The sequence below is a fragment of the Roseofilum sp. Guam genome, assembly GCF_017746735.1.
GTDB lineage: Bacteria > Cyanobacteriota > Cyanobacteriia > Cyanobacteriales > Desertifilaceae > Roseofilum > Roseofilum reptotaenium.
The window spans coordinates 1-115,343 of the sequence record NZ_JAGHZN010000003.1 but is presented as its reverse complement, the minus strand read 5'-3'; the positions used below and the strand labels follow the sequence as shown (position 1 = coordinate 115,343).

Genomic DNA, 115,343 nt, shown 5'->3' with positions numbered 1-115,343 from the left:
AGCGGTATCAGCATCAATATTGCGATCGCCTCAAAGTCATCCAAACAACCCTAGATCATATACCCACTGGTTTCCTCAATCCGGATTCCTTACATGATGCCATTCGAGAATCCCATACCCTGGCAGGTTCCTTGGGTAGCTTTGGTCTCACTCGGCTCTCCGAAGTAGCCCGGCAAATCGAGCATACCCTGAAAACCGCTCAAGATCGAACAATGCTCCGAGAAACCATAGCGCCTCAAATTGAGGAATTACATCAAGGTCTCACCCAGAATAGCCCAGAAAAACCGACCTCTCCCCCACCAGAGATTCCCTTACCCCATATTCTGACGATCGAACCTGACCCCATTTTTGCCCAAGCTCTTAAAGAACAAGCAATACGCGCTCACTTCAATCTGAAAATGGTGTCTACCCTATCAGAGGGGAAAGAGCAAATGCAGCAACAGCGACCGGATCTGATTTTACTGGAGTTATCCCTACCGCAAACTTCCCGCACTCAAGTTTTAGAATGGATTACGTCCCTTTCTAGCGCTCAACCTCCTATTCCGGTGGTGGTTGTGACCGAGCAAAATACCCTAAACGATCGCGTGGCGGTAGCTAGAGCAGGAGGTGAAGGGTTTCTACAAAAACCCATTCTGGCACAGGAGGCGATCGCTTCGGTGCGTCCCTTTTTAAAAGGAGATCAAACCCAATCGCCCCAACTGCTCATTGTCGATGATGACTGCCAACTGTTGGCTTATTTGGAAGAAATCCTCACACCTTGGGGTTTTGAGATTACTTCTCTTGACCATCCCCAAGCCTTTTGGCAAATCTTACAACAGATCCAACCTGATTTAGTGCTGCTGGATATTGAAATGCCTGAAGTGACGGGGATTGAACTGTGTCAAGTGCTGCGGAATGACCCCCAATGGATGGCGCTTCCGGTGTTGTTTCTATCGAGTCATCAAGATTCCGAAACCATTCAACAGGTCTTTCTTGCAGGAGCGGATGATTATATCCAAAAACCGATTGTAGAACCCGAGTTAATTGCTCGCATTCTCAATCGGTTAGAGCGCCGAAAAGTAGGGTCGAAAGGCTGTTCACCTCTACAGGTTCAGCGATATTTGCACAGCAGCTAACCCACCCGTGAACAGAGATACAATAAAAAGATTCGGGTGTCTAGCCCTTATCAGGCGATCGGATATGGTGTTTCCCAATTATCGATGCAATTCCTTAGAAGGAGAGAACCGCACTCAAGCATCAGAGCGGTTTAGGACTCAACTGGCAACTGATGCCGAAATCCATCAGGCTTTGTCTGTCCTGCAACATCTGATGCTCATTATCGATCTGAATCACCATGAGATTAAAGTGATTCCCACTGATATACAGACGGATTGGGTGCAACTGACGGTACAAGAATTATCCAGAGAGGGCTATTTATGCGCTATGGAAAAGGCGATCGCCACTCAAACTCCCCAATCGTTTCAATATCAGTTAACCCACACCAACCAACTCACCCGCTCTTTTCAAGCTCAAATTTATCCTTACGCTGACAATACTGTTCTTTGGGTTGCACAACCCCAGGGCACCTTCTCTCCTCCTCCAAGTTGGCCCTCTCTGCTGGCCGAGATTACCCTCAAAATCCGTCAGTCTTTAGATGTAGAGGAGATTTTAGAAGTGACGACGACCGAAGTCTGTAAATTATTACAAACTGACCGAGCCTTAATTTTACAACTCCAAAAAGATGGCTCGGCACTTGTGATCCAAGAATCGGTTGTTCCTGGATGGATTGCTTTATTCGGGCATAAAATTTATGATCCCTGTTTCCGAGCCTATGAATTCCACTATCTCCAAGGTCGAATCGGTCAATTAAGTCAGATTGAAACACTCTGTAAAGATTCCTGCTATCGAGATTTATTGGATTATTTTCAAGTTCAATCGAATTTGGTAATTCCGATTATTAGTCAAGATAAGCTCTGGGGATTTATTGTCCTTCATCAATGTTCCCATCCCCGGGACTGGCAATCCTGGGAAATGGATTTTATCAATCAGTTAGGCAATCAAGTGGGGATTGCTATTACCCAATCTGAAATCCTAAAAAAAATGCAGGTTGTAGCGCAAAAACTGACCTTTCATTTTGAGAATTCTCCCCTAGCGGTGATTGAATGGAATCATGAATTCCGGGTCAGTCAATGGTCTCCCCAAGCCGAGCATATTTTAGGTTGGGACTTTGCTGAAGTACAGGGACAACATTGGTCTCAATTTCCGTTTATCTTTGATCCCGATTTAGAGGAGTTTAAGGAGTCTGTTTTTAGCCTCATTGATGGCAGTCAGGATCGGCAGATTTGTAGCTATCGGAATTTAACCAAAACAGGACAGGTCATTTATTGTCAATGGTATCATTCTGTTCTGCGCGATCGCGAAGGGAACGTGCTCTCGATTTTGTCCTTAGTCCAAGATGTGAGCGATCGCCACAAAGCTGAAACGGCTCTGCGCCAAAGTGAAGCCCATTTCCGCATCACCTTTGAACAGTCTCCCATTGGCATGAGCTTAAATAATTTAGATGGTACGGCTGTTCAACTCAATCAAGCCTATCTCAATTTATTAGGGTATAGCTTTGCCGAACTGAAGAAATTGCCCCTTCGCTACTTCATTCATCCCGACGATCTGCATATTGATCGGGCGCTCTATCAGCAACTTATTGATCGCACAATCGATCATTATACCATAGAAAAAAGATTAATCAACAAAGCCAAAGAAATTGTCTATACTCTGTTCAAAGTTGCCTTGATTCATGACGATAATGGTGACCCCTTACATCTAATTTCGCAAGTTATTGATATTAGCGATCGCCAACAAGTTGAAGAATCCCTCAGACAGAGTGAAGAACGATGGCAACTGGCGATTCAAGGCAATCATGATGGCATTTGGGATTGGAATGTACAAACGAATCAAGTCTTTTTCTCGCCTCGCTGGAAAGAAATGTTAGGGTATTCAGACGGGGAAATTAGTAATGATCTAGAAGAATGGACAGATCGCGTCCATCCCGATGATTTGCCCTGGGCAGTGCGAGCGATTCGCAAGCATTTTAATCAGGAAACGCCCTTTTACATGCACGAGCATCGATTACAGTGTAAAGATGGCAGTTATAAATGGATTTTAGACCGGGGCAGAGCCTTGTGGGATGAAGCCGGAAATGTGCTGAGGATGGTGGGTTCTCACACAGATATTAGCGATCGCAAGCAGGCAGAACAAGAGCTACAGCAAACGCAAAATTTCTTACAGACCATTATTGACTATTTACCCGTTGCCGTATTTGTCAAAGAAGGCAGACCGGACAAATTTGGACAGTTTAAGTTATGGAATAAAACCTGCGAGCGAATTTTTGGGTTAACGGCAGAGCAAGCCGTAGGTAGCACAGATTATGATTGGTTTCCCTGGGAACAAGCCGATGGATTTGTCTGTAAAGATCGAGAAGTTTTAGCCCGAGGAGAACCAGAAGAAATCCTGGAAGAACGGGTTGATAGTTATCATCTCGGTCAGCGAATTTTGCATACCATAAAAGTGCCGATTTATGGAGAAGAGTATGAGCCAGAATATTTACTTTGTATTTCCGAAGACATTACCGATCGCAAACAAGCGGAGGCTGCCCTGCGAGAAAGCGAGGCTCGCTACAGTTCCCTCACCAATGATGTGCTAGATAAATCCGCCGTCGGTATTTTTATCCTGGATGCCGACTTTAAGGTGGTTTGGGTGAACCAAACCCTAGAGAACTTTTTTGGCATCCATCGGGAAGAGATTATCGGCCGGGATAAACGAGAGCTAATTCGCGATCGCATTCAATACTTCTTTGCCGATCCTCAACAGTTCAAAGATACCGTCTTAGACACCTACGACCATAACACCTATACCAAGAACTTTGAATGCCATATTCTCCCAGATCCCGACCGTCAAGAACGATGGTTAGAACACTTGAGCCAACCCATTGAGTCCGGTCTATATGCGGGGGGGCGCATTGAACATTACACAGATATTAGCGATCGCAAACACAATGAAGCCGAACTCCATCGCCTTAACCGTGCCCTGCATACCCTCAGCAACTGTAACCAGGCGATCGTCCGTTCTACCTCTGAAACTGACTTGATCCATAACATCTGTCACATCCTCGTGAACCTGGGGGGATATCGTCTGGCTTGGATCGGGTATGTTCAACAAGATACCCAAAAAAGTATTACTCCCATGGCCAAAGCTGGGTATGAAGAGGGCTATCTTGACCAGCTCCACATCACTTGGGCTGATACTGAACGAGGCCGAGGCCCCACCGGAACCGCTGCCCGTACCGGCCAACCCTGTACTTTCCAAAACATTCTCACCAATCCCCACTATACCCCTTGGCGAATCCAAGCCAAGCAGCGGGGTTACCGCTCCTCCATTGCCCTTCCCCTGAAAACCGACCAAGGCGTATTTGCGGTCCTCAACCTTTACTCTAGCCAACCCGATGCCTTTGATGCCTCTGAATTTCAGCTTCTGTGCGAATTGAGTGAAGATATCACCTATGGAATTATAGCCCTGAGAACCCATCACGCCCACGCTGAGAGTGAGGAAAAATTCCGCCAACTGGCTGAAAATACGAATGATGTGTTCTGGATGACCACGGCAAGCCTCGACCAAATGCTCTATGTGAGTCCCGCCTATGAAAGGATTTGGGGACGCACTCAACAGAGCCTCTATCAACGGCCCCAGTCCTTTATAGAAGCCATACATCCGAGCGATCGCCCCAGGATTAGCGCCATTCTCCAATCCTCCTATACTTTTGATCTCGAATATCGCATCAGGCAACCCAATGGCAACCTGCGCTGGATTTGGGATCGAGGCTTTCCCATTTTTGATGCCAACGGCAAGGTGTATCGGCGGGCCGGAATTGCCAAAGATATCACCACCCGCAAAGAAACGGAAGAATTGCTACGTAGTACGAATGAACATCTAGAAGTCCGAGTTGCCCAACGGACGGCTGAACTAGCCTCAGCCAATCACCGGTTGCGAGAGGAACTCGAACAAAGACAACGGACGGAAACTCAACTTCGTAACTCCCACAAACAATATCGCACCCTCGTGCAGAATTTTCCCCAAGGGGCGGTATTCCTGTTCGATCGACAGTTCCGCTATACCATTGCTGATGGAGTTGGATTAGCCGCCATGGGATTAGACGGCGATCGCCTAGAAGGTCAATTAATTAACCAAGTCCTGCCTGCTGACCTCTTGCAAAACACTGAATTTATCTATCATTCTGCCTTAGTGGGGCAAACCGTAGCCACAGAAATTACCTATCAAGAACGAACTTATCACTATCGCGCTAATCCCCTCAGAAATGAACAGGGCCAGATTTTTGCTGGCATGGTGGTGATGCAGGATATTACCGCCCAAAAACAAAGTAAGGCGATTCTGGAGGAAGCGGAACGTCGGTGGCGCACCCTACTGGAAAATGTACGCTTGTTGGTTGTGGGACTCGATCGCCAGGGAAATATTGAATATGTTAATCCTTTTTTTGCCGAATTAACCGGCTATAAAGCCTCGGAAATCATCGGCAAAAATTGGTTTGACACCCTGATTCCAGCCCATGCTTGCTCCAAAGTACGCCGTGCTTTCCAAGCAATGCTGACCCCCGAAGGAAATCCCCATTATCAACATACTTTACTGACCCAGTCCGGGGAAGAGAAAACGATCGCCTGGAATAACACCCAACTCCATAATGCCCAGGGAGAGGCGATCGGGACTATGAGTATTGGTGAAGATATTACCGAACGTTACGCTATTGAACGGATGAAAGATGAGTTTATTTCCGTGGTGAGCCATGAATTGCGTACCCCCTTAACCTCCATTCATGGAGGCTTAAATTTATTATCCACTGGCTTAGTCGATCCAAGTTCCTCCAAAGGAAAGCATGTGATCGATATTGCGGCTGAGAGTGCAGAGCGTTTAGTGAGATTGGTCAATGATATTCTGGAATTAGAGCGCCTAGAGTCCGGCAAGATTCGTTTACAAAAACAGGCGATCGCTGTCAACGAATTATTGCGGCTCGCTGTAGAGCAAATGCAGGTGATGGCCAGCCGCGCTCGAGTGACCCTTGTGGTCTCAGAAGAGACTTCAGGCGTAGAGTTTTATGCGGATTTAGACCGTATGTTACAAGTGCTAACCAATTTGTTAAGCAATGCAATTAAGTTTTCCGATCCAGGAAGTCAGGTTAGGTTAACAGCCATCCTTGGCTCTCCTAGCGATCCTATCAGCGATCGCCAGCCTTATTGTAGCCTGCCGTATTCCCCCTGTTGGGACTCCCCCCACCTCATCTTTACCATCGAAGATTGGGGGCGAGGAATTCCAGAAGATAAATTGGAGTCCATTTTTGAGCGTTTCCATCAAGTCGATGCTTCTGATTCCCGTCGTAAAGGAGGCACGGGTCTAGGCCTAGCCATCTGCCGCAGTATTGTGGAGCAACATGGGGGACGGATTTGGGTAGAAAGCCAATTAAACCAAGGGAGTCGGTTTTCGCTTTGCCTATCCATCTATAGCCAAGGAGAGGGATAAATCATGGCCAACAAACGGATTGTAGTCATTGATGATGATGATGGTGTACGGGAAATTATTCAGATTTCCCTAGAAGCAGCAGCAGGATGGGACGTAATACCCGCTTCGTCAGGTCAAGAGGGGATAGAACAGGCCGCTTCTCAACAGCCGGATGCCATTCTTTTAGATATGATGATGCCCGGTATGGATGGTAAGGCAACCTATCAAGCCCTACAAGCCAATCCCTTGACCCAAAACATTCCCACCATTCTCCTCACAGCCAAGGCCAAAAATAGTGAAAAACAGCAGTTTATTGAAGATTTAGGGGTTACTGGCGTGATTACTAAACCCTTTGATGCCATGGGGTTAGTGCAACAAATTTGTTGGCTCCTCAATTGGTCAGAAATATAGCGCTGGGTACTAGGGAGTCAGCAGTCGGGAGTAATACAATCTTCCCCCCATGCCTGCGTCTGTGCTTCCCCCATTTCCCCATCCCCTCATCTCCCCATCCCCTTTTCCCTGCGTCTGTGCGTCCCTGCATCTCCCCATCCCCCTAACTATCTGAAGAATTGTTAAGTTTTATTCCCTGTACAAACAGAATCACAAAATCTTCACATTTGTCTTTTAAAGTTTGGGAGCATGGCTCAATTCAGAGGTCTAAACACTGATGGGCGATAGATCGTGGAGTCAAGAAAGTGATGCATCCTAAAATTCTACTCAGTCACCTTCTGCGCTCGCTTCGAGACGCAGCTTGGATTCCCAAAAATCTGACTAAGTGGTGACTAGACCTTCAAGCTGAAAACGACAACACTTTCGGATATTTCCCTAGTCCGAATTATCTGTTGGCTTCCTTTGGGGGAAGCATCGCTTCCATTGCGAGACACAACGTTTTTAGTGGTCTTAGGGACTCACAACTTTTCTCGAAAAGGATTATCTCTTATGTTTCGAGTGCCAGTTCAAAATCCAGACGGATCTCCTGCAATGCCTACCAAGGCATCTCGCGCACGCCGTTGGGTTCAAGAAGGAAAAGCTACAGCACATTGGAATGATGCAGGAGTCTATTATGTCCGCCTAATATCCGAACCATCGAGCCGTAAAACTCAAAAGATAGTAATCGGATGCGATCCGGGGAAAAGCTATACCGGAATAGCAGTCCAGTCAGCTAAGTTCACGCTTTATACGGCTCATCTAGTCTTGCCTTTCCAACGAGTAAAGGAGCGAATGGGAGCGGCTGTCATCAAAAATGGAAAGATGATCAACTCTCCCAGGAATCGAGCTTTGCAAAGACTTGCCCGGCGCGGAAGGAAGATTAATCGAAAGATTCCCTTTGCACAACGCGCCCATAGGCAGAAGAGGTTTGACAATCGCCGAAAGGAAGGCAAATTAGCTCCTTCCATTCGTGCATCCCGACAAATGGAAAGGAGAGTAATAACCGAGTTATCCAAAATTTTCCCCATCCATTCCATTGTTTACGAATTAATCAGAGCGGATGTAGACCTAACGAGCAAGCGAAAATCGGCTCGTTCTGGAAAAGGGTTTTCCCCAGTTATGGTTGGCCAATATTGGTGTGTTGAGCAACTTAAATCTATCGCTCCAGTAAAGACTAGACACGGCTGGCAGAAAAACGGAAATGGAACGAGCCAAGTCCGCAAATACTTAGGACTCGAGAAAGTTAAGGATAAGAAAGCTCAAGTACCTGAAGCTCATGCAGTAGATGGAATTGCTTTGGCCGCAAGCGAATTTATCCGGTTCGGAATTATCCCAGGATTTACTCAGGATGTTCATACCTGGATCGGTTCAGTTGAAATCACTTCCTCAGTCTTCCGAATCATAACTAGACCAGCTTATTTCCGCCGTGCCTTGCATTTCGACAATCGTGAGAAAGGAGGAGTCCGGAAACGTAAAGGTGGAACGCTTACGCCTTTTGGAATCCGGTATGGGGATAAAGTGGTAGCCGAAAAAGCAGGAAAGACTTATTCAGGTTGGGTAGGAGGCTTTACTGATGCTAAGAGCAAAAATATCAGCATTTATGATCACAATTGGAAACGAATCGGACAGTTTTCTCCCAAGAAAGTCAAACGGGTCCGTCGCTCGAATAAATTATGTGTTGCATAAGCTTCTTGTCACGGCGCTTTTAATCGCTGCGTCGCCTTTCCTCCCCGTGTTGAAACAACAAGGATTCCAGGCTCCCGTTATCTTTCTTGAACAAACTGGAGAGATTCAGAAGTTGCTTGATAACATTTCAGAATTGGAAGCCTTTAACTTCATTTCTACCAGTGAGCCATCCTTAGCTTTACAGTTGTGCGATCATCTATCTCCTAATCTGATTCTGGTTGACTTTGAACAGCCCCATTTCCATGGATATCAGTTTTCCATGCAAGTCAATGGAGATTGTGAACGTCCTCATATTCCTTTAATTGCCATTATTCATGCTGCCCATATTCTCCAGCATTATCAACCCCCTTATACCGTAGATCATTATCTCTGTAAGCCACTCAACATTGCTCAACTCAAACAAAGTATCCAGACTTGTTTACTCAATCCATCTCTATTTTATTGCCCGACTTAAGGAATCCTTCAATTACCTCAGAGGAGAAGACCTCATGTTAGAAATCAATTGTCCTTGTTGCTCCTACCCATTACTCAGACATATTCGATCTACAGGCATGTATTGGTATTGTACTCACTGTCATCAAGAAATGCCTGTTAGTTTGAGTTGTCCCTTCCAGATTGATCTCTCGCTCACTTCTCCCTTGATTGAGGAGTGGATCGGGGAGAAAAATAAAAAAATGTTGGTTGTGAGTGCATAAATCCAAACGACTTGTTGATTGTTTTACTATTGTTTCACTAAGGAGGATTCATCAATGTTATACCCCCAAACCTTAGACAGAAAAAACTGGATGTTGTGTTACTACAAAAACGAAAGTCATTCCGTTCAAATCTTGAAAATTGATAACGCAGAAAATTGGTACTTTGAACGGCTCGTTGATCCAGAAGAACGATTGGTTTTTGAAGCTCCAGAAATGGCTCAACTCCAAATTCACTATCAATTCACTAATGATTATCACAGGGTGGAAATTATTCCATGTTATCAAATTCGAGTCCAATATGGGCTAGAGTCAGAATCGCTTGGGAAATCTAGCTTAAAAGTAGTTTCAATTAATCGTAGTGCTTAAAATATAGCGCTTTGCGCTAGGGAATAGGGAATAGGCCTTTGGTACATATAGCGAAGAAAGGGAGAGTTAGGACATTTTCTATTGCCTATTGCCTATTGCCTCAAACCATAACCTCACTGTCCTAATCAACTCTTTCACTGCTATAGCTTTGAGGATTCAACACTGTCCCTCATAACGTAATATTAAATCCTTAGATGTTTGCTACAGATGATTGACACGGGGACGCGGAGACACGGGGACACGGGGGTTGATGTGTAGCGTAATTTTTGGGATTTGATATAAGCCAAGCGCTGTAATTGATGATTTTCAGTTAAAAGGCCCGCCTAAAATAACTTTTGCCAAGGCATTGATGACATCGCTTGCTGATTCTTGACTCAGAGAATCATACCAATTTTGAGTCACTGTCATATCCTTTCCATAAATGGTATCTGTGCGCTTTCTTGCCTTCAAAACCAATTCTGCTGTCCTAGTTTTGCGGGCGACTTCATAGCGTTTCAACGCATCCGCAACACTGATATTAGTGGTGACTAAATAGCGACATAAAACTGCCGCATCCTCCATCGCTTGACAACCCCCTTGACCTAAAGTCGGGGTGGTTGCATGTCCCGCATCTCCAAGTAGAGCAATCCGTCCTTTAACTAAAGTCTTTAAGGGATTTAGGTCATGAATCTCTAAGCGATTTGTGGCTAAAGGATTCAGGGTTTGAATTAAAGTTTGTACCGGATTTGCCCATCCCCGAAAAATATCCGCCAATTCCTGTTGGCGATTTTTCGCTGTAACCCCTGTCCCTTTTTCCATGGGACAACCAAAGAAAAAATAAAACCGCTCTCCTCCTATCGGCATCAGGGAAGCGCGTTTACCTTCTCCCACATAAATTACCCAGCAATCTGGATCAATCTCTTGTGCTTCTGCCTCGACTATACCATTCCAATTTACATATCCTGCATATCGAGGCTCACTGCTCTCTCCCGTCACCAGCGGACGAATCATGGAGTGAATTCCATCAGCAGCAATCAACACATCCCCACGAGTGGTTCTGCCATCTTCAAAACTGGCGGTTACGCCATTTGCATCTTCAGCAACACTCACACAGTTACAATTGAGCGTTATATTTTCTTCTCCTACAGTTTGCAATAATAACGCTTGTAACTCTGTCCGGGAAACGGGATAGGGGCGCTGTCCCACTTGGGCAATTAAGGGATGTAAATCAATGGCATTGAATTGGGTATCCTGGTGGGAGCGATACTCCATCCGATTCATCCTTCCACCAATTTTGATAATCTCTTCTCCCAACCCTAATGAATTGAGAACCTTAATCCCATTTGACCATAAGGAAATTCCTGCACCGGCTGGGCGAAATTCTCGTACCCTATCATAGATTTCAATTTCATATCCGGCTTGTTTGAGGGCAATTCCGGCAGTTAATCCACCGATTCCTCCACCGATAATAATTGCTTTGAGATCGTACATAAAATCAATTCACCATTAATAATGAACCATATCCATTACCCATGATCAGCGCGTAGCGCACCATATCGACTCAGGGCAATCAAGGGAAAATATTGGGCGTAAAAGTGGTATTTGATATAGAAGTGACAGGGGAAACCGGTTCCGGTAAATTCGGCTTCTTCCCATTGTCCATTGGGCAGTTGGGAGGAGAGTAAATAGTTGATTCCCCATTCTAAGGTATCCCAGGGAAAGGTTCCCGTGGCTTCTCCGGCTGCTAATAATCCAATTAATGCCCAAGCGGTTTGGGAGGGGGTGCTAGTGCCGATGCCTTTTAAATTGGGATCCTGATAACTGTGGCAGGTTTCGCCCCATCCTCCATCGGCATTTTGGCAGGAAATGAGCCAGTTGGCGGCTTTGGTAATGTGGGTTTTATGGCTATCTGGAGCAATGAGGGCGAGGGCGGAGAGTACGCCACTGGTTCCATAAATGTAGTTTACGCCCCAACGGCCAAACCAACAGCCTTCGGGTTCTTGTTCTTGTTGGAGATAGGTTAAGGCTTTGCGGGTGCTATCACTTCGACTCCGCTCAGTGAACGATGTGGAAGTGAGCGTTGAGAGTTGCTCAGAATGGGGTTTTAATTCGCCGAGCATTTCTAGGACTCTGGCGGTGACATCGGCGGTGTTGGGGTCAATCATGGCTTTGAGGTCTGCATAGGGGAGACTATTTAACCAATCTTGATCGTTATCGATGTCAAAGGCTGCCCATCCACCGGCCTGACATTGCATGGTCATAATCCAGTCTACACAACGGGCGATCGCGCCCCATTTTTTTTCTTCGTTGGGTAGCTCTAACCCGATTAAACTCATGACTGCTGCGGCCGCATCGTCGAGATCGGGGTAAAATTGGTTGTCAAACTCGAATGACCAACCGCCGGGTTTACCGACTTTGTTTTTAATCGCCCAATCTCCATAGGCTAATACCTGTTTATCGAGTAACCATTCTCCTCCTTTAACAAGCGCGGGATGGTTAGGGGCTAATCCCGATTCTACCAGGGCGCGTAATACCCAAATGGTATCCCAAACGGGGGAAACACAGGCTTGGGTGCTATAGGTGTCTTCGGTTTCCATACAAAATCGGTCTACGGCGGCTAATCCCCGTTGCACAAAGGGGTCGCGGACGCTGTACCCTAGACAGTGCAAGGCGAGCATGGAGTTGAGCATGGCGGGAATAATGCCACCCCAGTCTCCACTGGGTTCTTGGCGCTCTAATACCCAGCGCTCGGCGGCTTGGAGTCCTTCCTGACGAAAGGGAACCCAATCTAATTCTTCTGCAAGTTTAAATCCTTGGTCAAACCAGACAAAGATATCGGTCCAATCTTGGTTTTGGGGGAGTTCATAGCGGACGTTGTGGATACCTTCGCTGTAGAGTTCATTCAGGTTAAAGTCGGGGGTAATGTGATAGACGGGGCGGCGATCGCATACAATAATCAGAGGAACGGTGCTACTTCTAGCCCAACTGGACAATTCATAGATATTAAACCAAAATTCATCGGGTAATAGCATCACCCAGGGGGGAATAGACGGCACACCGCGCCAGTCATAACACCCCAATAGGGCCAGATGAATCTTCGTAAAAATGCGGCTTTTGCTGATGCCTCCCTTTTGCAGAATCAGGGTTTTGGCCTTTTGCAAAGCGGGGTCAGATGCAGGCACACCCAGCAGTCTGAGCGCCATGTACGCTTCGACAGATGTACTCAGGTCGCCCCCATCCCCATAATACAGTTCCCAGCCGCCATGGTCTCGTTGTTGCGATCGCAGATAAGTTTCGGTTTTATGCAGCGGCCGAGTTTTGTCCGTTCCCCAAATTTTATGTAACATGACCATCTCTGCGGTGATGGTAACATTCGATTCGAGTTCTGCCCACCAGTACCCTTGGGGATATTGTTGAGAAAGGAGATCGGTTTGACTGTTTTTAATTGCCTCTTCGAGAGAAACAGAAGGCTGGGAACGGATAGGGTTTTGGCTGGACATGGGCATTGAGTATGGCGATCGCAGAGTCATTCTACCGTAACTGCACGTCTGGAGTGAGCATACACGATAGAATACAATCCATTATTCCTGATTTTAGAAAGCATAAATACTCAAAACCAAGGAACAGAGTCATTCATGACCCCAACCCCATCAGGCGTAATTTTGAAATTTTTAAGGTTTAATGGATATGACTTCTCCAACCAGTAAACACGGTCTTATTAGTCGGGTACTTTCTCCTGCCTTACAACTGTGGCTCAGATCCCAAGCCGAAGATATCCAAGATTTACATCTGAGTATTGATGCCGGCGATCGCCAAATTTTATCGGGACTTATTCCCCACGTTGCCGTCCAAGCCAGTCAAGCCACCTACCAAGGACTCCATCTGAGTCAAATCGATCTCGAAGCTCAAACCATTCACACGAACTTACCCCAAGTTCTGCGGCGCAAACCTCTACGTCTGCTCGAACCCATCCTCGTCACGGGACAACTGCAAATTACAGCCCAAGAACTGCAGGACTCTCTGATCCCTGACGGTTTGCTCTGCCAAGGACTCACTGAATTGTTGCGAGAACTCCTCAAGGCAAGTGGAGCAGAAGGCGATCGCCTTCTAGCCACATCTGTACCCCAGTGGCACAGCATCATCCTCGGCTGTAGCCAACTGACTCTCAGTGCTACCTGGCCCCAACCCGACGATCTTCAAGCTAGTCTGAATATAGATAGCTCTCTAGAACTGGTTGAAGGCCATCTACTGCGCTTTCATCCCCTAACCATTCAAGCTCCAGATGGACTATTTCCTAATCCTTTAAATAGTCTAGAAATAGAGTTAGGGACTGAGGTTGCCCTTCAACAGCTCTACCTCAGTCCCGAAAAAGTTTTCTGTATGGGTCAAATTACCGTTCTTCCCTAACTCCCTGGGGACAACAGGGGCAAAAGCAAAGTAACAAAATAATACACTAAAGGCGCAGTAAATACATAACTATCAGCCCGATCCAGAATGCCACCATGACCAGGCAATAACTCGCCAGAATTCTTAATCCCCGCATCCCGTTTCATCATCGACTCAGTTAAATCACCGATTAAGCTGGCAATCCCAATCATTAAACCCAAGGTTAACCCAGTGAATTCCCAATAGGGCCAATGGAGGAAATATGCCCCAGCCATAGCCACAATGATACTACCAATCACCCCACAAACGGCTCCTTCAACAGTCTTTTTAGGGCTAATTTGTGAGAGTCGAGTGCGTCCCCATAACTTCCCAAACGCATAAGCGCCAATATCGGCAGCCCAGATACAGACAAACGACAACAGGGTTAACTTAAAGCCCATGGGCACATCCTGCCAAGCGGGCCAATGATTGGGAAGGGCCAAACTCCATTGCAAACTAGAGGTTTCGCCCATGGAGCGCAACCTGACCCAGTAACTGGGCAAATAGCCACAATAGAATAAGCCTAAAATAGAAGAGGCAATATCGGCGATCGTCGCTAACTTCGGTTGAAAGAGTAAATAAAAACAAATCAACGTACCGGCAACCGGTACAACGGCATCAGCCAAAGAAGACGAAATCGTACAGATGACCAACAAAATCTGGGTAATGACCACAGTAGTCTTAGCGGCTGGGAGAATGCCCTTCGCCCGCACCATTTGAAAATATTCCCATTGACCGAGATAAACGATAATCCCAAATCCCAGGGTAAAATACCAGCCCCCCAAGAATGTGACCGATAGGGCAATGGGAATGGCCACTAAACCCGTGATTACACGAGTCCAAGGGAATGTAGAATTGGGGTGTTGAGGAGATAATGAAGAGTTTCCGGACATTAGCAAGGTTAAGAAGATTTAAGAAATCCTTTAGGACATTATAATCTATACGCCAGGATAGGGGATAGGGAGAATAATGACGAAACCCAAAAATTGGAAAAGATTGAGTACCAGAGTCTGGAGAATCGACACATTAGTGGCTGGAATAAATTTTCTGATCGGGGAAGAGTCTTCCTTAAATATCCCCCTCTACTCTCCCCACTCCCTACCATTGAGGCTCCTCAAAGACAATGGTCAAGGGATTTGTTCAGAGACTTAACAGAAAATTTTTGATCCATTCTTTACCACAAAACCGATTAGTCAAAGGACGGGACTGGGATTATCGGTTAGTTCAGCACTTTGCGATGTTGTGGAGTACAATCTTGAATCTTTAAAGCCATGTAGCACAACCCTATTACCTAGCGCGAAGCGCCATATCAAATTATTCAGAAACATCAAGGAACAATACACATGAGTCCGAACTTGGAGGAGCAACAGTGATTGTACTCTCTTTAGAGAAATTTTTAAGAAGGTAAGAAAATCTGGGATAGGGGTAACTTTATGATGAATTCTGTCCCTTTTCCCACTATCGATGAAAACATCAAATGTCCGGCATGTTTCTCAGTAATAATTTTATAACTAATCGATAAGCCCAGTCCTGTTCCTTTACCAATGGGCTTGGTCGTAAAAAATGGATCGAATAGTCGAGAATGCAATTCCGCAGGAATCCCCGGGCCATTATCGATGATTTTGATGGCAATCCAGTCCCGATCTTCTTGAGATGTTTCAATGACAATAGTCGGTGATTGCTCTTCTTTTTTCTGTGAAGTAAAGTGTTCCTCTAAAGCATCGATTCCATTACTCAAAATATTCATAAACACTTGATTAAGCTGACCGGCATAACATTGAATTGGAGGAATAGAACCATATTGTTTGACAATTTTAATCTCTGGTCGTTGACCTTGAGCTTTGATACGACTATTCAAAATCATTAATGTACTATCTATGCCAAGATGAATGTCTACGGCTTTGACCTCTGATTCGTCTAGCCGGGAAAAATTCCGCAATGATAGAACAATTTGCTTCAACCGTTGGGTTCCGATTTGCATAGACTCTAACAAACTGGGTAAATCTTCCGCAACAAAATCAAAATCGATATCTTCCATCATGGTTTTGATTTTTTCACTCGGTTCAGGACATTCCTGGCGATATTCACACACCAAATCAAAGATATCTTCAAAATAGGTTTTGGCATATTGTACATTCCCATAAATAAAATTAACGGGATTATTGATCTCATGGGCAACTCCTGCCACTAATCGTCCTAAACTGGACATTTTCTCAGTTTGGACTAATTGCAGTTGAGCCTGTTGTAATTCTTGTAATAACTCTTCTAACTTCCTATTTTTAATATCAACATTTAATTGAGTCCATGTGGCGATTGATAAGTACATCACTAAAGAGCCAGTTCCCAATAAACCTAATGCCAGTACACTCGCTGCTCGCCAATTCAACAGGGAATGAGGGGACGCGGGCAAGACGAGTAGGGAAAGTTCCTGTCGATCCATATTAATTGAACGAATACAAAATTGCCATTGAGATTGATAGGGACAGGGGTTAGACCCTCGCCATCTCCTCGATCCAGACTCTAGTTTGCTTAACTGTGCTACATCTGGAGATTGGGTGAGGGTTTCGTTGTCAGATTTATAGGCCATTAAAAATCCTTCGTTGGCACTGACCATGGTTTTATTTAAAGCTGAATCTAACTGATCTTCGGGTACGCCATAGATATAAAAATCGATGTTGTTTAGATTAAGGCTGTAAAGTGCTGCTTCTAGCCAAGTTTGCAATTCGTATAAGCCAAATACCGCTCCTTGAAATACCTCATTCTCATCGAAGACTGGATAGTAAATGAGAAAACCTGGCTGGCCATTTTCTAGGGTGACTAATGGAGTGGTTACGCTCAGTCCCAAATATTCCGCCCGATCTAAGGCCTGCAACCGTTTGAGATCGGCTGCTGCGTCGGAGCCAAGATAGTCTTGCAGTTTATCTAAAGGCTCGATATATGTGGTTGGAAAATGAATGGCACGATCGCCGGCTGCAACCCGATCGCCGCGATCGCTCAATTCGACGATCTCGTAGAATTGCTGCTCATAGCTCTGCCGTTGTTGAGCTTCGACTCTTTTCGCCCAGCCTAGCCCTAATAATCCATCATAGTAGGGCAACAAGGTTTGAGAAAAATTTTGAAATTCTTTCTGATTTACTTCTAAACTGGCATTAAAAAAAGCACCCATAGAGCGAGTTAATTGAGTATAGCTATCTAACTTGCTTTGTAGCTCAGTGACTAAAATGGTAGATTGTTGCTCAAACTTCTCTAATCCTTTATCCACTTCCCATCGGTACACCAGTGTACTGGCTGTAATTGAAAGGAAAATCCCAATAAAACCGACCATACCGGTTGCTTTATAATGTTTAAAAAAGTACAATAATTTTTTCAGCACTATTAAAAAATAATCTCAATAAACGCAGTGACTTTCTCATTATAGTTCCCTAGTTGAGTTTTGTCCCTCAGAAAGTTAAGAAAAATGGAAGCAGCTTTTCACCTTTCCTTGAGTAATCCATAAATAGTGTTTCTTGATTACTTTCTATCCACATTTGGGACTTGACAAAATGCACACTATATTAATTTGCAACCCTTAAGTAAGGGGTAAGATGAACCTTTAGACTTGATGGATCGTCTTTTGGAAATATAGAGACAATACCTGAATTCTGTCTTCCTGAAGTCCAAGGGAATGGGATGAATAGTGAATTAGGTCTTCAGACCATACCTGAGTTTCTATAGAACTCCCCGCTCAATGGGGTGAAGGAGAAGGTTATCATGTTCAACAATCGTAAAATTGTACCGATCACGATCGTATTCTGTTTAGGGATGAATCCTCTTTATAGCGATAGCTCCCATTATCCCCTTTCGTCCAAGCAACCCCTAGACTCTTTTTCGACTTCAGACCAGAGTCAGCCGAATCGAATCAAACCCTTGGTCAATCCAGAAGCCAGAGATCAACGGGGAGGACGAGGAGATTGTACCTGGTTAGGATGTTAGCCCAATTGCCTATTTTCTATTCTCTAGCGCGTCACCATACATAAAACTTATGACTTTAGATTTAGGGCGATTTTACCAAGCCTGCAATCCATCTGCACCATTAGACTTGGGAGATCCCAATAATCGCCGTTATTATATTGATTTTTCTTCTGTGCGTGGGGGCAAAATCGTCAAAGCCTTGGGTCGTACCATTATCACCCTATCCCCCGATCGCCCCACGTGCCAACTGTTCACCGGCCATATTGGATGTGGGAAATCCACCGAATTATTGCGCTTAAAAGCCTTGCTAGAGGAACAAAACTTCGAGGTTGTCTACTTTGAGTCCTCCGAAGACCTAGATATGGGCGATATTGACATTACCGATATTTTATTGGCGATCGCCCGTCAAGTCAGCGAACATTTACAGCAGCGCTCTATCGAACTGCAACCGCGCACGTTCAAAACCCTGCTCAAAGAGGCGGTAGACTTTCTGCAAACCCCCATCGACTTAAGCGCCGAAGCATCCATTCCCGGAGTCGGAGACATCAGCGCCAACAGTAGCGGTGAACTGGAGTTCTCCCTTCCCCTCGGTATTGCCAAAATCACAGCCAAAACCAAAGAAAGCCAAAAACTGCGCCACCGTCTTCGTAACTATCTCGAACCGCGCACCGCCAGTATTTTAGAAGCCATCAACCAAGAACTCCTGCAAGTCGCCACTGCGCAACTCAAGCGTCAGGGGAAAAAAGGATTAGTCGTCATTATCGATAACCTTGACCGGGTACATAATCAAGCCGGGCCAACTGGACGACTCTTACCGGAATATCTATTTATTGACCGAGGCGCGCAACTCCGTCAACTCGATTGCCATCTCGTCTATACAATTCCCCTCTCCCTGATTTTTTCCAGTGAATGCGAAACCCTAAAAAATCGCCTTGGAGGAGGAATTACCCCCAAAGTTCTACCCATGGTTCCGGTTAAAACCCGCACGGGAGAGCGCTTCGACAAGGGGATGGAGCTCTTGCACCATATGGTCTTAACCCGTGCATTTCCCGATCGCACCTTAGAAGAACAACAGGCCTGTATTTTAGAACTCTTTGACCACCCCGATACCTTAGATAGGCTCTGTGAAGTCAGCGGGGGTCACATGCGAAACCTATTGGGAATGCTCTTTAGTTGTCTGCAACAAGAAGACCCGCCCTTTTCACGGGATATACTAGAGACAGTCATTCGAGACCGTCGGGATTATTTAACCACCTCGATTAACGATGAGATATGGGAACTCTTGTATCGAGTGGTCAATCAGCAAAGCGTACAAGGAGACCTAGAATACTTGACCTTATTACGCAGTATGTTTGTCTTTGAGTACCGAGATGCTGAAGGCTCTTGGTTTGCCCTCAATCCCGCCCTATACGAGCATCAAAAGTTCAAGCAATGGTTAGCACAGAACAACAGTGGGAAGATTGCGACTTCATAGAGAATGAACGGGCCCTCAAACAGTTGGCCCGAGCTATTTCTCTGTCTCAAGGGCAATTTTCCTTAATTTTGGTACGCTGTAACTATGTCCAATTGCGAGAAAAGGTATTAAAACAGCTATCGGAGGTATTGAAGGCGCGATCGCCAAAAATAACGGATGAAATTCCCCCATTTCGATGCTTGCAATTATCCCCAGACATTAACCATTTATATCACATGGTTAAAGCTGATTTTGCCCTAACTGAAGATCGACCCTCTGCATTATTGGTCTTAGGTCTAGAATCCGTCATTAACTTAGAAGATATCTTAATTTCCACCAATGTTATCCGGGATGAATTTCGCAAACAACTCAACTGTCCTCTCGTTTTATGGGTCAACGATCGCCTACTCCATCAATTTTTGCAACTTGCACCCGATTTTGCCAACTTTGCCGCTAATCCCATCTCCTTCGATCTGACCACCGAAGCGCTTTCTACCCTGATTATCCAGAAAGCACAAACCTTACTCGACAATCTCTTAAGTCGCGATAAGAAACAACTACTCGCCTTTCCCCTGTCTTTTATTTCTCCCAAACAGGGAGGATGTGGCCAACATCGCGCCGAATTAGAATTTGCGCTCTCTACCCTGGAGCGCCGAGAGACTGTATTTGATGCCAGTTTAGAAGCGAGAGTCGCGATTCTTTTAGGTCACGATCGATTGATGCAAGGGCAGATTGAAGGCGCGATCGATTCTTATCAAACTGCATTAAATTATGAACAACAGTTATCCCCTCAGCCCAATTTAGAGCATCAAGGCCTATTGCTCTTCTATCTAGGACTTTGTTCCTTTTATCCCGCCCAAGAAAACCCAGAAAATCAGCAATTATGGGAACAGGCGTGGCATTATTTCTATCAGGCTATACAGTGCTTTCAAGATGCTGACCGGCAGGATTTAATGGCGCAAATGACGGGACAAGTCAGTGATGTACTGCAACATTTACAAGCCTGGGAAACTCTTGTAGAGTTTACCCAAAAGTCTCTTGATTTGCATCAGCAGTATGGTTTACCCATTCAGTTAGCTCTCGATTATGGTTTTTTAGGCAAACTCGCCCTAGAACAGGGAAAGTGGGAAATAGCCCGCGAGCAATTAAAGCAGTGTTTAGCAATTTTAGACTCAGCAGCAACCCCACCTATTGACCAAGATTTTCCGCCTTTACCGCAAGGATTATATCCTCTCCTCTGGTCTCAGTTATTTCAATTACAATTAGTCCAATGTTTGCGTCATTTGAAGTACTATGAACAGGCTTATCAGACGTTAGCAGCAGCGAAACATAAACTAGAATATGCCATTACCCAAAGCAATGCTCGCCATGACCCACACCGATATTTACGCTTATTGAAAGGGCTGCGATCGCTCTATTTTGATGAACAATGTTATCGAGAAGCCTTTTTACTCAAACAAGAAAAGCGCTCAGTCCAGTCCCAGTATGGATTACGTCCCTTTGTGGGGGCAGGCCAATTAAGACCCGCTCAACAAGCCTTAAATCCCCTCTTGGCTAATCGCATAGAAACGGATGCACAGGTTGGAGAAGTCGCTGAAGCTATCTCTACCTCTAACCGTCAAAAAGATGTGCAAAACCTCCTTTATCGGATTAGTCGTCCGGATTATAAAATAACGGTGATTCATGGCCCTTCTGGAGTGGGAAAAAGTTCGATTGTTAGCGCAGGATTAGTCCCTACTTTGCATCGAACTACCCTAGGAGATCAAATTCCAGTTCCGGTCGTTATCCGCGTATATTCCGATTGGGTTTTGAATTTTGGGAAAGCCTTCAATGAATCCTTAAAACACTTTCAATTTACACCTAGAGAAATCTCAGATTATACCCCAGAAATTTATCTACAAGCCTTCGACCAAATTGCCGATCAAAGTGGCTTGACGGTACTCATTTTTGACCAGTTTGAAGAATTTTTCTTTGTCTGTACTGAGCTTGAAAAGCGACAAGCCTTTTATCAGTTTTTAGAACAGTGTATCAATCAAGCAGGGCTGAAAATCATTTTCTCAATTCGGGAAGATTACTTGCATCATCTGTTGGAAATTGAACAAAATATATCCTTGGAGGCGATCGCCTGTAATTTACTCGATAAAAGTAATCGCTATGCTTTGGGCAATTTTTCCAAAGCACATACCTTTGAAGTGATTAAAAATTTGACTCAGAAGACTAAATTTGAACTGGATGATGATTTGATTGAGGCTTTAGTCAATGATTTATCGGTGGGAACCAATGAAGTCAGACCAATTGAATTACAAATTGTTGGCTCTCAACTTCAAGAGCTTAACATTACCACACTAGAGCAATATCTTCAAGTCGAATCGAAGCACAAATTGGTCGAGAAATTTTTAGAATCTGTAATTGCAGATTGTGGAGAAAAGAACGAGTATCATGCCCGAAAAGTAGTTTACACTTTTATCGATGAAGACGATAATCGGCCTTTAAAGACGAAATCCGAAATTTTAGCCCAAATGGGTTCCGATCTTGCTCCAGAAACCCTAGAGCTAATTTTAGATATTTTCTTTGGATCGGGCTTAATCTATCCGATTCCCGAACAACCCGAACCCCGGTATCAGTTGGTTCATGATTATCTGGTTGAGTTTATCCAAACCCAGAAACAACAGGCTATTCATCAGGAGCGATCGCAGCTTCAGGAAGAAAACGCCCAAAATCAAAAAGAAATTGAAGATTTACGGGATGAAAATCTTCTCATTTCTCAACTTGCTGAAGAGCGCTATAAGGCAGTACAACAGGATTTGGAAGATTATATCCCGAATTCCAATCATTCTGCTTCCGAGTCAGAATCTATAGACCAGGAGAAAAAACGCTTATCGAAAGGAAAACTCGTTCTGGAAAACTTGCGGCAAGAAAAAACATTATTAACCGCGTTAGCCCAAGCAAAAGCGAAACATAAAAAGAGTGAACGACAGCGCAAGTTAATTTTGAATTCTCTCTTAGTAGGTGCGGGCTTTTTTATCCTAGGATTAGGAGGATTTGCCTGGAATGGGGTGATTAATCAGATTAAAACATTAGGGACATCTTCTGAAGCTTTAGTAGGACTCAATAATGAAATTGAAGGTTTAACTACCGGACTGAAAGCGGGAGAACAGATTAAAAGTACGCCATTTTTGCCTAAATCAGTTTCCGATACAATTGAGAAAACCCTATCCTATGCAGTTTATAGAATTAGTGAAGAAAATCGCTTAGAAGCACATAAAGATGGGGTTTATGCCGCCACCTTTAGCCCCGATGGTAAACTGATTGCCACCGCAGGGGAAGACCGCACCATTCGCATCTGGGATGAGCAAGGCAAGCCTGGTTTTACGATTCCTGGTCATCAAGATATTATTACCAGTTTGGTGTTTCTGGAGGATGGAAAATGGTTAGCCTCTGGCAGTTGGGATCATAGTATTAAACTGTGGAATTTAGGCAAGTTTCCCGATTTAGGCAAGATAGCAAACTTAGATCGGATAGAATATGTGGAATTAAAGGGTCATACGGATCAAGTTATTGCTCTCGCTGCTCATCAAGACCCGAAGAATCCTTTGATTGCTTCAGCGAGTCGAGATCAAACTGTAAAAATCTGGCGTAAAGATGGCTCGGAAGTGGTAACTTTATCCCATGATTTTCCTGTATTAAGTGTGGTATTTTCTCCCGATGGTCAGTTGGTTGCTACAGCTAGTTTTGACGGTAAGATTCGCTTTTGGAGTTTGGATGGTTCGTTAGTCAAAACCTTTGTGGGCGAGCCAGAAGTGCAAGAAATATATAGTATGAGTTGGTCAGAAAGGGGACTTTTGGCGACTGCCGGTCAGGTCATTGATGAGGAAACGGGACAGAAAAAAGGGACGGTAAGTTTTTGGACTGAGGAGGGCTTTCTTACGCAAATTGAAGCCCATGAGGATACCGTTTTAGATGTACGATTTAGTCCTAATGGGAAACAGTTTGTGACGGCAAGTAAGGATAAGACGATTAAAATTTGGGGGGGGTTGGATAATAACAGTTTGCAAAAAACCTTAATTGGTCATACCCATTGGGTTCCCAAGGTGGGGTTTAGTCCTGATGGGAGTCGCATTGTTTCGGCTAGTTTGGATAAGTCGGTGAAGGTGTGGCGCTTGAATAAGTCTCTGATGGAGGTCTGGGACGGGGGTGGGGCGCTGAATGGGGTGAGTGTGAGTGGGAGTAAAATTGCTACGATCGGGGATTATGGCATGATTACGTTATGGCAACCGGATGGGACGGTGCTAAAGTCCTGGAAGGGTCATGAGGGACAGGTTTGGGGGGTTGACTTTACACCAGATAGTCAGCAGTTGGTGACCGCAGGAGACGATCGCCAAGTCAAGGTTTGGAACCTAAAGGGTGAGCTGCTGCAAACGTTGGAGGGTCATCGAGATGTGGTTCTCAGTGTCAGCGTCAGTCCCGATGGAAAGTATATTGCTTCAGGAAGTAAGGATTATCGGGTGAAGTTATGGCGCACAGATGGGACGTTATTGAAAACTTTATTCACGGATAGCTCTGCCATTAATTGGGTCAGTTTTAGCCCTGATGGTCAACTCGTGGCTGCTGCAAGCGATGAGGGACGAGTAAAATTATGGCGCACGGATGGCACTCAGGTGGGAACTCTGCGACATCGAGCTGGGGTGTGGGGGGTAACTTTTTCTCCTGATGGTCAGGCGATCGCCACTGCCAGTTATGATAGCCGAGTCAAACTCTGGAACCGACAGGGACAACTATTGGGTGAACCCCTGGAACATGAGGGAAACACCGTAACCAGTGTTGCCTTTAGTCCTGACGGAGAGCAGTTAGCATCCGCCAGCCACAACACCATTCGCCTCTGGCGCAAAGATGGAACCTTACTGCATGTGCTGACTGCAAGTTCCCATCGTTCGATTAATGGACTTAGTTTCACTTCCGATGGCAAAACCCTGATTTCTGTCGGTGGAGATGGACAAGTCACCCTATGGCATCTAGATCAGTTGGAACTCGACCAGCTATTAGAAACGGGATGTCAATGGTTACAAGGGTATTTGGAGAACAATCCTACGGGTCAAAAAGAGAGACTGTCTGTGTGTGACTGAAGATCTTCACAATAGTATAACGATCAAACAGAGACTTGTACTTTCTGTTGTACCTGGAGAGATTGCTGAACCTGAACAAAAGCCTCATAAATCGCAACTTCTGATTGCACAGCTTCAAAGCTCACTACTAAACAATAAGGTACAGTCGCATCTTCATTCTTATTCCAACCTTGATGTCCAACTACAGCAATACAGAATCCCTCACGTAAGTCATAAGACTTCACTCTTGCCCAGTCTTTCTGAATCGTTCCATTACTTCTTGATATTTCCTTAACTATACCATCAATTCCTTTCGGTCTCTTCTTTCCCTGAGAATCAGGTTTGAATTGCTTTCTTCCTAGTGTCCACTGAAATCCATCTGTACCTTTTTCTGAATCCTCACTAGCTTTATATTCTTTAAGAATTTTTGCAAGAAACCCATCTGGATCTTCTCCTCGGTTACTACATCTCCAATCTAACCAAGTCGATAAATACTTGCGACGATGCCGACGAGTTCGACGAGGTTCAGCCACATAAGACAAAGTGATCTCAACCAGAAAATCAAAGTCTTCATCCGGTCTTAGAAACATCTCTGGAATCTGAACTTGATAAACTCTAACTCCTCCAGCGCTAATCCTCTCATTCCCTTGAGTGATTAATGTTATACGATTGGGAGTATTCTCTAGAGCGCGATCGAGATTAGGGATACCGTAACCCATTGTCCGAATGCCTTGATAGAGTTTTTCTTTTGATTCATTTGTCCAGTCCGGTAAACGTGCTGATTGAACAATTAACGCACGATAAAGTAAAGCACTCTCTTGAGGAAATTCTGCGGCGAGAGTAGCAGCAATGTGAGAGACTTTTGGCACTGCAAATGAAGTCCCCACAGCATCAGAACTGACAGGTCTTCCTCCATTACGAGTTGAGCGTACTAGCTCAGGACAAATATCTTCTGGTGTCGAAAAATTTGGTGAATTTTCTGAGTCAGTAACATAATCTCCACCGTATTCAACAACTTCAGGTTTAATCGTATCCCAAATTCCTAACCCAGTACAAGAGAAAGCAGAAGGATGATCTTTTTCTGCCATGGACTGCAAATTAGAATCTTTATAAGTTACATGAGAAACTGAACCAACAGTTAAAGCCTGTAAACTTTGAGCAGGATTAGCAATTCTTGCAGATTTTTCCAATAAATAATCTGGGTAATATTGTCCATTTTGAAGATGATAATCAATAGATGGTCGGGTTATAAAGTCTGTTTTATAATTTAGGTTGCCTGCTGCTACTATAAATAGAATATCTCCTTGTTTCTCCCAAGTCAGTTTATCTATTGTTGCTGCCCAAGCAGACATAGATTGTGTTCTGCAAGGACGAATCGCGGCAATAGAGTGATTAAAAATTCTAGTGCTGAACCGATCGTAATAGTATGCAACAATTTCTTCTAAAACTTTCGGAGGAAATAGATCTCTAGGTAACTGGTTATCCCGATCGAGAATTCTGGCATTTTGAAGCCAGCATATGGCTTGTTGGTAATCCATTGTAGGTATTCCACGAGGATAAAGAATTGCACCAGCAACTCTCGTTCCATGTCCACCATATTGAACATAATCAACGGTTGTATCCAATTCTCTAGGAACCCATGACTTGGAATGATGGGAATTAATAGCAGCTTCTAGTAGAGGATGGCGTTCTTGAATACCACTATCAATCACACAGACTTTAGGTGCATTTTGATCGGGTGCTTCTAGAGTAAATGCTTTTGGATCGGATTCAGAATCACTGGATGTTACTGAAGGAACACTAAATTCATCAGGCTCACTGACATCAAAAATATAGGGAAAATTGAAAACTAGATCCTTTAAACCTTTGCCGCTAATTCTTATTCGGCAGGAAAAACTATCTGAAAATGGTATACTCTTTAATATGTCTCCACGGTATTGTCTAATAAATGAATCAAGTTTTTGTTCGCGATCCCAATGTAAATCATCGAACTCTTGCTCAGATAAATGATTGTTGTCTAGCCACTTTGTTATGCCTTTTTTAAAGGTTTCATCACTTTTATATTTTTTTCTATTTGGATACCTTGAATATTGCTCTTGAACCTTAATACAAGAAATCCCCACGTCTACAATGTACTCTTGTTGCTCACGAAGATTCTCCCACTCAGCTTTAAGACTATCAGAAAGAATATATTCTGGCCGTTTAGTTCCTTCTAATATGTCCCAAATTTCTGGAACTTTGCCGACATGCTTTTCAGCCTCAATAAAGTTATCGATCTTTTTACTCAGTTCTGATAACTCTGTATCTGCTGATGCACCAATGATATACCCTTGCTCTAAGTCAGCAACTACTTCAATACCAAAGCTTTTGAGATCTTCAGCATTAAAACTATCAGGATCGACTTCTAAGATAAAGGAAACTGCGTCTGGTAGTTTGGGTTTGCCCTCTTGCTCACGTTTCTTCTGTTCTTCTTGCCAATGGGTTGTGATTAAATCAATCGAAGATTTTAGCTTTCTACTATGTCCTCCAGCATTACCTTTATTTCTCAACGTAATATCAGATTTTTTGCCTCCACCAGAAAGCTTCGCCTTTCCTTCTCGGACTAGACGTAGTGAAAGATGAGGATATTGCTTTGGTCGATCAGACATGAGAAACTAAAATCTCTTGAATTGACTCTTCTAGATGTTCTTGAATAACTAGCTCTTCTCGATCTAAGATGGCTCGTTTAGCTGCATTTTGTCCCACCTTCACAACTTGGGCAGCTGAAAAGTCGCTCATTTTTTGTACAACTGAACTCCAATTAATCGAACCTAGCGATACTGAGTAAAGAGTTTGTTTAAGAATGGCTTCAATTTCTAACTCCGTTGGTTTAGGAACTTCAATTACATCATCGAATCGCCGCCATACCGCTTCATCCAAAAATTTAGTTAGATTAGTTGCAGCGACCAGTAAGCCATTGGAGGCTTCATACTCATCAAGTAACTGAAGGAAGGTATTAACCACTCGCTTAATCTCCCCAACATCCTGGCTATCTTCACGAGATTTAGCCAGTGCATCGCACTCATCGATAAATAGCAAGCAAGGAGACGCAGCAGTAATTTCAAATACCTCACGTAAGTTAGTGGCTGTTTCTCCTAAGTAGGAAGAGACCATGGCATCAAAGCGTACTTTAACCAATGTTAACCCAGTGTTCCAAGCAATACGCTCGGCTCCCATAGTTTTACCACAGCCTGGCGAGCCATAAAGTAAAATTTTTTGACGATAGCGCAAACCATGATGAGCCAAACGCTCGCGAGCAGCATATTCCCTTTCAATTCGGCGAAACCGATTTTCTACAATCTCTGAAAGGATCATATGATGTCGCAGTGCTTCACGAGCTATTGTGACAATAAATGGATGGTTAAATCGGTGTTTACTCGATAATCGGGTCAGCGATCGCAGATTCTGTTGTTTCAAGGGCACATAGTCTGAGGTTGTAGGAATTTCCCGATGAACATCTGTCGATGAATTTTTGGGTTTAGAAGGAGGAGGGCCTTTTTGGATAATACTTTCTAACTGTTCAGCAAGTCTTGTGTGGCCTAGTTTTCGCTCTTCTTCAACGATAATCGACAGCATACTCTGTGTCGCCTGTGAATCTTCACTGGCAACAGCACGAAATAAACGTTTTAGCACTTCTCCCTTCATTGTGTGCTGGGTCACCCAAAACCGTTGGCTTCAGTCCTACAATACCGACGCTCTGCTCAAATGTTAAGAAAATTTCACAAAAAGAGAACTTTCTGGTTTAGTCTTAACGTAGTTCCGTCAGATGTCGTGGAATTGATTTTTTATTCAATTATAGCTTGATTTACGTGAGTTTGGGATAAGCTGAAACCCTAATACTGTTGTTATACGATAGGATTATCTCTTTCCTTCGTGTCCCCCATTCTTCTATCATGGTTTCAGTTCATCCCCAAATTGAGTATCCAGAAAGCGACGGGTTACCCTTGGCTGATAATACGATTCAGTTTCGCTACATTACCACCATTCAAGGCGGTCTAGATGCTCTGTATGCTAATGACCCCAATGTGTTTATTGCTGGAGATTTGTTCTGGTATCCCGTAGAAGGAGATAAGAAAATTCGCGTGGCTCCGGATGTGATGGTGGCATTCGGGAGACCCAAAGGCGATCGCGGTTCCTATCGACAATGGCAAGAAGATAACATTGCTCCTCAAGTGGTATTTGAAATAGCATCACCGAGTAACACAATCAAAGAGTTAGAAGAGGAAAAGCTTGATTTTTATAACCGTTACGGAGTTAGAGAATATTATCTGTTTGACCCAGAGCGAGGCAAGCTCAAAGGATGGATGTGCCAACGACAGGGTGTATTGCTCCCCATTGAGTCAATGGAAAATTGGGTCAGTCCTTTGTTAAATGTGCGGTTTGTGCTGACAGAAGGGGGAGAATTGCAACTGTATAGTCCTACGGGTGAGCGGTTTGCCACTTATGTGGAGGCGATCGCCCAAGTGCAACAAGAACGCGATCGCTCCCAGGAAATGTTCGAGCAACTGCAACGAGAACGGGACAGAAGTCAACAATTAGAACAAGCCCAGCGTCAGGCAATCGCCCCATTAGCAGCAATGGGACTAGATGCAGAGGCGATCGCCAAAATCTTATCCTTATCGGTAGAGACTGTACAGGATTATCTGCCATAAAAAACGCTAGATTCAAGCCATTTTCACATCGGAAAATGTGGGAGCTAACGCTTTAGAAAGTCTTGCCAGCCAATCGGTTCCTTCTCCTTCAATCCAAGGATATTCTAGGATAAAATTTTCCCAATCTAAATCGTAGCTTGATACGGATGGGAACACCCTCGCTTGCCAATCAATTGCTTCATATTTGGCAAAGTCTTGCCAGTCTGGACTTGATTGCAATACCTGATGCAGAAGATCGAAGGGTAATTCGATTCGTTCGGCTAATAAAACGGCATCATACAAGTCTTTACCTTGGGGATAGCGGTCAGTTTCTAACCACAGTAACTTCCAAGCTAAGGACAGTTCTGGACTTGCTGACCAAATTAAAGCATTATCGCCTTCAATCAAGGACATAGAGGTTTGGATCGGCTCATCTAAAAGCGTTTCCCGAAACGTCACATCGATTTGTACCACTCCCCCTGGCAAATTCTCGGCTTGCCAAGGAAACACAATTCGTCGTCCTTCTGCCCGTTCGTAAGTCCAAATTTCATCCCGACGAATTTGGTCAACTTGGATAGTTACCGATCCAACTTCAGGATTGTCTGAAACCATTTGAATTAAATCGTCAAATAAACCTTTGGCAACGGGATGATCGGGACTAATATTATCCGGTCTAAATACAAAATCCATATCTCCCGGTTCCCTGGCTTCATCTCCTAGCCAGGCTTTGAGCAAAAGGCTACCGCGCAACACTAAATGTTGATTCCATGACGAACGACTGATCCAAACTAACAGATGATTCATTACTTCTCGACGTGCTTTGAACCACTGGTTTTTCAGGTCTGAATCTGCAAAAATGGGGTCACCTAAACGGAAAGCATTCATGAAGTGTGCTAATGCTGGCTCAAATACTTTGGCCTGTTTCAGGTTTGCATCGGTTTCTGTGTTTGTAGGATAGGTATTGGGGTAACCGTTCATAATATCTCCAAAGGAATTACAAAATTCAGTGAATCCAATCGCGATCGAGTTCAAAATTGCTGTCGTAGACGACAAATTCCTGTTCAATGTCGATGATGGGGGTGTTGAGAGCGGCGATCGCCTGCAACAGGTGCTTCAGTTGTTTCTGTGCTTCCCGACGACCTACTCCTGAACACCGTTGAGTAACAAATCGCTCCTGAGACTCATCCTGACACGTCTTTAATGCATTGCGTGAAAGATGGGCACAATGGGGTTCAACTGTTTTTCTCAATGGACTCAGAGACGTTAGCGGTGGGACTAATACTTTAATGTGATGTTCAAAATAGCGATCGGCAGTATGATCCATTGCTTCATTTTTATCCTGGGGAATACCCGGATGATCGGCAGCCACCTCCGTTTTAATGCGAACAACAGAAAATCCCTCTGCTTGTAGCACCTGGCACAGCTCTTTTACCCGCTCCAGTTCATCCGTCAAACGTCCCTCACCCCATCGGGTTAACATGGGTTGGGATGGGGTAACTCCTCGATCTAAAAGGATGTGAAGACATTTGAGAGTGCGATCGGCACTCCATTGGCGAAGTTTTTCGACCTCATCTAAGTTCTTCACGCTAACGGTAATATGAGTTTCAAATGGCCCAGTAAACTGCATGAATAGTGAGTCGTCGATCGTTTTGTCAGTGAGAACTGAAAGTCTCGATCTTAATTGTAGTATAAAAACCCAGAATTTACATTACATTTATAATACATCCTCGATCGCCCCAGAATTGCTCCCTAAAATGCTTCAGAAAATCTGTAGGTTCAGCCGAACCGATGCTCTGTTGCAAAAGTTGCAGTAAAATCAACTAGAAGTTATGCTCATGAATGACAAACATGAAATGGTTTTTTCAAAAACAGCCAGCTAACGACATTGCACTGAAGTGTGACGATCTCCATTGTCAGATGTGTGCTGATACGGTAAAACAGGCTTTGCAAAAGGTCAATGGTGTTGTAAGAGTAAAAGTAAATGTCGGCAAAAAGGAGATCGCTGTTTCCATTGATGAAAAAGCAAATATAACCAGTGATATGCTGATCAATGCTCTCAAACCCACTGGCTATATAGCAACGACCTAATACTCCTCACAAAATTTGCATCTTCATTCGATCGCTCATAACTCTAGCTACTTTATACGACTTTCTTTTGAAGGTATCGCATTTCTGCTCTGTGCGATCGCCAGATTATCTATCCCGTTTTTCAGAATATTAAGGAAGAAATTACAGGGCAGAATTCTATTGGCAAAAACTGGACTGTAAGAATCAACCAACAGGGGGACTTGGTGCATGGCGTGCAAAAGTCCCTGGTGGTTGGATCATAGCTATTCGTTGTGGTGGTAGCGAAGGTGGCGGAGTCACTTTTTATCCCGATCCTAATCATCAATGGAATGGTGGAACCTTACCCTTTTGACATACTCTCCGACCTAACAGAGCGGCTCAACTCAAATCAATTGTTAACCGCTCTACAAACCTGGCATGTTCCTCGGAAGCGATACCCTGTTGCAAAACTTGCAATACCTCCATCATTTGATTATTTCTCAGGGCATCGACGGCTAACCATAACCCTGGGAACACCTGGGAGCGAATAATGTTTTGTTTATCGGCGACGAGGGGTTGATACTCTCCTGCGACTAAATGAAACCAGTCTAAACGCTGTTCAAAAGATTGCCAAACCAAATATTCTGCCACTCCATTGCGGCGATAGACTTGCTGTTTATTGCCTAAGTCGATCGCCGCACTACTAGCGGCAATTTCCACCACTAATTCCGGTACACCTTCTAAATAGCCATCTTCGGTTACTCTCACACCTCCCCCCACTTGGCGATCGCGGATGAGGACAATATCCGGTTGCACATCATTATCCAAGTCTAAGCGCACCGTGGGTTCAATGCCCGATAATGTCCCTGGAGTAAATGCCGCATAAGTTTCTAAACAAGTTGCTAAACGGCTATGGGGTTGGGCATGATATGGAAAGCGTAAGGGAGAAGCCACGTAAACAATTCCTTCAATGAGTTCTGCTTTGCGAATATGGGGAGCCGCAGCATAGCGGCGCTCGAATTCTGGGCGCGAGAGGCGATCGCCACTTTCGAGCCAAGCGATAGAAGCCTCAGGTTTAGGAGATTGGCGGAACAAATCAGTCGTCATCTGAGTGTCCTGAATTTTATTGTTTTAATTATAGTAGTAGCAGATCGGATTAGGGTTGTTCGAGACTTTGCCAGAGGTTACCAAGGATATAGGTGGCTTCAATTGTGCGATCGTCTCCTAAAATCATTAAAGTAAACAGTTGATCCGCTAATTCAGATAGATTTTCGGGCGGAATTTGGTTCTGATTGCGTAATTTCATTAAGGGTGTTGGGGCAGGATTAATGATGATAAAATCTGCTTCTTTCCCCGGTTCAAAATTGCCGATTTTATCCTCTAAATGCAGGGCTTTCGCTGCACCTAATGTAGATAGGTAAAAGGCTTGGAAGGGGGAAAGAGCTTGTCCTTGCAGTTGCATCACTTTATAGGCATCTCCCATCGTTTTGAGAAGTGAAAAGCTGGTTCCTGCGCCGACATCGGTGGCTAACCCAACGGGAATGGGAGGGGATTGGATTTGGGTTTGGTTTAAATTAAATAATCCGCTACCGAGGAATAAGTTAGAAGTGGGACAAAAGGCGATCGCGCTCTGACGCTCACTTAAGCGTTGCAATTCGGAGTCACTCAGGTGGATACCATGAGCGAAAATCGATCGCTCTGTGACTAATCCGAATTGTTCATAAACATTGAGATAATCGGATGCTTGTGGAAAAAGTTCCTTAATCCAGGCAATTTCTTTAATATTTTCAGATAAGTGGGTATGGATATAGAGGTCTGGATATTCACTAAAGCTGCCGGCTAGCTCTAATTCTTCTGGGGTTGAAGTAGGAGCAAAGCGGGGTGTTACAGCATAAAGCAATCTATCCTGATGATGCCATTTTTGGATTAAAGTTTGGGTTTGTTCATAGGCAGTTTGTGGCGTATTAACTAAAAAGTCGGGTGCATTTCGGCTCATGAGCATTTGTCCGGCAATGATTCGCATCTGTCGCTCTTTCGCCGCCGTAAATAACCCATCAACAGACTGAGGAAAAATAGTAGTTAAAATGACGGCTGTCGTTGTGCCATTGCGCAGCAGTTCATCGAGGAAAAAATTAGAGAGTTTTTGAGCATAGTCTGGATCTTGAAACTTTTTCTCTACAGGGAATACATATTTTTCTAACCATTCTAATAACTGCTCTCCATAGGAAGCGATCATTTCCGTTTGCGGACAGTGGAGATGGAGGTCAATAAAGCCGGGTAAAATCAGTTTTCCGGAATAGTCTGTGATGTGGAGATGGGGATATTGAGAGCGCAGAGTTGGGTAATCGCCAACCGCTTTAATCTGACCTTGTTCTAAAATTAATAGACCATCAGGAAAATAGCGCATGCTTTCTGATTCCCGATAATGGAAAGGGTTATGGATAAAATCAGCGATCGCACCCCGGAAGGCTGAGTAAGTAGCAGAATTAGCAGACATGGAGCAGATGATTTGCGGTAATTTTTCGGAGGTCTGTTGACTTGGGTCAGATTATTCTAGTATATACAAGTATTGAGTCATAAAAATTTAGCCATGGAAACGGTGCAACTGGGTCAAACGGATATTCGGGTCACGCCCTTGGGAATTGGTACATGGGCTTGGGGTGATAAACTGTTTTGGGATTATGGCAATACCTATGGCGAAGCGGAAATTAAAAAGGCATTTGCAGCAACCCTAGATGGGGGAATCAGTTTTTTCGATACGGCGGAAGTGTATGGTTTGGGAGAGTCGGAATCTTTAATCGGTCGGTTAATGAAAGAAACTGGGCGATCGCCCCAAATAGCGACGAAATACTTCCCCGTGCCTTGGCGACTTAAAGCGGAAACCGTATCCGAGGCAATTACTAATAGTTTGAATCGGCTACAAGTGGACTCTATTGAACTCTATCAAATCCATCAACCGGTCAGCTTCTTGATGAGCCAAGAAACTCTGCTGAATGCTTTAGCGAATGAAGTGACGCGGGGCAGAATTCAAACCATAGGAGTGAGCAACTATTCCGCCAAACAAATGCGGGAAGCTCATGATATTTTAGCTCAAAAAGGGATTCCCTTAGCCGTCAATCAGGTGAAGTATTCCTTACTGAGCCGGAAAATAGAGAGCAATGGAATTCTAGATACTGCCCGCGAGTTAGGTATTACAATTTTGGCTTATAGTCCCCTTGCCCAAGGGTTATTGACCGGTAAATATACATCGGTCAATACACCTGTGGGAGCGAGAAAACTTAGTCCAGAATTTGGTCGGGAAGGATTACGCAAAATTGCTCCTGTGATTTCGCGCTTAAAACGAATTGCCGATCAATATAAGAAAACGCCTTCTCAAGTGGCATTGAATTGGCTGATTTGCCAAGAGGTAATTCCGATTCCAGGGGCGAAAAGTGCCAAGCAAGCCCAAGATAATGCAGGTGCTCTAGGATGGAGCTTGAAACCGGAAGATGTGCAAGATTTAGAAGAAGTTACCCGTCCCTGGTTAAGTTAGGTTTACTCTATGTAGGGGTGAAAAATTTTTCGCCCCTACTGGATTGTTTCACCTAATTTGATGCATTAGATTTCGTTTTTAGTGATTGCTCAAGCCCTCTCCAGCTAGGCTTTTAAGCACTCTTCGTGCTTACTACAAACAAAGCCCTATTTTAGGTGAAACAATCCACTACATTTCAGTGATGACAAACCCAATGGATTCCTTCAGGGAGTCGATAGCTGCTATATTCAACTTGAATCACGCGGCGATGGGTGGGATGGGTGGCTTTACTTGAAGCATGAAGAAGTAGGGGTTTCATCGCCATCACCGATCCAGGTTGAACAGTACAATTAACGGATGGTTGGATTTGCACAATTTCTTGAATTTGAGCTGCGGATAAAATTCCCTGTAAATGACTTCCTGGTATCACGCGCAAGCAGCCATTTTTAGGTTCAGCAGCATCAAGATGAATGCGAAACGTGACCATTTGATGGAGGACATTTGCTGGTGGGTGAACATGGGGTATAGTGCCCTTAATGCTCCATGGCCCCCAACCTGGAATTTCCTGTTTATGAGAAACTGCGATCGCCCTATCCTGATGCCAAGGAACCAGCCAGTTATTGCTGGGAGTTTTATCGAAGAACAGGACGCGCACCACCGAGGGAGAATCCCCCAAATAGTCTTGAGCTTTTCGCAGCAACTTGGGGGAATAAACCAGATCCAAAACCGTTCTCAGGTGATGGTGGAGATTGCGTAGTCCCCCTTGAGTGGGTTTGAGGTGCAGAGTATTTAGCTGTTGCACAATTGGAGCGAGCGTCTGCTGTCCAATCAAGGATTCTAAAATTTCATAGCCTTGACACGAAAAAGTCATGTTAACTGAGTTTTTTCACCATCCAAGTTGACAGCGCTTGGAAGCCTAACTTATCGTACAAGGCGATCGCTGGTGTATTCTGACAAAAGACTTGCAGACTAATTTGCTGCTCTCCTCGCTCTTTAGCGTAAGCTTCCGCTTGCTCCATCAATGCCGATCCCAGTCCCTGGCGGCGATGTTCCGGTAAGATATAGAGGAGAAAAATATGGGTATGGTGCTGTCCATTCACTTGATCCACCGCTTTCCCCATCCATAAACAGCCAATGGGTTGAGAGCGGGGAGTCGAAGAGAGGAAATCGGAAATTTGCGGATCTTCGACTTTCTCCACCCACCAGAGGGGAGTCGTCTGAGCAAAGTGTAACTCGATCGCCTGATTTAAATGGGAAAAATCCTGCCCTGGAAATAACTCCTCATAGGTTTTGTGCATAAAGCTAATCAGCACGTCGCGCTCCATCACCCATCCAGCGCGAATCCGATAGCCTGGAACCAATTCATTTTGTGCCATTTACAAAAGAGAAACAGATAGTCACACTCTATCGTAGGGTAAAACGGGTTTTAATCCCTAATAGGGATTTATGTTCATTTCAACATGTGGAATGGGGAGAGAAAGTATTTGTGAGATGGCAGTTTCAATCCCTAATAGGGATTTATGTTCATTTCAACTTGCCTTGCCCTCTCTAGCAACTTCAAAATTTTTCTGGTTTCAATCCCTAATAGGGATTTATGTTCATTTCAACGATACGCGATTAAAGCCCAGCTACTTGTTCCGTGTTTCAATCCCTAATAGGGATTTATGTTCATTTCAACACAGGAGCGAATCCCAGCATCGTAAATGCATTTTTGGGTTTCAATCCCTAATAGGGATTTATGTTCATTTCAACTCAAAAGCAGCTTTGGTATTGGAATGAAAATAAGAGTTTCAATCCCTAATAGGGATTTATGTTTATTTCAACTTTCATTAGTTTTATTTTTGTTTTATCGATTATCAAGTTTCAATCCCTAATAGGGATTTATGTTTATTTCAACCAGAGAAGAAGCAGGAGATGGGAATTGAGAGCCGTGTTTCAATCCCTAATAGGGATTTATGTTTATTTCAACATGGGCTGCTTCTTCTCTGGTGCGTCAATCCCGCAAAGTTTCAATCCCTAATAGGGATTTATGTTTATTTCAACAATGCAGCAGTTAAGAGGCCTTGCTGAAGAGTGGAGTTTCAATCCCTAATAGGGATTTATGTTTATTTCAACATTGCGAACCCCCAATATACAGGGGTCAAGGTTAAAGGGAAGTTTCAATCCCTAATAGGGATTTATGTTTATTTCAACGTTAGTGGATGTTGATGTTTCTCCTCAGGATACGAGCTAAGTTTCAATCCCTAATAGGGATTTATGTTTATTTCAACTTAATTTTTTAGGAAGATCTCGCAAGATAATATTAGTTTCAATCCCTAATAGGGATTTATGTTTATTTCAACGTCACTCCTTGGCAGTCATTTTTAGCAGAATCGTTAAAGTTTCAATCCCTAATAGGGATTTATGTTTATTTCAACAGTAAATGGAGTAACTTGGGTTTTGAGCCTTGATAGTTTCAATCCCTAATAGGGATTTATGTTTATTTCAACTGGGTGATAAATGTGGTTCCAAGGGAAAATGTCCCGTTTCAATCCCTAATAGGGATTTATGTTTATTTCAACAGTAGTCAAACGCAGCATTTGTGCCATGGGCCTGTTGTTTCAATCCCTAATAGGGATTTATGTTTATTTCAACCGCTTGCTTTCCAGACCCTTACTGTATTTAGTTTCCAAGGTACATTTCCGACGCTCGCCTCCTATGATAGCTTTCTGGTGGTCAAGACGCAAGCCCAAATCGCTGAAACTGTTGTCCTATCTGGGCCGACGCGACCTCGAAACTCAAAATTGCTATAAGGCAGACGGGGTAGATGATACAGCCATTTGAGACTCAGGGGTAATTTTTACCTCTCCCTACCGTCGGATTTTAGTCGAATTGGAGACTAGGGGAATAGGCAAAGAAGATATTAGGTATTCCCTTGAATAATGTACTTAACTGTGGTGAGAGCCTCTAAATTAATCAAACCTCGGCGTACCCCTTTTTGATTAGACATGCCTAAAAATACGGTATTGCCTCTGGTACGATAGCGATAAAATCGGGGACTGGCATTGATATAGAGTGAAGCACTGTTAATTCCTAGGGCAAATTTACGACTTTCGTTATAGGATTGGGTAACTAAACAGTTTGCATGGCCGCTGCTGTGGGTGTTCATCCAGGCGATCGCCCCATCCAAATCTTCGACCAACTTAAACGTCACCACTTTTTCTAAGTATGCCTGGTTCCATTCTTCTGGTTCTGCCGGTTTCAGCTCCTCATATTGAGCCGCTAATTCTGGATCGCCTCGCAACTCAAACCCTTTTTCCTTCAAAGATTTCCATAAAGAAGCGATGGCTGAGGAACTTTGACCTTGTTCAATTAATACTTTCTCAATCGCATTCACTGGATCGGGTTCGCTGGCGTGGGAATCAATAATTACATGACGAACCGTTTCTAAGCTACCGGAATTTCCCCAGTATAAATAACAATTCCCCATAGCCGATCGCAAGACGGGTACAGTTGCCTGTCGCACCACCTGTTCCACCAATGACGGCCGACCATAGGGGATAATAAGATTAATATATCGATCTTGCCGAATCACATCTCGAATGGGAGCGCCCTGTTCTGAGGATAACAAGATTAATGAATGTTTCGGTAAACCCACCTCTTCTAGGGCTACTTGTAAGGCTTCAGCGATCGCATAGTTCGTTTGGAACGATTCACTTCCCCCGCGTAAAATCAAGCTATTCCCCGTTTTCAAGCCTAACCCAGCGGCGATCGCCCCTAACTCTGGAAACGCTTCATACACCAAAGCCAACACCCCTAAAGGCATTCGCTGGCAATAGGTTTGTACCTCTTCCACTTGATAGGAGGCATTCATGACCTCTTGTAATGGGTCGGGAAAATCGGATAATCCTTGTAAAATTTGAACGACATTTTGAATGCGCTCTGGAGTTAACTTGAGCCATTCTAAAATCAGATCTGGAACCGCCATCTCGCGAGAGGTTTCTAAATCTAAAGTATTCGCCTCTAACACTCGATCGAGAGAGTCATCCAAAACCTCTGCCATCATCTTCAGAGCGCGATCGCGGAGGGTACTGGACGTATTCGCTAAAATTAAAGAGGCTTCATGGGAAGCACCCACATCCTCTAAAAGGTCATTGGATGAAGTCATGAATCAGTCATCTACATCAATTAAGAAGAGCGTCGATACACCAGCCATCTCATCAGTGCCAGCAACAGGAGCAACATCACGGGAATGAATACCCACACCATGATACTCGACCCTGATGGCGCTAAAAGAAAATATAAGGATAACCATACAATGGGTAAGACTAAAATGACCAACAACCCCACAGGTAAGTAATATTCCTTTAAATCTGAATGAATGGCTATCCATTGCTTCCCTGTCCAGTACCAAGTTTTCTTGTAGGGGGAACTGGTAGACACCTGTTGTAGCACATAGCCATTTTCCTCAACCGCAAAAATTTTCTGACATCGATCGCATCCAAATGCTTCCGTGAGCAAAATCGGCTGCAAACGACCTTGACAACGGCAAGGACAAGGATAATCATGGGCGGTCAAATCAATTTTTTGAGCTTTTTTGGACTGCACAAGTCACCCGTAATCTGAATTTGAGATGAATTGAGGATCTCCTCGATATTCAGCGAGAAGAGAATATTGGCTCTAACCCTGTTTATTGAATCAAAGCTTACTATCCATCTAGTTTAGCTGCAAAAACGAAACCTAATAACTCTTCCTATTAAATTTTATAAGCGGGTAACGCGATTCGAACGCGCGACATTCACCTTGGCAAGGTGACGCTCTACCACTGAGCTATACCCGCATCACTTTCCTAATTTACACAAAGATGTGGCTCTTGTCAAGAGGTCAGCCAAGATTTTTGGCGATCGCTTGTCCTATTCGATTCAAGATCTTTTAAAGAAACTATCCATCATCCCATTACTGCGCAAAGCACTGTAAGCTATTTGAATCATCAAGAACATCTGTGTGGAGTGCCCGAACTTTGTCTGTAAAATACTTTTTTTTATCAGATGGATGGATTATTGGCCGCGTCTGGGAATTTGGAGGGATTTGGAATGAAGTCGTTTGGCGCAGAAAACCAGACATTGAGCCTCTCAATATGGGAATTGTTGAGCATAACCAAACGTTATGGCTTTATCGAGTAGAAGAGGCTGTACTGATGGTTGAGGTTAAACCCATGGCTGATGCTCCCAGTAACCAAACCATCGGCCAAGTCGTTCTCAAGCGACTAATTGACTCAGAACAGGTCATTGAGCGGCTTGGCCAAGCAGAAAGCATTGTCCATCGCTTTTCGGAAGGATAGGGGAATGGGGGAGATAGCAGAACAGCTAAAAATAGAGATAGTGTTCCTTATTCCCTATTCCCTGACTGATGCAAAAAATTTATTCAACAGTCCACTAGAGAGTAGGGGCAGCCGGTAGATTACTAATGGCTCGTTGTAGACGAGCGACAGCTAGGTTATAGCCTACAATCGCTTGCACCTGGTTAAACTGGGCTTGAGTGAGGTCAGTTTCCGAACTAATGACATCAGTTTGTGTCCCTACCCCAGCTTGAAAACGGAGTCTAGCCAGTCGTAGGGCTTCTTCTGCTTGGGCTAGACCCACAATAGACGTTTGGATGTTGTCAAAACTAGAGACTAATTGGAAATAGGCATCTTCAACTTCTAAGCGGATACGATTACGATTATCGGCAAATTGTTGTTCCGCAATTTCTATTTCGGCTTCTTCAATATCAGCTTGGGCCCTTGATAGTCCCCCATCGTAGAGTGTCCAGTTGAGTTGCGCTCCTAGGGTATAGCCATCTCCAGTACCTTGGGAGAGCCGAGGGTCATCAAACCACAATTTGAGAGCGTTGTAATTCGCAAATAAACTGACTTGGGGCTTTAAGCCAGCTAACCGAGCATCGCGCTGGGCTTCATTAAGTTCTCGCTCGATTAAACGTTGTTCTAACTCAGCGCGATTTTTATAGGCGAGGATAATACTCTCGTCGAGGGAAAGTTGCCAACGACCGATGATTTCCACCGGATCGGCAGCAGATACATCCAGGGTTTGGGGCAGATTCAAGATTTGGGCTAGGGTGCGCCGAGCCGTTCTTAAACTAGCGATCGCCTCAGTCAGTCGTTGCTGTTCGTTTGCAACTTGCACTTGAGCTTGCAACACAGCAAACCGAGTCCCCACACCTGCCGTTTCTAAGGCCTGGGCATCTCGTAAACTGCGCTCGGCCTGTACGAGAGCCTGTTGACGAATCCGTAATTGTTCAGCCGAAGCTTGTAACTGATAATACTGTTGCGCTACATTAAGGCGGATTTGTTCCTCAATCACTTCGACTTGAAGCGCATTAAATTGAACTTGCTTTTCCGCGGCTGTAATGTTGGCTGAACGTAAGCCAGAGGTCAGCAGGTTATAGCGCACTTCTACCGTCCCCGTTAACGAGTTAGTCGGAGAATCTCGATTGCTCAGGACAGTGTTTGTTGTATTACGGGCACTAATTTCATTATTTGCGGTTTGAGAGCGTTGTAGGCTAGACTGAAAGGTTAAGGTGGGTAAGTTAGCCGCTAAGGCTTGTCTGAGTTGAGCTTGAGATCGCTCTAACTGTAGCTTGCTTTGTTGCAGCTCAATATTATTGCGCCGCGCTAAATCAATCGCCTGTTTCAACGTTAAGGGTTGAGTCCCTTCAATAGCTACTTCTGACGGATCGGTGGGAAATAATAGAGGGTTCGGACTCGGATCGAGATAGAGGGGCGCAAGTTCCGGACTTTGGGCAACATGGGGAGAAACTAAGGTTTCTGGGAGTGGATTTTGGGTTGGATCGGAGCTTAACGCCGTTTGTAGGCGACTCACCCAAGCCTTATCTTCTGCTGAGAGCTGTTGGGAATGCTCGTCAACTAGAAGGTTTAGGGTTTCCTCTAGTTGAGAATCAGCTACCGTCTGGCGATCGTGCCAGGTCGCATTATCACCAATTGAGGGAGCTTCTGGGTTGCTCAATACTGAAGCGGGAGAAGGTTCAGATGGCGTTAAGGGAGTTTCCTCTCCTGTGACCTCATCTTCTGTAGATTTTGCTTCTCCCTCTAGGGGAGGTTGTGACGAGACGGGTTGTTGCTTCTCCAGAGAGGTCTGGGGTTCAAAAGATGGTTCAGGTTGACTCGTTTCTAAGAGCAGATCGCTAGCGAAAACCACAGCATTGACGCTAGGATTTATCACGGCGATCGCAGCGCCCGCACTCACACCAATAAATTTCCGCAAAGTTGGCATAGTTCCTCAGTTCAATCCACAATCCCAGATCAAAAATGTCCTGGCTCAAGCAGAGACTCCATAAGAAGGATACTGGGTTACCTAGGAACTTGGCAATCGGTTTTCCCTATTCCCTAGAGATTTGCTGGTAGGATAAACCGACATAAGATTGAATCTCAAGTAAAGATGACAAACTGTGGTGTAAGCGAGTGAACAACATTCCCCCTGTTGATTTAACCCAGCAATACCAAGCGATCGCCTCGGAGGTGGAAGCAGCGGTACTAGAACTTTTGCCTTCGGGTCGCTACATTGGTGGCCCTGTGGTGGAGTCCTTTGAAAAACAGTTGGCCCAAGCTGTGGGTGTAAATTGCTGTGTGGCTTGTAATTCGGGGACGGATGCTTTGTATTTAGCCCTGCGAGCAGTGGGAGTCGGGCCCGGAGATGAGGTGATTACGACCCCGTTTACGTTTATTGCCACAGCCGAAACGATCGCCATGGTGGGGGCTACTCCCGTATTTGTCGATGTAGAGGAGGAGTCGTTTAATCTGGATCTGTCCCAAGTAGAGGCAGCGATTACTGAGAACACTAAGGTCATTATTCCCGTACATTTGTTTGGCCGACCTGTGAATATGACTCGGTTGATGGCGATCGCCAAAACTCATAATCTTAAGGTCATTGAAGATTGTGCCCAAGCTGCTGGCGCAACCTGGGCGGGTTCTCCCGTGGGCAGTTGGGGGGATATCGGCTGTTTTAGCTTTTACCCGACTAAGAATTTAGCCGCTTGCGGGGATGGCGGAGCGCTGACGACTCAGGATTTGGCGATCGCCGATCGGGTGCATCTATTGCGCGATCATGGGCGGCGCAGTGGCTATGTTTATGAGGTGACCGGGGTAAATTCCCGTTTAGATGCAATACAAGCAGCAATCTTAAAAATTAAGCTTAAGTATCTGCCCCAATGGAATCAGCACCGTAGGGAAGTTGCCTATCGTTATCATGAATTATTGGCATCAGTTTCAGGGATTGTACTGCCCCAAGAAATCGAGGGTGGGGAGTCAGTTTGGAATCAATACACGATTCGGATTAAGGACCGACAAGAGCTAGATTCAGACTATCGCAATCGCATTCAATTGCGTTTACGGGAGCAAGGGGTGATCGCATCGGTCTATTATCCTCTGCCTTTACATCTGCAACCGGTTTATCAGGATTTAGGATATCAGCCCCATCAATTGGCGATCTCCGAGCAACTGAGCCAAGAAGTTTTATCTTTGCCCATGTTCCCCGAATTAACGTTAGAACAGCAAAAACGGGTGGTCGATTGCCTAAAAAACATTTTGTAGGGAGAGTTGGCTATGGGGAAGCCTCTGGCATCCTCTTTACATTCCTTAACAAAAACATAAGATAGTTTGAAGTTTTTTGTACTATAGTTAAGAAAAAGATAAAAAGTATGATCCAACCTAGAAAAATAGAATTAGGACAAGAGTAAATAAACTTGCTCAAAATCCTAAAATTTGGATAGGTCAATGGTCAACATTTAATAAAATCTATCGATAGCAGATAGAAATCTAAACGTTGAATAGTCAAAATTGTGATTATCAAGAGGCATCAGCTAGCGTGAAGCAACATCCACTTGAGCAGCTCAGGAGATACGACCCCCAGGCGATCGCCAGCTACTATAAATTCCGCCCCTGGCAAAGTCTCTATCGAATTGTGACTTTAATCGGGGCTTTTTTAGGATTTATCTTCTCCCTGAAGTCGGATCAATTCAGGAACCAAGTCGAGCAAAATCGGCCCAAACGCGCCACCGAGTTGAGGGAATTACTCACTCACCTAGGGCCAACCTATATCAAAGTCGGTCAAGCGCTCTCTACCCGTCCCGATCTGATTCGTAAAGACTTTCTCGAAGAGTTAACTAAACTTCAAGATCGCCTGCCTCCCTTTCCGAATCAAACCGCCTTTGACATCATCGAGAGAGAATTGGGAGGTTCGATCTCCCAAATGTACCTGGATATTTCTCCCCATCCCGTCGCTGCTGCCAGTTTAGGCCAAGTCTACCGAGGACGGCTTCACAGTGGAGAAGAAGTCGCCATCAAAGTCCAACGACCCAATCTAATCCCCATTCTCACCCTCGATTTATACCTGATGCGATGGGCAGCCCGTTGGATTTCACCCATTCTCCCTCTTAATTTAGGTCATGACCTGACTCTAATTGTAGAGGAATTTGGCATAAAACTTTTTGAAGAAATTGACTATATTAATGAAGGGAAAAATGCCGAAAAGTTTGCGGAAAACTTTCGCTATAATCCCCAAGTTAGAGTTCCGCAAATTTATTGGGATTATTGCGCCAAGAAAGTCCTCACCCTAGAGTGGATTAATGGCTATAAACTCACCAATACTGAGGCAATTCAAGAAGCCGGTTTAGATGCCGATAAAATTATCCGTATTGGGGTAACCACAGGCCTGCAACAATTACTAGAGTTCGGTTTTTTCCATGCTGACCCCCATCCAGGGAATCTATTTGCCCTATCCGATCCTTCAGGCATTGGGGCACAAATGGGCTATATTGATTTTGGCATGATGGATCAGTTAGATCAGACAGCTAAAGAAACATTAGTGGATGCCGTGGTGCATCTGATTAATAAGGATTATACGGAATTAGCTGAAGACTTTGTTAAGCTCGGTTTTCTGACTCCGGATACTGATATTTACCCGATTATCCCTGCCCTGGAAGCGGTATTTGGGGATATCATGGGTGAAAGTGTTCGGGATTTTAATTTTAAGACGATTACGGATAAGTTCTCGGAAGTGATGTACGAGTATCCCTTCCGAGTTCCGGCTAAGTTTGCCTTAATTATCCGATCGCTGGTGACTCAGGAAGGATTAGCCTTGAGCATTAATCCTGATTTTAGAATTGTGGAAATTGCTTATCCCTATGTGGCTCAACGGTTACTAACTGGTGAAACCCCCAGTTTAAGACGACGCTTGTTAGAGGTCTTGATTAAAGACGGTAAGTTCCGGTGGGATCGCTTAGAGAATATGATTGCGATCGCCCGCTCCGATAGTGGCTTTGATTTAATGCCTACCGCTCAATTGGGTTTACAATATCTCCTTTCAGAAGAGGGACAATATTTACGCCATCAAATTGTCTTAGCCCTGACGGAAAATGACCGCTTACACACCGAGGAAGTGGAACGACTGTGGCATTTAATTCAGGATGATATCCAGCCTAGTCGCTTACTCGATGCCGCTTGGGGAGCGCTCGCTGATTTTTCTAGAGAGCGAGCGGCTCTACTACTCCCTTCTGTAGCAGCTTTCACCCAATAAATGACGCATGAAAACCCCCTGCTTTTTAAGCAGGGCTGTTTCATGGATTAACCCCTCTATCGCCCATTCCCCCACGGAGAGCGCGAAGCACTGTATACTCCCTAGGAACACCTTTTATCTCAATTCCACCCAGGAGTAGCATTCGTGTACTATACTGCACAACCCCCTTACGCTTTATTAATAATTGGTTTACTGGTTAGCTTAACGTCAGGAGCTGCATTTTATGCGACGTTGACTGAATCAGCAAAACTCTGGTCATCCCAATCTTCTAAGTATGATATCACCCGGCTACAGGGGCCAAAACTGTTGTTTCCATTTACGGGAATTTTTGCCGGTGCTTGTGTATTTTTGTCTTCGGGGTTGGCGGTATTTGGCTTTCCCACGGCGATCGCCTATTTAATCTCTCTCCCCGTTACCCTGTTCGTTAGTGGCTTAGTTTGGTATCAACTTGGTCAAGTCCTGATCCAACTGCAACAAGGTGGCTCGAAAGCCTTAGATCTAGACTCCTGGGGTTAAAATAGACTGGCATGGTCAATGAGTGTAGGTTGGGTTGAACGATAGTGAAGCCTAAACATATCGGTAATTGTTGCAACAGTCCTCAACCCAACCTACACGACTCAAGATATGAAGATCAGTTCACCTAACCTAGAGTTGCGAAGAATGTTCTGGCTCAATCACGAAGACTTATTCTCAAAGCTTCGTGACACTGTAGTGTGGGATGAAAGGATGAAGACTCGGAAAACAGCCAGCTTTGGAGTCTCCTACAACTATTCACAGATGACCTATCCAGAAACTCAAATGCATCCTGAACTAGAACCTGTGTGCGCGGCGGTTTCGGATGTACTTGGATTTACCCCCAATAACTGTTTGCTCAATTTCTACCCAGATGGTAATTCCTCCATGGGTTTTCACTCTGATACTGCCCAGAAACTAGCTCCAGGCACTGGGGTGGCCATTCTTTCGCTGGGATCGAGTCGAAACATTACATACAAACTCAAGGAAGACCGAATGATTCAACAGAGTTATCGCTTAGACAGTGGTGATTTACTGTATATGTCTAATGAGGTTCAAGCCGACTGGCTTCATGGAATCCTCAAAGAGCCTGATATCGGCTCTCGTATAAGCATAACATTAAGAAAAATTGCTATCTAGTCAGGGAATTGTAGAATGGTATTCCAGACAAAAGAGAATCGCTATAATTGCATAATCGATCAAAGTAGATTTACTCATTAACTTGCCAAAATGAGAGGAGTAAACTCATTAATTGTTAAGTTTAATCTCAATTTCTTGATTGGAATTAGACTATCCTCTATATTGAAAATATGGAGCTAAGAAAAAGCTTCATTCGGCAGATCAAACAGTCTATTTCTATTAGTTTGAGAGGTAAAACGCTGTTTCACTATCATCTGTCTCTCCAAGTACAAGCTGCACCCAATCGGTGGCTGGTCTTTCCTTAAAGTGAGAAAACTGGGAGTCAAAAAGTGGAGTTAAGTTAGTTTTAAGTTAACCCATTCTCCTCCAGATAGACTTAATCTAAGCAAGGAAGGCTTCAGGGAACTATTCGGGTGTAGTTGTGCTTTTAAAAGTAATCCGATCAAAAAAATAAGCAGGGGAATTCCTCAATCCGCTACAATCGATAGGTAGAATTCTCCCTTCTGAAAGCTTATGGCCATTATTGCGCTTAAGGCTTGGTATCTCCAAGAATACGAACCGATTCCAGAATTAGAAAAACGACCCCCAGACATGCGGTTGAGCAAGCAAAGTTTGCTCAAGTCTGCTCTGCGGGCTGATTTTCTCGAAGATAGCGAAGAAATCAAGAAATCCATTTGGTTTCAACGATATTTACAAGGGGAAACCATTGAGTTTTATATTGAAGGCAGTGGAGGCTATGCCATCTCCAATATTGACTTAACCAGTCATGAAATTTACTTTACCAAACAGGAAGTGATGGCCCATCTCGATCCGATGGTCTTCTTCTGCTATCAGCAGGAAGAGGGAGAGTCGAGTCAGATCCTCAAGGAAGCATTAGAAGAGACGATCGCTGATTTAAATCGGCGATCGCGTCTAACCCTAACGCTAGAATCCTCCCATCGTCCTAATCAAGCCCCCATTCGTCTCAATAATCCTTTGATGCGTCGCATTCGTAAAAGCTTGCTCTTCATTGCTGATGGGACTCCAGTGACTCAAGTAGAAACCGAAGAGGTAACCCATCTGCTCCCCAGTCCCTATGTCTGTGTGGAAATGGGATATGCTCTCTCGATCAAACGACCCGAACAAATCTTACTCGCGCAAATGGAGCGATCGGAGTTTCCGGGACAATTTCCCTTTGATGTGTCTCCCCAAAACCGTCTATCCTTTCAATCAGCACAAGATTTAAAGGACATTCTGCCGAAAACGCTAGAAACCCTACTAGAGCGTTATCGGTTATTAAAGTAACTCGGCCAGGTGAGTGTTGAGCATTGATGGCGCTTTGTACTCTCCGTAGGGGAATGGGGGAGTGGAGGAGTGCAGAAACAGAAACTTTCTCCAAGTTTACGGCAAGAAGACAAAACCAGGTCGTACCACAACCTATAGCAGAGAAAGGGAGAGTTAGGACATTTTCTATTGCGATTCGTGCCTATTACCTCAAACCATAACCTCACTGTCCTAATCAACTCTTTCACTGCTATATTCCCTATGCCCTAGTCATCAAATCTTTGATGAGCTTCAATAAAACTGTGGACGCGATCGCAATAATCTTTCAGTAAGCTCTCCACAATCTCTGGATCGCAACCATCAGCCACAATATCAATCATTGCTTCCCCCGCATCTGGCAAAATGAGTACCCAATGGTGACCATCGGGGGAGATGATTTTTACGCCATCCACCAATTGCAACTGCTCTGAAGGATGGGTTTCCACCAAATAGCGCATTACTGCCCCCTTCGCCGTCCAAGGACAGCGAAGAGTTGTCATCTGATGGGCAATGGTGGGCAGTTTCGAGCGCATCGTGCCCAAAGAAATATCCTGTAATTTCAACATCTCCATCAACTTGGCTGTCGCAAACATGGCATCAAAACCGGGATGGAGTTGGGGAAAGATAAAGCCCATATCCCCACTTCCCCCTAAGACCACATTAGGATTAGCATGACATGCTTCCATTAAAGCGGCTGGATTTGACTTGGTGCGAATCACCCGGCCTTCATGACGACGGGCGATTTCTTCCACCGCACTCGAAGCATGGATCGGAACGACCACCGTTCCCCTGGGATGAGCAGTTAAGATCATTTGCATCATCAAAGCGGTGAGGATTTCCCCTCGGATCGCTGTTCCCGTTTCATCAATTAAGACAAATTTTTCCCCATTTGAGGATACTTGTACCCCCATAGTCGCTTCCAGTGCCCCCACAACTCGGCCTAATTGATTGAGTAGCCCTTCTTGGTCGTCCAGGGAGAGGGGTTTGGGGTTTAAGCTGGCATTGAGAACCACTGCATCACAGCCAAATTTAGCCAGCAGTTGGGGTAAAACTGCGCCGCTGACGGCAAAAGCATAGTCAATCACCACTTTGGAGGAAACGGTTTCGATCGCCTCTAAATTGAGGTGTTTCTCAAAGGCTTCCATATAAATTTGCAATGTCTCCGAGGTATAAGTGACATTGCCCACTTCATAAAGGAGCGATCGCCGCATATCCTCCTTAAAGAAACAGCCTTCAATTTTCTTTTCCTTGGATTTAGAAATATTGATACCCTTATGATTGAGAAATTCAATCAGGATGGAACTCCCCCGCTCTGGGTGCAAACGCACATGAATTCCCCCTTCTACTCCTAGGGTGGGAATCACAGTGCGAACAATGGGAATTGCCTTATTTTCCAGGTTTTGCACGTCTACGCCCACTGACATCAATCCTGCCACTAAAGAGCGGGTCACCATGCGGGAAATACTGCGCTGATCGCGAGATACCGTGACTTCAGACCCTGGCGACAAGATTGAACCATAGGCAGCTCCCAGTTTGACCGCTAATTCTGGCGTAATGTCAATATTGGCTAAACCCGATACTCCCCGCTGTCCAAATAGGTTACGATGGCCGACATTACCCCAAATCAAATTCAGATTTAAGATCGCTCCAGCTTCAATTCTTTTGTTCGGCCAAACCCGTACTTGAGGAGAAACCCGTGCTTCTTCTCCTACTGTAGACAGGGAACCGACGATCGCCCCTTCTAAGATATGGGCACGACGGTCGATCCGGGTTCCTCGACCCACGACACAAGCTCTCAGATGGCTTTCATCACCGATAATAGCCCCGTTCCAAATGATTGGCCGTTTTAACGTGGCGTAGGAGCCAATGGTGACATTATCACCAATAATGGTTCCCGGTTCGATATGTACATGGCTACCAATACGGCAGTTATGGCCAATGAGCACGGGGGGTTCTATATTCACCGTGGGATCGATATAAGTATTGTGCCCAATCCATAAACTTGGCGATCGATTGGGATAAGATACTTCTAAGTTCACTCGTTGAGCTAAAGCGCTATATTGGCTTTCCCGATAAGCATCAAGATGGCCAACATCACACCAATACCCCTCGGCAATGTAGCCATAAAGAGGTTTTCTTTGGGCGAGTAGAAAGGGAAATAAATCTTTAGAAAAATCCGCTTCTTCTTTGGGGGATAAATAGTTTAGGACTTCGGGTTCTAAGATATAAATTCCCGTATTTACGGTATCTGAAAAAACTTCACTACTTGAGGGTTTTTCTAGAAAGCGTTGAATTCGACCATCAGGCCCAGTAATCACCACTCCAAATTCTAGGGGATTGGGAACACGGGTTAAGACTAGAGTGGCGATCGACTTTTTTTGATAGTGAAAGGCGATCGCCGCACTTAAATCGAAGTCCGTGATACAATCGCCACTGATGACTAGGAAGGTTGACCCTAGCAACTCAGATACATTCTTGACACACCCAGCAGTTCCTAGGGGTTGCTCTTCCTCAACTGCATAGGTCATTTGGATACCAAACTCCCGCCCATCTTGGAAGTGACTGCGCATCACATCAGGTAAGTAATAGAGTGTCGTAATTACTTCGCGAATGTGATGGTGTTTGAGTAGGCGGACAATATGCTCGGCGATCGGTCGGTTAAGGACAGGAACCATCGGCTTTGGAAGCTCGCAGGTTAACGGTCTTAGCCGAGTTCCTGAACCACCTGCCATCAGCACTGCTCTCATAAGACGCTCCTCTGGTTTAGGGAATAGGGAATAGGGAGTCTGCTGTGAGGAACACAGAACCAAAACCAAGTCATGGATGAATTCACTAAACTTAATAGTAGTGACGATCAACACTTATTACAATTTTGCTAAAACTGTACCATACTCTCACGATCCTAAATGGATACTGACTGAATGTACTGAATTAGGAGCGATAACCAGATGAAGCTATTGATTGTTTTGGGACTCATCGGCTATGCGATCGGAGTTTGGAAGTTTTGGAAAGGCTATTCTCGGACAAATTTTACACCAGGATTGATGAATAAGGTTCTTCTCTCCTTGGGTTGGCCGGTGTTGGTGTTTAATGGCTCCTATCGCCGCAATTTTAGAAAGGCCTTGAAATAATGAACAATTAATCGTTAATAATGATGGGTAATGGGTTCTTTCCCCATCCCCCTATCCCCCTATCCCCCCATCTCTATTCAGATATGACACGCTTAAGTAATGCTTCAGGTTTTGGACTACAAAATTTCTCTACAGAGGCTCTGGAGGAGCAACTAGCGGCGGTGGCACTTCGGTTTAACCGCCAATACCGGGGAGATGCCTTTGAAGTTCCGCCAGAAGTGGAAGAGATGCCGATTTTTCGGCAATGGATGAGTGGGGAGTTAACCCCGAAGATTACGTCTGAGTTTTGGCAGGTGTGTAAGCCGAAAAAGGGGCAAAAGTGCCTAGATATTGGCTGTGGGGTGAGTTTTCTGATTTATCCTTGGCGAGAATGGGATGCCTTTTTTTACGGTCAGGAGATTAGTAAGGAGGCTTCCGATGCCCTAAATTCTCGCGGCCCGCAGTTAAATTCTAAGTTGTTTAAGGGGGTCAAGTTGGGGCCAGCTCACCAGTTAGATTACGAGCCAGGACAGTTTGATTTGGCGATCGCCACGGGATGGAGTTGTTATTTTTCTGTGGACTATTGGCAACAGGTCATGGGTGCTGTAAAGTCGGTACTGAAACCTGGGGGAATGCTCGTGTTTGATGTGCTAAACCCAGAGGTAGAATTGGCAGAAAATTGGGCCATTCTAGAGACGTATTTGGGGGCGGAAGTGGCTCTAGAGCCTTTACAGGAGTGGGAAAAAGCAATCCGTGCCGTGGGAGCAAAGGTAGTTAAAAAAAGAGAGGGTGAGTTGTTCCATCTCTATGTTGTCCAGTATCCGTGAAGCGATCGCCGTAAAATGAGTACAGTTTGGTTGATTGGGGGGACTTCAGAAAGTCGCCTGTTGGCTCAAGGGTTGGTGAAGAGAGGTGTGGAGTGTGTAGTAACGGTAACGACTGAGCCAGCAAGATCGCTTTATGCCACTTATCCTGGGTTAACGGTATGGGTAGGGAAGTTAAAGGGATCGAGTTTAGATGAATTCACTCGATCTCATGATATTAGCGTTATTTTAGATACGAGTCATCCTTGGGCGGTGAAAATTTCCCAACTGGCGATCGCCTTTTCAGAATGCTCTCAAATCCCCTATTTGCGCTATGAGCGCCCTCCTGTAACTGATGATTCTGGCTCTAGTCAGATCGTGACCTTAGACAGTTTTGCCACCCTGGTGAGTGGGGACTATTTGAGCGATCAACGCGTGTTCTTAACGGTTGGATATCAACGCTTACCCTTATTTCAACCTTGGCAACACCAGGCAACATTGTTTGCGCGAGTACTCCCTTCTGCTAAGTCAATTCAGATTGCTCAGGAAGCGGGATTTACGAGCGATCGCCTGATTGCCATCCGTCCTCCAATTCCTGAAGCTCTAGAGTTAGCCCTATGGCAACATTGGCAGATTTCCCTGGTAGTGACCAAAGCATCAGGAAATGCAGGAGGAGAAGCCATCAAGCGTCAACTGTGCGATCGTTTGGGAATTCCATTAATTACGATCACTCGACCGAAAATGAGCTATCCCCAACAAACTGAGGATATTGAGGAGGCGATCGAGTTTTGTCTATCCCATGTCATATAGCGCTGCGTGCTAGGGAATGGGGAATAGGGAATTAAGAAACCGGATTTCTTCAAGAAACCCGGTTTCTGTCTTGCCCAATCATCCCAAGATTTAGGATTTAGAAATTCATTTCGGCTGCTTGGACTTTCTCGAATTGTTTCTTCTTCAGAACGAGGAAGATTTGAGTGATCATAATCAGCACTAAGAAGGCAATCATACCTTGAATACGAGTAGCATCTTGGAGAACGATTTCCGTATCAATTTGACCAAAACCACCCACATTGGGATTGTTGGTTAAAGCTTGTCCGGCTTCTACTTCGTCGCCTTCAGAAACGATTAATTCAGGGCCAGCCGGAATACTGGTGACGACAGCATCTGCATCAGCCGGTTGAATGGTGACTTCATAGCCGCCATATTCAAGTTCACTAATGCTGGAGATCGTTCCAGCTACGGAAGCGGAAGAAACGGTATTGTTGGTATTGTCTCCAGTGGGATAGACTTGACCGCGACCTCGGTTTCCACCGACGTGAATGGCATATTTACCATAGTTAATGGATTTGTCGGTTTTGGGGTCAGGAGAGAGAACGGGGAAGACAATTTCTTGATGGTCGTCACCGGGAAGAGGTCCAACCAGAATGACGTTTTCTTGGTCTGCGGTGTAAGTTTGATAATAAACGCCTTCGGTTTCTTCTTTGAGTTCTTCAGAGAGGCGATCTTCGGGCGCAATCTTAAATCCTTCGGGGAGCATTAAGACGGCACCGACATTGAGACCACCAGGACTACCATCGCCTAACACTTGCTGTACGCTGGTGTCGTAGGGAATGTTAACGACGGCTTTGAATACGGTGTCAGGGAGGACGGAGTGGGGAACTTCGACTTCGGTGGGTTTGGCTCCCAGGTGGCAGTTGGCGCAGACAATGCGGCCGGTGGCTTCACGGGGAGTGATAGGAGCGGTTTCTTGGGCCCAAAAGGGGTAGGCTGCTGCGGGTTGGGGGTTAATGAGATCGGAGGCGGCAAAGATAGAGATTGCGGCGATCGCCACTAGAACCAACCTGCGCCAGGTTGTTAAGACAGAACAGTATTTCATCAGTTATGAACAGGATGTAAACTTTATAAATTCAGCGCTTATGGAAATGGAAGAGGAGAGTTATGTCCACCAGGGATCTTCATTGGTGCGGAAGTCTGTTTCTTCCCAGTTGCTCAGAATCACTTTATCGTCAGTGACATCAGCATGAGCTAAAGCTAGAGATAAGGGTGCGGGGCCGCGAACCACTTTACCTTCCGCATTATACTGGGAACCATGACAAGGACAGATAAACTTGTTTTCACTTGCATTCCAAGGCACAACGCAACCCAAATGGGTACACACTGCGTTGAGTCCATAGCTGGCTAAGGTTTTATCTTGTTGAACGACTAAATAGGTGGGGTCTCCTTTGAGTCCTTGGACGAGGGAGCGATCGCCTGCGGGATGACTGGCTAAATATTCGCTAGCTACCACATCATTACCAGCCGCGTCCTTAGCGGTTGTCCCGCCGCCAGCACCACCACTAGAAGGAGGAATAAAATAGTTGACAACCGGATAAAGAGCGCCTAGAGCGACTCCGGTTGCGGAACCAAAGGTTAAGAGGTTCATAAATTGCCGTCGTCCCATATTGGGGACATCCGCCGATCCAGAAGCTTGAGTCATCAGTTGTTTTGTTAATTGATTCACTTTCTCTTTAGTGTTTGTAGGAGGTAGTACCCCTACTCTAAAGATGACCACTTAAATTTTGGCCAATCCTCAGTTTACACTTTGTATGAGAGCATTATTACATTTTTTAACACCCCTTAGCGGTGAGTTTTGAAGAATTTGTCCTTTGAGGATCGGGAGCAGAAAAATGACCGGAGAAGAGTTACATCAATTGTTACGGAACAAGTGGGGACGTTCTTACGATATACAAATCCGTAGAAGCCAGGGGAAAATCTTGGTACAAATTATGTGGAAATATTTGGAACAAGCGTCTTTCCCTTGGTCTCCGGATGAATATCTCGCCCATCTGAGCCGTATCGCCTTGTATCTTCAAGACTGGGGCGCTACGGAGCAATTGCGGTCTTATATTGAACAGACCAGCGATCGCCCCCGTTTGGGTAAGGCCTTGACGTTGATCTTGGATTTGGGCGATCGCTCTTCCGAATGGATTTTGGAGGACTCTTAACGGATTTAAGCGATCTTAGAGAACTTTTGTAAGGTTGTGTGAAGTTTTACGGATTAATTGCTCTAAGTGATCCTGAATCACCATACAACAGGATAAGAGAGTTATATTAACCTGACTTTAAGAAGATGACTATAGCAACTTCAACCCCTAAACCAGAAGCCCAAACCCGAACTCGTATTCTGGCAGCAGCCCAACATCTATTTGCTCGCAAAGGATATGATGGCACAACAACACGGGATTTGGCTCAAGCGGCGGGGGTGGCGGAAGGAACGTTATTTCGGCATTTCAGTAATAAGAAGGCAATTTTGTTGGAAATTGCGACTCAAGGCTGGATTGATATTTTAACGGATTTGCTCACGGAGTTAAGTGAAATGGGCAGTTATCGGGATATTGCCCAAGTGATGCGACGGCGAATGATGAGTTTGCATCGCAATGCCGATCGCATGAGAGTCTGTTTTATGGAGGCTCAGTTTCATCCGGAATTGCGCGATCGCATTCAAGCCGATGTAATCGATAAAATGACGGATGTGGCAGAAGCATTTTTTCAAACGGCAATGGATCGGGGGGTTTATCGCCAGATGAATCCTAAAATTGTCGCTCAGGTGTTTTTGGGCATGTTTGTGATTGCCGGATTTAGCGATACAACGATTATTGAACCAGATGCTTCTCCCCAGTCCATGCGCGAAATGGCTGAAGGGATGGCAGATATCTTCCTCCATGGTGTGCTGGCGAAGTAGGTGGGGGTATGAGGGGAAATGGAGATTGCTGGTTGCCTATTCCCTATTCCCCATTCCCCATTCCCTAGCGCGAAGTGCCCTCAAGCGATCGCAAAATCTGGATACCAAGGAGGGTGCTGAAGGCGATCGCCAGCCAAAACCCATCGATAATGATTCTAGACTGGTCTAATACCCATCCTCCCAAAGGGGGGCCGATCAGATAGCCAATAGCCCAACATTGAGCATTAATGGCTAAATAGGTTCCCCGTAAGTCTTCTGGAGCTAAATCCACCACGAGAGCAGAAGCGGATGGGGTATAGATGGCTGTGGCAACTGCCATCCCGACTAATGCACTGATAGCCAAAAATAGAGCTTCTTGATTGACTCCACCAGCGATCCAGACTAAAACAAAACTTGCGCTCCAAACTGATAGGGATAGCATTAAACTTTGCGAACGACTCCAACGATTTAAACGGCGAGCGATGGGGAGTTGACAGAGGGCTAAAAAAGCAATTTGTCCGGTAAATAAGCTGCTAATGATGGCAGGAGAAAACCCTCCAGAGGCTAGAAAATTGCTCAAATAGAGGGGCAATGTGCTTTGCTGTTGCGAGAGATAGGTGGTAAAGAGAAGATTAACGATTACAAACTTTTGTAACTGGCGATCGCCCAAAGCTACCCCCCAATTAGAACCGTGCTGGGGTCGGGGCTTGTGGTTTTGGGGTCGGGTTTCGTCAATCGCGGTATAAATCAGAGCAAAGAATAGTAAAAACGATATACCATCCATCACAAACAGCCAGCGAAAATTCACCCCGGCTTCAATTAACAAGCCCCCCAACAGTACCCCACATCCGAGTCCTAAATTATCAGCTAATCGTGCTAGAGCAAAGGCTTCATTTCGTTGATCTAGCTGAGTTACATCGGCCACCACGGTCTCCGTTGCCGGCCAATAGAGTCCAATCCCCAAACCCATCAACAGATTTCCCAAAACCAGGGTTGGAAAATCGACAATTAGAGCCAAAATTACATCTGCAAAAGCCGAAACCAGAGCCGACAACAATAAGGTACGGCGGCGACCCCATTGGGGAGAATCCGTAAAGTTACCTGCTAGAAACCGTCCGAGAATGCCAGAAAAAGCACTACTTCCTAATCCCAAACCGACTTGAGTCGCCGAGAGTCCCACTTGATTAACGAAAAAAATGGGAGCATAAAATAGGGTAAATCCGATGCCAATTTGGGATAAGAGACGACCCGCCGCTAAAATCCAAACCGGTTGTGGCAGTTGGGGCAATATAGAGAACACTCTATCTTTGTTCAAGATTTTGTGCCTCGAAACCCTGTATCCTCTTGGGTCGGTTGATAGTGGGAACACTCTTCACAAGGGCCATGGGGATTAATGGCACATCTCAGATAGGGCGATCGCGCGTTATATTGGCAAGTAATATCGCCAATAATTGTATCTATCCCCATTCCAGGGGTGAAGGAAGAGGGCCTATAATTCAATAAGCGTTCCCGTGGAGATTGTAAGGGTCTATTACGATAGGCTCGTAAAATGCGTTCATGACGCTGTTGACACTGGAGTTCCACTTTACGCATCATCCATAAGGACAAAGTTGGTGGAATCATGCCCACAAAGAAGACTAAAATCAGATCTAGGTTCACGGTCTACAGAGCTGCTCGGTGGTGTGAACAATAATAACTTATATCATTTCATCCTCCCCATCTCCCCATCCCCCCATCCCCCTCCCATGACCTTGCCAAAACGCTGGAAACTCTTGCACTCCCATCTAGCCTTTGACCATCCTTGGTGTCAGGTGCGCCAAGATACCGTCCAATTGCCTAACCAAACCATTATTGATGATTACTTTGTCAGTATTCGTCCAGAAGTCGCCATGATTGTTCCTATTACCCCAGAAGGAACAATTTTATTTGTCCGTCAATATCGCCATGGGGTACAAAAAGTATTATTGGAATTACCAGCCGGCCATTTTCATCCCCCAGAAGAATCAGCAGAAGTTGCCGCTAGGCGAGAATTTGAAGAAGAAACCGGTTATCAGAGTCAAGATTGGAAATTTTTAGGCGTTCTGTATGATAATCCCCCCAAAGATACCAATGGGATTCATGTCTTTTTAGCCCAAAATATTCATCAGGTTGGCGAGCAACACTTGGATATCACAGAAGAAATCGAGTTAGTATTTATTCCCATTAATGAAGTAATGGATACTATTTTTCGCGGAAAAATCTGTGTTTCCGGGACAATTGCTGCTTTAGTTATGGCGCTTCATGGGATGTAGAATGAGCAGATGATTGTGCTAGAAGATCGATGTCCATTTGTGGGTAACTTTGGGTAAGTCTTATTTAATGGATAATTCAGTGAGTCATTCTGTTCATAGAGTCACCGGACAACCAGGATATCGCCCCCAAGCAAGAGATACGATCGCCGAAGCGGATCGGTTGGAATTTTTGCTGCTGCGATCGCGCCAGCGAAACGGAGTTTTATCGCGATCGCCCTTGCAGCGATATGGGATGGCGCGGGATTTGATGAAGCGAACCCGACAATTATCGTTGCAAAGTATCAAACGGCGCTTCCCTCACTTGACGGGTCAAGCCTTGGCGGAGAAAATAGCCAGAGCATGGTTGCAAGATGATTATCCAAGCGCGTTTGTACCGGGAAACAACGAAAAAATGTGGATTCAAGACCCATTAGAAATCGCCTTTTTGTTGCACAACCTGTTTGAATCCCTACAAATCGAGTATTTCATTGCCCGTGGATCGGCGGCAATTTTGTATGGCGAACCCCGCACCACTCGCGATTTAGATGTGGTGGTATCCATGCAGCGCGATCGACTTGATGAAGCGATCGCCTCCCTGGAGGAATCTGGATTTTACGTCGCGGGTATAGAAGATGTGAACAACGGACGGCTCAATATCCTGCAAGTCATTCACATGGCGACAATTGCCAGAGGGGATTTGATTTTGTTGGGGACAACGCCTTTTGACCAAATGCAACTCGAACGACGACAGGCAGTATCCATGGAGGAAGGACGGATTTTGTATTATGCCAGTCCCGAAGATACAATTTTAAGCAAGCTGCAATGGCAACAACAAAGTCAATCGGAAAAGCAGTGGCGGGATGTTTTGGGCATTCTCAAGGTTCAAGGAGAATTGCTCGATCTCAACTATCTGCAAGAGTGGGCAATACAACTCAGTTTGAGTGAGGATTTGCATCTGGTGCTTGCAGAAGCTGGTTTGAATTGATGGCGATCACCCTTGAGAAGCAATCGGGTTTCTGGCTATCATTTATCACCAACACAATGAAGTTGGGCGATCGTGTTACACTAACATTCAGTCATGTAAGGTGGGTCGTACCTGCTGATACAACTAACCTAACTCAACTTTCAAATTATGGATGCTGCCGTTTTAACAGAAAAAGCCCTTAAACTAACGGTTGTAGAACGAGTTCATCTGATCGATGCTCTATGGGCAAGTCTTGATAATCCAGAACAAACTGAAATTGATCTTGCTTGGCTCAATGAATCCCAAAGCCGACTAGATGCTTATCATGCAGGTCAGATAGAGGTTGTAGATGGACAATCTGTCTTCAGTGAGATTAAGAAATCTCTGGAAACATGAGCATCAAGTTTTTATTAGCAGCCAGTCAGGAGTTACAAGAAGCTGCTGAATTTTATCAAAATCAATCTTTTGGATTGGGCGAAGATTTTCTAGCAGAAGCCCAAGCAACTGTTAATCGAATTGTGCAAAATCCCCGCGCTTGGACACCATTAAACGAGAAAATCAGACGCTGCCGTATGCAGCGTTTTCCTTATGGAATTATTTACACAATTGAAGAAGATTCAATCTTAGTGATCTCAGTAATGCACCTACAAAAACATCCCCAATCCTGGAAAAAAAATCTTGAGGATTAGAACCAGCATTGAACATGATTGAAACCCTAGAAACCCAACTCTATTATCTCCAACAGTTTGCCGATCGCCTAGTCGATACCCAACTAGCTCATCTCAATGCTGTTAGTATCGGTCTCATTTTTATCGCTGGTCTACTGACGAGCCTCACCCCCTGTATGCTCTCTATGCTGCCGCTCACCGTTGCTTACATCGGCGGCTACGAAACCGAAAACCGCCTCCAATCTGCGATTCAGTCCCTGTGGTTTGCTGCCGGTTTAGCCACCACCCTCGCTCTGTTGGGAATCGTTGCCGCTCTCGTCGGTCAGGTCTATGGCCAAATTGGTATCGGCTTACCCATCATCGTCAGTATTATCGCTATCTTGATGGGACTCAATCTTCTGGAAGCCTTACCCCTGCAACTCCCCGCTTCTGGAGGCATGGATTGGATTTCACCTAACTTCCCCAACAGCGTGCGTTCTTACCTCATTGGTTTAACCTTTGGCTTAGTTGCCTCCCCCTGTAGCACCCCCGTCTTAGCCACCCTTCTGGCTTGGGTTTCCAGCACCCAAAACCCCATCCTGGGCAGTGGTTTACTCCTGGCTTATACTGCTGGATATGTCTCTCCCCTGGTACTGGCGGGAACCTTCACCGCTTCGATTAAAAAACTTTTAGCCCTCCGACAATGGTCAGGATGGATCACACCTACCAGTGGCGTGTTATTAGTAGGATTTGGGGTGATTTCGCTCCTGTCTCGTCTTGTGCCCATAAGTTGATTTTCTGATGACTTCCGATCAAAACGCTTCTGCTCCGCTCCCCTTCCATCCCCTGCAATGGTGGAAAAAACAAGTGCTGCCCACATTAGCCGATTTACGGTTAGCGATTATTCTGCTGTTGGCGATCGCCATCTTCAGCATTTCCGGTACAGTCATAGAACAGGGGCACTCTCTCCAATTTTATCAAGCCAACTACCCCGAAGACCCCGCCCTATTTGGCTTCCTCTCCTGGAAAGTCTTATTAACCGTTGGCTTAGACCATGTTTATAGCACCTGGTGGTTTTTGGCGCTGCTTGTCCTCTTCGGCTCAAGTTTAACCGCTTGCACGTTTACCCGCCAACTGCCGACTCTCAAAGCTGCTAACCGGTGGAAGTATTACCAAAAACCACAACAATTTGAAAAACTGGCTCTGAGTACCCAACTCAATCAAGGGTCGAATGACTCGTTAGAACCCATTTTAAAACAATACGGGTATCGAGTCTTTCGAGAGGGAGAAACCCTATACGCTCGCAAAGGCATTATTGGCAGAATTGGGCCCATTATCGTTCATGCGAGTATGCTGATTATTTTAGCCGGATCGATCTTAGGCTCCATGACCGGATTTATGGCTCAAGAAATCATTCCCAGTGGGGATACCTTTGAGATTAAAAATATCATTGAAGCCGGGCCCTTTGCCCAATCCCAAGTCCCCAAAGATTGGTCGGTGCGCGTGAATCGATTTTGGATTGACTATAGTCCAGAGGGCAGAATTGAGCAATTTTATTCGGATTTATCCGTATTAGATAACCAGGGAGAAGAAGTCAAACGGGAAGAAATCCATGTGAATCAGCCGTTGCGCTATCGAGGCGTAACCTTGTACCAAGCCGATTGGGCGATCGCGGCTGTTAAAGTAAGAGTGAATAACTCTCCTATCTTCAAGATTCCTATGGCTAAACTGCCCATACAAACCGAAGGCAGAATCTGGGGAACCTGGATACCCACCACACCTGATATGAGCGAAGGCGTTGCCCTAGTCACCAAAGATTTACAGGGAACTCTCATTGTTTATGATAACCAGGGACAACTCATCGGCACGGTGCGCCAGGGAATGGACATAGAAGTTAATGGCGTTACCTTGAAAGTCCTGGACGTTATTGGCAGCACAGGATTACAAATTAAAGCCGATCCCGGTATTCCCGTCGTTTATACCGGATTTGGGCTACTCATGATTGCTGTCGTTATGAGTTATTTTTCTCACTCTCAAATTTGGGCATTGCAAAATGGAGACAACTTTTACGTTGGCGGCAAAACTAACCGCGCTCAAGTCACCTTTGAACAAGAAGTACTGAAAATCCTCGATCGGGTTCAAGAAAACACCCCATCAGAAACCAAAACACCAGCAATTGAGGCATAATCCATACAGCATTTTTACTGTGATAGGGAAAGCCTTAATTAAAAATCGGGACTTTTAAGGGAAAAAATGATTTCCCTATTGCCTATTCCCTATTCCCTATTCCCCAATCTCTATGAAATCCCCAAAAATTGTTATTTTAGATGCCGCCACCATCGGCGATGTCAACCTCAGCAGATTAGAGCAATTCGGCACATTGGAAGTGTTCGCCACGACTCAACTTGAAGAAGTCGCTGCCAGAATTCAAGGCGCTCAAATTGTTATCACCAATAAAGTTCCTCTTAATCGCCAAATTCTCGAAAGTACCAATGCTCTAAAGCTGATTTGTGTCGCTGCTACAGGATACAATATTATCGATATCCAATGTGCAGCCGAACAGGGAATTATCGTCACCAATGCAGTGGGTTACTCCACGAACAGTGTGGTTGCCCATACCTTTTCCATGCTCTTTTATCTGTCCCACCATTCTCGTTATTTTGACGATTATACGCGCAGTAGACAATGGTGTGAAAGTCCCACGTTTAACCACTTGGGAGAATCCTTTTATGAACTTTCTGGCAAACACTGGGGAATTATCGGTATGGGAGCCATCGGCAGAAAAGTAGCCGATATTGCCCAAGCTTTTGGATGTCAAGTTTCATATTTCTCCACCAGTGGCAAAAACCGAGAGCAACCCTTTAAATGCATCGATTTAGATCAACTTCTGCAACAGTCTCATATTATTTCTATTCATGCACCCTTAAATGAAAAAACGGCAAATCTGATTGATGAAGCCCAACTTAAAATGATGTCTTCTGAGGCAATTTTGCTCAATCTCAGTCGTGGTGGAATTGTCAACGAAGCAGCCTTAGCATCAGCCCTAGATCTTGGAGAAATTGCTGCCGCAGGTTTAGATGTTTTAGAAACAGAACCTCCGCAAGAAGATAATCCCCTCTTTCAGATCGAAAATAAAGATAGACTTTTGATTACCCCTCATATCGCCTGGATTTCCCACGAATCTAGAGAACGGTTAATCACAGAAGTTCACAAAAATATCGAGGCATTCCTGAACGGAGAGCCTCGCAACCGAGTATAGCGCTTCGCGCGAGGGAATAGGGAATGGGATTGAAACCCTGATTGTTTGATTAGCAATCATTTTTAATATTTAATTGATCACAGTCCCCAATCACTGAGAATGCGATCGATACTTTCTTCAATTGCGCTCGGAGCTTGATTGTTTTCTGATTCAACAGAAGCATACAGATAGGAGAGTCCGAATAGGGCGGGAATCAGAATTAAAATAAAAGTGACACAAGCTAACAAATTACTGATCGTTTTTAAATTTAAGGGGATACCCCATTCTCCTTGATTTAAATTTGACTGTTGACCTGAGCGTTGATGGTGTCGGCGCTCCCGTCCAGCTAGAATGACAAGATAGAACCAGCGATTAAAAATAGGGAAAGATAGACGCAGATCGAATGGATGTACCTGCCATTGGCGATCGCCCAATTGCTTCCTAATCTCCTCGAGTTGCTCCTCACTAAAGGTTACCGCAATATGGCTCGGCATTTTAGACAAAAAACGGCTTAAAACCGGATCGAGGGAAGAAAATGGCTTCATAGCTCTAGAAGTCGAACAACGATTAATCTATCCATAGATAACGGTAGATCCTACAAATGAGCCGATGTCCCTGATTCTGATCCAAGTTTGGGGGGAGGTGAACCCACAGATATGAACTGCGATCCTCAACCTTATGGGCTAACCTATCCCTATTTGTGATGATTATACAGGGGCGATGCTATGACGAACCCTTAAAATGTCCCACCATTCCAACCCCACATACTACCCTCAGCACCTGCAAACTCAATATAGGTACGATTGGGGGGTACTCCTAAGTTTTCAGCGATCGCTTCGCAAAAATCCTGACTCATACTCTGGGTTTGAGCAGGACTCATCCCGCCAATATTCTTCACCTCAATGTAGCATACCGGATCTGAGGTTCCCCCAAATGTCATCGGCACATCAGCGTCAAAAGCAGTCATGACATAAGATTCGGGTTTCCCCAAGTGTTGGGCTAATTTAGCTGAAAGTATTTGCAGCAAACCTGTAACTGCAATCTTCTCTGGAATTGGAACAGATGTTTGAATTTTGATTAATGGCATAAGTTAAATCAACCTCCCAATTTTTATCGTGATTATCGTTATTCAGCTAACCGCCATAATTCCAACCTGTACTTTCGAGTAAGAGTGGCTCACCTTCCCGGTGAATTCCTGCGGCAATCACTTCCCCCACGAATACTGTATGATCGCCTTTTTCTACCGCTCCCACAACCTGGCATTCCACATATCCTAAGGTATCGGTAATGATCGGACATCCAGTTTCACCCAGATAAAAGTCCACTGATTCAAACTTATTCCCGACTCGGCGTTGAGGCTTAAAAAATTGCTGGGCTAAATCCTTTTGTCCCGCTTCCAGAATACTTAAAGCAAATACCCCACTCGATTGAATCATGGCATGGGATTGAGACTTAGTATTCACACAATTGACCACCAAAGGAGGGGTAAAAGAGGCTTGCATTACCCAACTCGCCGTAAAACCATTCACTTCTTCCCCATCTTTTACCCCACAGATATACAAGCCATGGGGGATTTTTCTTAACAGGGTTTTCTTTGCCTGTTCATCTAACACAGGAATTTCTCCGAATATTTCATACTTGGTCTATCCAGGTTAGTTTAACAAAAAATAGAGTAGGGTGCCTTGCGCTTTCGCTAATGCACCCTACCTCAATTAGATAGCCAACGACTAGGAGACTAAGCCGTGAGGATAGAATCATGAATCGTCTTATTAAAGATAATCCGACCCGGTGTTGTGCGAATATACTGGCAAATCTGCTCACCTTCGGCTGTTTCTCGTACTCGTCGATAGCGGTAAATACGGTTTACTGTTCCGTCTTCGAGCTTCTCTTCAGAAACGATTTCATCATCTTTTTCTGGAGATTCCACTTCACCATCATAACGAACCCAGATATAGGCATGTAGGTCTACTTGGGCTTGATCGTAGGCACGAATGGCATCTTCTAAAGAAGCAAAAAAGCGATCGCCCCCTTTCTGCGCCCAAGGATTTTCCGCCGTTAAATAGTAACATCCTAACACCATATCCTGAGATGGCGTAATAATGGGCCGCCCCGTCGCTGGAGACATCACATTATTTGACGCTAACATTAACAACCGCGCCTCAGATTGGGACTCCAACGACAACGGCACATGCACCGCCATTTGGTCTCCATCAAAGTCGGCGTTAAACGCCGGACAAACTAACGGATGCAACTGAATGGCTCGCCCTTCCACAAGCATCGGTTCAAAGGCTTGAATCCCCAACCGGTGTAATGTTGGAGCGCGGTTCAGCAAAACTGGGTGACCTTCAATCACCTCTTCTAAAACATCCCAAACACTAGGATCGTTCCGTTGAATCAGCTTTTTCGCCGCCTTAATATTATTGACCAATCCTTGGCGAATTAAGCGATGAATCACAAACGGTTGGAACAATTCGATCGCCATTTCCTTGGGTAAGCCACATTGGTAAATTTGCAGCTTTGGCCCCACAACAATTACAGAACGACCGGAATAATCCACCCGTTTTCCTAACAAGTTTTGTCGGAAACGTCCCTGTTTCCCTTCAATAATATCGGACAGAGATTTGAGGGGTCGGTTATTCGCTCCCACCACCGTGCGACCGCGCCGACCATTATCAATCAGAGCATCCACGGCTTCTTGTAACATCCGCTTTTCATTACGGACAATAATCTCCGGGGCTAAAATTTCTTGCAGTCGAGCTAATCGGTTATTGCGGTTAATCACCCGGCGATACAGATCGTTTAAATCGCTGGTGGCAAACCGTCCTCCATCCAACTGCACCATCGGGCGCAAATCGGGCGGAATCACCGGCAGCATACTCAAAATCATCCATTCCGGCTTAGAACCGGTGGCAATAAAGTTATCAATGACCCGCAAACGTTTAATTAACTTCGCCCGTTTTTGCCCTTTAGAATTGAGGATATCTTCGCGCAGTTGTTCCGCTACGGTTTCCAATTCCAAATCGGCTAGTAATCGCTCAATGGCCTCTGCACCAATGCCCACTTCTACACCAATTAATTCTGAATCTTCAGAATACAATTGGTCTTCAATATCCATCCACTGGTCTTCATTGAGCAGTTGTTTATAACTGAGGGAGGGAATTTCTTCATTGGTCTTAGCGACCTCTGGGGTATTTCCAGGATCGAGAACCACATAGGCATTAAAATACACAATTTGTTCGACATCCCGGAGGGGCATATCCAGTAGAATGGCCATATAGCTGGGTATGCCTTTTAAGTACCATACATGGGCGACTGGAGCGGCTAATTGAATATGACCCATGCGATGGCGACGGACTCTCGATTCGGTCACTTCTACGCCGCAACGCTCGCAAACAATCCCCCGATGGCGAACTCGTTTATACTTGCCACAATGGCATTCCCAATCTTTTGCTGGCCCAAAAATCCGCTCGCAGAAGAGGCCATCCATTTCGGGTTTGAGAGTACGATAGTTGATGGTTTCCGGTTTGGTTACTTCCCCAACGACTGACCCATTGGGAAGGGTTCGCTCTCCCCATTGCCGAATCCGGTCAGGAGAAGCGATACCAATTTTGACGTAATCAAACCGTTGTTGCTGATTTTTCATTGCTTCTGTTCAATGAGGGTGAATAACGCTGCCTTGAGAATCTGGACTAGCCCAATCTACTATTATAGCGCTTTGAGGTGGTAATGGGGAATGGGTCGGTTTTTGTCTGGGTTGCAGGGGCGATCGCTCTAAATCAATCCTTACCGATCCGCTTTGATGAAAGCCTATGTGATGATTTAAACTCAAGAAGTGGCATAGAACAATAACAATGACAGTTTCTGAATTATTCCCTATCCTAGAAAATCTATCCGATGCTGAGAAAATCAGGCTTTTGGAGTTTTTAAAAGCCGATCGCGCGAAGACTCCAATTCTGTCAATTATGAAAGCTTTATTTGATACGTCTGTCGTGGTGGCGGCTTCCTTGACTCAACATCCCGAACATACGACGTGCTTTCCTAAATTACAATCGGCACAACTCCGACAGGTTAAGGGATACATAGGGCTTGCTGAAAAAGTTGCCATAGGAATTCTAGAGGCTGTATGACTGGCACTTTCATATCAGTGTGGCGATCACCAATTTGCCCGCAAATTTTCCAGGAAAATGCAAAGATTTTGAGCAGCTCGATGTGATCGCCTTGCACTTTTTTCGCCAGAAAAAGCTGAAAACCTTTATCCAGTCTGAGTTTGACACTTATACAGCAAGCCCTATTTATGATTAAATTTATATGTTCAGAGTTTAGAGAGCTAATTTATAGGCTTACGACTTTGTGATTAGTCACGTTCTATCAATTGACCGGCAATCCATCCTTCTCTTCTCTTCTGAGGACTATAGATTTTATACCAAGGAAAACCATCTGCATCGTATCTACTTCCAATTATCTGAACCCGGCTTCCAATAGGTAGTTCAAATAGTACTGGTGAGTTAGTAGTAATTCCAGCTCGAACATTTTTATAATAATCTTTTCGATCTCCCACAACGGTCGCATTAGTGTTGTCTTGAAGTTTAGAAGTAGTAGGTGATTGAGAAGGAGTAGGCGATGTGGAAGAAGAACTTGAACTAGGTTGCGTGATTTCTTTTGCATTGTTAGTAGGAGGCAGTTTTTTAAATTGATTGATGCTGGTATTAACCAAGTTAACTATAATCAAGAGAACACCAAACATTACCAATTTCATGTTCTGTGCCCAGAAAATGCCCGATTTTAACCTATCTGCAATATTCTGAATGCGTTTATCTGAAGTATTTTTCCATTTTTCAAGAACAAAATTCATGCTTTCTCTGTTCTTTTTGTAGTGAAATAAACTTTCTGGGAGAATATTACGAATACTTGTTCTATTATTTTCAAAGTCACCAGAATTTTCAAAATCACGAGTTACGAACCAAGGAATTAACTTTCCCATGTACCAATCTTCAGGAGGCTGAACACCTTTAATTACTTGAGGGTATTCTTCAAGAGTCTCAATTGTGCTATTTTCTATCTCCTCTCTCAATTGTTCAATTTTTTCAGCCTCTTCTTTATCAAATTTGTCAACAAAATTTACGGAAGCTTGAGTAGCAACTTGTTGTGCTGAAATATTACTATCATCTTTAGCCCAGTCAATCATTGCTTGTTCCACAGTAGTTAAAGGTCTTTGTGAATCAAGCCATACTGAATATTGTTTGCCTTGAATTTCAATAACTCTATCTCCTCCTGTCAAACTGGCTCTCTGTTTTAAATAAATGTTAGTTAGTATATTTGCAATCTCGTTTCGCTCTTCCTGAGTTATTTCAGATACTAATCCTTTCAACTTTGGTGCAATGATCTGGAAATCATCGAAATATTTTTGGGATTGCATTCCTATTGCAACAATTGCTAAAGAGCGCACAAAAGGATGCTTTTCATCAGAAAGTATACTTTTAAGGTAATTAATTATCCTTTCTATGCTCTCAGTATTGAGTTCTCCATACGTTAGTGCCACAGTAGAGCGTAAAGCTTCTCTAATTGTTTTTTGACCTTTGGCAATCTTTGAAGATTCAGTAACTTGTGATTTTTCTTTCCATGATTCAAGGATATCTAAAACTGCATCTGGTCTGAATTTATAAGCTTCTGATAAGCTTTTTGATATAGCTACAATCAATTCAATATCAGCATCAATTAAAAAATCTTCTAGTTCACTTTGAACTTGTCTAGTATGCCTTCTTACAATTCTAGGCAAAGCATCAAAAAATACACGATCTCGAACAAGTTTACTTGTATCGATTACTAGCTTTCTCAATAATTCCAATAATTCTTCTGACATTCGATCATAAGGATCTGTTTCTGATGCCAAGCCTACCGTCAATGCAATGGTCGCACGTATATAATTTACCGGTTTCTCACCCAGATTGTAATTTTTACTTCTTAAGAAAGAATCAACCAGATTTACGATCTGTGTTTGTTCTTGCCAACGAGTAATAATGTTGAATAACTTTTGGTCTGGATTATAACGAGTATTATTATTACCATTGGCATTACTATTACTATCTAGCTGGATAAGTTCTTTTTTGTCACTATTTCGCCATACGGCTAAGGCAGTTGCTGCTACTGCCTGAACTTCAATATGTTTGTCAGATGCTAAGGAAAGTAACTGTTCTTCAAATACTTTACTCTCTTGAGAGATTAAGCCGATGTTACTAATTGATTCACTAATAGTTTGGCGAATTCTAGCTCTTCTTTCTGCAGAACCATATAGTTCTAAACTATTACCCTCAATTGAGCTTTTTGCTAAGTCTACTAGAATGGGTAATGCACTAAGGATTTGTCTTCTATGACTAGACCAAGCCACCTTTAATAATAATTGTCGTTGCCTTGAAGAAGTGACTTTAATAGTCTCTTCTTGTTCATTTCTTCCTGAAAATGAGAAAAATGCTAGAAGCTTATCTAAATCACAGTAATCTAGAGCGCGTAATGTGGGGTCTCGTCGTTTCCAAATATTCTCAACAAGGTGTTCAAGAGCTGCAAAAAATTGATCTCCATAGGTTTCATCAAATAAGCTTAATGCTATTGCTAGGAGCTGTTCGCGAGAACTCAATTCCTTCTCATTATAGTACCATTCACTTATCAACCTTTCATCTGATAGTTTATCGATAAAGCGATCGCAATTCTCAATATCATCTCCTATGATTTTACAAAACCAATCTTGATTTTCGGAACGCCAAGCTTCTTTTGATTCATTTGTTGTAGCAAGTATGTAATGACCACTGGTTGCTGCACTTTCTTTAAGTTTCTCGAAAGAAGCACCAAAAGTTTTGAAAGAGATATCTGAAAGAATAAATACTGTTGGTTCTTCCACTCTCCTTAGTTCATACTGAAGATTCAGTCCAATGTTTAAGTCTCGAATTGATTCCTTAACAGAAATTTTCTTGTTGATATTTTTTGAAGGATACGATAGGCTATATATCTTGCTATATCTGGCTTGCGAACATTTCTATCTCCTTCAAGGACAACAACTTTTTTCCTTTCAATCTTATTAACTAAATTGACAAGCCATGTTGGATTTTCAACGTTTATCCCTTGAAAATTGGATGGGTTAACTGAAACTTCTTCAAAGAATACTTCTCCTTGAATGATGGTTTGATGCCCAATTTGGGTTATGTTTTCAAGTGAGATATCACCATTAGCGGTGATGTTATCGCCAATAGTCTGCTGTGCAATTTGGTTGCTATCTCCAGAAACAAGAATGCTATCATTTGTACTTCCTTGAACACCAATACTGCGATCGTTAGAGGTTTGAGTATTTCTAGCCATTTATTTATATATTGATTATATCTATCGAGATACAGTTAGGAGTGTCTATAGTGTCTTGTTCCTAAAAGAGCGACTTTAGACACTCACTCAAATACGGGAATAGATTTCTAAAGTCCCAACCCAACTAGTGGTAGCAATTTATGTCCATGTTCACCTAGCCAATTTGCAGTAGCTTTTACATGAGGTTGTAGCTGATTGACGTTCTCTGCAAATGCTGAAAGTTTCTGAATATAGTTAAGCCCGGTGTCAAGTGTTTCAGCTACAATAGTAGGATCTGATTCAGGCTTTTCAGCTTCAGATGCCAGCTTTTGTGCCACACCAGTTGCGATCGGATCGTTAAAATTGGTAAAAATCTCCTCTATTGCTTTTAACTCACTAAAAATAATATTAACTGTTTCAGGTTTAGGTAGAGGTGCTTGCTGAAATTGAACTTTACTCTGACCGCCATCTCCTGTGACAATAGAGCTTCCGGTAACATCCCCACCAATAGATATAGAACGATTTTGTTCAGGTGCTTTAGGTTCATTCATGCTTTCTGCCTATATAACATACTATACATCTGTCTGTTATAGCTCAAGTATCTATTATACCAGCAGTATAGTTTATAAATCTTAATAAAATGAAGTGAGATAGGCTGAAACTGTTATTCTCTCAGGAAATTTTAATTTTTATCAGTAAATTACGGCGATGGGTCAGAGGCGATCGCCTAAAATAGCTCTATAGCATTTTGAGGTAAACATGGTACAGACACCAGTAAAACCCGAAACCGAAACGCTCTTGCTGACGTTACCGAAAACCCTCAAGCTCTATGTCACGCAAGAACAATTTGAAGTTCTAGCTGCCAGCAATCGAGAATTACAATTGGAAAGAACTGCAAAAGGAGAATTAATTGTGAATCCACCCACAGGTTGGGAAACCGGAAAACGTAACTTTAGCATTATTGGACAATTGGGTCGTTGGTATGAAGATAATGGTAATTTAGGTAAAGCATTTGATTCTTCTACTGGATTCATTTTACCCAATGGCGCAAATCTCTCTCCTGATACATGTTGGATAAGTCAAGAGCGTTGGGATGCACTGACGGATGAGCAAAAGGGAACATTTGCTAATATTTGCCCAGATTTTGTGGTGGAATTGCGTTCCAAGTCGGATACCCTAAAATCACTGCAAGAGAAAATGCAAGAGTACATGGAAAATGGAGCCAGACTGGGTTGGTTAATCGATCCGCAAAATCGAACGGTGGAAATTTATCGAGTCGGTTTAGAGGTAGAAGTTTTGTCCAATCCAACTGAATTATCGGGTGAAGAAGTTTTACCCAGTTTTGTCTTGAATTTGGGCCGAGTCTGGGATTAGGCTTTATTTGGGCAGTAAATTTAATTAGACTATTTTAGTACAGCTAAACCTGATGCCAAGCGCGGTAGAAGTCGGCGTAGGATAAGTGTTGGGCAATGTTCCAGAGGAGTTGATAGCAGGCTTGGAAAAGGGCAAGCTTATTTTCATTGTCAGTGTTGAGGTGCTGTTGGAGTGCTGAGACGACACTTTGCCGTTGTTGATTAGTCACAAGCATTTTGCCTAAATATTCGGGCGGGTACTTATGAAGATATGAAGTTTCGGTATCTACAATGAATTGGATTGAAGTAGCGATCGCTTCATGATTGCCCTGTCCCATTTCGACTAAACTTTTAGCCGCTGCTCCACGGGTATAACCCTCCTCAGTATTTTTGATAACTTGGATTAATGCTGGAATTACCAGGGGATTGCCTGGGTCAATTTTGCCTAAACTTCTAGCTGCTTGGCAACGAGTCTCTTCACTCTCCGTTTCCCTGACAACTCCGACTAAAGCCGCGATCGCCTCAGCATTACTGGGTGCGATTTCCGCTAAACTGCAAGCTGCCAACCCACAGATTTCTTTATCTTCACTTTGTTGGAGGACTTCGATTAAAGCTGCGATCGCTTGGGAATTACCTAGGTCAATTTTCCCTAAAGTCAGGGTTATATCTTTACCAATAGATTCATCCTTAGTATTCTTGAGAAGGTGAATCAACGCTGCGATCACTTGGGAATTACCTAGGTCAATTTTCTCTAAAGTCAGGGTTATATCTTTACCAATAGATTCATCCTTAGTGTTCTTGAGAAGGTGAATCAACGCTGCGATCGCTTGGGAATTACCTTTCCCAATTTTCTCGATAAATTCAAGCGCTTCTCGATAAGTATCTTCAGGACAGTCAGGTTGTTGTACCATAGCGCTAATAGATTCAATAACTCGGCTGATGTCAGTTTGTGCTAAAGTTTCTCTAGCTGCTTGAGTAATGGTTGGAATCAGTATATACCATAGCTGTGTTTCTCGATCAAAAGTTGCAAACCCACAATTGACTACTTGCTGAATAATTTCACCAGCAAGAGTACAAGTTTTAAACTCGCGAATGCCAACCGCCGCTAGAAAATAGGCATGATATTCATAAAATTCACAGCTATCTTTAAAATTCACTAACGTCTCAATAAACTGCTCCTTCTTCTCCTCCTCCACATCTTCGCGTCCCAACCACGATAAAATGACCTCGCGCCAACGAGATTCAAAAATCCGATAGGGTTGGCTCGACGGCTGTTCTGGACAATGGTCTGCGGGCAGAAAAAAGTGCCAGTCAGCAATGGCGGAAGCACTAATAAGCGGCTCTACTTGTTCAGATCCTAAATCTTCTGGTGTCATGGCGATTCAACCTCTTGAGAAACGATTCAGAAACCCGGTTTCTACCCAAATCTCCCAGAATGGGCGAGTGCAGAAAGCATTCCAGTTGATAGGCTGACTAGGTTGACTCATTCAGGCATTCCTTCCATCTTCATACCCAGGTTTCATCCAAGCTAATTGCTCATTTCTGTAGAATGGTGCTAGCTTAACTCTCATTTCTTCCATTTTCGGGGCGGATAAGGGGCTAAAATTCTGAATGAAATCGATGTTATCTTTCAAGATTGCCAAGCTATCTATTCCAACGACGGCTGCTGCAATATGATCTAAGCTCAAAGCATAACCGAGCAGATCCCTAGGATTGAGGTTTTCAATAGTTTCTCTAGGGCGAATGACCTTCATTGCCAGTACTCCCATTCCCTTACTTCCTGCGGCTGGAACGGCTTGTTCCTCAAATTTCTGTTCTGGACGCTGATGATTCATCGCGATCAGCATGGTATCAAAATCGTACATTTGAGCTGCTTTCTTCATTGCTTCGGCTGAAGTATGTCCACTAAAGCCAATATGTGCGATCGCCCCTTCTTCTTTATATTGATGCAGCACTTCCAAAACCTGACCTTTTTGTCCTAGAGTTTCAACATCTTCAACAGACTTTATAGAATGAACTTGCAGGAGATCGATGTAATCTGTCTGAAGACGTTTCAAGCTTCTCTCAATCGTTTTTTTAGCACTTTCCCCATCTCGTTGAGCTACCTTAGTGGCTAAAAAGACTTCCTTTCTCCTCTGTTTGAGCAACTTGCCCAAACGCTCCTCGCTAGAAATCTCGTGGTTTCCATAATTTGCGGCTGTATCCCAACAATATAATCCGCGATCGAGGGCATATTCGAGTAACTCAAGAGCCTGATCCTCGTCTTGGATCGCCATAAATCGACTACCACAACCGATAACGATCGGTGGAACCTCTATTCCTGTCTTTCCGAGTGTTCTAGTTGGCAGTTGCTTCGCATCATAAGAGGGTGAACTCCCAAGACTCAAATGGGGAACGACAACAGCAGTCGCGCTAGCAACCGCAGCAGTTTTGACAAATTCTCGGCGTGTAATCATTTTGGCTGATTATGGAATTTAAGGTTTTGTTGGTTCAATTGTAGTCAAGGATCGAAGCGATCGCCGATTGACTAAGAATTGAAGCGTTCTACCGGTTTTCCATAGACTTCGATCCAGTCTAGTCTAGAGGATGCTGAACTCGAGCCTCCTCTCATCAGATCTGTAATTCCGATTTCATCCACTCGTGAAAGATCGACAGAGGAGACTTTATCTGTTTCTGTTATCGTCTCCATTGAGAGTGCATACCATTCTAAGTCCATCAGGTTAAATTCACCGATTTTCCAGTCTTCCGATGCTCCTTGAGTGCGATCGCTCACTAACCAAGTGCCATCCTCAAGTTTTAAGAGAATGTGCAATCTTCTGAAACCCGACTGTTTGGTTCGCCACCTGATTTTAGCCACTCCTCTCAAGTCAACCAGAAATTGCCGGTGACTAAACGTTACTGCCCAGTTGCTCGAGCATCTCCCCGACCATAGGTAATAAGGATCGTTTACTATATTCTCATGATGACTTTTTTTCAGACTTTCTTTCGCTGAACCATATAAATTAAGCGTTAAACCTTCATGGCTAATATGTTCCTGAGTTATGGGAATAGCCGCAGGAATTTCCCGCAAATCTTCTCTGTACAAAAGAGAGGAGCGATCGCTAGAGATAGCGAATTGTCCGTTAATAATGACAACTAGAAGAGTTAGCTGAATCAGAATCAAAACCCACCAATATTTCTTGATTTTCATAGTACTATCTTCTATTTTGTCTGCTTTATACTGGCAAATGAGAAGGTGTCCTCATTACTGTACGCGATCGCCTAAAATGAATTATAGGCTCGCAGAGGTGAACATGGTACAGACATCCGCCAAACACGAAATAGAAACTCTCTTGCTGACATTACCCAAAACCTTGAAGCTCTATGTCACGCAAGAACAGTTTGAAGCTCTAGCTGCTAGCAATCGAGAATTACGACTGGAAAGAACTGCACAAGGAGAACTAATTGTGAATCCACCCACAGGTTGGGAAACCGGAAAACGTAATTTCAGCATTATTGGACAACTGCATCGCTGGTACGAAGAATATCAACAAGGAGAAGCATTTGACTCTTCTACCGGATTCATCTTACCCAATGGCGCAAATCTCTCTCCCGATGCTGCCTGGATAAGTCAAGAGCGCTGGGATGCACTGACGGATGAGCAAAAGGGAACATTCCCCCATATTTGCCCAGATTTTGTGGTGGAATTGCGCTCAAAGTCGGATACCCTAAAATCCCTGCAAGAGAAAATGCAAGAGTATATCGACAATGGAGCAAAACTCGGTTGGTTAATCGATCCCCAAAATCGAATGGTGGAAGTGTATCGAGTTGGTTTAGAGGCAGAAAAATTGTCGAATCCAACCGAATTATCCGGTGAAGAAATCTTACCCGGTTTTGTTTTGAATTTGCGCCGAGTTTGAGTTTAGATTTGATAAGGATATCAAATAGATCACTTCACCCATAACTCCATCTCATTAACTCACAGCAAACCCTGTATGAGGACGTACCTCTGGGGGATGAAATCCTAAAACAATCTTGTCTTTTGCAATACCTACTCGCAGTAAATCATCTGCAATGCCATCTTCTAAACCGTCCTCATGAATCCAAATTTTATCTGCCACCACCTCCAAATGAACGATACAACCATGCACTCTAAGCCCACTTTCCCATCCCCAAGTCATAAAAAAATAGTGTGTTTTATCATCACTCACAATCACACGGCGTTCTACCTTGCCGAAACGATAGGGAAGGTCTGCATATTCTTTTAAAATCGGATAAATTATTGAATAGTATCGATCTATTGTATCCATTCTAGAATAACCTCCTCCATTTCATCAAAGACCAATAACTTAAGAATATTTCGCCGTAAGAGTAACTGTCCAATGGGTTGCTTGAAAATCTCCTCATAAGCAGATTTTTTAATCGCCAGATAGAGAATTCTGTTTTCTCGCTTGTCCATCATAATTTCATCATAAAGCACATATTGCCCCAGCGCCTTTTCTAGATCGTTAACCTGTGACTGACCGATGAAACTTTTAATTTCTACGGCTATTTTTTGATTATCTTTCTGTGCTGCAATCAACTTTTCTGCTCCTAAGTCTACACATAAATCTTTCTTGCCAATGGACAAAATCAAAGGATCGTCGGTAATTTCCCACCCATCCTTAATTAACGCATTCCTCACCACATCATGATATATATCCTTGGCAGGCATCACTCCACCTCCTCACGTTTAAACCCCACCTTGGGCGACGGCTGCTTAATCTCCTCATCCAAATAAAGTGGTTTTTCTTTTAGTTTAACTTCATTCCCCAGCCTCCGCCTCCTGGGGTTTCAATGGTGATTTTTTCGCCTGCATCTAACTCTACGGTTGCTGTACTATCGAGTTCTTCAGTGTAACCGTTTTTGCGCTCGATCCAGTTGCGACCTACGGCTCCGGGTTCGCCACCAGCTAGACCGAAGGGGGGAATTTGGCGATGGTTAGAAAGAATACCTGCCGTCATGGATTCTAAGAATTGGATGCGGCGCACGATGCCATTACCGCCGCAAAATTGCCCTTGGCCGCCACTTTGGGAACGGATGGCAAATTCTTCCAAACGGACGGGAAAGCGGTGTTCTAGGACTTCTGGATCGGTCAGCCTTGAGTTGGTCATGTGGGTATGCACCGCGTCTGTACCGTGGAATGTTGGGCCAGCGCCAGAACCGCCGCAAATGGTTTCGTAGTATTGATAATCTGGGTTGCCGAAGGTAAAGTTATTCATGGTTCCTTGGGAAGCGGCAAGGAGTCCTAGCGCTCCGTAGAGGGTATCAACGATCGCCTGGGAAGTCTCTACATTGCCCGCAACAACAGCAGCCGGATAGTGGGGATTAAGCATGGAACCCTCTGGAATCCTGATATTGAGCGGCTTCAGACATCCAGCATTCAGGGGAATGGGGTCGTCCACGAGGGTGCGAAAGACGTACAATACGGCAGCCTGACAGACGGCTTTAGGGGCATTAAAGTTATTGGGCAGTTGGGCAGATGTGCCGGTAAAGTCTATGGTGGCACTGCGTTGTTCTCGGTCAACCGTGATGGTCACGTGAATCACTGCACCATTATCGAATTCATACGTGAATTCACCATTGGATAATTGGGCGATCGCCGCTCGCACTGCCTGTTCTGCATTTTCTTGCACATATCCCATATAGGATTGTACAGTTTCCAGACCATACTGGTTGACCATTTTTACCAATTCTCGAACCCCCTGATTATTGGCCGCAATTTGCGCTTGTAAATCGGCTAAATTTTGGGAATAATTACGAGCGGGATAGGGGGGAGCTAACAAGCGATCGATCAGTAAATCGGCTTCAAATCTCCCCTCAGTTACTAACAGGAAATTATCGAATAAAATCCCCTCTTCCGTAATCGTTTGACTATGGGGTGGCATGGAGCCGGGAGTAATGCCTCCGAGGTCGGCATGATGTCCCCGCGAAGCCACATAAAAGGAGGGCTTGATAGGTTTTTGAGGTAAAAAAACCGGCGTAATTACAGTGATATCTGGTAAATGAGTTCCGCCATTATAGGGATTATTAGAAAGATAAACCTCTCCCGGTTTAATCTGGTTGCCCTTATCTTGAATTAAGGCTTTTACACTTTCGCTCATGGAGCCTAAATGAACTGGGATATGGGGTGCATTGGCGACTAAGTTTCCTTCTGGATCGAATAGGGCACAGGAAAAGTCCAAACGCTCCTTAATATTGACGGAAACCGCTGTATTTTGTAGGGTTACGCCCATTTGTTCGGCGATCGCCCCAAATAGGTTATTGAAAATTTCCAACAGCACGGGATCTTTTTTCACCCTTTCCGTAGGGGCATTTTCTGTAGGGGCGGGTTTACGAGGCTCTTGGTGGGGAGGCGAAGATATTGATAAACCCGCCCTTACAAATCCCGTTTCCGTAGGGGCGGGTTTACGAGGCTCTTGGTGGGGAGGCGAAGATGTCGATAAACCCGCCTTCCCATCTGGGTACAAAGCCGCATTGATAGCCATTAACACTAAATGTTGACGGGGATGAACTTGTGCTTGCCAACCGCTTTCAATTACATTGGTTCCGGTAGATTCAATAATCAGTGCCGGGCCAATTATTGTGTGTCCTGGTTGTAACTTTTGGCGGTCGTAAACTGGCACATATTGCCAACCTGTTTCTGTAGAGGTTGTTGCTGTAAGGGCGGGTTCACGGAGATCGTGGTGGGGAGCGGAAAATGTTGCTGAACCCGCCCCTACAGGATTTTGTATGGAACAATAAACGGGAACTCTTGCCATTTCTGAGGGGACGCTATCGGTAACAGGTTCTTGAATTTCCCCTTCAGGATGAGTCATGGTTTGCACAATTTCCACTGAAACCATATCCACCACTAACGGTTTTTGGGTTAAGGTAAATCCATAGCGTTGCTGATGTTGATGCTCAAATTCTTGTTTGAGGCTTTCTAGAGAAGAATCGGAAAAATTGACCAATAAAGGCGTATCGCTGCCTTCATATTTTAGATGCAGTTTAACCACAATTTCTTCACGATCGCCGGATTGCCCCGATAATTCTGCTTGCGCGTCTTTGACTAACTGGGGAATCACCCGATCTTGCAACTCCACCATTACACCATCGGTTAGCTCTTCTTCAAGGGTTTGTTCGCGCATGATGCGAATATCAGCAAGTCCCATACCATAGGCTGAGAGTACCCCAGCGTAAGGATGAATAACAATTTGACGAATGCCTAATGTATCGGCGAGTTGACAGGCATGTTGCCCCCCTGCACCGCCAAAGCAACAGAGGGTATAGTCGGAAACATCATAACCCCGTTGCAGAGAGATTTTTTTAATCGCATTGGCCATATTTTCAATGGCGATCGCAATAAACCCCGTCGCCACCTGTTCCGATGTCCGTAGATCTCCGGTTTTTTTCTGTATCTCCTGAGCTAGAGATTGGAACTGCTCGCGCACGCGATCGCCATCTAGAGGTAGGTTTCCCTGGGAGCCAAATACCGCCGGGAAAAAGCGCGGATTCAGTTTACCCAACAGTACATTACAGTCGGAGATCGTCAGGGGGCCGCCCCGTCGATAGCAGACAGGCCCGGGGTTTGCACCGGCTGAATCCGGCCCGACACGGTAGCGGGAACCGTCGAAGAATACCACCGAACTGCCCCCAGCAGCTACCGTGTGAATCGCCATCATGGGCGATCGCACCCTTACCCCAGCAATTTCGGTATCAAATTGTCGTTCATATTCCCCGTTATAGTGGGCGACATCGGTGGACGTGCCGCCCATATCAAAGGTAATAATTTTCTCAAAACCGGCTTGGGCACTGGTTTGTACTGCTCCCACAATCCCTCCGGCTGGCCCCGATAGGATGCTATCTTTACCTTGGAATTGCTCGGCATCCACTAACCCGCCATTAGACTGCATGAACATTAGATTAACGGCATCTCCTGATTCTCCTTTCAGTTGTTCTTGCACTTGATTCACGTAGCGTCGGAGAATGGGAGACAGATATGCATCGACAACGGTGGTATCTCCGCGACTGACAAGTTTGATCAGGGGGCTAACTTGATGGGAGACAGAGATTTGAGTAAAGCCCATGTTTTTCGCCAGTTGCGCTACCTCCTGTTCGTGTTGGGGATAGCGGTAGCCATGTAAAAGGACGATCGCACAACTGCGAATTCCGCGATCGTAGGCGGCTTGCAGTTGGGGTGCAAGAGCGTTCAGGTTAACCGGTTGCAATTCTTGCCCCTTAGCACTGAGACGCTCCTGGACTTCGATCGCCTCTTCATAGAGCAATTCTGGCAGTTGAATCTGTTGGGCAAACAGATCCGGGCGGTTTTGATAGCCAATACGCAACGCATCCCGAAAGCCTTGGGTGATTAACAGGACAGTGCGATCGCCTTTTCGCTCTAATAAGGCATTCGTCGCCACCGTCGTTCCCATTTTCACCACCGCAATGCGATCGCTGGGAATCGGTTCATCCGCTCCCACACCTAACAGATCGCGAATCCCTTGAATCGCTGCATCTGCATAGCGTTCTGGATTTTCCGAGAGTAATTTATGGGCCACCGTTTGACCCTCTGGACTCAGGGCAACCAGATCGGTAAATGTTCCGCCGCGATCGATCCAAATATGCCAGCGCTGATTAGAATAAGAATAGGACATAAGGCAATTAAAAATTAAAAATTACGAAACCCAGAAACCGGGTTTCTACCGGAACTTGGGATTGAGATCGAAACGTTGTCAGAAACCCAGTTTCTTCTAACCCATCCACAGTTTATCAATACTAACCAACTGATACTCTTTTTCTAAGAGCATCGGTAGGAGCTGTTCTGTGGTTTTCGCTACACTTTGACCGCCATAGATGCCATCATGGAGAACAATCACAGAACCAGGGCAAACCGTTTTCATCACCCGATTGACGACAATTGAGACTCCTGGATCAACCCAATCTTCGGGAACCACGGTCCACATGACCGGCCGATAGTTCCAGTCCTGTAACAGGTCTAGGGTTTGGGGCATAAATAACCCATTGGGAGGCCGTACATCCCGAAATCGCGATCGCTCGGTTTCGGGATTTAAACCACAGGCCTCAAGAATCGCAGTTTGAGTATGGTATAACCCTTGGCAGAGTTGCTCTGGAGTGAGTTCGGGAAAGTTCTGATGGGTATAGCCATGTAACCCAATCCAATGACCGCGATCGTAAACCGCTTTGGCGACTTCTGGATACTGTTGAACCCGTTGTCCGAGCCAAAAAAAGTTGGCTTTAACGGCGTAGGTTTCTAAAACCGTTAATAGCTCTAGGGTGTATTGGGGATGGGGACCATCATCAAAGGTTAAGGCGATCGCCTGTTGATGGGGATTTCCCCGCCATAAACACTGAGGAAATAAGGGTTTTAAGCCTTGATAGAGGATAGGATATAGGGGATAGAACTGAAGTGACATGGCGATCGCGATTTATCCGGTTGGCCCTAAGTACTGAATCAAATAAGGGGAAAATACCTCATAAATCAAGGTAAACGGCCGTTTATGATGCCAAAATAGATAATGGCGACCCCAAAAGGGCCCCGGTTGCTCAAAGGCTTCTTCTAAGGCTTGGGAATGGCCATAATACAAACCTTGAATATCTCGATACAACTCGGTTCGCAACTGCGCTAAACTAGCCCAGATGGGTAAAGAGCGATTTTGTAAATAGTCATCGACATGACTGGCTTCCCACCAAGAGGTCGCATAGGCTAACCGTTGTCCTGATGCAGTTCTCAACCAAACCTGTCGCCTTAATCTGGGCCCTGGAATTGCTGAAATCTGACCCGGAGCGCGATCACGATTCATGCCAATCGGAGACATATCAATCACATCGACTTCCGTTGGTTCGCGGGTTAACAATTGCAAGTGACGCGTGGGCGAACCATCCCCAAGTAAAAGAATTTGCCAAGCAGGAGAGAGTTGTTCATGGGGTAGTCCAGTTTGGATCTCTGTTTCATCACCTTGCCAGAGGGGGTGCAGGCGATGCCAAGTCGTTGATACTGGGGTTTGGGATTGGGCGCTTACAGTCAAGGGTCTTCACATAACTTAACTTTTCTTAAGTTTTATGATAACGCTATGGGCAGGGAATGGGGAATGAGTATGGGTAACCCGTTAAGGCGGTAAGCTAGGGAATGCATTCTAGCAATAGGCACGAATGGCAATCGCTTGTCAGGATTGACTATGAGAGATTTAAAAAGTATCACCCGATCTACTGTAGAGCAGTGGTTAACCGAAATTGAAGCGTTGAATGTGTCAGGACGTTTACCGACTTATATCCCTAAATTAGCCAAGGTTGATCCGCAAAACAGGGGGATTTATATTCAAAGTTTGCATGATCCAGGGGATGGATGGGGGGAACATGATGTACCGTTGATGAGTGTGATTAAGCCCTTTGTTTTGCTGTATTGTTTAGAACAGTTAGGAAGAGAGAAAATCAAGGGCATTGTCGGTAATCTCCCCTCAGATTACCCTTATAACTCGGTCGAACAGTTACAAGCAGACCAGGGATTTCCTCGCAATCCGATGATCAATAGTGGGGCGATCGCCCTCTGTTCCCATTTGCCCGGATATACCAGTATCGAAAAATTTGAAAGATTCCGTAATTGGCTCAATGATTATGGTCAAACTGAGTTATTTGTAGATCGGCAACTTTTAGCGTCTGTAGAATCTTTACCGAATCAAATCAATCAGAATTTAACCCAAATCCTGGCACAATCGGGTTATTTAGGCAGTCCTGAATCAGTTGCATTGGATACTTATCAACAGGCGTGTTGTTTATCATCCAGTCTTGAATATTTGGTTCAATTGGGACTAGGATTAGTTAATCCGCAAGGCAAAATCCACTCAGAGCATCAATTCTGGGTGACGGAGTTAATGCAAACCTGTGGATTATATGAATATTCAGCAGAATTTGCTTCTTTAGTGGGATTACCGACAAAGTCAGGAGTGAGTGGAGTATTATTATCCTTAGTTCCCCAGCAGGGGGCGATCGCCATTTATAGCCCCCTTCTTGATTCTATGGGAAATTCTGTTGTGGGCATGGCATTATTAAAACGAATAGCCACTTATTTGTACGATTAAAACCCTAAACTCTAGCCAAAAATTGGCCTCTTTTTCTAATATTTCTCTCCTAAAGAACTCCAAAGTTGAGCTTCTGTCGGTATCATACGTTCTGTCGATGGCATGTGGAGAGAAATTGGAGTCTGTTTTTCTGCTAAAGAACTCCAGAGTTGAGCTTCTGTGGGTATCAGAGTCGTTGTTACTGAAAGATCTGAAAATAAAGCAATGGGGATAAATCCCAGCACAAACGATCCGAAAATAATTGCCAGAACCATTTCTGAGCGACTTCCAGAGTGATTTTTTAAATGGACATTAAGAGGGTGATATTCATGAACGCTCATGGTTCAACTCCTGGGTAAACTCTCGCCAACCTCACTGTAGCGCTGTTCAATCTCATTACAGAAAAACAGAAAAAAACTGTAACCTAAGTTACGAAAACTTTACTACTAGTGCAATTTTTGCATAGAAGTTATCGATAAAAAACATATTACAATTCTCTCTTCTATGAAGTAACAATTGAAGGCTTAGAGCCTAAACAATACAAGCTATGGCTAGAGTGCAAAGTGCGATAAAAGTTCCATCAAATCTGTTGTTTGCTCCCTCTATCTCCTCATCACAGCGCAAAGTTCTGTATGACGTTTTTCTCTAACGGTAGCTCAATAATTAAGTCAGTTCCTTCTCCTGGAATAGAATGACATCTCAATTTGCCTCTACAGTGATCCACAACAATAGAATAATTTATAGACAAGCCCAAACCGGTTCCACTACCAACAGGTTTTGTCGTAAAAAAGGGATCGAATATCTTACCCTTAACCTCCTCACTCATCCCACAACCATTATCCGAAATTGTAATTTTGACTGAAGAGCGATCGCACCATTCTGTTTTTAAAACAATTTGAGGATTTTTGGAATTTTCTACATCCGATCTCAACTCCTCTAAAGCATCAATGGCATTATTTATCGCATTCAAAAACACCTGATTTAATTCCCCTGGATCGCAAGTAACTAAAGGTAATGTTCCATATTGTTTGATAATTTGAATGGCTTTTGTAGAATTTGTTTTTGCTTGAATATTGTCTTGAAGTCTATGTTGCACCACTAACAAAGTTGCTTCTAGATTTTCATGGACATCTACTAGCTTAATTCCTGATTGATCTAAGCGAGAAAATGTTCGCAAACCTCGAACAATTGAACTAATCCGTTCAGCTCCTGATTTAATTGAGGTTAATAAATCATGAAAGTCTTGAACCAAAAAATCAAAGTCTATATCCTCTAGAGTATCAGCAATACTTGCAGGAGGATTGGGATATTCCTCTTTATACAGATCGAGCAAATATAATAAGTCATCTACATAATGAATGGCCGGTTCAATATTAGCATAAATAAAATTTACTGGATTATTAAACTCATGGGCAATACCAGCAATCATTTGACCCAAACCAGACATTTTTTCGGATTGAATTAATTGGGATTGGGTGAAGTATAGTTTTTGCAGAGTTTCTTCCAATTGTTCGACTTTTATTTTTAAAGCCTCATCTCTATCTTTTAATTTTTTAGCCATCCGATTAAAGGCTTTAGCCAGCCGATCTAACTCATCGTTATAAAGGACAGGTAACTTAACCCATAAGTTATCATTGGCCAGTTTTTCAGTCGCTTGAGTTACGGAATTAATCCGAGTGACCATTAATCCAGAGAGAAGATAACCGACAAGGATTGCAATTACCGATCCCACAACAGAAAATAGCACCAGTCCAATTAAAAAATTCTGTTTTGCCTTTTCGAGAGCATGTAGAGAAGAAAGAACAACCAATTGCAATTGGGACTGATTCATTTCAATGATAGAAACCGTTTTTCCTAAGTAAGATCGATCTCCAAGCTCGATCACTGATTCTGAGAAAGTATTCCGGGGAGTTTCCGGAGGAGGTCGCCAGGAAAACTGTTCTGCTTCGGGCAAACTAGACGCAATGACTTTATTGTTTTTACATATCACTATTGATGTATTTGTTCCTTGGGAAATTTCACTCAAGAATTTAGAATTTATAATACGCCCAATAATCACACCGCCAACAATTCCCTGATGCAATTTAATAGGTGCAGTTGCAATTAAAACGGAAGCCGAAGGATTCACCTTATTTTCTGTATCGACGATCGTGGAAAAACTCACTCCACTCATGACCTGTGAAATCGCAACTTCATGATTAATTTTAGAGTGACTAATCCTATTGAGTTTCAAATCCACTAATAATTGACCTTGAATATCAATGACTTGAACCAGATCGAGATCCAACAAAAGCTTTAAGGGTAATAAACGTTGTAACAATGAAATTTCGTGGGCATTTTCCAATCCTTCGAGAATATTTGCTGATTCAACTGTCACTGTGGCATTTAAACGCAGTGTTTCAGTTTTATTTTGGAATTGTTGTACAACCAAAGCGGCTACACTTTCAACTTCTCTGAGTTGCCGTCTCTCTAAGTGTTTTAAAAAGTAATAACCAATGCTAACTGTCCCCAAAAGCCATAGTCCTAAGAACACAAAAGCAAAGGGAATACTGATTTTTTGTTGTAAGGGTAACTTTGAGTAGGTTCTACACAGTAGAGTTTTGACCCAAAAGTTAGGGGGGGGTTCACGGGCAATCATTCAATGCAGTAGTTTCCGCTCTTATGAGGTAGATTCAAGCCTTTTGTTCTGGGGAACAGGGTTGATTTAGTCAGAGATCCCAAATGGGTTCTATAGATTAGAATTTGGGATCGGCTAAGATATAGCCATTCGACTCCAGTATACTTTGCGCTTCTGGAGTGGAGATAAAATTAAGGAAATCTTCAGTTGTCGGTTTAAGTTGATCCAAGGCAACAATACCAATCGTTTGAACCATCTTATATTGCTCATTCTGAATATTCTCTAGGGTAGGAGCAACTCCATCTAGAGCAAGGCTCTTTACTGAAAAGTCTTCGAGTTCTTCGGAGTAGGCGATCAGTCCGATACTATAAGGAGTTATACTTACTGCCTCCACAATTTCATCATCATCTTCAAATAAAACTGCTTGGGGAGTAATCGTCAGGTCTTGCCCTAAATAATGTTCTCGTAAAAGTTGCTTTTCTGTTTCATCTTCTGGTATATCAACGAGGATAATGTCGCCATCGATATCGCCCAATTCTTTCCAGTTAGTAATCCCACCCCTGTAGATATTTTGAACTGCCTCAGTGTTTAAAGTGTCGAGTCCTTGAACTTGTTCGTTGACTATCAAGACTACGGCATTGCGAACCAACGGTATATATTGAAGATTTTCGGTTTTTTCTATGGCAGTGACTGGTATACTAATTGCCCCAATATCCAAAACGTTATCTCGCACCCCACTTAGACCTCCACTACTTTGGCTACTGGACATAAAGACAATCTCAACATTCTCCCGATCGTAAGCATCTGCCAACAGTTCTAACATGGGATAAGCTTCTGACGATCCGCCAATTGTGATAGTACTCTGGGAAGATGAAGAGCGATCGCCAGCAGTACAGCCGATCAACATGGCTCCGGCTAAGAGTCCGATCCATCCTATCTTGGCATTCTTTCGTTTCATCCGATACCTCCTTTGGTCTGACTAACGACTATAAGTTATATTACTCCTCTAGCGGTAGTTCAATGATAAACTCAGTTCCCACTCCTGGAGTAGAATGACACTTCAAGGTTCCTCCACAGCGATTGACGATGATGGAATAACTAATTGATAATCCCAAACCCGTTCCACTTCCGATGGGTTTGGTGGTAAAAAAGGGATCAAATATCTTATCCTGAACTTCTTCAGTGATGCCACAACCATTATCCGAAATCGTGATTTGAACTGACGAGCGATTGGTGCAGTCTATTTTGAACACAATTTGAGGAATTTTAGGATTTGCTGTATCCAATCTTAGATCGTCCAAAGCATCGATCGCATTATTAATTAAATTCAAAAATACCTGATTTAATTGCCCTGGATCGCAAGTTAACCAGGGGGATCTTTTGTAGTCTTTAATAATTTTTATTTCTCTTTTAGGAATAGTTCCCGCTTGTATAGTCTCGTGAATTCTATGTTGCAAAATCAACAACGTCGAGTCTAGATTTTCATTGATATTGATCAGCTTAACCCCTGATTCATCTAACCGAGAAAACGTTCGTAAACTTCTGACAATTGTACTAATCCGTTCTGCTCCACTTTTAATTGAAGTTAATAAACTGCGAAAATCCTTGACTACAAAATCAAGATCTATATCCAAGTGAGTTTCGGAGATAGTTTGAGTAGATTCGGGACAGTCTTCTCGATAGACATTTATTACATCAAGCAAATCCTCTACATAATCAATAGCCGGTTGAATATTGGCATAAATAAAGTTGACTGGATTATTAAATTCATGGGCTATTCCAGCGATCATTTGCCCTAAACTAGACATTTTCTCAGATTGAATCAGTTGAGCTTGAGTCAAGTGAAGTTCTTGCAATGTTTCTTCCAATTGCTCTACTTTTGTTTTTAGTTTGTTGTCCATATTTTCTTCTTTTTCTTGTAACTTATTAGACATGATATTAAAAGAATGAGCCAATCGATCTAACTCATCATTATAATAGACAGGCAACTGAACCCATAAGTTCTGAGAAGCAATTTTTTGAGTTACTTCAGTCATGAAAGTAATCCGAAAAACGATTAATTTAGAGACAAAATAACCCACAATTATTGCGACAGTTAATCCCACCAACGAAAACAAAAATAGACGAATCAAAAAAACTGTTTGGGTCTTTTCTAGACCCTCTAGAGAAGAAATGATCACTAATTGCAATTGAGACTGGTAAATTCCTGGGAGAGTAACGGTTGTTCCTAAATAAGCGCGATCGCCAATTTTTACGATCGATTCCTCAAAATTACTCAGGGAATTTTGAGGCGGTGGTAGCCAGACAAATTTCTTGACTTCTGGTAAACTCGAAGCAATAATTTCATCGTCTTGGAAGACAACTATTGATACCTGGTTTTTTTGAGCTATTTCACTCAGGAAATCAAAGTTTATGATGCGCCCAAGAATTACGCCACCAATAATCCCTTGATTCGACTTGATAGGTGCCGTCCCAATCAAAACTGGTGATACAGTATTATTGGCTTTGTCTTTTGCACTGACTATTGTGGAAATACTTGCTCCACTTATGGCTTGTGAAATAGCAACTTCATGATCGACTTTGGCGTTGCTAATCTCATTTATCTTGAAGTTGATTAAGGTTTCTTTTTGAATATCGATGACTTGAATTAGATCGACTTCCAATAAAAATTTTAAGGGCAGTAAATATTGTAGTAACAGATCTTCGTTGAAGTTTTCCACTCCTTTACGAATATTTTCTGTTTCAACAATGAGTTTGGCTTCTACACGTAGTTCTTCGGTTTCATTTTGGAATTGTTTTACCATCAATGCAGATATACTGTCTACTTCTAGAAGTTGCCTTCTCTCCAAGTATTTCAAAAAGTAATAACCAATACTAACTGTGCCCAAAATCCATAGGACTAAGAAGGTACAAACAAATGGAACACTGATTTTTTGCTGTAATGGAAATTTTGAGTAAGTTCTAACAAATAAACTTTTTCTCCAAAATCTAGAGGCGGTTTTAGTCGAGATCATCAAACAATGGTATTTACGGATTGTTACAGTACTTATAGTCACTAGTATAGCAGCATTTATCTTTGCTGTGCTATGAACTACATGAATAAGGGTTTGTAATCCTAACTAGAAGCGCTAAAAACGCAGCCAATTCTGTTGTTGACTCTTCCTATTTTCCCATCCCCATATGCCCCTTCCCACCACAGCACCAAGCGCTGTATAGCATTATGGTTAATTAGTGGGGTCATTGCCCGTGAGTCTTAAGGTATCCTCAGAATTATGATGTGTAAAGTTCATCGCAACAGTCTAACCTTCGGACTCATGGGAGTGTCAAGTTATGAATCATTTTGTTAAGGTTCACTACCTTTGATGGGATCTTGTGTCAAACCGGTGAGTTATAGGTTTAAAGTAGGTATGATTATAAAGAAATCCTTAAGGAGGCATCATTATGACTCCCCATCTGCTACGTCAGCTCTGGTCACTGATTGAAACGACTCAGCCTCAACGGTTATTGAGACTTGATGACGCGAGTCTGGTACAATGGCTATTGGGTAATATGGCTCAAGAGCGATCGCTCAATGGAGAAGAAGCCGATTTACTCTCTCACTATATAGAATCCCGTTGTGCTCTGATTCGGGATTTAGCTCAAGAGCGCCTGTCCCCCGAACTCTTGCCATAAGGAATAGCCCAAAGTCTCGCTTTACCACAGTTCTCCTGTTGACAGCGCCTCAATAATCAGGCAGAACTTAGGCTGGCGATCAAACGGCGATCTCCTGAAGAAGTATTCTAGAACACGCAAAAATTTCTCCTGCTGATACCAAATCCAGCAGATGCTGCTAATATCTTAAAGATAAAATTTAACAAAACTTGAAGCCACTCTAAGCAAAGTGGCTGCTTCAAGATGACTGTCTATCAGTGAGGAGAAACCCTTTACGTATGGCTAAGTGGCAATCTTTATTAATGTCGGTTCTATTGCTAGCTCTCCCCTTGGCAGCTTGCGCCCCTCCCCCATCTGATAATGCCGATGGAGGAGCAGGTGGAGAGTCTTCAGACCCGGCATCCCAAAGTCGTTTGGATGTAGTGAAAAATCGCGGAACCCTAATCTGTGGGGTAGATGGTGGTATTCCTGGATTTAGCTTTGTGGATGAAACCGGAGAATATTCAGGAATTGATGTGGATGTGTGTAAAGCTGTAGCTGCCGCTGTTTTGGGCGATTCAGATGCAGTAGAATATCGGAACCTTGATTCTACAGAACGCTTTACTGCCCTAGCGGGTGGTGAAGTGGATATGCTCTCTCGAAACACGACTTGGACAACCAGCCGAGATACGACCGTTGGTCTAGAATTTGCACCAACCACATTCTATGATGGACAAGGGATGATGGTGCGTCAAGATAGTGATATTACCTCCCTAGAAGATTTTGAAGGTAAAGCCGTTTGTGTAGAAGCGGGAACGACTACCGAGCTGAACTTAACCGATAATATGCGGGAAGCAGGAGTTACTTTTGAAACGGTAACCTTCCAACAGGCTGACCCAGCTTATGCAGCCTATGCAGAGGAACGCTGCGAAGGAATGACTTCAGATAAATCGCAGTTGATTGCTCGTCGCAGTACCTTACCGAATCCAGAGGAGCATATCCTGTTGGAGGTCACCATGTCCAAAGAACCCCTCGGCCCTGTAACCCTTAATAATGATTCTACCTGGTTTGATGTGGTTAAATGGGTAACCTACGGTTTGATTGAAGCAGAAGAGTTGGGCATTACTCAAGCCAATGTCGAACAAAGCAAAGGAAGTGAAGACCCCACCATTCGCCGTTTCTTGGGCGTTGAAGGTGATTTGGGAACAGGCTTAGAACTCGATAATGATTTCATGGTTAATGTGATTTCCTCCGTCGGGAACTACGGTGAAGTTTACGAGCGCAATTTGGGTAAGGAATCTCAATTTCAGTTAGATCGAGGTCAAAATGACCTTTGGAATCGTGGAGGATTGCTCTATTCTCCTCCTTTCCGATAAATTTAGTTATCGGTAAACAGTTAGCCGTCACCTGTGATGCGATCATAGGTGACGAGTCTTAAGTTCTCCCATTTAATCTATTCTTGTTATGACCTCGGCAAATGAGCATACGATTCCTTTGTGGCGTGATGATCGATTTTGGCGAGTCGCGCTGCAAGTTTTGGCGATCGCGATCGTTATTTCTGTTATTAGTCTATTAACCTATAATGTCTCCAATAACCTCCAACGAGCGGGCATAGAGTTCGGGTTTGATTTTTTGGATACCCAAGCTTCCTTTGCCATTGGAGAAAGTATCATTCCTTACGATCCAGCCAGAGACAGCTATGGCCGGGTTTTATTAGCTGGGTTGGTCAATACCCTACGGATCATTATTTCTGGCATTATCCTCACAACATTAGTGGGAATTGCCGTGGGAGTTGCCAGTTTTTCTAATAATTGGTTACTGCGAAAGGGAAGCGAAGTTTATGTGGAGTTGATCCGTAATGTGCCCCTGCTCTTACAGTTGTTTTTTTGGTATCGGGCCGTTTTTTCTAAGTTGCCCAGACCCACAGATCGTATAGAGGTGATGGGACTCGCGTTCTTGAGTAACCGAGGGGTGTTTCTCCCTTGGCCAAAGATGGGTTGGTCTCTAGCGATTTGGTGCAGTGTGTTGATTGGATTGGCGATCGCAGCGGTTGTCCTGTGGAAAATACGGATTAAGTCCATGGTGGAACGGGGAAGTTCTGGAAAACCCCAGTTAACGGCCTTGTGGATTATTGGCATGGTTGCCCTACTGATTATTACAGTTGCCTTTGGATGGGAAAAACCGACCGAAATTGAGCTAGGTCAGATTACCGGAGGGTTGCGCCTGACTGGAGAATTCGCTGCCTTGCTGACAGGCTTAGTTTTGTATACGGCTGCCTTCATTGCCGAAATTGTCCGAGCCGGGATTCAAGCTGTAGCCAAAGGACAATGGGAAGCCGCGCGTGCCCTGGGTTTGCAGTCGGGTTTAATGATGCGTTTGGTGGTATTTCCCCAAGCTTTACGAGTGATTATTCCCCCCTTAAGTAGTCAGTACATGAACTTGGCTAAAAACTCCAGTTTGGGAGCGGCGATCGCCTACGCGGAAATCTACAATGTAGCCAATACAACCTACAACCAAAGCGGGCGACCCGTAGAAGTGATGCTCATTATCATGGTCACTTATTTGCTGATGAATTTGATCATTTCTTTAGGAATGAACCAAATCAACCGCGTGGTGCAACTACAAGAGAGATGATTTGAGGATAGGGAGAGAGGGAGATCGACGATTGCCAACATAAAGCAGGAAGAAATCAAAAATTAATTATCCATTAACATGACTTCTGTACCTAGTAACTTAACCGATATGGCACCGCCACCGGAGATGCGCGATACTCCGGTAAACTGGATTAAAAATAATTTGCTTAGTCCCTGGTATAACGGTTTAATCACTTTCATTATTTTAGGGGGATTAATCGCCCTAGGTTATAATTTTCTCTCCTGGTCATTCACCGATGCTCAATGGGATGTGATCCCGCGAAATCTCCACCTATTGATGGTCGGTCGCTATCCCAGTGAAGAATACTGGCGCTTATGGATTTTAGTCGCTCTAATTAGTGTCTTTTCTGGCTTATCTTGGGGCGTAATTGTCCGATCGCTCACCCTCTTTAGCCGTAATATTCTCATCGGCTTAGGCATCGCTGCCCTAGGATGCGTGATCACTCCGACTCCCATTGTCTATCGTGCCTTATTAGTAGGGTGTTTGGTGGCGATCGCCGGTAGCGCTTGGATCGGCCAACAAGTCGGGAACGTTCAACCAGCTCTCGGAAAATGGGTTTCCTTTGGCTGGTTTGGCGTATTTTTAATCGGACTGTGGCTCATTGGTGGAGGACTGGGTTTAACCCCTGTGGGAACCAATGAATGGCAAGGCCTATTGCTCACCGTTCTCATGGCTATTGTCGGCATTACCTTAAGTTTTCCCATCGGTTTGATTGCTGCTTTAGGAAGACGCAGCTCCTTACCCGTGGTCAAAGCCCTCAGTATTGCTTATATTGAAATCATCCGCGGTGTTCCCCTGATTACTATTTTATTTATGGGCCAGGTCATGATTCCCCTATTTCTCCCCGAAGGAATGCGTCCCGATCGGGTGATTCGGGCGATCGTCGGCTTAACCTTGTTTAGCTCCGCTTACTTAGCGGAAAATGTGCGAGGAGGTCTACAAGCGATTCCCAAGGGACAGGCGGAAGCCTCACGGGCCCTAGGTTTAAGTACTCCTTTAACCTTGATTCTAATTGTTCTCCCCCAAGCCCTGAAAGCTGTGATTCCAGCTATGGTGGGTCAATTTATTAGCCTATTTCAAGATACGACCCTGTTGGCGATTACCGGCTTGGTAGAATTATTAGGAATTAGTAACTCGATTTTAGCGAACCCCAAATTTCTGGGGCGCTTTTCAGAGGTATATCTATTTGTTGGAGTTCTCTTTTGGGTATTCTGTTATGCCATGTCTGCCGCCAGTCGATGGGTAGAAGGTAAACTGAATACAGAACACCGCTAATCAATCGATCCTGTTGTAGGGGTGGGTTATCCCAAAGCTAGGAAACTCGCAGATAACCTGACTAAACCCGCCCTATTCCCCATTCCCTATTCCCCATTCCCTATCATCATGACCCATTCCGATCCTCTCATTAAATCTCAAGATAATCCAACTCCTGTGGACACCGAACCCGCCATCATTGCCCAAGAGGTTCATAAGTGGTATGCCAGTAATAAATTCCATGTCCTGCGAGGGGTGAGCTTAGACGTTCAAAAAGGCGAAGTGGTCGTTGTTATGGGGCCGAGTGGTTCCGGGAAATCGACGTTTATCCGCACCTTTAATGCTCTGGAAGAATATCAAAAGGGAAAAATTATTATTGATGGGATTGAATTATCCCACGATTTAAAGAATATTGATGCGGTGCGGCGCGAAGTGGGGATGGTGTTTCAACAGTTTAATTTATTCCCTCATTTAACGGTTTTGCAAAATGTAACCTTAGCGCCGATTTGGGTACGGCGTTGGAAGAAGGAAAAAGCCGAAGAAATTGCTCTACAGCTCTTAGAAAAAGTAGGAATTTTGGAGCAGGCAAAGAAATTCCCCGGACAGTTATCGGGAGGACAACAGCAACGGGTCGCGATCGCCCGCGCTCTGGCGATGCAACCGAAAATCATGCTCTTTGATGAACCCACTTCAGCCCTCGATCCAGAAATGGTACGCGAGGTACTTGATACAATGCGATCGCTTGCTCAAAGCGGTATGACCATGGTTTGTGTTACCCATGAAGTAGGGTTTGCCCGTGAAGTTGCGGATCGAGTGGTGTTAATGGCTGATGGGGTCTTAGTGGAGGAAGCAACCCCTGATGAATTTTTTAACAACCCCAAGGAGGAACGAACACAGAAATTTTTATCTCAGATTCTATAACTTCTTTCCCTATCGAGGACAAACGAGAACACCATTGGCATTCTCAACAATGGAACCCTCAACATCGTTGATGTAAATGGTATTTCCAGTTAACACTCGTACAAGTCTGGGTTTTTCTTGCAAACATTCACCAAGGGTTTCCGCCCAGCGAATCAGTTCGCTCGTATCACTGGTGACTCCAAAAGCATCTGTGATTGGGGTATTAGAGCTAATGCTGGTATCTTGGAAAATTGCAGTTTCAATGGGTAAGCTGAACCGCAAGGGCAATACTTTGCCGGTCGGTGATGTAGTTACATATTCTCTAGGGCCAACATATTTGCCACCGTAGAGTTCTTGGAAAGCCGTTTTCCGATAGTAGTCTACCTGAATGCTGGGGATACGATCTTGGGCTTTAAGAGCTAAGGGAGAAGCGACAATAGCTACAGTCGCTAAGACTGAAGCGGCAACTATCTTGAGAACATTCTTCATGATTTCTACCTTTAATCGAGTGAATTCAAGGGTAAGGCATCAAAGGTCAACTGTTCCGGTCAGTCTGCATAGACTCAGACTTTAGATTAAGCACGATTCTACTATAGCAGAGCGAATAGAAACCGGGATTTTCACTTAGGTAGAGATTCGGGCAGGGGAGCGCTCTCAGGTGGGGATGGACTCAGATATTGAGACATTACCCAGTATCCAGCATAGGCGGGAATCATCAGGGCGAGGAGGAAGGCAAGGGTGGCGAACCAAATTTTAGAGTGACCGGACGATCCATAGTGACATCGATAGGGGTCAAAGGAGAGGGTTTCTGGGCGAATTTTCTGTCGAGCTGCGATCGCTCGCCGAAATCTGACTCGGCGATCGTCAAGTTTTTCTAACAAAATCCAACCGGCTTGGGATTCTTCACGACAAAGTTGATGCAATATAGTCGGATTGCGAAATAAATCACTATTGGCTCGCACAATCTTGAATTCCCATCCGCGTGCTTTGGCTGAACCATTCTGATTCCCTTGTCCTTCTGTACCAAAGTGTTCTTTGGGTTCGTAATGGGTCAAAACTTCTTCCTCCTCCTCATTCCGTTTCTGGATTTCGATATAACTGCGATGAATACTATTGCCTATCATCAGCAATTGACATCCCAAGCTACTGAAAAATAAACTACTAATGACTAATTCGAGCATATAGCGCTTCGCGTGGTAATGGGTAATGGGTAATGGTCACCCGTTAAGGTTCTAAGCATAGGGTCAAGGAGAAGGCAATAGGCACGAATAGCAATAGTTCCCATTTTTAAGGCTTAGAGCGAATCGCGGTTAACGAGATAACCCTCAATTAATATATCGCTGCCTAAAGATTGATACTGAATACCCGTTAAACTTAGAGCTTCAGTCATTTGAGTTAATCTTAAATCGCCCACGGGAGAAGGAGCGCGATCGCCCCCAATAATTTTGGGTGCAATAAAAGCATAAACTTTCTGCACCATTCCAGAGGCGATCGCCTGCGCTCCCAGTTGTCCTCCACATTCCCATAACACCGATAAAAATCCCCGTTGATATCCATATTCCATGACAGCTCTGGGAGTTAGTTGGGGAAATTCCACCACTTCAACCCCCCGGTTGCCCAGCTCCGTCTGTAATTGGGGATTAGCGCCTTGCTCCGTTAAGACCACGGTTGGTGCAACCAACTCCCACAATTGCGCCGATCGCGGTAAATTCAAAGAACGACTCATCACCATCCGTACCGGATTGCGATCCACGACTCCATGGGTAGTTAATTGGGGATTATCTTTTCTGACTGTATTCCCCCCCACAATCACTGCATCACAAGTCCCTCGCAACTGATGTACCCACCGCCTAGAGGCTTCTCCAGTGACCCATTGGCTATGACCTGTGGTTGTAGCAATTTTTCCATCTAATGTCATAGCATACTTAAAAATGCCCCAAGGGAGTTGATGGCGGATACGATGAATAAATGCTTCATTGAGTTGCTGACACGCTTTTTCTTCTACCCCCACCTTAACCTCGATTCCCGCTTCTCTGAGCCGTTGAATACCTCCACCAGACACCCTCGGATCGGGGTCTACCATCCCCACCACCACTCGCTTTACTCCCGCGGCAATTAGAGCTTCTGTACAAGGAGGAGTGCGGCCATAATGATTACAAGGCTCTAAATTCACATAGACAGTTGCTCCCCAGGCGCGATCGCCCGCCTCTTGTAGGGCAAACACTTCAGCATGGCTAGCTCCAGCGCGGGGATGGAAGCCTTCCCCCACAATTTGATTGTCCGCCACCACTATCGCTCCCACAAGGGGATTTGGAGCGGTTCGCCCAAGGGCTTGGCGGGCTAATTCAATGCACCGATGAATGTAAGGAGAATCTACCTCTGAGTGAGATTCAGTCGAGGAATCAATCAAGGCTGTAATCGGATAGTTGATACCTTTGAGCAAGAAGCCTGGCTGATTCTAGCATAAATTGATGTTGGGATTACAAAGGAGAGAGTGGGGGAGTAAACCACTAGGATGTTTTTAGTTTGCTAAATCTCTAAATAGTGATATAATTTTGATTAAGCGTGAATAAAGGAGACTTGGATGCTATTTCGTCAATTATTCGATCCAGAAACCAGCACGTATACTTATCTGTTAGCCGATCTGAAGACTCAAGAGGCCCTATTGGTCGATCCGGTGCTAGAGCAAGTGGATCGTGACCTGAAGCTGTTGCAGGAGTTAGGGTTAAGTCTCCGCTATTGCCTAGAAACCCATATTCATGCTGACCATATTACCGGGAGCGGCCAGCTTCGGGAAGTGACCGGTTGTACATCCCTAGTTCCTCAACAGGCTGGAGTCCTCTGTGCCGATCGCTTTATGACTGATGGGGAATTATTACAAGTTGGAGGCATTGAGATTCAGGCGATCGCCACTCCGGGTCATACCGATAGTCACATGGCCTATCTGGTGAATGGACGCAAAGTGCTTACGGGTGATTCTCTGCTCATTCGAGGATGTGGTCGTACCGACTTCCAAAGCGGCGATCCCGGTCTGCTCTATGATGCCATTACTCAACGGTTATTTACGCTTCCCGACCCCACAGAAGTCTATCCTGGTCATGATTATAAAGGCTGCACGGTTTCTACCATTGGCGAAGAAAAACAATTCAATCCTCGTTTAGCCGGTCACACTCGTGAGAGTTTTATCGCCCTCATGCAAAGTTTAAATTTACCCAACCCGAAAAAAATCGCCGAAGCGGTTCCTGCGAATCAAAGATGCGGGAAAGTGCCGGCCGTAGCTTAATGAAGTCTCTATCTAATCCTTTCCTGAGTCAAATTTAATCAACTATGGTTACCCCTCAAAATCTGCAAGATAAACTACAATCAATTGACAGTTTTTCGGTACAAGAATTGTGGGAAAAAGATCGGATTCAGTTCATTGATGTGCGCGAACCAAGTGAATATGCTGGCGAACGCATTTCAGGAGCTATTTCTCGACCCTTATCTCGTTTTAATCCGGATGATTTTCTCCCCGATCGCACCCAACCCTTCATTCTCTATTGCGAAACAGGAAATCGTTCAGCCACGGCTGCCCAAAAGCTCTTTCTAGCAGGATTTGAAGAAGTGACCCACCTAGGAGGAGGATTAGAGGAATGGAAGCAACAGGGATATCCGACCCATGTTAATCCCAAGGCTCCGATTAGCCTGATGCGTCAGGTTCAAATTGTAGCCGGTTCTTTGGTGTTAACTGGAACTTTATTGGGGGTATTTGTGGCTCCCGGTTTCTTGTTTTTAAGTGGTTTTGTGGGAGCAGGATTGATGTTTGCTGGGATTAGTAATACCTGTATGATGGCTCGCTTATTGGCAAAATTGCCTTACAATAGAATCCTGTAAGAAGTCCGGTAATAGGAACTCTAGCAATAGTCTATAAAATTAGTACATTACTATTTATTTTCTTCCCACTTATGCAAGAGGTCTAATCAGCAAGTTTAGAGTGGATTTCTCTCTCTGCGGGTAGAGGGGGAAACAGTAAAGAGTCAGGAGCAATGAGGAAAATCAGATGGTCGTGAATCTGGTGGGACATGCTTTGGCCGTTTGTATGGGCTTGAGTTTGGGTTTAATTGGTGGTGGCGGTTCAGTATTAGCTCTGCCAGTGTTAATGTATGTGATGGGAGTAGAGACGAAATCAGCGATCGCCATGACGTTAGCTATTGTCGGTAGCGTCAGTCTCATTGGAGTCATATCCCATTGGCGATCGGGTCATGTGAACCTCAAAGCAGCAGCAATATTTGCACCTCCAGCTATGGTGGGTTCCTATCTAGGCGCTAAAATTGCGACTCAACCCATGGTGAGTCCCACGATACAACTGATGGGTTTTGTCGCTATGATGGTGACGGCCAGTATTTTAATGATTCAGAAGAGTCACACACCAAAGAGTGAAGAGACACTGAAAGCTAGCCAAGTTTCAGGACTTTGGCAGAGGTTTATACTCATTCCCTTAGCTGGCTTCAGTGTAGGATTAGTGACCGGATTTGTGGGGATTGGCGGTGGTTTTTTGGTCATTCCAGCGTTGGTGTTATTGATTCAGATTCCCATGAAAGAGGCGATTGGGACATCTCTGTTGGTGATTTCGTTTCAATCAGTAACCGGGTTTTGGGGATATCTGAGCAGTCAGATCCCGATTAATTTACCTTTGGTGTTTTCCTTCATTGTTGCTGCGAGTACAGGAATTATTTTGGGGTCATATTTAACTCAGTTTGTGCCTGGAAAGCAACTAGAGAAAGGCTTTGGCTATTTTCTGCTAGCGATCGCCGTTTTCATCGTGGTCAAATCCTAATCCGATCTGCACTCACACTTCAGTTTTCAAAGCCTGCGATCGCTCCAATTGTTGCACATCAATCAAAGGCAACAGAATTTCCACCGTTGTTCCCTGTCCATCTCCCTCACTATACAGGGCAATCTTACCGTCCATCATCTCAATCAAATTCCGAGAAATCGCCAATCCTAAACCCGTCCCTTCAAACTTACGAGTCCGAGTTCCATCAGCCATGACAAACGGTTGAAACAGCTTGGATTGAGTAGAAGGATCAATGCCAATTCCCGTATCTTTGATTGCAATCATCACCTGCGATCGGGCCAAATTATTGCCGTTAGAATTTGCCTCCAGATGGAGCTTAATTCTCTCCACTTTGATCGTAATTCCTCCCTCTTCAGTAAATTTCACTGAATTGCCGATAATATTCATGAAAACTTGCTTCAGTTTATCTGCATCCGCAGCGATCGGAATTGAGTCAGGAATACTTTCATAACTTAAAGATAAGCCTTTCGATTGTATCGGAGCCGATTCAATATCGATCACCTCTTTAAGAATCTGATTTAAATCCACGGGGGCTAACTCTAGAGATAGTTTACCTGCTTCAATCTTAGATAAATCCAAAATATCATTAATAATCGAGAGTAAATGGAGGGCAGCATTATCCACTTGTTGCAAAAACTCAAATTCTTCTTCCTTATCATCACAGAAGCCATCTTTAACCAAGCGAACCGATCCAATAATCGCATTGAGAGGCGTTCTTAATTCATGGGAAATACTGGTTAAAAACTCACTTTTGAGCTGATTAGAACTTTTCGCTTCTTGCCAAGCAACTTCTAGTTCTTCTGCCCAACTGGTTAACCGTGCTACCATACTATTGAGAGCTTTAGCCAGTTGATTAAACTCATGAATCTTGAATTTCTGGGGAATGGCTTCCGGGGAAACACTGCATTCAACACTTTGGGCATATTTTCCTAATTGTTCAACTGGAGTAACTAAAGAGCGGGATAAAACTAATATTGCAATTAAATTGGCTGCAATCAATCCTAAAACTAAATTAATTAACGTTTGCCGAATTTCCTGAAGACCATAGAGAGCGTGTTCAAGGGGGGTGACCGCTAAAACAACCCATTTACCATTGGTTGCTCCGGTCGTCGTTGGATTAGGGATGGCTGTGTATCCAGCAATCGCTTCTCGACTACTTTGATCCAATCCAGGTAAGTGGAGGAAATCGCTTTTTCCTCCTGTAGCCGATCGGATAATAGAGTCTAATCTAGATTTAAGATTTTTGTTTTTTTGCTCACTAATATTAGTCCCAATTGGAGTGGGATCGATATGAGCAATGATTGTTCCTTCTTCATTAATGATTACTGTATAGCCGGATAAGGATTTTCGATCTTGATTTTGTTGGAGGGGAACAGTCGCTTCAATAACTAGATTAGATTGGGGTTGTCCAGAAGGATCGTAAACTGGCGCATTAATTAAAAAATGGAGTTGATCGTTACCATAATTATAGAAAGCAGATGGTAGATCCTCTAAGAGTAATTTAACTTCTACATGAGTCGAAAATTGCGCATAGGGTTTTTGAGCGATTTTTTCAGGGTCTAAGTTTCCGATTTCATCTCCTTCACAGGTACTAGAAATTACCTTATCCTGGGTTGGATTGTGTAATTGTAAACACACCACAGAATTAGAAAAACGTTGACTTAGCTCGTTGAGGTAAGGATCTATTTTCGACAAGTCCCCTGATTGCAAAATTCCACTTTCACTGGCCGTTTTCACTTGATCGGTCAGAGCTTTGATACTTAGATCGAGGCGATCGCCTTTTTCAATGGCACTTTCAATAATATTATACCGAGCCGTTTCTAGTAAACTCGAACGCGCTTTACGGTAGGTGGCATATTGAAGTAAAAGTAAAACGGGAATCGTCATCAGCAAAATCCGTCCCATGAGAATGCGACGAAAAGAGGTTTCAGTGGATTGGAGCAAACGGAAGAACTTCAACATACCCTAATATGGCAAAGGATTGCACAGTAGGAGCATCACTAGGATAACTCCTAGGTTGGGACACAATTAATTAAAATGGATGTTCGATAGAACGCCTTGATTCATTGTATGAAATTGCAAGTGTTTTTATCTACCAAAAATTACGGAAATTACGCAAGTATTTTGACCGGAAGTCAGCCATAATAGTGATAAAGAACTCAAAAATCATCTGATGGCCCGTCTCAATCATAAGGCATATACTATTCTAGTACGGGAACTAGAGCGGTGTGTGGGGAATGATCCGCTCCAAGCTCCTGTGAAAATGCTAGTTCTCAAACGGTTAGAGCGATTACGACAACAAACGGGAGATCCGGTTTCGGCTCAACAGTTACGGGAGATCATTCAGGATCTGATCCCTGAGTTTAGGGATGCAGCAATTCGTAAAGCAGCCAAAGCCAATCAACCTTCTTCGGGAATGTTTATGTACTTGTCCTGGGGGGTGATGGGTTTAGCGGGTTTAGCGGGTTTGGTTTATATTCTCAATCTCCCCTATCCGATGATTCGCTGGCCAGTGTCCAAAACGATTCCCCTCGTGCTACTGCCCAGTTATATGAAAATGGATTATGATTATCGGGGAGCGATCGCCAATGTGGAAAAAGCGGATCAACTGATTAACCAAGCTACTAGCGCTGCTGATATCGAGTTAGGCGCAGAAAAAGTTGCTATAGCTCAAAACCATCTGGATGGTTTACCCGTATGGTTTTTAGGCTACTTTCCCCAGCGCTACTGTACATTTTTTAGTTGTAGTTGGCAGTTTACCCTGGATGAATATAAGGGTGCTCGGCAACAGGTCGCCCGCATGGATGCTAAAGTTTTTCAGCAAAACAATGCTTTAACGCTTTTGGAAGAGGGAGCTAGTCAAATCGAAGAGGGGAAAAGCCAATATCAACAAGCCAACTCTGAGGCTAGTAAACAGGAGGCGATCGCCATTTGGCAAGCTGGACTCGATAAACTCGATCTCATCCCTCCTCAAACTGTTGCTGGACGAATGTCTGCGGCTCAAATGAAAGCCTATCAGCGTGATTTTCAGCAGGTTTCTGGACGCAGTGCTGGAACTGGCAAAACCGATACCCTCATCCAAGCAGCGGCTCAATATGGCATGGCAGCAGCCCAAATGTCCCAAAATCCCCCCCATCCTGAGGAGCAATGGCAGGAAATTATCGGTCTCTGGGATCGGGCAAGCGAGCAGTTGGAGCGGGTAAAAGATGATAATCCTGCTTATGTACAAGCCCAGACTAAATTAGTTGAATATCGTCAAAATGCTGCCATGGCGAGGATTCGTCTGCGGAATGAGCAAAGTTCTACCGAAGCGCTAAATCAGGCAAAAGGGAGAATTACGGCCTGGCAACAGTCAGCCGCTTCTAATGCTAATACTGGGGTATTCGTCAGTGGACTACAAAGCATTATTTATGACCTAGATCGAGTAAAAACCGGTACAACGGCTACGGAAGAAGCGCGATCGCTCCGCGAGTTTGCTGAGGCTAAAATGCAGGAATTGAATCAGTAGTTAACAACTATAGCGCGAAGCGGAATAGCTTGCCTAGCTGACTGGCTATCGTTCACTTTTTATCCTGCTCATTAAAACCCGATAAACCTTGGAATAGCATGACTAAGCCTCCGATCGCGATCGCGATGGCTAATCCTCCCGCAATCCAATCTAACACTGGTGTATTTTCCATAACTTCCCCCGCTCTTTGCTTACTTATGCCATAGGCTCAGAATATCACACCCTGGGGAATAGAGAACAGCCCATCAGTACGATCGGATGGGTTCACTCCACTGTGTTCTGTTCGCTAGGACTGATCGTAATTTATTCAACCGATTTGATAGGAAAGACACTCTTAATAGTAGATCTATTACCTAGCACAAAACGCTGTATTTCTATGGCCTATTGCCTATCGCTAGAGTGCCTATTCCCTTCAGAAGATCGCACAAAGGCTTATGATGAAGAACGAACTGTGTCTGCCGCCCAAAAGAATATGCCCCTTGCTCATGTCATTGGTTTAGGTAAATCTGGAATTGGAGCCGCTAAACTGCTACACCGTCAAGGATGGCAGGTACAAGTGAGCGATCGCCAAATCTCCGATGCTTTACGCCAACAACAGAAAACTCTTCACGATCTGGGAATTGCCTGCGATCTAGGCTTTTCCTTCAGCCTAGAGGATTCCCCACTTCCAGAACGGATTGTTGTCAGTCCTGGAGTTCCCTGGGATATTCCCGTGTTGGTGCAAGCACGAGCGCAAGGCATTGAAATCCTAGGGGAAATGGAACTCGCTTGGCGAGATCTTAAGGATGTTCCTTGGGTTGGCATAACCGGAACCAATGGCAAAACCACGACTACGGCTTTAATTGCCGCGATTTTTCAACAGGCTGGCTTTCATGCCCCCGGCTGCGGCAATATTGGCTACGCGGCTTGTGAATTGGCACTCGGTGAAAAACGGCCAGATTGGGTGATTGCCGAAGTGAGTAGCTATCAAATTGAATCCTCCTCTACCCTATCTCCAGAAATTGGGGTCTGGACAACGTTTACCCCCGATCATCTCAAGCGCCATAAAACTCTGGACAATTATTACGACATTAAAGCGCAGTTATTGCGGCGATCGCATCATCAAGTTTTTAATGGGGATGATGCCTATTTGCATCAAAGGGGTCTCAAAGAATGGCCGGATGCCTATTGGACGAGCGTTAAAGGCAAACAGCATTTAGTCGGTTCTCCCCAGAATGGGATTTATATTCAAGACCGCTGGGTGATGGTGCAAGGCGACCCCATTTTACCCGCTGCCAGTTTGAAAATGGTGGGAGCGCATAATCAGCAAAATCTCTTAATGGCGGTAGCTGTAGCTCGGTTAGCGGGGATTGAACACGAAGCCATTGCTGAGGCAATCGCCAATTTTCCCGGCGTTCCCCATCGTTTAGAACTCATTGGTGCGATCGATCAAATTGACTTGATTAATGATAGTAAAGCCACCAATTATGATGCGGCAGAAGTGGGCTTATCAGCAGTTGAGCCTCCCGTTATTTTAATTGCAGGAGGAGAAGCTAAAGAGGGAGATGACACTCAATGGTTGCATCGCATTAAGTCTAAAGCGGCGGCAGTCTTACTCATCGGCGAAGCTGCGCCCCATTTTGCCCAACGCTTAGAAGCGGTGGGTTATGATTCCTATGAGATGGTCGAAACTTTGGATCGAGCCATTCCCCGTTCCTTAGTTTTAGCAAAACACTATCAAGCCAAAGGAGTATTATTTTCTCCCGCCTGCGCCAGTTTCGATCAATATGCTAACTTTGAGCAACGGGGCGATCATTTCCGCCAATTATGTTTAGAACTGAACCAGTAGAAGCAAAAATTTTTTTGCCCCTACTCCTCTCTCCTGATACTGACGAACTTGGTTTAAATCAACATGCAGTGGCTGCGATCGCCAAAAATCGGTTGGATTTTAGTTATCCTGTTGGCAGGATGGCTTATTTTTGAGATCGCGACTAACCTGATCGCCGAAGGACTATGGTTTAACGAACTTGGTTATCGTGCTGAATTTGCCCTCCGGGTGAAAACCCAACTGATTGTTGGTACGCTTATTTTCGGAATCAGCAGCCTCTATCTATGCGGGAATCTCTGGGTTGCAAACCGGCTCAAATATCCCAAACCCCCAGAAGAACAAGACGCTTATCCTCAATATCCCAAAACCATTCCCCTAGGGGGGTTGCTGCTATCCGTCGGACTCTTAAGTCTCGTTTTAGGATTAATTATTGTCCAATATACAGAAGTCATTCTTCCCTATTGGCATACCGATTTTAATATTGCCAGCCTTACTCCCGAACTTCCCCCTCGATTTCGCCCCGAATCAGCTCTTCGCACCTTTCTAGATCTACCCTCTTCTGGAGTCAAAACCCTATTTGTCCTTGGGTTCCCCATTCTCCTCTTGTGCATTCCCCAAAGAACGCTACTGGCGATCGCCATTTTCCTCAGCACAGGTTTAGGCGTAATTTTATCGAGCCATTGGGCAAAAATTCTCACCAGCTTTAATCCCACTCCCTTTAATCAAGTCGATCCCCTCTTTAACCAAGACATTAGCTTCTACATCTTCACCTTACCCGTTCTCCATCTCCTGGAATTCTGGCTCGTTATTCTCTGTGTTTTTTCCTTACTTGCCGTTACCATCATCTACTTATTATCCGGTAGAAGTTTAGCCCTGGGGAGTTTTCCCGGTTTTTCTCCCAAACAGCGCCGCCATCTGCAAGTCATCAGTGCCGCAGTTATGTTTAGCGTTGCTTATAGTTATGTCCTCTCCCGCTACGAACTCCTCTATTCCCCCACCGGAGTCATTTATGGAGCCAGCTTTACCGATATCTATACCCAAAAACCGATGATTGAAGTGCTGTCTATTCTGGCAGCAAGCTATGGTTTTTTTCTTTTAGGTCGCTCGGTCTATTGGGCAAAAAAACGGGATATTTGGCGGAAAATGATTTATGGGATGCTTCTCTTTTTAACCATTGCAGGAGTGAGCAACTATGCCCTACCGGCCCTAAGCCAGCGCCTCATCGTTCAACCCAACGAGCTGCAACGAGAAACTCCATTTATCCAGCGCACCATTGAATTTACTCGATCGGCTTTTAATTTAGACCAAATTGACGTTTATCCGTTTAATCCTGAAGGACAATTAACCGTACAAGACTTACTCAACAATAAGCTAACTCTTGATAATATTCGCCTCTGGGATACTCGCCCCCTCTTACAAACCAACCGGCAACTGCAACAAATTCGCTTATATTATAAATTTCTGGATGCCGATATTGAGCGCTATACTTTCCGCCAGCGAGATTATCAAGGTACGGAAAAACAACAAGTCATTTTAGCGCCACGAGAATTAGATTATGAAGGAGTACCTGAAGAGGCAAAAACTTGGATCAATGAACATTTAGTCTATACCCATGGTTATGGCTTTACCATGTCCCCAGTCAATACGGTTGCCTCCGACGGTTTACCGGAATATTATGTCAAAGATATTGGTGCAGAAAGTCCCGAAGGACAAACCACTCCCGTTTGGATTTCTGAGCCTCGAATTCGCGATAGTATTCCCATTGGTCAACCGAGAATTTATTATGGAGAGTTGACCAATACTTATATTATGACTCCTTCAAGGGAACCCGAGTTAGATTATCCCCAAGGAGATGCTAACCAATATAACTTTTATGATGGGACAGGGGGCGTATCGATCGCCAGTCGCTGGAGACGGTGGTTGTTTGCTAAATACCTCAAAGATTGGCAAATGCTCTTAACCCAATCTTTTACACCAGAAACTAAGGTTTTATTTCGTCGTAATATCGTTGAGCGAGTCCAAGCGCTTGCTCCCTTTCTGCGATTCGATCGAGACCCCTATTTAGTCGTTGCCGATACTGATTTAAGTGGGGACAACAGTAGCAATAAGGAGAACTATTTGTATTGGATTATTGATGCTTATACGACTAGCGATCGCTATCCGTATTCCGATCCAGAAAAACTCCCCTTTAACTACATTCGCAACTCCGTAAAAGTCGTCGTCGATGCCTACAATGGCAGGGTTTATTTTTTCATCGCCGATGACTCCGACCCGATGATTCAAACCCTTGCCAAAATTTTTCCTAACCTGTTCCGCAGTTTAAACGATATGCCCCAATCCCTTAAGGTGCATATTCGCTATCCTGTAGACCTGTTTAGCATCCAATCCGATCAACTGTTAACCTATCATATGCGCGATCCTCAAGTGTTTTACAACCGTGAGGATCAATGGCGCTCTCCCCTAGAAATCTATGGCGGTCAACCGCAAACCGTAGAACCTTATTATTTAATCATGAAGTTGCCGACTGAAAATCGGGAAGAATTTATCTTACTTCATCCCTTTACTCCTGCAAGTCGCAATAACTTAATTGCTTGGTTAGCGGGTCGTTCAGATGGAGAAAATTATGGCAAACTTTTGCTCTATCAATTCTCGAAACAGCAGCTTGTTTATGGGCCAGAACAAATTGATGCTCTGATTAATCAAGACCCAGAAATTTCCCGTCAAATCTCTCTCTGGAACCGGCAGGGATCAAAAGCTATTCAGGGAAACCTCCTCGTTATTCCCATTGAAAAATCTTTGCTTTACGTCGAACCCCTCTATTTGGAAGCCGAACAAAATAGCTTACCGACCTTAGTCCGAGTGATTGTTGCCTATGACAACCAAATTGTTATGGCTAACACCCTGGAGAGAGCCATCAATGCTATCTTTAATTCCCCTAATTCTAGTCCCTCTAATCCTCCCACACCTGTAATTCGCAACTTAGATGAAATTGGATCGCCCTAGGGGTTAGAATGGGGGAGGCAATGCAGACCTCCTATCTCAAGGGTATGATTGATACGAAGAAACGACAACAGATCCACGATCTCGTCGATGGACTTCCGGAAGAATACTTAAATCAAGTTTGGGCTTTTTTAGCTCCTCTGAGTGCAGATGTCTATGTACTGACCATGATGCACGCAACCATGGATACAATCAAACCCGGTGATTTCATGAATCGCGAAGAAGCTCTAGGGTTTTTGCATCATCCATAATAAACCAATCCTCGATCGCTGGCACAGGTGCAAATCCTATGACTGTGGCTCACTCCTCCACAATATCATCCACCCAATACCAACTGCTCTATCACCGTAGCTTTCTCCAAGATCTACAAAAGTTACAGAAAAGAGAAAAGAGTAGCTATGAAACAATTTATCGCTTTGTATTTACTGAGTTCCTGGGCCTCAAACGCCTAGAAGACCTGCCGAAACTGCATCGACTTGGCCCAGAGCCGATGTTCTATCATTTTACGATTGGAGAATATCTGATTGCGATCGCCGTCGTGGGGCAAATTGTTAAATTTCTCCGGATTCTACCCAAACCGGAGATCTAAACGGTATGGTGTCTAGGAGAGTTTTAAGTAACCTCTGATTACCTTGTTTCGATCGGCGATCGCCGACAATGCCTCAACCCTTTGGAGAAGACTGGTTATGGATGCAGCAACCCTCTGGCAACGTTATCAAGACTGGCTGTACACCCACGACAGCCTAGGATTTTATCTCGACATTAGTCGAATGAGGTTTGACGATCGTCTAGTCGCACAAATACAGCCCAAGCTTGACAAAGCCTTTGCAGAAATGGCTAAACTGGAATCAGGGGCGATCGCCAACCCAGATGAAGGACGAATGGTGGGGCACTACTGGCTACGCAACGCCGATCTTGCACCTAACCCCCAACTCAAAGCTGAAATCAACGAAACCCTAGAAGCAATTCATCGCTTCGCCCAAGATATCCACTCCGGAGCCATCAAACCCCCCAATGCTCCCCAATTCACTGATATTCTCTCCATTGGCATCGGTGGATCGGCCCTAGGGCCCCAATTTGTTGCTCAAGCCTTAGCCTCTTCCTCCCCTCAACTCAATATTCACTTTATTGACAACACCGATCCGACGGGTATTGACCGTACTCTAGGCCAACTCAAAGATAAACTTAATACCACCCTAGTCATTATCATCTCCAAATCTGGAGGCACGCCCGAAACCCGCAATGGCATGATCGAAGCCAAAGCGGCCTATAAAGCTGCTAACCTCCCCCATGGCCCCCACTTTATCGCCATTACCGGCCATGAGAGTAAACTGGAACAACTCGCTAAATCTGAACATTGGTTAGCCACCTTCCCCATGCATGACTGGGTAGGCGGGCGCACCTCCGAACTCTCTGCTGTTGGTTTAGTTCCCGCCGCTCTACAAGGGATCGACATCAACCAAATGTTAGCGGGAGCCAAAGAAATGGATGAAGCCACCCGCATCCCCTCCCTCAAACAAAATCCTGCCGCTCTGCTTGCCCTTTCCTGGTACTTCGCTGGCAATGGTAAAGGAGAAAAAGACATGGTGATTTTGCCCTACCAAGACAGCTTGCTGCTCTTTAGCCGCTATCTCCAACAGTTAGTGATGGAATCCTTGGGTAAAGAAAAGGATTTAGACGGTAATACGGTCTATCAAGGGATTGCTGTTTATGGTAACAAAGGCTCCACCGACCAACATGCCTATGTCCAGCAGTTGCGCGAAGGTGTACCGAATTTCTTTGTCACCTTTATTGAAGTTCTGAAAGACCGCGATCGCCCTTCCCCCGAAGTAGAACCTGGCGTTACCTGTGGTGACTATCTGTCTGGACTATTGCAAGGAACCCGCAAAGCCTTATACGAAAATAACCGGGACTCCATTACCGTCACCATTCCTGAAGTCACCCCACGCACGGTAGGGGCATTGATTGCTCTCTATGAGCGGGCGGTCGGATTTTATGCCACTTTGGTGAATATCAATGCCTATCACCAACCCGGTGTAGAAGCTGGCAAAAAAGCTGCCGCTAGTGTTCTCCAGTTGCAAAATCAAATTATGAAAGCTTTAGGGGAGAGCGACGGAGCTTTATCTTTGGTAGAATTAGCGACTGCTGCCAACGCCCCAGAGGAAATTGAAGTGGTTTATAAAATTGTCCGCCATTTAGCTTTCAATAATCGTGGAGTTGTCTTGCACGGTGATGCTACTCAACTCCAGCAGTTGAAAGTTGCTAAAAGTTAGGCGAACTCCGATACCTGGCACAGGGGAAGAGGCAGGGGAGCAGAGGAGAAGGGGAGCCAGGGGCGCGATCGCGCCCCTGGCTCATTAAATATAGCAAAGAAAGGGAGAGTTAGACAGAACTGTCCCATCAGCCTATAACAAGGGGCTTAGAGCCAATTGCCTGTCCTAACCAACTCTTTCTCTGCTATAGCAAGCATTTAAGGATTTGATATAACATAAAGGCTAACACAACCTCAGCGAGTAGGAGTCAGAATGAGTGCGAAACTATCTCAGCTTTATGAAACAGATTTTAATTTGTGGATTGAGCAAACTATAAATCACTTAGAACACGGTGATTTAGACGCACTTGATTTAGAGAATTTAATAGAAGAAATTTCTGATATGGGACGGAACAATAGACGGGAGATGTTCAGTCGTTTAAAGGTTCTATTGATGCATTTGCTCAAGTGGAAATATCAATCAGAAAAACGGACAAATAGCTGGATAAATACTATTGACGAGCAAAGAGAGCAATTAGAGCTTCTTTTAAAGGATAGTCCTAGCTTAAACCCTTATTTTGCAGATATTTTCTCAGAATGCTATCCAAAAGCAGTGCGTGCTGCTGTCAATGAAACCAATTTACCGAAACAGACTTTTCCGATTGATTGTCCTTTTACGCAAGAGCAGGTTTTGGATATGGATTATTTTCCTGAAGATAACCCTCTACAAGCAGATAGTGATTAAATCTATTTCTTGACAGCAACGATGGGAAATGCGATCGCACAATTTCGGTAGAGGTGGGGGCAGGTTCACAGATCCCCCATTCCCACGTTTAATTCAACTTCAGTGCACTTGCAGGAACTTCCTCCCAAGAGTCAACAGTATGCATTCGAGCTATCCATCCGGCTTGTTTTTGGTCTTCTGTGAGGTTGTTGTTGAAGGAGTCATGGCACTCTTGTGCTTGTTTTTGATCGCAACAAGCAATGCAAGCATAGATCATGCCAGAGGGATCGATTTGTTCGTTGACCCAAATAGTCATAGGGCAATACTCCAAGTTATGGTTTGAGGGAACAGGGAATAGGGAATGCTCCCAGTTTCCCTGAGTTTGCTATAGATTTTGGCTGTTAACCGGCTAAATCGGTAAGGGCTGAACCAGTGAGGCGGCAAATTCGCCAGTCGGGAAGCACTTGAGCGCCCATCCGTTCGTAGAAGGCGATCGCCGGTTCATTCCAGTCCAGTACCGCCCAATCAAAGCGCCCACAACCGCGATCTAGGGCGATTTTTGCCAAAGTTCTCAACAGGGCCGATCCAATCCCTTTACGGCGATATTCAGGTCGGACAAAAATATCTTCGAGATAGAGACCGGGTTGGGTGAGAAAGGTGGAATAGTTATGGAAAAAGAGGGCAAACCCTACCGATTTTCCTTCCCATTGGGCCATTAAGGCTTCTACATAGTGTTGATCGAACAAGTGTTTTTCCAGATCGGTAGCGCACCCGATGACTTGATGGGATAATTTTTCGTATTCGGCTAAAGCCCCAATTAGCTCGAATAGAATGGTTACATCGTCGCGGGTTGCGAGTCGGATCTGGAGTTTCGGGCGATCGCCTTGATCGAGGTTCATGGTTGCACTCAATGCCAATGTTCAGGTTTTAGGGTATAGGATTTTTCATCAGTTGAGCTATACCTTAAGGAAATCATATTCTTTTCTTTTACTGATGCTTCATCATCTAGAGAGTTCTGTGGATTGAATCGGCTCAATCCGTAAATGCTGAACCCGTGACGCGATAAAGGCAACAGTTGCTCAGAGTTTGAGCGCCCATGGATTCGTAAAAGGCGATCGCCGATTGATTCCAGTCCAGAGTTGCCCATTCCAGATGCTCATAACCACGCTCTAGGGTAATTTCACCCAAAGATTTTAACAGGGCACGACCAATTCCTTTACGGCGAAATTGAGGCAACACGAACAGGTTTTCGAGGTGGAGTCCAGGTTGGGTGCGAAAGGTAGAATAACTCGGGAAAAATAGAGCAAATCCCGCCGTTTTTGCTTCCCACTGGGCAATTAAGGCTTCTGCATAGCACCGATCAAACAGGTGTTTTTCTAGATCCGCCACGCACCCAATGACTTGATTGGATGATTGTTCGTATTCAGCTAAAGCGCTAATCAAATCGAACAGGATGGGTACATCATCGCGGGTTGCGAGTCGGATCTCGAGCTTCGGGCGATCGCCAGGGTTCATAGTTGCATAGAATGCCGATTTTGGTTTAGCGCAGCCAAGCCTTTAACCGTTGAGCAACTTGAGGACGGCGCAGTTTCCGCATCGCTTTGGTCTGAATTTGCCGCACTCGTTCGCGGGAGAGGTTAAACAAATGGCTGACTTCTTCTAGAGTATAGGGTTTTCCCGTACTTAACCCATACCTTAAGGAAATAATATCTTTTTCTCGTTCGGTGAGGACATCACTGAGAACCGATAGGATTTCCTGACGCATCATAGTTTCGCTCAGGAGGGTTTCTGGGGACTGAGTTCCTTGATCTTCAAGTAAATCGAGTAATTCCGTATCTTGGTCTTCTCCAAATCGATGATTTAGAGAGAGCGATCGCCTGCGTACCTGATGCAAATACCGCAATTGAGGAATCGAAATTTCCAATGCTTCGGCTAATTCACCTTCGCTGGGGCTACGTTCGAGTTTTTGACGCAATTGCTGTTGCATCACTCGCATTTTATTCAGCTTTTCCACCACATGAATAGGCAATCTTACCGTGCGTCCATGGTTTGCCAACGTCCGGGTGATCCCTTGGCGAATCCACCAGTAGGCATAGGTTGAAAACTTATAGCCTTTTTCGGGATCAAACTTTTCGGCCGCTCGATTTAATCCCAATGCTCCTTCTTGAATGAGGTCTAGAAAGGGGACTCCTCGATTCACATACCGTTTGGCAATTGACACCACTAATCTCAGATTAGATCGAACTATTTTTTGCTTGGCAATTTGGCTATATTTGAGTTTAGTTTTAATTTCAGATGCCGGGAAACCACTGGCCCGAACTAAATCTGTAATCGTCGGCTTTTTTCCCGTCTTTGCTAGAAGTTTTTCTTGCATTTTTTGCAGATCCATTCCCTCTTGAACTTGTCGAGATAAGATCACTTCTTCTTCTGCATTCAGGAGGGGATAACGTGCCATTTCTTTCAGGAATAGTCCAACGGTATCTTCATTAATAAAAGCAATTGAATCTACCCAATTTCCTGTCGATAATGAGTTGGCAGACTGTTCAGGGTCTGACGGGGATAAGCTAAGGGCGTTTAAAACAGACGCTTTTGCCTCTGAGTTTGCCTGGGGATTATCGTATTCCCGATCGATCAATCCGTTATTTTCTGGTCTGTTCAACATAGGAAATGACAAAATGAGTTGCACTTTAAAGAATTCAGGATCTGTGGTGTGAGGAGTGGCGATGTAGGTGATAACTTTTCAGCTAAAGCCAAGGGAATTTGAGCTGAACAGCATAAGGTTGTCCTTAGTGTAGTAGCATAATTTAAGGTTGGCAATCCATAGGTGAGTAAACGATACAAAAGTTATTGTTGTGTGTTTTTTTCTCAAGTTTCTGTGGAGTACGATACACTCTGACCGTGAAGAGGAGAAATCATAATCTTTTTGATAGAATTAGAGCAGTCTCAAGCTAAGGGGGAGGCAAGAGGCACGACTAGCAATAGGCATGGGATACCCCAGAATGAAAGCAGTTCGCCATCTAAAACGTTATGATCAGTAAACTCGATCGCCTGCAACCACCCATTACGAGTTGCCGAGTGGCTGCCTCGAAGAATCCGTTTTATATCCAGACTTCCTCTTCTGATCGGCAGTGCTGGGTGGAGGTTTTGCTGGATGTGGATCAGCAAGAATTAGAGGAAGAGGAGCCAAAGCTCTATACCTATGCAATTGGCTCCAACTTGAGGGTGCAGCTAGGGGATATTTTGATCGTACCCTGTCGTTCTCATCAGGTGGGGGCGATCGCCATTCGTTTGCTGTCTGCACCTCCAGCAGATTTACCCCCAGAAAAGATCAAGTCGGTTCATGAGGTGATTAGTTCGGGATTTTTTCCCCCCAGTTATTGGCAACTCCTCAACCAAGTGGCCCATTATTACCATACGCCCTTAATCCGAGTGATTCGTATGGCCCTACCTCCAGGATTATTAGCCAAATCCCAACGTCGCATCCGCTTAACGGAGTCCATTCCCAAAGAGGCGCAAGTGTTTGTGCATCAACCGGCGCAACAACTCCTGAATATCCTCGCCAAAAGCAAAACAGGGGATTATTCTTGGCGTTATCTGAAACAACAGGTACGCCAGGCCCAACGCGGATTGCAAGATTTGTTAAAACGGCAATGGGTGCAAAGCTACCTGGAACCCCCAAAACCGGTTCGTCCGAAACGCCAACAGGTCGTAACTCTAGTCAAATCGACTTTACCGGAACCGGAAGAATTAACCCCCCAACAACAGGAAATTTTAAACTTTCTCGCTCGTCAGGGTGGGGAAATGTTGGTCACTGAACTGGTGCAACAGGGGCAAACTTCTTCAGGGGCGATCAAAACTTTGGAGAAAAAGCAGTGGGTGGCGATCTCAGAGCAGGAACAGTTACGGTACGATACGGGCCCCATGCCCGATCGCGATACACCTAAACCGCTGACTCCCGCGCAAACTCAAGCCTTAGCAGCCATTCAGGGGAGATCGGATTATCATCCCTTTCTCCTCCATGGGATTACCGGATCGGGGAAAACGGAGGTCTATCTTCAGGCGATAGCCCCCATTCTAGAGCAAGGACAATCCATCCTGGTGCTAGTACCAGAAATTGGCCTCACCCCCCAACTGACGGATCGCTTTCGGGCCCGGTTTGGAGAAAAAATCCGCGTTTACCACAGTGCCCTATCCGATGGCGAACGTTACGATACCTGGCGGCAAATGCTCCAAGGAACCCCTCAAATCGTCATTGGAACCCGATCCGCCGTTTTTGCCCCTTTGCCCAGTCTGGGCTTAATTATCTTGGATGAGGAACACGATACCAGTTTCAAACAAAGCCAACCTGCTCCTACCTACCACGCTCGTCAGGTGGCTCAATGGCGGGCCCAACTGGAAAATTGCCCCCTGATTTTGGGTAGCGCCACCCCATCGATGGAAACCTGGTTTAGCAGCGGGCCGGGAAAAACCTGCACGCGGCTCAGTTTACCAGAACGAGTGGGAAACCGGCCGCTTCCTCCCATTTCCATTGTCGATCTACGTCGAGAACTGAAACAGGGAAATCGGTCTATTTTTAGCCGTAGTCTACAAGATCAGTTAAGGCGTTTAGGCGATCGCCAGCAACAAGGCATTCTCTTTATTCCCCGTCGCGGCCATAGTACATTTGTCTCCTGTCGCAGTTGTGGATATGTTCTCGAATGTCCCCATTGTGACGTTTCCCTCTCCTACCACTACACCCATCAGGGAGCTACAGAACGGTTGCGTTGTCATTATTGCAACTTTTCCCAGGTTCAACCCTCCCACTGTCCCGAATGTCAATCGCCCTACCTGAAACACTTTGGCACCGGAACCCAACGGGTGACTCATGAGTTAGCCAAGCTCTTTCCAGAACTGCGGGTGATTCGGTTTGACAGCGATACGACCCGCACCAAAAACGCCCATCGCACCCTACTGACTCGGTTTGTGCGAGGAGAAGCCGATTTATTGGTGGGAACCCAGATGTTAACCAAAGGATTGGATATTCCAGGGGTGACCCTGGTGGGAGTGGTGGCTGCTGATGGCTTATTGCATCAGGGAGACTATCGCGCTGGAGAGGAAGCCGTACAAATTTTAACCCAAGTTGCCGGTCGGGCCGGTCGTGGGGATGACCCCGGACAGGTTATTATTCAGACTTACTCGCCAGACCATCGCGCCATTCAAGCGGTGCAACAAAATGCTTATGCAACGTTTATGCAACAGGAGTTAGAGGAGCGAGAAGCTTACCATTATCCGCCCTATTCTTCCTTAGTACTGTTTCGCTTCACTGGCTTGGATCTCATGGAGGTGCAAACTGCTGCCGATCGAGTGGCGGACGTTTTAGAATCAAGACCAGGAGGGTATCAGGTCTTGGGGCCTGCCCCTGCACGGGTGATGCGGGTTTCTGATGCCTATCGTTGGCAGATTTTGCTCAAATTTCCTCCAAGAGAAGAAATAAGTCTACCTTCTTTAGCTGAATTGCGATCGCTCCATTCCAAGAGAGTCAGTTTAAGCTTAGATATTGACCCTCTCAATTTTGGATAGCTGACCCTGTATAGGTGACCAGGGATTCGAACCCTATTCCTACTCTCTGGCTAACGCTATGCGAATAGCTGAATTCCTTGCCTCACACATGTTTCACACACTGAACCTTGAAAATGTGTTGAAAATGTGTTGAACATGGAAACCTACATAAAACAGGCATGGTCTCTGGTAAATGAGTATTTCCACTCTAACTCCATTGACATCTCCAAGTACGTTGACCACGAGTTGGTGAGAGCTTACCTTA

101 protein-coding genes, 1 tRNA gene, 1 pseudogene and 1 CRISPR repeat array (1 of these 104 running past the window's edge) are annotated in these 115,343 nt (G+C 44.6%); of the genes and pseudogenes, 54 read left to right on the top strand and 49 right to left on the bottom strand.

Translation table 11 applies throughout. From position 1 onward, the window contains the following. From J7529_RS01715 to J7529_RS01690, 6 genes are all read left to right on the top strand, one after another. Nucleotides 1-1,115, top strand: the 3' portion of a protein-coding gene (locus J7529_RS01715) for a response regulator (protein ID WP_318727558.1). The gene continues 733 nt to the left of window position 1, outside the view; the window shows 1,115 of its 1,848 coding nt (coding positions 734-1,848); its start codon lies beyond the left edge, outside the window; the stop codon is at nt 1,113-1,115. Between the two features lie 64 nt (nt 1,116-1,179). Then, on the top strand, nt 1,180-6,558 hold the full coding sequence (locus J7529_RS01710; RefSeq protein ID WP_318727557.1) for a PAS domain S-box protein: 5,379 nt from the start codon (nt 1,180-1,182) through the stop codon (nt 6,556-6,558). Nucleotides 6,559-6,561: 3 nt separating this feature from the next. Next, entirely contained in the window at nt 6,562-6,948 is a 387-nt protein-coding gene (locus J7529_RS01705) for a response regulator (protein ID WP_318727556.1), read from the top strand. 528 nt (nt 6,949-7,476) lie between these two features. Beyond that, nucleotides 7,477-8,652, top strand: coding sequence for an RRXRR domain-containing protein (locus J7529_RS01700; RefSeq protein WP_318727555.1), 1,176 nt, complete (start codon nt 7,477-7,479; stop codon nt 8,650-8,652). 46 nt (nt 8,653-8,698) lie between these two features. Next, nucleotides 8,699-9,106 carry a hypothetical protein gene (locus J7529_RS01695; protein ID WP_318727554.1) on the top strand — a complete coding sequence of 136 codons (408 nt, stop codon included), beginning with the start codon at nt 8,699-8,701 and terminating at the stop codon, nt 9,104-9,106. Between the two features lie 295 nt (nt 9,107-9,401). Then, the gene (locus J7529_RS01690; RefSeq protein ID WP_318727553.1) at nt 9,402-9,713 is read left to right on the top strand and encodes a DUF1830 domain-containing protein; all 312 of its coding nucleotides are present in this window, start codon (nt 9,402-9,404) and stop codon (nt 9,711-9,713) included. A 306-nt stretch (nt 9,714-10,019) separates the two neighbouring features. On the opposite strand, the gene hpxO is transcribed toward J7529_RS01690, so the two are convergent. Together hpxO and shc are read right to left on the bottom strand one after the other, a co-directional pair. After that, the gene (gene hpxO / locus J7529_RS01685) at nt 10,020-11,183 is read right to left on the bottom strand and encodes an FAD-dependent urate hydroxylase HpxO (RefSeq protein WP_318727552.1); all 1,164 of its coding nucleotides are present in this window, start codon (nt 11,181-11,183) and stop codon (nt 10,020-10,022) included. 35 nt (nt 11,184-11,218) lie between these two features. Beyond that, the gene (gene shc, locus J7529_RS01680; RefSeq protein WP_318727551.1) at nt 11,219-13,192 is read right to left on the bottom strand and encodes a squalene--hopene cyclase; all 1,974 of its coding nucleotides are present in this window, start codon (nt 13,190-13,192) and stop codon (nt 11,219-11,221) included. A 187-nt stretch (nt 13,193-13,379) separates the two neighbouring features. Between shc and J7529_RS01675 the strand changes: the two genes are divergently transcribed. Next, nucleotides 13,380-14,099 (top strand): DUF2993 domain-containing protein, encoded by a 720-nt coding sequence (locus J7529_RS01675; RefSeq protein ID WP_318727550.1) that lies wholly within the window; start codon nt 13,380-13,382, stop codon nt 14,097-14,099. Here the strand turns inward: J7529_RS01675 and J7529_RS01670 are convergent. Next, nucleotides 14,096-15,010 carry a phosphatidate cytidylyltransferase gene (locus J7529_RS01670; RefSeq protein ID WP_318727549.1) on the bottom strand — a complete coding sequence of 305 codons (915 nt, stop codon included), beginning with the start codon at nt 15,008-15,010 and terminating at the stop codon, nt 14,096-14,098. The genes J7529_RS01675 and J7529_RS01670 overlap by 4 nt on opposite strands. 226 nt (nt 15,011-15,236) lie before the next feature. Between J7529_RS01670 and J7529_RS24605 the strand changes: the two are divergent. Then, nucleotides 15,237-15,341 (top strand): annotated as a pseudogene (locus J7529_RS24605) (sensor histidine kinase); the annotation flags it as partial. Nucleotides 15,342-15,513: 172 nt separating this feature from the next. Here J7529_RS24605 and J7529_RS01665 read toward each other — a convergent pair. Next, on the bottom strand, nt 15,514-17,490 hold the full coding sequence (locus tag J7529_RS01665; RefSeq protein WP_318727548.1) for a CHASE domain-containing protein: 1,977 nt from the start codon (nt 17,488-17,490) through the stop codon (nt 15,514-15,516). Nucleotides 17,491-17,867: 377 nt separating this feature from the next. On the opposite strand from J7529_RS01665, the gene J7529_RS01660 reads away from it, so the two are divergent. The 3 genes from J7529_RS01660 to J7529_RS01650 are packed head-to-tail and all read left to right on the top strand — an operon-like array spanning nt 17,868 to nt 24,644. Next, a complete protein-coding gene (locus J7529_RS01660) occupies nt 17,868-18,089 on the top strand; it encodes a hypothetical protein (protein ID WP_318727547.1) in 222 nt (73 codons plus the stop codon). A 49-nt stretch (nt 18,090-18,138) separates the two neighbouring features. Beyond that, the gene (locus J7529_RS01655; protein WP_318727546.1) at nt 18,139-19,542 is read left to right on the top strand and encodes a P-loop NTPase fold protein; all 1,404 of its coding nucleotides are present in this window, start codon (nt 18,139-18,141) and stop codon (nt 19,540-19,542) included. Continuing rightward, a complete protein-coding gene (locus J7529_RS01650; RefSeq protein ID WP_318727545.1) occupies nt 19,500-24,644 on the top strand; it encodes a hypothetical protein in 5,145 nt (1,714 codons plus the stop codon). The genes J7529_RS01655 and J7529_RS01650 overlap by 43 nt, the downstream gene beginning before the upstream one ends. A gap of 23 nt (nt 24,645-24,667) precedes the next feature. On the opposite strand, the gene J7529_RS01645 is transcribed toward J7529_RS01650, so the two are convergent. Together J7529_RS01645 and J7529_RS01640 are read right to left on the bottom strand one after the other, a co-directional pair. Further along, nucleotides 24,668-27,271, bottom strand: coding sequence for a S8 family peptidase (locus J7529_RS01645; RefSeq protein WP_318727544.1), 2,604 nt, complete (start codon nt 27,269-27,271; stop codon nt 24,668-24,670). Beyond that, a complete protein-coding gene (locus J7529_RS01640) occupies nt 27,264-28,307 on the bottom strand; it encodes an ATP-binding protein (RefSeq protein WP_413038794.1) in 1,044 nt (347 codons plus the stop codon). Before J7529_RS01640 ends, J7529_RS01645 begins: the two co-directional genes overlap by 8 nt. Nucleotides 28,308-28,555: 248 nt before the next feature. Here J7529_RS01640 and J7529_RS01635 point away from each other — a divergent pair, with 248 nt between their 5' ends. After that, entirely contained in the window at nt 28,556-29,314 is a 759-nt protein-coding gene (locus tag J7529_RS01635) for a Uma2 family endonuclease (RefSeq protein ID WP_318727542.1), read from the top strand. Nucleotides 29,315-29,326: 12 nt separating this feature from the next. Here J7529_RS01635 and J7529_RS01630 read toward each other — a convergent pair whose 3' ends face one another. Then, a complete protein-coding gene (locus J7529_RS01630) occupies nt 29,327-30,271 on the bottom strand; it encodes a nucleotidyl transferase AbiEii/AbiGii toxin family protein (protein WP_318727541.1) in 945 nt (314 codons plus the stop codon). Nucleotides 30,272-30,296: 25 nt separating this feature from the next. Then, complete coding sequence (locus tag J7529_RS01625) at nt 30,297-30,920, bottom strand: hypothetical protein (RefSeq protein WP_271938880.1); 624 nt, start codon at nt 30,918-30,920, stop codon at nt 30,297-30,299. 221 nt (nt 30,921-31,141) lie between these two features. Between J7529_RS01625 and J7529_RS01620 the strand changes: the two genes are divergently transcribed. Then, entirely contained in the window at nt 31,142-31,381 is a 240-nt protein-coding gene (locus J7529_RS01620; protein ID WP_271938882.1) for a heavy-metal-associated domain-containing protein, read from the top strand. 357 nt (nt 31,382-31,738) lie between these two features. On the opposite strand, the gene J7529_RS01615 is transcribed toward J7529_RS01620, so the two are convergent. Together J7529_RS01615 and guaD are read right to left on the bottom strand one after the other, a co-directional pair. Further along, nucleotides 31,739-32,446, bottom strand: coding sequence for a Uma2 family endonuclease (locus tag J7529_RS01615; protein WP_318727540.1), 708 nt, complete (start codon nt 32,444-32,446; stop codon nt 31,739-31,741). A gap of 49 nt (nt 32,447-32,495) precedes the next feature. After that, on the bottom strand, nt 32,496-33,836 hold the full coding sequence (gene guaD / locus J7529_RS01610) for a guanine deaminase (RefSeq protein WP_318727539.1): 1,341 nt from the start codon (nt 33,834-33,836) through the stop codon (nt 32,496-32,498). Nucleotides 33,837-33,929: 93 nt separating this feature from the next. Between guaD and J7529_RS01605 the strand changes: the two genes are divergently transcribed. Then, nucleotides 33,930-34,871 (top strand): aldo/keto reductase, encoded by a 942-nt coding sequence (locus J7529_RS01605; protein ID WP_413038793.1) that lies wholly within the window; start codon nt 33,930-33,932, stop codon nt 34,869-34,871. A 175-nt stretch (nt 34,872-35,046) separates the two neighbouring features. On the opposite strand, the gene J7529_RS01600 is transcribed toward J7529_RS01605, so the two are convergent. The 5 genes from J7529_RS01600 to J7529_RS01580 all read right to left on the bottom strand — a co-directional run bounded on the left by J7529_RS01600 (nt 35,047) and on the right by J7529_RS01580 (nt 39,669). Beyond that, nucleotides 35,047-35,721: a phytanoyl-CoA dioxygenase family protein gene (locus J7529_RS01600; protein WP_318727537.1), complete on the bottom strand. Its 675-nt coding sequence runs from the start codon at nt 35,719-35,721 to the stop codon at nt 35,047-35,049. A 1-nt stretch (nt 35,722) separates the two neighbouring features. After that, the gene (locus tag J7529_RS01595; RefSeq protein WP_271938889.1) at nt 35,723-36,226 is read right to left on the bottom strand and encodes a GNAT family N-acetyltransferase; all 504 of its coding nucleotides are present in this window, start codon (nt 36,224-36,226) and stop codon (nt 35,723-35,725) included. 46 nt (nt 36,227-36,272) lie between these two features. After that, nucleotides 36,273-37,484: direct repeats of the CRISPR family, unit length 38 nt; unit sequence AGTTTCAATCCCTAATAGGGATTTATGTTTATTTCAAC. 268 nt (nt 37,485-37,752) lie between these two features. Then, nucleotides 37,753-38,997: a glutamate-5-semialdehyde dehydrogenase gene (locus tag J7529_RS01590; protein ID WP_271938891.1), complete on the bottom strand. Its 1,245-nt coding sequence runs from the start codon at nt 38,995-38,997 to the stop codon at nt 37,753-37,755. Between the two features lie 20 nt (nt 38,998-39,017). After that, the gene (locus J7529_RS01585) at nt 39,018-39,437 is read right to left on the bottom strand and encodes a hypothetical protein (RefSeq protein ID WP_271938892.1); all 420 of its coding nucleotides are present in this window, start codon (nt 39,435-39,437) and stop codon (nt 39,018-39,020) included. Between the two features lie 160 nt (nt 39,438-39,597). Next, a tRNA-Gly gene (locus J7529_RS01580) sits at nt 39,598-39,669 on the bottom strand. Nucleotides 39,670-39,849: 180 nt separating this feature from the next. On the opposite strand from J7529_RS01580, the gene J7529_RS01575 reads away from it, so the two are divergent. Continuing rightward, complete coding sequence (locus tag J7529_RS01575; protein ID WP_318727536.1) at nt 39,850-40,170, top strand: hypothetical protein; 321 nt, start codon at nt 39,850-39,852, stop codon at nt 40,168-40,170. Nucleotides 40,171-40,264: 94 nt separating this feature from the next. Here the strand turns inward: J7529_RS01575 and J7529_RS01570 are convergent, their stop codons facing one another. Further along, complete coding sequence (locus J7529_RS01570; RefSeq protein ID WP_318727535.1) at nt 40,265-42,118, bottom strand: TolC family protein; 1,854 nt, start codon at nt 42,116-42,118, stop codon at nt 40,265-40,267. A gap of 188 nt (nt 42,119-42,306) precedes the next feature. On the opposite strand from J7529_RS01570, the gene J7529_RS01565 reads away from it, so the two are divergent. From J7529_RS01565 to J7529_RS01545, 5 genes are all read left to right on the top strand, one after another. After that, entirely contained in the window at nt 42,307-43,434 is a 1,128-nt protein-coding gene (locus J7529_RS01565) for a DegT/DnrJ/EryC1/StrS family aminotransferase (protein ID WP_318727534.1), read from the top strand. Nucleotides 43,435-43,708: 274 nt separating this feature from the next. Next, the gene (locus tag J7529_RS01560; RefSeq protein WP_413038792.1) at nt 43,709-45,418 is read left to right on the top strand and encodes an ABC1 kinase family protein; all 1,710 of its coding nucleotides are present in this window, start codon (nt 43,709-43,711) and stop codon (nt 45,416-45,418) included. Nucleotides 45,419-45,562: 144 nt separating this feature from the next. Further along, on the top strand, nt 45,563-45,934 hold the full coding sequence (locus tag J7529_RS01555; protein ID WP_271938271.1) for a hypothetical protein: 372 nt from the start codon (nt 45,563-45,565) through the stop codon (nt 45,932-45,934). Between the two features lie 210 nt (nt 45,935-46,144). Then, complete coding sequence (locus J7529_RS01550; protein ID WP_318727532.1) at nt 46,145-46,570, top strand: alpha-ketoglutarate-dependent dioxygenase AlkB; 426 nt, start codon at nt 46,145-46,147, stop codon at nt 46,568-46,570. Nucleotides 46,571-47,083: 513 nt separating this feature from the next. After that, the gene (locus tag J7529_RS01545; protein WP_318727531.1) at nt 47,084-47,854 is read left to right on the top strand and encodes a hypothetical protein; all 771 of its coding nucleotides are present in this window, start codon (nt 47,084-47,086) and stop codon (nt 47,852-47,854) included. Between the two features lie 245 nt (nt 47,855-48,099). On the opposite strand, the gene J7529_RS01540 is transcribed toward J7529_RS01545, so the two are convergent. Next, nucleotides 48,100-50,619: a mannose-1-phosphate guanyltransferase gene (locus tag J7529_RS01540; protein ID WP_318727530.1), complete on the bottom strand. Its 2,520-nt coding sequence runs from the start codon at nt 50,617-50,619 to the stop codon at nt 48,100-48,102. Between the two features lie 201 nt (nt 50,620-50,820). Here J7529_RS01540 and J7529_RS01535 point away from each other — a divergent pair, with 201 nt between their 5' ends. The 3 genes from J7529_RS01535 to J7529_RS01525 all read left to right on the top strand — a co-directional run bounded on the left by J7529_RS01535 (nt 50,821) and on the right by J7529_RS01525 (nt 52,595). Further along, nucleotides 50,821-51,003 (top strand): hypothetical protein, encoded by a 183-nt coding sequence (locus J7529_RS01535; protein ID WP_271938263.1) that lies wholly within the window; start codon nt 50,821-50,823, stop codon nt 51,001-51,003. An 83-nt stretch (nt 51,004-51,086) separates the two neighbouring features. Then, nucleotides 51,087-51,809 carry a class I SAM-dependent methyltransferase gene (locus J7529_RS01530; RefSeq protein WP_318727529.1) on the top strand — a complete coding sequence of 241 codons (723 nt, stop codon included), beginning with the start codon at nt 51,087-51,089 and terminating at the stop codon, nt 51,807-51,809. Nucleotides 51,810-51,824: 15 nt separating this feature from the next. After that, on the top strand, nt 51,825-52,595 hold the full coding sequence (locus J7529_RS01525; protein ID WP_318727528.1) for a cobalt-precorrin-6A reductase: 771 nt from the start codon (nt 51,825-51,827) through the stop codon (nt 52,593-52,595). 97 nt (nt 52,596-52,692) lie between these two features. Here J7529_RS01525 and petA read toward each other — a convergent pair whose 3' ends face one another. Then, nucleotides 52,693-53,661: a cytochrome f gene (gene petA / locus J7529_RS01520; RefSeq protein ID WP_318727527.1), complete on the bottom strand. Its 969-nt coding sequence runs from the start codon at nt 53,659-53,661 to the stop codon at nt 52,693-52,695. Nucleotides 53,662-53,721: 60 nt separating this feature from the next. Continuing rightward, nucleotides 53,722-54,261: a cytochrome b6-f complex iron-sulfur subunit gene (petC, locus tag J7529_RS01515; RefSeq protein WP_413038791.1), complete on the bottom strand. Its 540-nt coding sequence runs from the start codon at nt 54,259-54,261 to the stop codon at nt 53,722-53,724. Nucleotides 54,262-54,451: 190 nt separating this feature from the next. Here petC and J7529_RS01510 point away from each other — a divergent pair, with 190 nt between their 5' ends. Continuing rightward, entirely contained in the window at nt 54,452-54,769 is a 318-nt protein-coding gene (locus J7529_RS01510; protein WP_271938258.1) for a DUF3067 family protein, read from the top strand. Nucleotides 54,770-54,894: 125 nt separating this feature from the next. Further along, nucleotides 54,895-55,506, top strand: a complete 612-nt coding sequence (locus tag J7529_RS01505; protein WP_271938256.1) for a TetR/AcrR family transcriptional regulator — start codon at nt 54,895-54,897, stop codon at nt 55,504-55,506. Between the two features lie 64 nt (nt 55,507-55,570). Here J7529_RS01505 and J7529_RS01500 read toward each other — a convergent pair whose 3' ends face one another. Together J7529_RS01500 and J7529_RS01495 are read right to left on the bottom strand one after the other, a co-directional pair. Continuing rightward, complete coding sequence (locus tag J7529_RS01500) at nt 55,571-56,800, bottom strand: MFS transporter (protein WP_318727525.1); 1,230 nt, start codon at nt 56,798-56,800, stop codon at nt 55,571-55,573. After that, nucleotides 56,797-57,144 carry a DUF6464 family protein gene (locus tag J7529_RS01495; protein ID WP_271938253.1) on the bottom strand — a complete coding sequence of 116 codons (348 nt, stop codon included), beginning with the start codon at nt 57,142-57,144 and terminating at the stop codon, nt 56,797-56,799. Before J7529_RS01495 ends, J7529_RS01500 begins: the two co-directional genes overlap by 4 nt. Before the next feature lie 86 nt (nt 57,145-57,230). On the opposite strand from J7529_RS01495, the gene J7529_RS01490 reads away from it, so the two are divergent. From J7529_RS01490 to J7529_RS01460, 7 genes are all read left to right on the top strand, one after another. After that, the gene (locus tag J7529_RS01490) at nt 57,231-57,776 is read left to right on the top strand and encodes an NUDIX hydrolase (protein WP_318727524.1); all 546 of its coding nucleotides are present in this window, start codon (nt 57,231-57,233) and stop codon (nt 57,774-57,776) included. Between the two features lie 79 nt (nt 57,777-57,855). Beyond that, entirely contained in the window at nt 57,856-58,740 is an 885-nt protein-coding gene (locus tag J7529_RS01485; protein WP_318727523.1) for a hypothetical protein, read from the top strand. A gap of 147 nt (nt 58,741-58,887) precedes the next feature. Further along, on the top strand, nt 58,888-59,115 hold the full coding sequence (locus tag J7529_RS01480; protein WP_318727522.1) for an addiction module protein: 228 nt from the start codon (nt 58,888-58,890) through the stop codon (nt 59,113-59,115). Next, nucleotides 59,112-59,408: a type II toxin-antitoxin system RelE/ParE family toxin gene (locus J7529_RS01475; protein WP_271938245.1), complete on the top strand. Its 297-nt coding sequence runs from the start codon at nt 59,112-59,114 to the stop codon at nt 59,406-59,408. The genes J7529_RS01480 and J7529_RS01475 overlap by 4 nt, the downstream gene beginning before the upstream one ends. Before the next feature lie 14 nt (nt 59,409-59,422). Beyond that, nucleotides 59,423-60,160 carry a cytochrome c biogenesis protein CcdA gene (locus J7529_RS01470; protein ID WP_318727521.1) on the top strand — a complete coding sequence of 246 codons (738 nt, stop codon included), beginning with the start codon at nt 59,423-59,425 and terminating at the stop codon, nt 60,158-60,160. 7 nt (nt 60,161-60,167) lie between these two features. Beyond that, on the top strand, nt 60,168-61,553 hold the full coding sequence (locus J7529_RS01465) for a cytochrome c biogenesis protein (protein WP_318727520.1): 1,386 nt from the start codon (nt 60,168-60,170) through the stop codon (nt 61,551-61,553). Between the two features lie 112 nt (nt 61,554-61,665). Beyond that, the gene (locus J7529_RS01460; protein WP_318727519.1) at nt 61,666-62,625 is read left to right on the top strand and encodes a D-2-hydroxyacid dehydrogenase; all 960 of its coding nucleotides are present in this window, start codon (nt 61,666-61,668) and stop codon (nt 62,623-62,625) included. 77 nt (nt 62,626-62,702) lie between these two features. On the opposite strand, the gene J7529_RS01455 is transcribed toward J7529_RS01460, so the two are convergent. The 4 genes from J7529_RS01455 to J7529_RS01440 all read right to left on the bottom strand — a co-directional run bounded on the left by J7529_RS01455 (nt 62,703) and on the right by J7529_RS01440 (nt 66,247). Next, nucleotides 62,703-63,149: a hypothetical protein gene (locus J7529_RS01455; RefSeq protein ID WP_318727518.1), complete on the bottom strand. Its 447-nt coding sequence runs from the start codon at nt 63,147-63,149 to the stop codon at nt 62,703-62,705. Between the two features lie 191 nt (nt 63,150-63,340). Then, nucleotides 63,341-63,691 carry a phenylpyruvate tautomerase MIF-related protein gene (locus J7529_RS01450; RefSeq protein WP_318727517.1) on the bottom strand — a complete coding sequence of 117 codons (351 nt, stop codon included), beginning with the start codon at nt 63,689-63,691 and terminating at the stop codon, nt 63,341-63,343. A 46-nt stretch (nt 63,692-63,737) separates the two neighbouring features. Beyond that, nucleotides 63,738-64,217, bottom strand: a complete 480-nt coding sequence (locus J7529_RS01445) for a flavin reductase family protein (RefSeq protein WP_318727516.1) — start codon at nt 64,215-64,217, stop codon at nt 63,738-63,740. Between the two features lie 122 nt (nt 64,218-64,339). Continuing rightward, nucleotides 64,340-66,247 (bottom strand): DNA-directed RNA polymerase subunit gamma, encoded by a 1,908-nt coding sequence (locus J7529_RS01440; protein ID WP_271938232.1) that lies wholly within the window; start codon nt 66,245-66,247, stop codon nt 64,340-64,342. A gap of 208 nt (nt 66,248-66,455) precedes the next feature. Between J7529_RS01440 and J7529_RS01435 the strand changes: the two genes are divergently transcribed. After that, nucleotides 66,456-66,731, top strand: a complete 276-nt coding sequence (locus tag J7529_RS01435; RefSeq protein WP_318727515.1) for a hypothetical protein — start codon at nt 66,456-66,458, stop codon at nt 66,729-66,731. A 19-nt stretch (nt 66,732-66,750) separates the two neighbouring features. Further along, a complete protein-coding gene (locus J7529_RS01430; protein ID WP_318727514.1) occupies nt 66,751-66,906 on the top strand; it encodes a hypothetical protein in 156 nt (51 codons plus the stop codon). 52 nt (nt 66,907-66,958) lie between these two features. Here the strand turns inward: J7529_RS01430 and J7529_RS01425 are convergent, their stop codons facing one another. From J7529_RS01425 to J7529_RS01415, 3 genes are all read right to left on the bottom strand, one after another. Next, a complete protein-coding gene (locus J7529_RS01425) occupies nt 66,959-69,496 on the bottom strand; it encodes an SH3 domain-containing protein (protein ID WP_318727513.1) in 2,538 nt (845 codons plus the stop codon). A 35-nt stretch (nt 69,497-69,531) separates the two neighbouring features. Further along, complete coding sequence (locus J7529_RS01420; RefSeq protein WP_318727512.1) at nt 69,532-69,951, bottom strand: hypothetical protein; 420 nt, start codon at nt 69,949-69,951, stop codon at nt 69,532-69,534. A gap of 107 nt (nt 69,952-70,058) precedes the next feature. Beyond that, a complete protein-coding gene (locus J7529_RS01415) occupies nt 70,059-70,481 on the bottom strand; it encodes a hypothetical protein (RefSeq protein WP_318727511.1) in 423 nt (140 codons plus the stop codon). A gap of 208 nt (nt 70,482-70,689) precedes the next feature. On the opposite strand from J7529_RS01415, the gene J7529_RS01410 reads away from it, so the two are divergent. Continuing rightward, entirely contained in the window at nt 70,690-71,304 is a 615-nt protein-coding gene (locus J7529_RS01410; RefSeq protein ID WP_318727510.1) for a Uma2 family endonuclease, read from the top strand. A 43-nt stretch (nt 71,305-71,347) separates the two neighbouring features. On the opposite strand, the gene J7529_RS01405 is transcribed toward J7529_RS01410, so the two are convergent. The 3 genes from J7529_RS01405 to J7529_RS01395 all read right to left on the bottom strand — a co-directional run bounded on the left by J7529_RS01405 (nt 71,348) and on the right by J7529_RS01395 (nt 74,472). Beyond that, a complete protein-coding gene (locus tag J7529_RS01405; protein WP_318727509.1) occupies nt 71,348-72,658 on the bottom strand; it encodes a HEAT repeat domain-containing protein in 1,311 nt (436 codons plus the stop codon). A gap of 111 nt (nt 72,659-72,769) precedes the next feature. Beyond that, nucleotides 72,770-73,738 (bottom strand): aldo/keto reductase, encoded by a 969-nt coding sequence (locus J7529_RS01400; RefSeq protein WP_271938223.1) that lies wholly within the window; start codon nt 73,736-73,738, stop codon nt 72,770-72,772. Nucleotides 73,739-73,809: 71 nt separating this feature from the next. Next, complete coding sequence (locus J7529_RS01395) at nt 73,810-74,472, bottom strand: hypothetical protein (protein WP_318727508.1); 663 nt, start codon at nt 74,470-74,472, stop codon at nt 73,810-73,812. A gap of 103 nt (nt 74,473-74,575) precedes the next feature. On the opposite strand from J7529_RS01395, the gene J7529_RS01390 reads away from it, so the two are divergent. Next, the gene (locus J7529_RS01390; protein WP_318727507.1) at nt 74,576-75,181 is read left to right on the top strand and encodes a Uma2 family endonuclease; all 606 of its coding nucleotides are present in this window, start codon (nt 74,576-74,578) and stop codon (nt 75,179-75,181) included. A 54-nt stretch (nt 75,182-75,235) separates the two neighbouring features. Here J7529_RS01390 and J7529_RS01385 read toward each other — a convergent pair whose 3' ends face one another. The 5 genes from J7529_RS01385 to J7529_RS01365 all read right to left on the bottom strand — a co-directional run bounded on the left by J7529_RS01385 (nt 75,236) and on the right by J7529_RS01365 (nt 81,328). Next, on the bottom strand, nt 75,236-75,571 hold the full coding sequence (locus tag J7529_RS01385; RefSeq protein ID WP_318727506.1) for a XisI protein: 336 nt from the start codon (nt 75,569-75,571) through the stop codon (nt 75,236-75,238). Beyond that, nucleotides 75,559-75,975, bottom strand: a complete 417-nt coding sequence (locus J7529_RS01380) for an element excision factor XisH family protein (protein ID WP_318727505.1) — start codon at nt 75,973-75,975, stop codon at nt 75,559-75,561. The genes J7529_RS01385 and J7529_RS01380 overlap by 13 nt, the downstream gene beginning before the upstream one ends. A gap of 79 nt (nt 75,976-76,054) precedes the next feature. Then, nucleotides 76,055-79,936 (bottom strand): hydantoinase B/oxoprolinase family protein, encoded by a 3,882-nt coding sequence (locus tag J7529_RS01375; RefSeq protein ID WP_318727504.1) that lies wholly within the window; start codon nt 79,934-79,936, stop codon nt 76,055-76,057. Between the two features lie 96 nt (nt 79,937-80,032). Further along, nucleotides 80,033-80,716, bottom strand: coding sequence for a polysaccharide deacetylase family protein (locus tag J7529_RS01370; protein WP_318727503.1), 684 nt, complete (start codon nt 80,714-80,716; stop codon nt 80,033-80,035). A gap of 12 nt (nt 80,717-80,728) precedes the next feature. Next, nucleotides 80,729-81,328, bottom strand: a complete 600-nt coding sequence (locus J7529_RS01365) for a chorismate lyase (RefSeq protein WP_271938214.1) — start codon at nt 81,326-81,328, stop codon at nt 80,729-80,731. 150 nt (nt 81,329-81,478) lie between these two features. Here J7529_RS01365 and J7529_RS01360 point away from each other — a divergent pair, with 150 nt between their 5' ends. Further along, nucleotides 81,479-82,378 (top strand): glutaminase, encoded by a 900-nt coding sequence (locus J7529_RS01360; RefSeq protein WP_318727502.1) that lies wholly within the window; start codon nt 81,479-81,481, stop codon nt 82,376-82,378. A 35-nt stretch (nt 82,379-82,413) separates the two neighbouring features. On the opposite strand, the gene J7529_RS01355 is transcribed toward J7529_RS01360, so the two are convergent. The 4 genes from J7529_RS01355 to J7529_RS01340 all read right to left on the bottom strand — a co-directional run bounded on the left by J7529_RS01355 (nt 82,414) and on the right by J7529_RS01340 (nt 87,778). Further along, nucleotides 82,414-82,698, bottom strand: a complete 285-nt coding sequence (locus tag J7529_RS01355; RefSeq protein ID WP_271938210.1) for a hypothetical protein — start codon at nt 82,696-82,698, stop codon at nt 82,414-82,416. A gap of 272 nt (nt 82,699-82,970) precedes the next feature. Continuing rightward, complete coding sequence (locus tag J7529_RS01350; RefSeq protein WP_318727501.1) at nt 82,971-84,995, bottom strand: sensor histidine kinase; 2,025 nt, start codon at nt 84,993-84,995, stop codon at nt 82,971-82,973. Nucleotides 84,996-85,092: 97 nt separating this feature from the next. Next, on the bottom strand, nt 85,093-85,932 hold the full coding sequence (locus J7529_RS01345) for a substrate-binding domain-containing protein (protein WP_318727500.1): 840 nt from the start codon (nt 85,930-85,932) through the stop codon (nt 85,093-85,095). A gap of 40 nt (nt 85,933-85,972) precedes the next feature. Continuing rightward, a complete protein-coding gene (locus J7529_RS01340; protein ID WP_318727499.1) occupies nt 85,973-87,778 on the bottom strand; it encodes an ATP-binding protein in 1,806 nt (601 codons plus the stop codon). A gap of 637 nt (nt 87,779-88,415) precedes the next feature. On the opposite strand from J7529_RS01340, the gene J7529_RS01335 reads away from it, so the two are divergent. The 5 genes from J7529_RS01335 to J7529_RS01315 all read left to right on the top strand — a co-directional run bounded on the left by J7529_RS01335 (nt 88,416) and on the right by J7529_RS01315 (nt 93,434). Next, entirely contained in the window at nt 88,416-88,646 is a 231-nt protein-coding gene (locus J7529_RS01335) for a hypothetical protein (protein ID WP_271938204.1), read from the top strand. A gap of 257 nt (nt 88,647-88,903) precedes the next feature. After that, nucleotides 88,904-89,980, top strand: coding sequence for an amino acid ABC transporter substrate-binding protein (locus J7529_RS01330; protein ID WP_318727498.1), 1,077 nt, complete (start codon nt 88,904-88,906; stop codon nt 89,978-89,980). Between the two features lie 88 nt (nt 89,981-90,068). Then, nucleotides 90,069-91,238, top strand: coding sequence for an amino acid ABC transporter permease (locus tag J7529_RS01325; protein ID WP_271938202.1), 1,170 nt, complete (start codon nt 90,069-90,071; stop codon nt 91,236-91,238). Nucleotides 91,239-91,316: 78 nt separating this feature from the next. Then, a complete protein-coding gene (locus J7529_RS01320; protein WP_271938201.1) occupies nt 91,317-92,534 on the top strand; it encodes an amino acid ABC transporter permease in 1,218 nt (405 codons plus the stop codon). A gap of 108 nt (nt 92,535-92,642) precedes the next feature. After that, nucleotides 92,643-93,434: an amino acid ABC transporter ATP-binding protein gene (locus J7529_RS01315; RefSeq protein WP_271938198.1), complete on the top strand. Its 792-nt coding sequence runs from the start codon at nt 92,643-92,645 to the stop codon at nt 93,432-93,434. 9 nt (nt 93,435-93,443) lie between these two features. Here J7529_RS01315 and J7529_RS01310 read toward each other — a convergent pair whose 3' ends face one another. The 3 genes from J7529_RS01310 to ribD all read right to left on the bottom strand — a co-directional run bounded on the left by J7529_RS01310 (nt 93,444) and on the right by ribD (nt 95,856). Continuing rightward, nucleotides 93,444-93,902 carry a hypothetical protein gene (locus J7529_RS01310; protein WP_318699814.1) on the bottom strand — a complete coding sequence of 153 codons (459 nt, stop codon included), beginning with the start codon at nt 93,900-93,902 and terminating at the stop codon, nt 93,444-93,446. Between the two features lie 131 nt (nt 93,903-94,033). Next, complete coding sequence (locus tag J7529_RS01305; protein WP_318727497.1) at nt 94,034-94,594, bottom strand: hypothetical protein; 561 nt, start codon at nt 94,592-94,594, stop codon at nt 94,034-94,036. 113 nt (nt 94,595-94,707) lie between these two features. Then, nucleotides 94,708-95,856, bottom strand: coding sequence for a bifunctional diaminohydroxyphosphoribosylaminopyrimidine deaminase/5-amino-6-(5-phosphoribosylamino)uracil reductase RibD (gene ribD, locus J7529_RS01300; protein ID WP_318727496.1), 1,149 nt, complete (start codon nt 95,854-95,856; stop codon nt 94,708-94,710). Between the two features lie 141 nt (nt 95,857-95,997). Here ribD and J7529_RS01295 point away from each other — a divergent pair, with 141 nt between their 5' ends. The 3 genes from J7529_RS01295 to J7529_RS01285 all read left to right on the top strand — a co-directional run bounded on the left by J7529_RS01295 (nt 95,998) and on the right by J7529_RS01285 (nt 98,229). Next, nucleotides 95,998-96,696 (top strand): MBL fold metallo-hydrolase, encoded by a 699-nt coding sequence (locus J7529_RS01295; RefSeq protein WP_271938190.1) that lies wholly within the window; start codon nt 95,998-96,000, stop codon nt 96,694-96,696. A 44-nt stretch (nt 96,697-96,740) separates the two neighbouring features. Beyond that, nucleotides 96,741-97,286 carry a rhodanese-like domain-containing protein gene (locus tag J7529_RS01290; protein ID WP_318727495.1) on the top strand — a complete coding sequence of 182 codons (546 nt, stop codon included), beginning with the start codon at nt 96,741-96,743 and terminating at the stop codon, nt 97,284-97,286. Between the two features lie 166 nt (nt 97,287-97,452). Continuing rightward, the gene (locus J7529_RS01285; RefSeq protein WP_318727494.1) at nt 97,453-98,229 is read left to right on the top strand and encodes a sulfite exporter TauE/SafE family protein; all 777 of its coding nucleotides are present in this window, start codon (nt 97,453-97,455) and stop codon (nt 98,227-98,229) included. Nucleotides 98,230-98,241: 12 nt separating this feature from the next. Here J7529_RS01285 and J7529_RS01280 read toward each other — a convergent pair whose 3' ends face one another. Beyond that, nucleotides 98,242-100,194 (bottom strand): ATP-binding protein, encoded by a 1,953-nt coding sequence (locus J7529_RS01280; RefSeq protein WP_318727493.1) that lies wholly within the window; start codon nt 100,192-100,194, stop codon nt 98,242-98,244. A gap of 229 nt (nt 100,195-100,423) precedes the next feature. On the opposite strand from J7529_RS01280, the gene J7529_RS01275 reads away from it, so the two are divergent. Then, the gene (locus J7529_RS01275) at nt 100,424-101,758 is read left to right on the top strand and encodes a hypothetical protein (protein WP_318727492.1); all 1,335 of its coding nucleotides are present in this window, start codon (nt 100,424-100,426) and stop codon (nt 101,756-101,758) included. Nucleotides 101,759-101,810: 52 nt separating this feature from the next. On the opposite strand, the gene J7529_RS24600 is transcribed toward J7529_RS01275, so the two are convergent. Next, nucleotides 101,811-101,930, bottom strand: a complete 120-nt coding sequence (locus tag J7529_RS24600) for an NAD synthetase (protein ID WP_278003014.1) — start codon at nt 101,928-101,930, stop codon at nt 101,811-101,813. Between the two features lie 300 nt (nt 101,931-102,230). Here J7529_RS24600 and murD point away from each other — a divergent pair, with 300 nt between their 5' ends. The 7 genes from murD to J7529_RS01240 all read left to right on the top strand — a co-directional run bounded on the left by murD (nt 102,231) and on the right by J7529_RS01240 (nt 109,561). Continuing rightward, nucleotides 102,231-103,586 carry a UDP-N-acetylmuramoyl-L-alanine--D-glutamate ligase gene (gene murD, locus J7529_RS01270; protein ID WP_413038790.1) on the top strand — a complete coding sequence of 452 codons (1,356 nt, stop codon included), beginning with the start codon at nt 102,231-102,233 and terminating at the stop codon, nt 103,584-103,586. Next, nucleotides 103,565-103,720 (top strand): hypothetical protein, encoded by a 156-nt coding sequence (locus J7529_RS01265; protein WP_318727490.1) that lies wholly within the window; start codon nt 103,565-103,567, stop codon nt 103,718-103,720. The genes murD and J7529_RS01265 overlap by 22 nt, the downstream gene beginning before the upstream one ends. Continuing rightward, complete coding sequence (locus J7529_RS01260; RefSeq protein ID WP_318727489.1) at nt 103,650-106,568, top strand: UPF0182 family protein; 2,919 nt, start codon at nt 103,650-103,652, stop codon at nt 106,566-106,568. The genes J7529_RS01265 and J7529_RS01260 overlap by 71 nt, the downstream gene beginning before the upstream one ends. A 20-nt stretch (nt 106,569-106,588) precedes the next feature. After that, nucleotides 106,589-106,816 (top strand): hypothetical protein, encoded by a 228-nt coding sequence (locus J7529_RS01255; RefSeq protein ID WP_318727488.1) that lies wholly within the window; start codon nt 106,589-106,591, stop codon nt 106,814-106,816. 38 nt (nt 106,817-106,854) lie between these two features. Beyond that, nucleotides 106,855-107,154, top strand: coding sequence for a hypothetical protein (locus tag J7529_RS01250; protein ID WP_318727487.1), 300 nt, complete (start codon nt 106,855-106,857; stop codon nt 107,152-107,154). A 97-nt stretch (nt 107,155-107,251) separates the two neighbouring features. Next, nucleotides 107,252-108,838 (top strand): glucose-6-phosphate isomerase, encoded by a 1,587-nt coding sequence (locus J7529_RS01245; protein ID WP_318727486.1) that lies wholly within the window; start codon nt 107,252-107,254, stop codon nt 108,836-108,838. Nucleotides 108,839-109,090: 252 nt separating this feature from the next. Next, a complete protein-coding gene (locus tag J7529_RS01240; RefSeq protein WP_318727485.1) occupies nt 109,091-109,561 on the top strand; it encodes a DUF29 domain-containing protein in 471 nt (156 codons plus the stop codon). 88 nt (nt 109,562-109,649) lie between these two features. Here J7529_RS01240 and J7529_RS01235 read toward each other — a convergent pair whose 3' ends face one another. From J7529_RS01235 to J7529_RS01220, 4 genes are all read right to left on the bottom strand, one after another. Then, nucleotides 109,650-109,856, bottom strand: a complete 207-nt coding sequence (locus tag J7529_RS01235; RefSeq protein ID WP_318727484.1) for a glycogen debranching protein — start codon at nt 109,854-109,856, stop codon at nt 109,650-109,652. Nucleotides 109,857-109,941: 85 nt separating this feature from the next. After that, the gene (locus tag J7529_RS01230) at nt 109,942-110,439 is read right to left on the bottom strand and encodes a GNAT family N-acetyltransferase (RefSeq protein ID WP_271938171.1); all 498 of its coding nucleotides are present in this window, start codon (nt 110,437-110,439) and stop codon (nt 109,942-109,944) included. A gap of 133 nt (nt 110,440-110,572) precedes the next feature. Beyond that, nucleotides 110,573-111,055, bottom strand: coding sequence for a GNAT family N-acetyltransferase (locus J7529_RS01225; protein WP_318727483.1), 483 nt, complete (start codon nt 111,053-111,055; stop codon nt 110,573-110,575). A 25-nt stretch (nt 111,056-111,080) separates the two neighbouring features. Further along, nucleotides 111,081-112,202 carry an RNA polymerase sigma factor, RpoD/SigA family gene (locus J7529_RS01220; RefSeq protein WP_318727482.1) on the bottom strand — a complete coding sequence of 374 codons (1,122 nt, stop codon included), beginning with the start codon at nt 112,200-112,202 and terminating at the stop codon, nt 111,081-111,083. A 365-nt stretch (nt 112,203-112,567) separates the two neighbouring features. Here J7529_RS01220 and priA point away from each other — a divergent pair, with 365 nt between their 5' ends. Then, complete coding sequence (gene priA, locus J7529_RS01215; RefSeq protein ID WP_318727481.1) at nt 112,568-115,099, top strand: primosomal protein N'; 2,532 nt, start codon at nt 112,568-112,570, stop codon at nt 115,097-115,099. Nucleotides 115,100-115,343 lie beyond the last annotated feature (244 nt).

Bases quoted from the DNA above. Each gene is read 5' to 3' on its own strand.
- J7529_RS01710 (WP_318727557.1), top strand. From the start codon at position 1,180: ATGGTGTTTCCCAATTATCGATGCAATTCCTTAGAAGGAGAGAACCGC.
- J7529_RS01705 (WP_318727556.1), top strand. From the start codon at position 6,562: ATGGCCAACAAACGGATTGTAGTCATTGATGATGATGATGGTGTACGG.
- J7529_RS01700 (WP_318727555.1), top strand. From the start codon at position 7,477: ATGTTTCGAGTGCCAGTTCAAAATCCAGACGGATCTCCTGCAATGCCT.
- J7529_RS01690 (WP_318727553.1), top strand. From the start codon at position 9,402: ATGTTATACCCCCAAACCTTAGACAGAAAAAACTGGATGTTGTGTTAC.
- hpxO (WP_318727552.1), bottom strand. From the start codon at position 11,183: ATGTACGATCTCAAAGCAATTATTATCGGTGGAGGAATCGGTGGATTA.
- shc (WP_318727551.1), bottom strand. From the start codon at position 13,192: ATGTCCAGCCAAAACCCTATCCGTTCCCAGCCTTCTGTTTCTCTCGAA.
- J7529_RS01675 (WP_318727550.1), top strand. From the start codon at position 13,380: ATGACTTCTCCAACCAGTAAACACGGTCTTATTAGTCGGGTACTTTCT.
- J7529_RS01670 (WP_318727549.1), bottom strand. From the start codon at position 15,010: ATGTCCGGAAACTCTTCATTATCTCCTCAACACCCCAATTCTACATTC.
- J7529_RS01660 (WP_318727547.1), top strand. From the start codon at position 17,868: ATGTTCAACAATCGTAAAATTGTACCGATCACGATCGTATTCTGTTTA.
- J7529_RS01655 (WP_318727546.1), top strand. From the start codon at position 18,139: ATGACTTTAGATTTAGGGCGATTTTACCAAGCCTGCAATCCATCTGCA.
- J7529_RS01650 (WP_318727545.1), top strand. From the start codon at position 19,500: ATGGTTAGCACAGAACAACAGTGGGAAGATTGCGACTTCATAGAGAAT.
- J7529_RS01645 (WP_318727544.1), bottom strand. From the start codon at position 27,271: ATGTCTGATCGACCAAAGCAATATCCTCATCTTTCACTACGTCTAGTC.
- J7529_RS01640 (WP_413038794.1), bottom strand. From the start codon at position 28,307: ATGAAGGGAGAAGTGCTAAAACGTTTATTTCGTGCTGTTGCCAGTGAA.
- J7529_RS01635 (WP_318727542.1), top strand. From the start codon at position 28,556: ATGGTTTCAGTTCATCCCCAAATTGAGTATCCAGAAAGCGACGGGTTA.
- J7529_RS01630 (WP_318727541.1), bottom strand. From the start codon at position 30,271: ATGAACGGTTACCCCAATACCTATCCTACAAACACAGAAACCGATGCA.
- J7529_RS01625 (WP_271938880.1), bottom strand. From the start codon at position 30,920: ATGCAGTTTACTGGGCCATTTGAAACTCATATTACCGTTAGCGTGAAG.
- J7529_RS01620 (WP_271938882.1), top strand. From the start codon at position 31,142: ATGAAATGGTTTTTTCAAAAACAGCCAGCTAACGACATTGCACTGAAG.
- J7529_RS01615 (WP_318727540.1), bottom strand. From the start codon at position 32,446: ATGACGACTGATTTGTTCCGCCAATCTCCTAAACCTGAGGCTTCTATC.
- guaD (WP_318727539.1), bottom strand. From the start codon at position 33,836: ATGTCTGCTAATTCTGCTACTTACTCAGCCTTCCGGGGTGCGATCGCT.
- J7529_RS01605 (WP_413038793.1), top strand. From the start codon at position 33,930: ATGGAAACGGTGCAACTGGGTCAAACGGATATTCGGGTCACGCCCTTG.
- J7529_RS01600 (WP_318727537.1), bottom strand. From the start codon at position 35,721: ATGACTTTTTCGTGTCAAGGCTATGAAATTTTAGAATCCTTGATTGGA.
- J7529_RS01595 (WP_271938889.1), bottom strand. From the start codon at position 36,226: ATGGCACAAAATGAATTGGTTCCAGGCTATCGGATTCGCGCTGGATGG.
- J7529_RS01590 (WP_271938891.1), bottom strand. From the start codon at position 38,997: ATGACTTCATCCAATGACCTTTTAGAGGATGTGGGTGCTTCCCATGAA.
- J7529_RS01570 (WP_318727535.1), bottom strand. From the start codon at position 42,118: ATGCCAACTTTGCGGAAATTTATTGGTGTGAGTGCGGGCGCTGCGATC.
- J7529_RS01550 (WP_318727532.1), top strand. From the start codon at position 46,145: ATGAAGACTCGGAAAACAGCCAGCTTTGGAGTCTCCTACAACTATTCA.
- J7529_RS01545 (WP_318727531.1), top strand. From the start codon at position 47,084: ATGGCCATTATTGCGCTTAAGGCTTGGTATCTCCAAGAATACGAACCG.
- J7529_RS01540 (WP_318727530.1), bottom strand. From the start codon at position 50,619: ATGAGAGCAGTGCTGATGGCAGGTGGTTCAGGAACTCGGCTAAGACCG.
- J7529_RS01535 (WP_271938263.1), top strand. From the start codon at position 50,821: ATGAAGCTATTGATTGTTTTGGGACTCATCGGCTATGCGATCGGAGTT.
- J7529_RS01530 (WP_318727529.1), top strand. From the start codon at position 51,087: ATGACACGCTTAAGTAATGCTTCAGGTTTTGGACTACAAAATTTCTCT.
- J7529_RS01525 (WP_318727528.1), top strand. From the start codon at position 51,825: ATGAGTACAGTTTGGTTGATTGGGGGGACTTCAGAAAGTCGCCTGTTG.
- petA (WP_318727527.1), bottom strand. From the start codon at position 53,661: ATGAAATACTGTTCTGTCTTAACAACCTGGCGCAGGTTGGTTCTAGTG.
- petC (WP_413038791.1), bottom strand. From the start codon at position 54,261: ATGACTCAAGCTTCTGGATCGGCGGATGTCCCCAATATGGGACGACGG.
- J7529_RS01510 (WP_271938258.1), top strand. From the start codon at position 54,452: ATGACCGGAGAAGAGTTACATCAATTGTTACGGAACAAGTGGGGACGT.
- J7529_RS01505 (WP_271938256.1), top strand. From the start codon at position 54,895: ATGACTATAGCAACTTCAACCCCTAAACCAGAAGCCCAAACCCGAACT.
- J7529_RS01490 (WP_318727524.1), top strand. From the start codon at position 57,231: ATGACCTTGCCAAAACGCTGGAAACTCTTGCACTCCCATCTAGCCTTT.
- J7529_RS01480 (WP_318727522.1), top strand. From the start codon at position 58,888: ATGGATGCTGCCGTTTTAACAGAAAAAGCCCTTAAACTAACGGTTGTA.
- J7529_RS01475 (WP_271938245.1), top strand. From the start codon at position 59,112: ATGAGCATCAAGTTTTTATTAGCAGCCAGTCAGGAGTTACAAGAAGCT.
- J7529_RS01470 (WP_318727521.1), top strand. From the start codon at position 59,423: ATGATTGAAACCCTAGAAACCCAACTCTATTATCTCCAACAGTTTGCC.
- J7529_RS01465 (WP_318727520.1), top strand. From the start codon at position 60,168: ATGACTTCCGATCAAAACGCTTCTGCTCCGCTCCCCTTCCATCCCCTG.
- J7529_RS01460 (WP_318727519.1), top strand. From the start codon at position 61,666: ATGAAATCCCCAAAAATTGTTATTTTAGATGCCGCCACCATCGGCGAT.
- J7529_RS01455 (WP_318727518.1), bottom strand. From the start codon at position 63,149: ATGAAGCCATTTTCTTCCCTCGATCCGGTTTTAAGCCGTTTTTTGTCT.
- J7529_RS01450 (WP_318727517.1), bottom strand. From the start codon at position 63,691: ATGCCATTAATCAAAATTCAAACATCTGTTCCAATTCCAGAGAAGATT.
- J7529_RS01440 (WP_271938232.1), bottom strand. From the start codon at position 66,247: ATGAAAAATCAGCAACAACGGTTTGATTACGTCAAAATTGGTATCGCT.
- J7529_RS01435 (WP_318727515.1), top strand. From the start codon at position 66,456: ATGACAGTTTCTGAATTATTCCCTATCCTAGAAAATCTATCCGATGCT.
- J7529_RS01420 (WP_318727512.1), bottom strand. From the start codon at position 69,951: ATGGCTAGAAATACTCAAACCTCTAACGATCGCAGTATTGGTGTTCAA.
- J7529_RS01415 (WP_318727511.1), bottom strand. From the start codon at position 70,481: ATGAATGAACCTAAAGCACCTGAACAAAATCGTTCTATATCTATTGGT.
- J7529_RS01410 (WP_318727510.1), top strand. From the start codon at position 70,690: ATGGTACAGACACCAGTAAAACCCGAAACCGAAACGCTCTTGCTGACG.
- J7529_RS01405 (WP_318727509.1), bottom strand. From the start codon at position 72,658: ATGACACCAGAAGATTTAGGATCTGAACAAGTAGAGCCGCTTATTAGT.
- J7529_RS01400 (WP_271938223.1), bottom strand. From the start codon at position 73,738: ATGATTACACGCCGAGAATTTGTCAAAACTGCTGCGGTTGCTAGCGCG.
- J7529_RS01395 (WP_318727508.1), bottom strand. From the start codon at position 74,472: ATGAAAATCAAGAAATATTGGTGGGTTTTGATTCTGATTCAGCTAACT.
- J7529_RS01390 (WP_318727507.1), top strand. From the start codon at position 74,576: ATGGTACAGACATCCGCCAAACACGAAATAGAAACTCTCTTGCTGACA.
- J7529_RS01385 (WP_318727506.1), bottom strand. From the start codon at position 75,571: ATGGATACAATAGATCGATACTATTCAATAATTTATCCGATTTTAAAA.
- J7529_RS01380 (WP_318727505.1), bottom strand. From the start codon at position 75,975: ATGCCTGCCAAGGATATATATCATGATGTGGTGAGGAATGCGTTAATT.
- J7529_RS01375 (WP_318727504.1), bottom strand. From the start codon at position 79,936: ATGTCCTATTCTTATTCTAATCAGCGCTGGCATATTTGGATCGATCGC.
- J7529_RS01370 (WP_318727503.1), bottom strand. From the start codon at position 80,716: ATGTCACTTCAGTTCTATCCCCTATATCCTATCCTCTATCAAGGCTTA.
- J7529_RS01360 (WP_318727502.1), top strand. From the start codon at position 81,479: ATGAGAGATTTAAAAAGTATCACCCGATCTACTGTAGAGCAGTGGTTA.
- J7529_RS01355 (WP_271938210.1), bottom strand. From the start codon at position 82,698: ATGAGCGTTCATGAATATCACCCTCTTAATGTCCATTTAAAAAATCAC.
- J7529_RS01350 (WP_318727501.1), bottom strand. From the start codon at position 84,995: ATGATTGCCCGTGAACCCCCCCCTAACTTTTGGGTCAAAACTCTACTG.
- J7529_RS01345 (WP_318727500.1), bottom strand. From the start codon at position 85,932: ATGAAACGAAAGAATGCCAAGATAGGATGGATCGGACTCTTAGCCGGA.
- J7529_RS01340 (WP_318727499.1), bottom strand. From the start codon at position 87,778: ATGGTAAAACAATTCCAAAATGAAACCGAAGAACTACGTGTAGAAGCC.
- J7529_RS01335 (WP_271938204.1), top strand. From the start codon at position 88,416: ATGACTCCCCATCTGCTACGTCAGCTCTGGTCACTGATTGAAACGACT.
- J7529_RS01330 (WP_318727498.1), top strand. From the start codon at position 88,904: ATGGCTAAGTGGCAATCTTTATTAATGTCGGTTCTATTGCTAGCTCTC.
- J7529_RS01325 (WP_271938202.1), top strand. From the start codon at position 90,069: ATGACCTCGGCAAATGAGCATACGATTCCTTTGTGGCGTGATGATCGA.
- J7529_RS01320 (WP_271938201.1), top strand. From the start codon at position 91,317: ATGACTTCTGTACCTAGTAACTTAACCGATATGGCACCGCCACCGGAG.
- J7529_RS01315 (WP_271938198.1), top strand. From the start codon at position 92,643: ATGACCCATTCCGATCCTCTCATTAAATCTCAAGATAATCCAACTCCT.
- J7529_RS01310 (WP_318699814.1), bottom strand. From the start codon at position 93,902: ATGAAGAATGTTCTCAAGATAGTTGCCGCTTCAGTCTTAGCGACTGTA.
- J7529_RS01305 (WP_318727497.1), bottom strand. From the start codon at position 94,594: ATGCTCGAATTAGTCATTAGTAGTTTATTTTTCAGTAGCTTGGGATGT.
- J7529_RS01295 (WP_271938190.1), top strand. From the start codon at position 95,998: ATGCTATTTCGTCAATTATTCGATCCAGAAACCAGCACGTATACTTAT.
- J7529_RS01290 (WP_318727495.1), top strand. From the start codon at position 96,741: ATGGTTACCCCTCAAAATCTGCAAGATAAACTACAATCAATTGACAGT.
- J7529_RS01285 (WP_318727494.1), top strand. From the start codon at position 97,453: ATGGTCGTGAATCTGGTGGGACATGCTTTGGCCGTTTGTATGGGCTTG.
- J7529_RS01275 (WP_318727492.1), top strand. From the start codon at position 100,424: ATGGCCCGTCTCAATCATAAGGCATATACTATTCTAGTACGGGAACTA.
- J7529_RS24600 (WP_278003014.1), bottom strand. From the start codon at position 101,930: ATGGAAAATACACCAGTGTTAGATTGGATTGCGGGAGGATTAGCCATC.
- murD (WP_413038790.1), top strand. From the start codon at position 102,231: ATGCCCCTTGCTCATGTCATTGGTTTAGGTAAATCTGGAATTGGAGCC.
- J7529_RS01265 (WP_318727490.1), top strand. From the start codon at position 103,565: ATGTTTAGAACTGAACCAGTAGAAGCAAAAATTTTTTTGCCCCTACTC.
- J7529_RS01260 (WP_318727489.1), top strand. From the start codon at position 103,650: ATGCAGTGGCTGCGATCGCCAAAAATCGGTTGGATTTTAGTTATCCTG.
- J7529_RS01255 (WP_318727488.1), top strand. From the start codon at position 106,589: ATGCAGACCTCCTATCTCAAGGGTATGATTGATACGAAGAAACGACAA.
- J7529_RS01250 (WP_318727487.1), top strand. From the start codon at position 106,855: ATGACTGTGGCTCACTCCTCCACAATATCATCCACCCAATACCAACTG.
- J7529_RS01245 (WP_318727486.1), top strand. From the start codon at position 107,252: ATGGATGCAGCAACCCTCTGGCAACGTTATCAAGACTGGCTGTACACC.
- J7529_RS01240 (WP_318727485.1), top strand. From the start codon at position 109,091: ATGAGTGCGAAACTATCTCAGCTTTATGAAACAGATTTTAATTTGTGG.
- J7529_RS01235 (WP_318727484.1), bottom strand. From the start codon at position 109,856: ATGACTATTTGGGTCAACGAACAAATCGATCCCTCTGGCATGATCTAT.
- J7529_RS01230 (WP_271938171.1), bottom strand. From the start codon at position 110,439: ATGAACCTCGATCAAGGCGATCGCCCGAAACTCCAGATCCGACTCGCA.
- J7529_RS01225 (WP_318727483.1), bottom strand. From the start codon at position 111,055: ATGAACCCTGGCGATCGCCCGAAGCTCGAGATCCGACTCGCAACCCGC.
- J7529_RS01220 (WP_318727482.1), bottom strand. From the start codon at position 112,202: ATGTTGAACAGACCAGAAAATAACGGATTGATCGATCGGGAATACGAT.
- priA (WP_318727481.1), top strand. From the start codon at position 112,568: ATGATCAGTAAACTCGATCGCCTGCAACCACCCATTACGAGTTGCCGA.